118 protein-coding genes and 3 tRNA genes (2 of these 121 running past the window's edge) are annotated in these 111347 nt (G+C 70.9%); 70 read left to right on the plus strand and 51 right to left on the minus strand.

Annotated elements, in window-relative coordinates; genetic code table 11:
- From ACN263_RS28995 to ACN263_RS29010, 4 genes are all read right to left on the minus strand, one after another.
- Nucleotides 1-277: the 5' portion of a quinone oxidoreductase family protein gene (locus ACN263_RS28995; protein WP_422737382.1), read on the minus strand. 695 nt of this gene lie to the left of the window's left edge; only the first 277 of its 972 coding nucleotides appear in the window; it begins with the start codon at nt 275-277; its stop codon lies beyond the left edge, outside the window.
- 149 nt (nt 278-426) lie between these two features.
- Nucleotides 427-1491: a WxL protein peptidoglycan domain-containing protein gene (locus ACN263_RS29000; protein ID WP_422737383.1), complete on the minus strand. Its 1065-nt coding sequence runs from the start codon at nt 1489-1491 to the stop codon at nt 427-429.
- 90 nt (nt 1492-1581) lie between these two features.
- On the minus strand, nt 1582-3555 hold the full coding sequence (locus ACN263_RS29005; protein ID WP_422737384.1) for a fibronectin type III domain-containing protein: 1974 nt from the start codon (nt 3553-3555) through the stop codon (nt 1582-1584).
- A gap of 142 nt (nt 3556-3697) precedes the next feature.
- Nucleotides 3698-4915: a HupE/UreJ family protein gene (locus ACN263_RS29010; RefSeq protein WP_422737385.1), complete on the minus strand. Its 1218-nt coding sequence runs from the start codon at nt 4913-4915 to the stop codon at nt 3698-3700.
- Between the two features lie 183 nt (nt 4916-5098).
- On the opposite strand from ACN263_RS29010, the gene ACN263_RS29015 reads away from it, so the two are divergent.
- The 4 genes from ACN263_RS29015 (at nt 5099) to ACN263_RS29030 (ending at nt 9702) form a co-directional block, all read left to right on the plus strand.
- On the plus strand, nt 5099-5761 hold the full coding sequence (locus tag ACN263_RS29015; protein WP_422737386.1) for a hypothetical protein: 663 nt from the start codon (nt 5099-5101) through the stop codon (nt 5759-5761).
- A 108-nt stretch (nt 5762-5869) separates the two neighbouring features.
- Nucleotides 5870-6451: a dihydrofolate reductase family protein gene (locus ACN263_RS29020; protein ID WP_422737387.1), complete on the plus strand. Its 582-nt coding sequence runs from the start codon at nt 5870-5872 to the stop codon at nt 6449-6451.
- Between the two features lie 276 nt (nt 6452-6727).
- Nucleotides 6728-8173, plus strand: a complete 1446-nt coding sequence (locus ACN263_RS29025) for a non-reducing end alpha-L-arabinofuranosidase family hydrolase (RefSeq protein ID WP_422737388.1) — start codon at nt 6728-6730, stop codon at nt 8171-8173.
- 299 nt (nt 8174-8472) lie between these two features.
- Nucleotides 8473-9702 (plus strand): GH25 family lysozyme, encoded by a 1230-nt coding sequence (locus tag ACN263_RS29030; RefSeq protein ID WP_422737389.1) that lies wholly within the window; start codon nt 8473-8475, stop codon nt 9700-9702.
- A 51-nt stretch (nt 9703-9753) separates the two neighbouring features.
- On the opposite strand, the gene ACN263_RS29035 is transcribed toward ACN263_RS29030, so the two are convergent.
- Nucleotides 9754-10416 (minus strand): response regulator, encoded by a 663-nt coding sequence (locus ACN263_RS29035; protein ID WP_422737390.1) that lies wholly within the window; start codon nt 10414-10416, stop codon nt 9754-9756.
- A complete protein-coding gene (locus ACN263_RS29040; RefSeq protein ID WP_422737391.1) occupies nt 10404-11630 on the minus strand; it encodes a sensor histidine kinase in 1227 nt (408 codons plus the stop codon). Before ACN263_RS29040 ends, ACN263_RS29035 begins: the two co-directional genes overlap by 13 nt.
- Nucleotides 11631-11785: 155 nt before the next feature.
- On the opposite strand from ACN263_RS29040, the gene ACN263_RS29045 reads away from it, so the two are divergent.
- On the plus strand, nt 11786-12004 hold the full coding sequence (locus ACN263_RS29045) for a hypothetical protein (protein ID WP_422737392.1): 219 nt from the start codon (nt 11786-11788) through the stop codon (nt 12002-12004).
- Nucleotides 12005-12033: 29 nt separating this feature from the next.
- Here ACN263_RS29045 and ACN263_RS29050 read toward each other — a convergent pair whose 3' ends face one another.
- Nucleotides 12034-12873, minus strand: coding sequence for an ABC transporter ATP-binding protein (locus tag ACN263_RS29050; RefSeq protein WP_422737393.1), 840 nt, complete (start codon nt 12871-12873; stop codon nt 12034-12036).
- A 182-nt stretch (nt 12874-13055) separates the two neighbouring features.
- Here ACN263_RS29050 and ACN263_RS29055 point away from each other — a divergent pair, with 182 nt between their 5' ends.
- From ACN263_RS29055 to ACN263_RS29065, 3 genes are all read left to right on the plus strand, one after another.
- Nucleotides 13056-14216 (plus strand): low temperature requirement protein A, encoded by a 1161-nt coding sequence (locus ACN263_RS29055; RefSeq protein ID WP_422737394.1) that lies wholly within the window; start codon nt 13056-13058, stop codon nt 14214-14216.
- A 246-nt stretch (nt 14217-14462) separates the two neighbouring features.
- Entirely contained in the window at nt 14463-15578 is a 1116-nt protein-coding gene (locus ACN263_RS29060; protein WP_422737395.1) for a ricin-type beta-trefoil lectin domain protein, read from the plus strand.
- Entirely contained in the window at nt 15575-16864 is a 1290-nt protein-coding gene (locus tag ACN263_RS29065) for a cellulose binding domain-containing protein (protein WP_422737396.1), read from the plus strand. Before ACN263_RS29060 ends, ACN263_RS29065 begins: the two co-directional genes overlap by 4 nt.
- A 105-nt stretch (nt 16865-16969) precedes the next feature.
- Here ACN263_RS29065 and ACN263_RS29070 read toward each other — a convergent pair whose 3' ends face one another.
- Entirely contained in the window at nt 16970-18172 is a 1203-nt protein-coding gene (locus ACN263_RS29070) for a low temperature requirement protein A (protein WP_422737397.1), read from the minus strand.
- 155 nt (nt 18173-18327) lie between these two features.
- Nucleotides 18328-18819 (minus strand): MarR family winged helix-turn-helix transcriptional regulator, encoded by a 492-nt coding sequence (locus ACN263_RS29075; protein ID WP_422737398.1) that lies wholly within the window; start codon nt 18817-18819, stop codon nt 18328-18330.
- A gap of 39 nt (nt 18820-18858) precedes the next feature.
- On the opposite strand from ACN263_RS29075, the gene ACN263_RS29080 reads away from it, so the two are divergent.
- Nucleotides 18859-19485: a DsbA family protein gene (locus tag ACN263_RS29080; protein WP_422737399.1), complete on the plus strand. Its 627-nt coding sequence runs from the start codon at nt 18859-18861 to the stop codon at nt 19483-19485.
- Nucleotides 19486-19505: 20 nt separating this feature from the next.
- On the opposite strand, the gene ACN263_RS29085 is transcribed toward ACN263_RS29080, so the two are convergent.
- Both ACN263_RS29085 and ACN263_RS29090 read right to left on the minus strand, forming a co-directional pair.
- Nucleotides 19506-20339 (minus strand): cytochrome c oxidase assembly protein, encoded by an 834-nt coding sequence (locus ACN263_RS29085; protein ID WP_422737400.1) that lies wholly within the window; start codon nt 20337-20339, stop codon nt 19506-19508.
- Nucleotides 20339-20860: a DUF2243 domain-containing protein gene (locus ACN263_RS29090; RefSeq protein WP_422737401.1), complete on the minus strand. Its 522-nt coding sequence runs from the start codon at nt 20858-20860 to the stop codon at nt 20339-20341. Before ACN263_RS29090 ends, ACN263_RS29085 begins: the two co-directional genes overlap by 1 nt.
- A 107-nt stretch (nt 20861-20967) precedes the next feature.
- On the opposite strand from ACN263_RS29090, the gene ACN263_RS29095 reads away from it, so the two are divergent.
- Nucleotides 20968-21861 (plus strand): IS982 family transposase, encoded by an 894-nt coding sequence (locus ACN263_RS29095; RefSeq protein WP_422736979.1) that lies wholly within the window; start codon nt 20968-20970, stop codon nt 21859-21861.
- A 134-nt stretch (nt 21862-21995) separates the two neighbouring features.
- Here the strand turns inward: ACN263_RS29095 and ACN263_RS29100 are convergent, their stop codons facing one another.
- Both ACN263_RS29100 and wrbA read right to left on the minus strand, forming a co-directional pair.
- The gene (locus tag ACN263_RS29100) at nt 21996-22370 is read right to left on the minus strand and encodes a peptidase inhibitor family I36 protein (protein ID WP_422737402.1); all 375 of its coding nucleotides are present in this window, start codon (nt 22368-22370) and stop codon (nt 21996-21998) included.
- Nucleotides 22371-22561: 191 nt separating this feature from the next.
- Entirely contained in the window at nt 22562-23170 is a 609-nt protein-coding gene (gene wrbA / locus ACN263_RS29105; RefSeq protein WP_422737403.1) for an NAD(P)H:quinone oxidoreductase, read from the minus strand.
- A gap of 142 nt (nt 23171-23312) precedes the next feature.
- Between wrbA and sigJ the strand changes: the two genes are divergently transcribed.
- Complete coding sequence (gene sigJ / locus ACN263_RS29110; protein ID WP_422737404.1) at nt 23313-24248, plus strand: RNA polymerase sigma factor SigJ; 936 nt, start codon at nt 23313-23315, stop codon at nt 24246-24248.
- Nucleotides 24249-24976: 728 nt separating this feature from the next.
- Nucleotides 24977-25177 carry a hypothetical protein gene (locus ACN263_RS29115; protein WP_422737405.1) on the plus strand — a complete coding sequence of 67 codons (201 nt, stop codon included), beginning with the start codon at nt 24977-24979 and terminating at the stop codon, nt 25175-25177.
- Here ACN263_RS29115 and ACN263_RS29120 read toward each other — a convergent pair.
- The 5 genes from ACN263_RS29120 to ACN263_RS29140 form a co-directional block, all read right to left on the minus strand.
- Nucleotides 25146-25460 carry a hypothetical protein gene (locus ACN263_RS29120; protein WP_422737406.1) on the minus strand — a complete coding sequence of 105 codons (315 nt, stop codon included), beginning with the start codon at nt 25458-25460 and terminating at the stop codon, nt 25146-25148. The two genes, ACN263_RS29115 and ACN263_RS29120, sit on opposite strands and share 32 nt — an antisense overlap.
- A 253-nt stretch (nt 25461-25713) precedes the next feature.
- Nucleotides 25714-25869: a hypothetical protein gene (locus tag ACN263_RS29125; RefSeq protein WP_422737407.1), complete on the minus strand. Its 156-nt coding sequence runs from the start codon at nt 25867-25869 to the stop codon at nt 25714-25716.
- On the minus strand, nt 25866-27041 hold the full coding sequence (locus ACN263_RS29130) for a zinc-dependent alcohol dehydrogenase (protein ID WP_422737408.1): 1176 nt from the start codon (nt 27039-27041) through the stop codon (nt 25866-25868). The genes ACN263_RS29125 and ACN263_RS29130 overlap by 4 nt, the downstream gene beginning before the upstream one ends.
- On the minus strand, nt 27038-28009 hold the full coding sequence (locus tag ACN263_RS29135) for an SRPBCC family protein (RefSeq protein WP_422737410.1): 972 nt from the start codon (nt 28007-28009) through the stop codon (nt 27038-27040). Before ACN263_RS29135 ends, ACN263_RS29130 begins: the two co-directional genes overlap by 4 nt.
- 513 nt (nt 28010-28522) lie before the next feature.
- The gene (locus ACN263_RS29140) at nt 28523-29104 is read right to left on the minus strand and encodes a type 1 glutamine amidotransferase domain-containing protein (RefSeq protein WP_422737411.1); all 582 of its coding nucleotides are present in this window, start codon (nt 29102-29104) and stop codon (nt 28523-28525) included.
- A gap of 170 nt (nt 29105-29274) precedes the next feature.
- On the opposite strand from ACN263_RS29140, the gene ACN263_RS29145 reads away from it, so the two are divergent.
- A complete protein-coding gene (locus ACN263_RS29145) occupies nt 29275-30183 on the plus strand; it encodes an aldo/keto reductase (RefSeq protein WP_422737412.1) in 909 nt (302 codons plus the stop codon).
- A 100-nt stretch (nt 30184-30283) separates the two neighbouring features.
- Here ACN263_RS29145 and ACN263_RS29150 read toward each other — a convergent pair whose 3' ends face one another.
- From ACN263_RS29150 to ACN263_RS29160, 3 genes are all read right to left on the minus strand, one after another.
- Nucleotides 30284-30967, minus strand: a complete 684-nt coding sequence (locus ACN263_RS29150; protein ID WP_422737413.1) for a TMEM175 family protein — start codon at nt 30965-30967, stop codon at nt 30284-30286.
- A gap of 212 nt (nt 30968-31179) precedes the next feature.
- Nucleotides 31180-32193 carry a mechanosensitive ion channel family protein gene (locus tag ACN263_RS29155; protein ID WP_422737414.1) on the minus strand — a complete coding sequence of 338 codons (1014 nt, stop codon included), beginning with the start codon at nt 32191-32193 and terminating at the stop codon, nt 31180-31182.
- 127 nt (nt 32194-32320) lie between these two features.
- Nucleotides 32321-32980 carry a DUF1345 domain-containing protein gene (locus ACN263_RS29160; protein WP_422737415.1) on the minus strand — a complete coding sequence of 220 codons (660 nt, stop codon included), beginning with the start codon at nt 32978-32980 and terminating at the stop codon, nt 32321-32323.
- Nucleotides 32981-33377: 397 nt separating this feature from the next.
- On the opposite strand from ACN263_RS29160, the gene ACN263_RS29165 reads away from it, so the two are divergent.
- Nucleotides 33378-34379, plus strand: a complete 1002-nt coding sequence (locus ACN263_RS29165) for a potassium channel family protein (protein WP_422737416.1) — start codon at nt 33378-33380, stop codon at nt 34377-34379.
- A 687-nt stretch (nt 34380-35066) separates the two neighbouring features.
- On the opposite strand, the gene ACN263_RS29170 is transcribed toward ACN263_RS29165, so the two are convergent.
- Nucleotides 35067-35142, minus strand: a tRNA-Arg gene (locus ACN263_RS29170).
- A 35-nt stretch (nt 35143-35177) separates the two neighbouring features.
- Nucleotides 35178-35268: transfer RNA gene (locus ACN263_RS29175), tRNA-Ser, on the minus strand.
- A gap of 145 nt (nt 35269-35413) precedes the next feature.
- Between ACN263_RS29175 and ACN263_RS29180 the strand changes: the two genes are divergently transcribed.
- Nucleotides 35414-36691, plus strand: a complete 1278-nt coding sequence (locus tag ACN263_RS29180) for a hypothetical protein (RefSeq protein WP_422737417.1) — start codon at nt 35414-35416, stop codon at nt 36689-36691.
- Here the strand turns inward: ACN263_RS29180 and ACN263_RS29185 are convergent.
- Entirely contained in the window at nt 36652-37422 is a 771-nt protein-coding gene (locus ACN263_RS29185; RefSeq protein ID WP_422737418.1) for a CPBP family intramembrane glutamic endopeptidase, read from the minus strand. The two genes, ACN263_RS29180 and ACN263_RS29185, sit on opposite strands and share 40 nt — an antisense overlap.
- Before the next feature lie 144 nt (nt 37423-37566).
- Between ACN263_RS29185 and ACN263_RS29190 the strand changes: the two genes are divergently transcribed.
- Entirely contained in the window at nt 37567-38682 is a 1116-nt protein-coding gene (locus tag ACN263_RS29190) for a globin domain-containing protein (protein WP_422737419.1), read from the plus strand.
- Nucleotides 38683-38751: 69 nt separating this feature from the next.
- Here the strand turns inward: ACN263_RS29190 and ACN263_RS29195 are convergent, their stop codons facing one another.
- The gene (locus ACN263_RS29195) at nt 38752-40281 is read right to left on the minus strand and encodes a peptide deformylase (protein ID WP_422737420.1); all 1530 of its coding nucleotides are present in this window, start codon (nt 40279-40281) and stop codon (nt 38752-38754) included.
- Between the two features lie 159 nt (nt 40282-40440).
- On the opposite strand from ACN263_RS29195, the gene ACN263_RS29200 reads away from it, so the two are divergent.
- The 3 genes from ACN263_RS29200 (at nt 40441) to ACN263_RS29210 (ending at nt 42848) form a co-directional block, all read left to right on the plus strand.
- Nucleotides 40441-40959: a SigE family RNA polymerase sigma factor gene (locus ACN263_RS29200; protein WP_422737421.1), complete on the plus strand. Its 519-nt coding sequence runs from the start codon at nt 40441-40443 to the stop codon at nt 40957-40959.
- Nucleotides 40956-41867, plus strand: a complete 912-nt coding sequence (locus ACN263_RS29205) for a hypothetical protein (RefSeq protein WP_422737422.1) — start codon at nt 40956-40958, stop codon at nt 41865-41867. Before ACN263_RS29200 ends, ACN263_RS29205 begins: the two co-directional genes overlap by 4 nt.
- A gap of 258 nt (nt 41868-42125) precedes the next feature.
- Nucleotides 42126-42848 carry an IucA/IucC family C-terminal-domain containing protein gene (locus ACN263_RS29210; protein WP_422740864.1) on the plus strand — a complete coding sequence of 241 codons (723 nt, stop codon included), beginning with the start codon at nt 42126-42128 and terminating at the stop codon, nt 42846-42848.
- A gap of 65 nt (nt 42849-42913) precedes the next feature.
- Here ACN263_RS29210 and ACN263_RS29215 read toward each other — a convergent pair whose 3' ends face one another.
- Complete coding sequence (locus ACN263_RS29215) at nt 42914-44743, minus strand: hypothetical protein (protein WP_422737423.1); 1830 nt, start codon at nt 44741-44743, stop codon at nt 42914-42916.
- Nucleotides 44744-44955: 212 nt separating this feature from the next.
- On the opposite strand from ACN263_RS29215, the gene ACN263_RS29220 reads away from it, so the two are divergent.
- Nucleotides 44956-45666 (plus strand): class I SAM-dependent methyltransferase, encoded by a 711-nt coding sequence (locus tag ACN263_RS29220; RefSeq protein ID WP_422737424.1) that lies wholly within the window; start codon nt 44956-44958, stop codon nt 45664-45666.
- Between the two features lie 97 nt (nt 45667-45763).
- Here ACN263_RS29220 and ACN263_RS29225 read toward each other — a convergent pair whose 3' ends face one another.
- Nucleotides 45764-46306 carry a YbhB/YbcL family Raf kinase inhibitor-like protein gene (locus ACN263_RS29225; RefSeq protein ID WP_422737425.1) on the minus strand — a complete coding sequence of 181 codons (543 nt, stop codon included), beginning with the start codon at nt 46304-46306 and terminating at the stop codon, nt 45764-45766.
- A 144-nt stretch (nt 46307-46450) separates the two neighbouring features.
- Between ACN263_RS29225 and ACN263_RS29230 the strand changes: the two genes are divergently transcribed.
- From ACN263_RS29230 to ACN263_RS29245, 4 genes are read left to right on the plus strand one after another with little or no spacing between them, the layout of a single operon-like run.
- On the plus strand, nt 46451-46606 hold the full coding sequence (locus ACN263_RS29230) for a hypothetical protein (protein WP_393222262.1): 156 nt from the start codon (nt 46451-46453) through the stop codon (nt 46604-46606).
- A 42-nt stretch (nt 46607-46648) separates the two neighbouring features.
- Nucleotides 46649-46930, plus strand: a complete 282-nt coding sequence (locus tag ACN263_RS29235; protein ID WP_422737426.1) for a hypothetical protein — start codon at nt 46649-46651, stop codon at nt 46928-46930.
- A gap of 36 nt (nt 46931-46966) precedes the next feature.
- On the plus strand, nt 46967-47473 hold the full coding sequence (locus ACN263_RS29240; protein ID WP_422737427.1) for a helix-turn-helix domain-containing protein: 507 nt from the start codon (nt 46967-46969) through the stop codon (nt 47471-47473).
- Nucleotides 47470-48012 carry a DUF6036 family nucleotidyltransferase gene (locus ACN263_RS29245; RefSeq protein ID WP_422737428.1) on the plus strand — a complete coding sequence of 181 codons (543 nt, stop codon included), beginning with the start codon at nt 47470-47472 and terminating at the stop codon, nt 48010-48012. The genes ACN263_RS29240 and ACN263_RS29245 overlap by 4 nt, the downstream gene beginning before the upstream one ends.
- A gap of 13 nt (nt 48013-48025) precedes the next feature.
- On the opposite strand, the gene ACN263_RS29250 is transcribed toward ACN263_RS29245, so the two are convergent.
- Nucleotides 48026-48112, minus strand: a tRNA-Ser gene (locus tag ACN263_RS29250).
- A 283-nt stretch (nt 48113-48395) separates the two neighbouring features.
- On the opposite strand from ACN263_RS29250, the gene ACN263_RS29255 reads away from it, so the two are divergent.
- Complete coding sequence (locus ACN263_RS29255; RefSeq protein ID WP_422737429.1) at nt 48396-49373, plus strand: NAD(P)H-quinone oxidoreductase; 978 nt, start codon at nt 48396-48398, stop codon at nt 49371-49373.
- Here the strand turns inward: ACN263_RS29255 and soxR are convergent.
- Nucleotides 49356-49811, minus strand: a complete 456-nt coding sequence (gene soxR / locus ACN263_RS29260; RefSeq protein ID WP_422737430.1) for a redox-sensitive transcriptional activator SoxR — start codon at nt 49809-49811, stop codon at nt 49356-49358. The genes ACN263_RS29255 and soxR overlap by 18 nt on opposite strands.
- 47 nt (nt 49812-49858) lie before the next feature.
- Here soxR and ACN263_RS29265 point away from each other — a divergent pair, with 47 nt between their 5' ends.
- Together ACN263_RS29265 and ACN263_RS29270 are read left to right on the plus strand one after the other, a co-directional pair.
- The gene (locus ACN263_RS29265; protein ID WP_422737431.1) at nt 49859-50554 is read left to right on the plus strand and encodes a transketolase; all 696 of its coding nucleotides are present in this window, start codon (nt 49859-49861) and stop codon (nt 50552-50554) included.
- A gap of 5 nt (nt 50555-50559) precedes the next feature.
- Nucleotides 50560-51453, plus strand: coding sequence for a transketolase family protein (locus tag ACN263_RS29270; protein ID WP_422737432.1), 894 nt, complete (start codon nt 50560-50562; stop codon nt 51451-51453).
- Here the strand turns inward: ACN263_RS29270 and ACN263_RS29275 are convergent.
- The gene (locus ACN263_RS29275; RefSeq protein ID WP_422737433.1) at nt 51439-52146 is read right to left on the minus strand and encodes a glycosyltransferase family 2 protein; all 708 of its coding nucleotides are present in this window, start codon (nt 52144-52146) and stop codon (nt 51439-51441) included. The genes ACN263_RS29270 and ACN263_RS29275 overlap by 15 nt on opposite strands.
- Nucleotides 52147-52270: 124 nt before the next feature.
- On the opposite strand from ACN263_RS29275, the gene ACN263_RS29280 reads away from it, so the two are divergent.
- Nucleotides 52271-54526 carry a hypothetical protein gene (locus tag ACN263_RS29280; RefSeq protein ID WP_422737434.1) on the plus strand — a complete coding sequence of 752 codons (2256 nt, stop codon included), beginning with the start codon at nt 52271-52273 and terminating at the stop codon, nt 54524-54526.
- 50 nt (nt 54527-54576) lie between these two features.
- On the opposite strand, the gene ACN263_RS29285 is transcribed toward ACN263_RS29280, so the two are convergent.
- From ACN263_RS29285 to ACN263_RS29310, 6 genes are all read right to left on the minus strand, one after another.
- Nucleotides 54577-55170: a hypothetical protein gene (locus tag ACN263_RS29285; protein ID WP_422737435.1), complete on the minus strand. Its 594-nt coding sequence runs from the start codon at nt 55168-55170 to the stop codon at nt 54577-54579.
- A gap of 56 nt (nt 55171-55226) precedes the next feature.
- Nucleotides 55227-56693, minus strand: coding sequence for a histidine kinase dimerization/phospho-acceptor domain-containing protein (locus ACN263_RS29290; RefSeq protein WP_422737436.1), 1467 nt, complete (start codon nt 56691-56693; stop codon nt 55227-55229).
- Entirely contained in the window at nt 56686-57378 is a 693-nt protein-coding gene (locus ACN263_RS29295; RefSeq protein WP_422737437.1) for a response regulator, read from the minus strand. The genes ACN263_RS29290 and ACN263_RS29295 overlap by 8 nt, the downstream gene beginning before the upstream one ends.
- Nucleotides 57379-57446: 68 nt before the next feature.
- Nucleotides 57447-57959 carry a hypothetical protein gene (locus tag ACN263_RS29300; protein WP_422737438.1) on the minus strand — a complete coding sequence of 171 codons (513 nt, stop codon included), beginning with the start codon at nt 57957-57959 and terminating at the stop codon, nt 57447-57449.
- Nucleotides 57960-58071: 112 nt separating this feature from the next.
- Nucleotides 58072-59085, minus strand: coding sequence for an aminoglycoside phosphotransferase family protein (locus tag ACN263_RS29305; RefSeq protein WP_422737439.1), 1014 nt, complete (start codon nt 59083-59085; stop codon nt 58072-58074).
- An 87-nt stretch (nt 59086-59172) separates the two neighbouring features.
- The gene (locus ACN263_RS29310; RefSeq protein ID WP_422737440.1) at nt 59173-60345 is read right to left on the minus strand and encodes a thiolase family protein; all 1173 of its coding nucleotides are present in this window, start codon (nt 60343-60345) and stop codon (nt 59173-59175) included.
- Nucleotides 60346-60425: 80 nt separating this feature from the next.
- Here ACN263_RS29310 and ACN263_RS29315 point away from each other — a divergent pair, with 80 nt between their 5' ends.
- Complete coding sequence (locus tag ACN263_RS29315) at nt 60426-60854, plus strand: PH domain-containing protein (RefSeq protein WP_422737441.1); 429 nt, start codon at nt 60426-60428, stop codon at nt 60852-60854.
- Here the strand turns inward: ACN263_RS29315 and ACN263_RS29320 are convergent.
- Together ACN263_RS29320 and ACN263_RS29325 are read right to left on the minus strand one after the other, a co-directional pair.
- Entirely contained in the window at nt 60847-61758 is a 912-nt protein-coding gene (locus tag ACN263_RS29320; RefSeq protein ID WP_422737442.1) for a rhomboid family intramembrane serine protease, read from the minus strand. The two genes, ACN263_RS29315 and ACN263_RS29320, sit on opposite strands and share 8 nt — an antisense overlap.
- A 100-nt stretch (nt 61759-61858) precedes the next feature.
- Entirely contained in the window at nt 61859-62389 is a 531-nt protein-coding gene (locus tag ACN263_RS29325; protein ID WP_422737443.1) for a peptidylprolyl isomerase, read from the minus strand.
- Nucleotides 62390-62473: 84 nt separating this feature from the next.
- Between ACN263_RS29325 and ACN263_RS29330 the strand changes: the two genes are divergently transcribed.
- Nucleotides 62474-63241: a hypothetical protein gene (locus ACN263_RS29330; protein WP_422737444.1), complete on the plus strand. Its 768-nt coding sequence runs from the start codon at nt 62474-62476 to the stop codon at nt 63239-63241.
- 88 nt (nt 63242-63329) lie between these two features.
- On the opposite strand, the gene corA is transcribed toward ACN263_RS29330, so the two are convergent.
- The 4 genes from corA to ACN263_RS29350 all read right to left on the minus strand — a co-directional run bounded on the left by corA (nt 63330) and on the right by ACN263_RS29350 (nt 66918).
- Nucleotides 63330-64478: a magnesium/cobalt transporter CorA gene (corA, locus tag ACN263_RS29335; protein ID WP_422737445.1), complete on the minus strand. Its 1149-nt coding sequence runs from the start codon at nt 64476-64478 to the stop codon at nt 63330-63332.
- 304 nt (nt 64479-64782) lie between these two features.
- Nucleotides 64783-65877: a PLP-dependent aminotransferase family protein gene (locus ACN263_RS29340; RefSeq protein WP_422737446.1), complete on the minus strand. Its 1095-nt coding sequence runs from the start codon at nt 65875-65877 to the stop codon at nt 64783-64785.
- A gap of 106 nt (nt 65878-65983) precedes the next feature.
- Nucleotides 65984-66442, minus strand: a complete 459-nt coding sequence (locus tag ACN263_RS29345; RefSeq protein WP_422737447.1) for an ester cyclase — start codon at nt 66440-66442, stop codon at nt 65984-65986.
- Between the two features lie 83 nt (nt 66443-66525).
- Complete coding sequence (locus tag ACN263_RS29350) at nt 66526-66918, minus strand: cyclic nucleotide-binding/CBS domain-containing protein (RefSeq protein WP_422737448.1); 393 nt, start codon at nt 66916-66918, stop codon at nt 66526-66528.
- A 114-nt stretch (nt 66919-67032) separates the two neighbouring features.
- Between ACN263_RS29350 and ACN263_RS29355 the strand changes: the two genes are divergently transcribed.
- From ACN263_RS29355 to ACN263_RS29375, 5 genes are all read left to right on the plus strand, one after another.
- Nucleotides 67033-67482, plus strand: coding sequence for an NUDIX hydrolase (locus ACN263_RS29355; protein ID WP_422737449.1), 450 nt, complete (start codon nt 67033-67035; stop codon nt 67480-67482).
- Nucleotides 67479-68246 carry a hypothetical protein gene (locus ACN263_RS29360; RefSeq protein WP_422737450.1) on the plus strand — a complete coding sequence of 256 codons (768 nt, stop codon included), beginning with the start codon at nt 67479-67481 and terminating at the stop codon, nt 68244-68246. Before ACN263_RS29355 ends, ACN263_RS29360 begins: the two co-directional genes overlap by 4 nt.
- Nucleotides 68247-68323: 77 nt before the next feature.
- On the plus strand, nt 68324-69055 hold the full coding sequence (locus tag ACN263_RS29365) for a sugar phosphate nucleotidyltransferase (RefSeq protein WP_422737451.1): 732 nt from the start codon (nt 68324-68326) through the stop codon (nt 69053-69055).
- On the plus strand, nt 69043-70110 hold the full coding sequence (locus ACN263_RS29370; protein ID WP_422737452.1) for an iron-containing alcohol dehydrogenase family protein: 1068 nt from the start codon (nt 69043-69045) through the stop codon (nt 70108-70110). Before ACN263_RS29365 ends, ACN263_RS29370 begins: the two co-directional genes overlap by 13 nt.
- Nucleotides 70085-70804 carry a CDP-alcohol phosphatidyltransferase family protein gene (locus ACN263_RS29375; protein ID WP_422737453.1) on the plus strand — a complete coding sequence of 240 codons (720 nt, stop codon included), beginning with the start codon at nt 70085-70087 and terminating at the stop codon, nt 70802-70804. The genes ACN263_RS29370 and ACN263_RS29375 overlap by 26 nt, the downstream gene beginning before the upstream one ends.
- A 124-nt stretch (nt 70805-70928) precedes the next feature.
- Here ACN263_RS29375 and ACN263_RS29380 read toward each other — a convergent pair whose 3' ends face one another.
- A complete protein-coding gene (locus ACN263_RS29380) occupies nt 70929-72197 on the minus strand; it encodes a glycosyltransferase (protein WP_422737454.1) in 1269 nt (422 codons plus the stop codon).
- A 24-nt stretch (nt 72198-72221) separates the two neighbouring features.
- On the opposite strand from ACN263_RS29380, the gene ACN263_RS29385 reads away from it, so the two are divergent.
- The 6 genes from ACN263_RS29385 (at nt 72222) to ACN263_RS29410 (ending at nt 79920) form a co-directional block, all read left to right on the plus strand.
- On the plus strand, nt 72222-73082 hold the full coding sequence (locus tag ACN263_RS29385; protein ID WP_422737455.1) for an Fpg/Nei family DNA glycosylase: 861 nt from the start codon (nt 72222-72224) through the stop codon (nt 73080-73082).
- Between the two features lie 264 nt (nt 73083-73346).
- Complete coding sequence (locus ACN263_RS29390; protein WP_422740865.1) at nt 73347-74918, plus strand: sugar transferase; 1572 nt, start codon at nt 73347-73349, stop codon at nt 74916-74918.
- A 32-nt stretch (nt 74919-74950) separates the two neighbouring features.
- The gene (locus ACN263_RS29395) at nt 74951-76177 is read left to right on the plus strand and encodes a sensor histidine kinase (RefSeq protein ID WP_422737456.1); all 1227 of its coding nucleotides are present in this window, start codon (nt 74951-74953) and stop codon (nt 76175-76177) included.
- 31 nt (nt 76178-76208) lie between these two features.
- Nucleotides 76209-76970: a LytR/AlgR family response regulator transcription factor gene (locus tag ACN263_RS29400; protein ID WP_007453674.1), complete on the plus strand. Its 762-nt coding sequence runs from the start codon at nt 76209-76211 to the stop codon at nt 76968-76970.
- A gap of 65 nt (nt 76971-77035) precedes the next feature.
- Nucleotides 77036-77698 (plus strand): DUF5701 family protein, encoded by a 663-nt coding sequence (locus ACN263_RS29405; RefSeq protein WP_422737457.1) that lies wholly within the window; start codon nt 77036-77038, stop codon nt 77696-77698.
- Nucleotides 77699-77844: 146 nt separating this feature from the next.
- Entirely contained in the window at nt 77845-79920 is a 2076-nt protein-coding gene (locus ACN263_RS29410) for a carboxypeptidase regulatory-like domain-containing protein (RefSeq protein ID WP_422737458.1), read from the plus strand.
- 60 nt (nt 79921-79980) lie between these two features.
- Here ACN263_RS29410 and ACN263_RS29415 read toward each other — a convergent pair whose 3' ends face one another.
- Nucleotides 79981-80382: a hypothetical protein gene (locus tag ACN263_RS29415; protein WP_422737459.1), complete on the minus strand. Its 402-nt coding sequence runs from the start codon at nt 80380-80382 to the stop codon at nt 79981-79983.
- Between the two features lie 183 nt (nt 80383-80565).
- On the opposite strand from ACN263_RS29415, the gene ACN263_RS29420 reads away from it, so the two are divergent.
- A complete protein-coding gene (locus ACN263_RS29420) occupies nt 80566-81243 on the plus strand; it encodes a response regulator transcription factor (protein WP_422737460.1) in 678 nt (225 codons plus the stop codon).
- Complete coding sequence (locus ACN263_RS29425; protein ID WP_422737461.1) at nt 81240-82313, plus strand: sensor histidine kinase; 1074 nt, start codon at nt 81240-81242, stop codon at nt 82311-82313. Before ACN263_RS29420 ends, ACN263_RS29425 begins: the two co-directional genes overlap by 4 nt.
- A 292-nt stretch (nt 82314-82605) precedes the next feature.
- On the opposite strand, the gene ACN263_RS29430 is transcribed toward ACN263_RS29425, so the two are convergent.
- Nucleotides 82606-83076, minus strand: coding sequence for a hypothetical protein (locus ACN263_RS29430; protein ID WP_422740907.1), 471 nt, complete (start codon nt 83074-83076; stop codon nt 82606-82608).
- A 49-nt stretch (nt 83077-83125) separates the two neighbouring features.
- Here ACN263_RS29430 and ACN263_RS29435 point away from each other — a divergent pair, with 49 nt between their 5' ends.
- The 8 genes from ACN263_RS29435 to ACN263_RS29470 all read left to right on the plus strand — a co-directional run bounded on the left by ACN263_RS29435 (nt 83126) and on the right by ACN263_RS29470 (nt 88957).
- A complete protein-coding gene (locus ACN263_RS29435) occupies nt 83126-84562 on the plus strand; it encodes a DUF4153 domain-containing protein (protein ID WP_422740866.1) in 1437 nt (478 codons plus the stop codon).
- Nucleotides 84563-84609: 47 nt separating this feature from the next.
- The gene (locus ACN263_RS29440; protein ID WP_422737462.1) at nt 84610-85023 is read left to right on the plus strand and encodes a hypothetical protein; all 414 of its coding nucleotides are present in this window, start codon (nt 84610-84612) and stop codon (nt 85021-85023) included.
- Between the two features lies 1 nt (nt 85024).
- Nucleotides 85025-86665 carry a cation acetate symporter gene (locus ACN263_RS29445; RefSeq protein ID WP_422737463.1) on the plus strand — a complete coding sequence of 547 codons (1641 nt, stop codon included), beginning with the start codon at nt 85025-85027 and terminating at the stop codon, nt 86663-86665.
- A gap of 251 nt (nt 86666-86916) precedes the next feature.
- Complete coding sequence (locus ACN263_RS29450; protein ID WP_422737464.1) at nt 86917-87246, plus strand: YbaB/EbfC family nucleoid-associated protein; 330 nt, start codon at nt 86917-86919, stop codon at nt 87244-87246.
- A gap of 13 nt (nt 87247-87259) precedes the next feature.
- Nucleotides 87260-87568 carry a hypothetical protein gene (locus ACN263_RS29455; protein ID WP_422737465.1) on the plus strand — a complete coding sequence of 103 codons (309 nt, stop codon included), beginning with the start codon at nt 87260-87262 and terminating at the stop codon, nt 87566-87568.
- 6 nt (nt 87569-87574) lie between these two features.
- Complete coding sequence (locus tag ACN263_RS29460) at nt 87575-88069, plus strand: hypothetical protein (RefSeq protein ID WP_422737466.1); 495 nt, start codon at nt 87575-87577, stop codon at nt 88067-88069.
- An 88-nt stretch (nt 88070-88157) separates the two neighbouring features.
- A complete protein-coding gene (locus tag ACN263_RS29465) occupies nt 88158-88565 on the plus strand; it encodes an EndoU domain-containing protein (protein ID WP_422737467.1) in 408 nt (135 codons plus the stop codon).
- Complete coding sequence (locus tag ACN263_RS29470; RefSeq protein ID WP_422737468.1) at nt 88562-88957, plus strand: hypothetical protein; 396 nt, start codon at nt 88562-88564, stop codon at nt 88955-88957. The genes ACN263_RS29465 and ACN263_RS29470 overlap by 4 nt, the downstream gene beginning before the upstream one ends.
- A 16-nt stretch (nt 88958-88973) precedes the next feature.
- Here the strand turns inward: ACN263_RS29470 and ACN263_RS29475 are convergent, their stop codons facing one another.
- Together ACN263_RS29475 and ACN263_RS29480 are read right to left on the minus strand one after the other, a co-directional pair.
- The gene (locus tag ACN263_RS29475) at nt 88974-89327 is read right to left on the minus strand and encodes a hypothetical protein (protein ID WP_422737469.1); all 354 of its coding nucleotides are present in this window, start codon (nt 89325-89327) and stop codon (nt 88974-88976) included.
- Entirely contained in the window at nt 89324-89770 is a 447-nt protein-coding gene (locus ACN263_RS29480) for a hypothetical protein (RefSeq protein ID WP_422737470.1), read from the minus strand. The genes ACN263_RS29475 and ACN263_RS29480 overlap by 4 nt, the downstream gene beginning before the upstream one ends.
- 189 nt (nt 89771-89959) lie before the next feature.
- Here ACN263_RS29480 and ACN263_RS29485 point away from each other — a divergent pair, with 189 nt between their 5' ends.
- Together ACN263_RS29485 and ACN263_RS29490 are read left to right on the plus strand one after the other, a co-directional pair.
- Nucleotides 89960-90724, plus strand: a complete 765-nt coding sequence (locus ACN263_RS29485) for an ABC transporter ATP-binding protein (protein WP_422737471.1) — start codon at nt 89960-89962, stop codon at nt 90722-90724.
- Nucleotides 90709-92418, plus strand: a complete 1710-nt coding sequence (locus tag ACN263_RS29490) for an ABC transporter permease (protein WP_422737472.1) — start codon at nt 90709-90711, stop codon at nt 92416-92418. Before ACN263_RS29485 ends, ACN263_RS29490 begins: the two co-directional genes overlap by 16 nt.
- On the opposite strand, the gene ACN263_RS29495 is transcribed toward ACN263_RS29490, so the two are convergent.
- Both ACN263_RS29495 and ACN263_RS29500 read right to left on the minus strand, forming a co-directional pair.
- A complete protein-coding gene (locus tag ACN263_RS29495; protein ID WP_422737473.1) occupies nt 92415-92615 on the minus strand; it encodes a DUF397 domain-containing protein in 201 nt (66 codons plus the stop codon). The genes ACN263_RS29490 and ACN263_RS29495 overlap by 4 nt on opposite strands.
- Nucleotides 92612-93397 carry a helix-turn-helix domain-containing protein gene (locus ACN263_RS29500; protein WP_422737474.1) on the minus strand — a complete coding sequence of 262 codons (786 nt, stop codon included), beginning with the start codon at nt 93395-93397 and terminating at the stop codon, nt 92612-92614. Before ACN263_RS29500 ends, ACN263_RS29495 begins: the two co-directional genes overlap by 4 nt.
- 448 nt (nt 93398-93845) lie before the next feature.
- Between ACN263_RS29500 and ACN263_RS29505 the strand changes: the two genes are divergently transcribed.
- The 12 genes from ACN263_RS29505 (at nt 93846) to ACN263_RS29560 (ending at nt 105868) form a co-directional block, all read left to right on the plus strand.
- Entirely contained in the window at nt 93846-94598 is a 753-nt protein-coding gene (locus ACN263_RS29505) for a flavin reductase family protein (RefSeq protein WP_422740867.1), read from the plus strand.
- 175 nt (nt 94599-94773) lie between these two features.
- Nucleotides 94774-95139 carry a DUF485 domain-containing protein gene (locus ACN263_RS29510; RefSeq protein WP_422737475.1) on the plus strand — a complete coding sequence of 122 codons (366 nt, stop codon included), beginning with the start codon at nt 94774-94776 and terminating at the stop codon, nt 95137-95139.
- Entirely contained in the window at nt 95117-96808 is a 1692-nt protein-coding gene (locus tag ACN263_RS29515; RefSeq protein WP_421473738.1) for a cation acetate symporter, read from the plus strand. Before ACN263_RS29510 ends, ACN263_RS29515 begins: the two co-directional genes overlap by 23 nt.
- Before the next feature lie 80 nt (nt 96809-96888).
- A complete protein-coding gene (locus ACN263_RS29520) occupies nt 96889-97866 on the plus strand; it encodes an NAD-dependent epimerase/dehydratase family protein (protein ID WP_422737476.1) in 978 nt (325 codons plus the stop codon).
- A gap of 76 nt (nt 97867-97942) precedes the next feature.
- The gene (locus ACN263_RS29525; RefSeq protein WP_422737477.1) at nt 97943-99166 is read left to right on the plus strand and encodes an LCP family protein; all 1224 of its coding nucleotides are present in this window, start codon (nt 97943-97945) and stop codon (nt 99164-99166) included.
- A gap of 180 nt (nt 99167-99346) precedes the next feature.
- A complete protein-coding gene (locus ACN263_RS29530; RefSeq protein ID WP_422737478.1) occupies nt 99347-100606 on the plus strand; it encodes an LCP family protein in 1260 nt (419 codons plus the stop codon).
- 170 nt (nt 100607-100776) lie between these two features.
- Nucleotides 100777-101739 carry an LCP family protein gene (locus ACN263_RS29535; RefSeq protein WP_422740868.1) on the plus strand — a complete coding sequence of 321 codons (963 nt, stop codon included), beginning with the start codon at nt 100777-100779 and terminating at the stop codon, nt 101737-101739.
- A 58-nt stretch (nt 101740-101797) separates the two neighbouring features.
- On the plus strand, nt 101798-102133 hold the full coding sequence (locus ACN263_RS29540) for a rhodanese-like domain-containing protein (protein WP_422737479.1): 336 nt from the start codon (nt 101798-101800) through the stop codon (nt 102131-102133).
- Between the two features lie 10 nt (nt 102134-102143).
- Nucleotides 102144-102932, plus strand: a complete 789-nt coding sequence (locus ACN263_RS29545) for a glycerophosphodiester phosphodiesterase (RefSeq protein WP_422737480.1) — start codon at nt 102144-102146, stop codon at nt 102930-102932.
- A gap of 83 nt (nt 102933-103015) precedes the next feature.
- Nucleotides 103016-104470 carry a PAS domain-containing sensor histidine kinase gene (locus ACN263_RS29550; protein WP_422737481.1) on the plus strand — a complete coding sequence of 485 codons (1455 nt, stop codon included), beginning with the start codon at nt 103016-103018 and terminating at the stop codon, nt 104468-104470.
- Nucleotides 104471-104530: 60 nt separating this feature from the next.
- Complete coding sequence (locus ACN263_RS29555) at nt 104531-104935, plus strand: ATP-binding protein (RefSeq protein WP_422740869.1); 405 nt, start codon at nt 104531-104533, stop codon at nt 104933-104935.
- Between the two features lie 45 nt (nt 104936-104980).
- Entirely contained in the window at nt 104981-105868 is an 888-nt protein-coding gene (locus tag ACN263_RS29560; RefSeq protein ID WP_422737482.1) for a DUF5926 family protein, read from the plus strand.
- A 48-nt stretch (nt 105869-105916) separates the two neighbouring features.
- Here the strand turns inward: ACN263_RS29560 and ACN263_RS29565 are convergent, their stop codons facing one another.
- The gene (locus tag ACN263_RS29565) at nt 105917-107134 is read right to left on the minus strand and encodes an arginine deiminase (RefSeq protein ID WP_422737483.1); all 1218 of its coding nucleotides are present in this window, start codon (nt 107132-107134) and stop codon (nt 105917-105919) included.
- Nucleotides 107135-107297: 163 nt separating this feature from the next.
- Between ACN263_RS29565 and ACN263_RS29570 the strand changes: the two genes are divergently transcribed.
- From ACN263_RS29570 to pheA, 5 genes are all read left to right on the plus strand, one after another.
- Complete coding sequence (locus tag ACN263_RS29570) at nt 107298-108038, plus strand: hypothetical protein (RefSeq protein WP_422737484.1); 741 nt, start codon at nt 107298-107300, stop codon at nt 108036-108038.
- A gap of 168 nt (nt 108039-108206) precedes the next feature.
- Nucleotides 108207-108665, plus strand: a complete 459-nt coding sequence (locus ACN263_RS29575; protein WP_422737485.1) for a hypothetical protein — start codon at nt 108207-108209, stop codon at nt 108663-108665.
- 74 nt (nt 108666-108739) lie between these two features.
- A complete protein-coding gene (locus tag ACN263_RS29580) occupies nt 108740-109129 on the plus strand; it encodes an ACT domain-containing protein (RefSeq protein ID WP_422737486.1) in 390 nt (129 codons plus the stop codon).
- A 148-nt stretch (nt 109130-109277) separates the two neighbouring features.
- Nucleotides 109278-109784: a hypothetical protein gene (locus tag ACN263_RS29585; RefSeq protein WP_422740870.1), complete on the plus strand. Its 507-nt coding sequence runs from the start codon at nt 109278-109280 to the stop codon at nt 109782-109784.
- A gap of 10 nt (nt 109785-109794) precedes the next feature.
- Nucleotides 109795-110748, plus strand: coding sequence for a prephenate dehydratase (gene pheA, locus ACN263_RS29590; RefSeq protein ID WP_422737487.1), 954 nt, complete (start codon nt 109795-109797; stop codon nt 110746-110748).
- 37 nt (nt 110749-110785) lie between these two features.
- Here pheA and ACN263_RS29595 read toward each other — a convergent pair whose 3' ends face one another.
- Nucleotides 110786-111347, minus strand: partial view of an AIM24 family protein gene (locus ACN263_RS29595; protein ID WP_357131467.1) — the 3' portion only. 161 nt of this gene lie beyond the right edge of the window; 562 of the gene's 723 nt are visible here — the last part of the coding sequence; the start codon falls outside the window, past its right edge; it ends in the stop codon at nt 110786-110788.

Raw genomic sequence — 111347 nt, forward strand, 5'->3', positions numbered from 1 at the left:
CGCCGACCGCGAGGCCGGTCACCTTGTCGCCGGCCGCGATGACGGTCCCCGCGCCGTCGGAGCCCGGGACGATCGGGAGGGACGAGCCCTCGGGCACGAACACGCCCTGCCGTTCGTACGCGTCCCACACCCCGACGCCGGCGCTCAGGACCCGGATCAGCACCTCGTCGGCGGCGACCTCGGGCACGGGGAGCTTCCGGAGGGTGATCACCTCCGGCCCGCCGAACTCGTCGAAGGCCGCGGCCTGCATCCGCTCTGGCACGTCCGCGTCAACCATGGGGGCTTCCTCTCCGGGCCGGCGTCACCGTCGCAGCATGCCGGCTCGCGGACGGATCCGAGCCGGTGCCGAGTGCCGTTCACCCACAAGGGCGACCGGCTGGCCGGCCTCCTCCGGCCGATGGCCCGGCCGCGGCGCGGGCCGGATGGTCAGGACGTCTGCGGCCGCGGGCCGCGCAGCGCCTGCTCGACGGCGTCCCGCACCCGGGCGTCCTCGCGCGCCTTGCGCCGCGTCCGGGTCCGGCGGCGATAGAGGTACGCCCCGACGACGGCGGCGATCAGCACGACGAGCACCAGCACCAGCGGCCACGGCAGGGCCCAGCCGTGTGCCGTCGCCTCGATGGGCCTGAGCGGTGTGGTGGAGCCGGACGCGTCGGTGAGCAGCGGGGTCACGGTGACGGTCGCCGCCAGCCGGACGGCGGGGGCGACACCGGCTACCGGCACGGTCACGTCCCAGCTCTCGCCCGGGAGCAACTGCGGCGGCGCGGCGATGTCACCGGCCCGCGCGCGCAGGACGCCGAACGGGCCGGACACCGACACCGACTGCTTCCCGGAGAGGGCGGCGTTACCGGTGTTGTGGATCGTGTAGGAGACGGTTGCGTCACCCTTGCCGGCCGGGTTGGCCGATCCGTCGTACCTGACGTGGAGGTTCTCGACCGCGAGGTTCGGCTTCAGCTCGCCGCCGACCCGCAGGGTGATCCGGATGCCGAGGCGACGGTCCACGTTGATGCCCTCGGCCTGGTCGGTCTGGGTCAGCGCGGTGAGGATGCCGCCGACGTGGTCACCGGGCGTGGCGTTGCCGGGAACGGCGATCGTGAAGGGCACCTGCGCGGTCTTCCCGGGTTGGATCACGACGCTGCCGGCGCTCGGCTTGACCCAGGCACCGACCGCCACGGACTTCTTGTCTCTGGTGAGCAGGTCGAGCTGGCCCGCGTCGGTGGTGAAGCCGTCGGCGGCGTACACGGCGAGGGTCAGCGGTGCCGGGCCGCGGTTGGCGACCACCATGGCGTCCTCGACGGTTCCGCCGGGGTTGACGTTGTAGCTGTAGCTGGACCGGGCTTCGCCGTAGCTGTTGGAGGCCGTCCGGACCGTCCAGGCGACGTTGCCGTCGGCCGCCAGGGCGGTGCCGCCGATGCCGGCCGCCGCGACGACGGCGAGCAGGGTGAGCACGGACGTACGGAGCAGGGTCTTCCAGCGCGTTACGGGCGGTCGCATCTCGGGTCCTTGAGGTGATCTTGGAAGTGGGTGAACCGGTGGCGGGGTAGGCCCGAAAGGTGCCTACCCCGCCCGGTGGAACAGGCTCGATCAGCTGCTCAGGGCAGTGATCGTGAGAGTGGTGCGGTAGCTGCCCTTCGCGATGCTGTCCGGGATCTTCAGATCCAGGTCAGCGCCGAGCTTGGCGCCGCCGCGCGGGTGACCCTGCACCGCCGCGCCCAGACCGCTGGAGACCGAGAGACCCTTGCCCTGGTCGTCGAGGGACGACAGGACCGCGGCGCCGGCCGTCGCGCCCGCGCCGGCGTCGAGGACGTACGGGGTCCAGCCCAGGTACGAGCCGGAGAAGGTCTTGTCGGCGTCGGTGAAGTCGCCGACGCTGGCCGAGATCGACCACGGGGCGAGCGAGCGACGGCTGTCCGACACGAGGATCGGGTTGATCTTGCCGGTCGCCTCGAAGTAGGTGCCGTTGCGCTCCTGCGCGGTACCCAGGTCGACCAGGCCGTTGTAGCCGTCGATGGTCCAGCCGAACTCACCCGGCGCCGGGTTGGGCACGTTGACCTGGATGGCCTGCCCGTCACCGTGGTACGGGTGGATCGTGGTGTTGTCGACGATCGAGCCGACCGGCTGCCCCTCGGCGGTGTTGCTGCAGGACAGCCCCTTCTCGACGGCCGCGTTCGGGGCCGCACAGGTGCCGCTGCGGACGTTCTGGAGCACCAGCTTGTCGGCCTTGACCTGCACCTTGACGTAGCTGCGGACGTGCTCCTGGTTCTCCACCGAGTTGAACCAGTAGTTGCTCGGGTTCAGCGGGTCCGGGCCGAGGCCCTCGACGCCGGTGCCGGAGCCGTCCGGCTTCTTGATGTCGTAGTACTTCGAGCCGGAGGCCGAGTTGGCCGTCACGTAGATGACGCCGCCCGGGCCGGGGAACACGTCGGCAGCGCCCGGCTTCTCGGCCGGGTTATCCTTCTGGCCGTTCTTGATGGAGTAGCTGCGGGTGTAGACGTGGTCGTGGCCCTGCAGCACCATGTCGATGCCGAGATCGGAGAAGGCGGTCGTGAAGTCCTTGCGGCGGTTCTTGTTGTCCGCGTCGGTGGAGTGGCTCGCCGCCGAGTAGATGGAGTGGTGGTAGACCAGCACCTTCCACTTCGCCTCGGAGCCGTGCTTCTGCACGATGTCCGAGACGTACGCGACGTGCGCCGCGTCGCCGCCCAGGGAGCCGTCGGTCGGGTTGACGTAGCTGTTGCTGTTCAGGTCGATGAACAGCACGTCCTTGTAGATGTACCAGAAGTCGCCACCGGAGCGGGTCGACTGGTCCCCGTTGTAGTACTGGGCCGAGCGGTCCGTGTTCGGGGTGAAGTGGTGCTGCTCCCAGGACTTGCCACCGACGTCGTGGTTACCGATGGTGGCGGCCGTCGGGTACTGCCGGAGCTGATCCGGGGAGAGGTACGCGTCCCACTGGGCCTCGTTGTTCGCGGACTCGACGTGGTCACCGCCGGAGACCAGCAGCTCGGTGTTCGGGTTCGCCGCAGTGGCGACCTTCAGGGTCTCCGCCCAGCCGGCCTGGTCCCGCGCGACGTCGCCGGAGGCGCCGATCTGCGGGTCGCCGAAGAACAGGAAGTCGAAGTCGCCCTCGAAGTCCCGCGTCCGGAAGGCGTACGTGGGCGACCAGCTACCCTCCGCGCCGACCCGGTACGAGTACGCCGTGTTCTCCCGCAGGTTGCTGATCGTGGCGTGCCGGTTGTAGCCGGTGGTGGAGGTGTTCGCGGCGCCGACCGCGTCGAAGCTGATCGCGCTGGCCGGAAACTCCCCGTTGACGATCTCGGAGGTCGGGGCGAGCTGGATCTTCTGGGCGGTGTCGGCCGAGGAGTACCAGGACACGATGCGCTGGGTCTCGTTCGCGCCGACGCCGAGGACGATGCCGGACACCGTGGTGGGGTCGGCGGCGCTGGCGGCGGTCAGCACACCGCTGCCGAGGGCCGCGCCCACTCCCAGGAATCCGGCCACGACCCCGGCGACAACGCGCCGCCGCACGGGCCCGGCGGCCCGTGTCGAGGTGCTCAATGTCATCGACATTGTTCCCTTTTCGAATAGAGAAATGGATTGCTTTTCCCCGAGCGTGGGGAAGCGGATCCAAACTTTCGTCGACCGGTGAACCGATCATTAACGTGATCTTGCGAACGGCTGCACTTCACGAACTGGTTAGCCGTACTCAGGACCCGAAGACGCGCTGAACAAACCAGATCAGCCCCATGATGGACACCCCTGCGGAAACCACACCGGTCGCCCAGAGGCCCGCTTTCGGCGCACGGCGCCGCAGCACGAACAACAGCGGGAAGATGGCGGCGATAATCGCCAACTGAACGACTTCGATGCCCACGTTGAACACCAGCAGCGACCACAGCAGCGTCCACGACCACGCCTCGTCGATGCCGAGCGCGCCCGCGAAGCCCAACCCGTGCACGAGACCGAAGCAGAAGACGACACCGAGGCGGATCCAGCCCCGCCGGTCCAGGCTCAGGTGACCGCGTCCGGCCGGCTCCAGGTCCGTCGCGTGCGCACCACGCCGCCAGAGGCCCCACAGGTGCCAGCCGGCCACGACGGCGATCGACAGCGCGATGACCGGCTCCACGATCCTTCCGGGCACGTCGACCAGGCCGAGGGCGGCGAGCAGGAACGTCACCGAGTGCGCCAGGGTGAAGCTGGTGGCCGCGAGCACGATCTCGCGCAGCCGCCGGGACCCGGCGATCAGCGCCAGCAGGAACAGGATGTGGTCGATGCCGGACAGCAGGTGCTCGGCCCCGAGCAGGAAGAACTCCCCGAACCGCTGGTAGGCGGTCTGGGCGGTGGAGAAGGACGGGTTGGCGGCGTCGAGCGCGGCGCTGCCCGACCGGCCGTCGAGCCGGTAGGTGACGATCGTCTTGGTGTCCTTGACGTACGCCTCGTCGTCCGGGAAGAGGCGGCTGCGCACCTCGTGCTCGGCGACCCGCTCGGGGCAGGTCCAGTCGAACAGCAGGCGCGCGTACGGCACACCGTCACGGGCGCCGATCGCGGCGTCGCCGACCTGGGTCGGCCGGCAGGGCGCGTCCTTGGCGGTCACCGAGAGGCGGTCGGCGACGTAACGCAGGACTGTCGGGGCGTGGGTGTTCAGCGCGGCGGCCTGTGCGCCCGGGTCACCCGCCTCGAAGGCGGCGGTGCCGACCTTGAAGAGCGGATCGTCGTCACCGGAGTCGGCGGCCGACACCACCAGGAGGTCGTATTCGAGCTCCAATTCGGTCCGTATGTGACCCTCGTCTCCGGCGGAGATTTTCGCGTACACGGTCGACGAGAAGCCGTGCGCGAACGCCGCGCCCCCACCGAAGAACGTGAGCACCGTCGCCGCGAATGCGACAACGGCGACGACAAAGGTACGGCGAATGTGCCCCAGCATGCGGTTCCCCTCGGTTGGCCAGTGCACGCTGCACCTCGCGGGTGAACACGAACCCGCCCGCCGACGAACCGATGGAGAACAAATGCCCGGGCCGACCGCTCGCGGATTGTGGGCCGCCGGATCTGGGATAGGAATACGAGGCGTACCCGCACCTGCCCGCCATCATCGAAGAGGACGATCACCTTGCGCCCCCCGCTTCCGGCCGTCGCCCTGCTGGCCATGACCGCCGCACTCCTCGCCGGCTGCGGCTCCGGCGACGACTGGTCCCAACCGCACCCCGCGCCGAGCGCGATCGGCACGCTCGGGCCGGGATTCGTCGACACCGCCGCGACGCCCGCGCCGGAGGCGACCATCACGCCGAAGCCCGGATCGTGGGCCGGCGTACACCCGTCGAAGGACTACCGGGTGGTGCTGCTGACCGCCGGCGCGGACACCCCCACCAAGACCCTCGTGGCGGCGGTGCGGAGTTGGGCCGACGACGAGCACGTCGACCTGCGCACGGTGGTCGTGGACGACCCGCAGGACGCCGTCGCGGGCATCAGCAAGGCGATCGGGATGAACGCGGACCTCATCGTCAGCGCGGGCAACGACCTGATCGATCCGCTGGCGCTTGTCACTCCCAACCATCTGGACGAGAATTTCCTGGTCGTGGGCGCCGAGCTGGCCGAACCCACCCACAACGTCACCGCCGTCGACTGGGCGGGCGCGTCGTTCCGCGGCGAGGGGCTCGGCATGTCCTCGACGTACGACCCGGGCTCGTTCACGGCCGAGCGCTGTGCCGCCGCCGTCCGGGCGGGCGTGGCCGCCGTGCTCAACGACCTGACCGGGATCGTCATCTGGCTCTGACCGCCCCGCCGTGTCCACCCGGACCGGATGTCGATCCGGCCGCGCCTCGTTCGTGTAGAGGGGGAGCGGGCAGGCGACGGGCCGCCCGCCTCATCGGAGGGTGTGCTCATGCGCAGGTTGGTGGTGGTCGAGTTCGTGACGCTCGACGGGGTCATGCAGGGGTTGGGGTCTCCGGACGAGGACCGCGACGGTGGGTTCGAGCACGGCGGTTGGGCCGCGCCCTACTTCGACGAGATCCAGGCGACCGCGGCGGTGCAGGGGCTCCGATCGACCACGGCATACCTCTTCGGTCGCCGGACGTACGAGAAGATGCTCGGCTACTGGCCGAGTCAGCCCGACGTCAACCCGATGGCCGCACACCTCAACGCGACGCCGAAGTACGTCGCCACCCGTACCCTGACCGATCTCACCTGGTCGAACGCCAGGCGGCTGGACGGGGATCTCGTGCCGGCGGTCGCCGACCTGAAGTCCCGGGGTGACGGTGTGGTCGCGGTGCTGGGCAGCGGGGTGCTGGTGCGGGAACTCATCGCCAACGACCTGGTCGACGGGTACCGCCTGTTCCTGCATCCGCTCCTGCTCGGTTCGGGCAAGCGGCTGTTCCCGGAGTCCGACCGGCCGCGCCGGCTGCGGCTCGCCGACTGCACGCCGACCAGCACGGGCGTCCTCATGGTGGAGTACGAGGTGGCGTGACGGCGGATGTTATCGATAACAGCGTTGACGCCCCGCCACCGGCCTTCTTGACCGCCCGACCGGCGTCGACCCACGCAGCCACTCCGCGCGGCCGACACCCTCGATCGGACACGGAAGCCCTGCTCACGGCCTTGACGAGGCCGCTGAACACCTCTGAAGACATCGAGGTTGATGGTTTGGGAGCGCTCCCGTAACATACCGGACGCGGCTGTTAACGCTCACCTAACAATGACTCCCACGAATGTGGAGGCCGCCGTCCCGTCAGGAGGGTGCTCGATGACCATATTCAGACCGACCAATATCGGGGTCGTCTCGGCCGGCGTCGCCTTACTGGCGTCGGCGACGGTTGCCGTGGCGCTGCCGGCGGGCGCGGCAGCGGCCGGCTGCTCGGTGAACTACGCCGTGTCATCCGACTGGCCGGGCGGCTTCGGGGCCAACGTGACGATCACGAACCTCGGCGATCCGGTGAGCAGCTGGACGTTGACCTGGTCGTACAGCGCCGGACAGACGATCACGCAGTCGTGGAACACCGACCTGACGCAGAGCGGGGCGGCGGTAACCGCGCGGAACGTGAGCTACAACGGTTCGATCGCGACCAACGGCACGGCGTCGTTCGGATTCAACGGCTCCTGGACGGGCAGCAACCCGGCGCCGACGAGCTTCGCCCTCAACGGGGTGACCTGCAACGGGGGCACGACGCCCACCACTCCGCCGCCCACGACCCCGCCTCCGACCACCCCGCCGCCCACGACTCCCCCTCCGACCACGCCGCCGCCCACCACGCCGCCGCCCACGACCCCGCCGCCGAACACGTGCAACCTGCCGTCGTCGTACCGGTGGTCGTCGACCGGGGCGCTGGCGCAGCCGAAGTCGGGCTGGGTGTCACTCAAGGACTTCACCGTCGCGCCGTACAACGGCCAGCAACTCGTCTACGCGACGACCCATGACTTCGGCACCCGGTGGGGCTCGATGAACTTCGGCCTGTTCAGCAACTGGTCCCAGATGGGCTCAGCCAGCCAGAACACCATGAACAGCGGCACCGTCGCACCCACCCTGTTCTACTTCGCGCCCAAGAACATCTGGGTCCTGGCCTACCAGTGGGGCGGCCCCGCGTTCTCCTACCGCACCTCCACCGACCCGACCAACCCCAACGGCTGGTCCGCCGCCCAGACCCTGTTCACCGGCAGCATCTCCGGCTCGGGCACCGGCCCGATCGACCAGACCCTCATCGCCGACGACCAGAACATGTACCTCTTCTTCGCCGGCGACAACGGCAAGATCTACCGAGCCAGCATGCCCATCGGGAACTTCCCCAGCAGCTTCGGCTCGAACTACACCACGATCATGAGCGACAGCACCAACAACCTCTTCGAAGCACCCCAGGTGTACAAACTCCGCGGCCAGAACCGCTACCTCATGATCGTCGAAGCCATCGGCAGCCAGGGCCGCTACTTCCGCTCCTTCACCGCCACCAGCCTCAACGGCACCTGGACCCCCCAGGCCGCCACCGAGAGCAACCCCTTCGCCGGCAAGGCCAACAGCGGCGCCACCTGGACCAACGACATCAGCCACGGCGAACTGATCCGCACCAGCGCCGACCAGACCTTCACCGTCGACCCCTGCAACCTCCAACTGCTCTACCAAGGCCGATCGCCCTCCTCCAACGGCGTCGACTACGGCCTGCTGCCCTACCGCCCGGGCCTGCTCACCCTGCAACGCTGACACCACCCACACACAGCGGGCCCGGCAACCTGCCGGGCCCGCTGTGTCGTTGGCCGTCCTACCGGGCGGGTGGGCTCGACAATCAGGCGCACGCACGGCGAGGACGAACCGAAGGAATACTCGATACGACAAATCGACGCTCGACGCGGCATTGACTTCCACCGTACGGTTCGACGTGCCTACCGATGATCTCGATTTCCGGCTCGCCGGACAGCGCTACTCACCGTCGACAAGCGATACTCTCCGGGCCCACGCCGACGGTCACTCGACCTCGTGAGCAAGGAGAACCTCACCTCACCATGCCTAGAAAATTGCTCTGTGCGCTGATGTCCGCCGGTCTCGCGGTGGGTGCGGCGCTCGGCGTGACCCAGCCGGCGCAGGCAGCCGACCCGTCCGTGGACGGTGGTGGCCGGGCGAACGCCGGCATCGCCCCGGGCGCGCGCAGCAGCGCGATGGCCACGAGCGCCGCCATCCCGGCGGGTTACACGGTTCGGGGCATCGACGTCTCCAGCCACGACCACAACCTCGGCCCGATCAACTGGCCCGCGGTCGCGGCCGGCGGCGTCAAGTTCGCCTACGTCAAGGCGACGGAAGGTAGGACGTACCTCAATCCGTATTTCGCCGAGGACTACGCGGCGGCCAAGGACGCCGGACTCCTCGTCGGCGCCTACCATTTCGCCCGGCCCGACAAACGCGACCCGATCAACGAGGCCAACTTCTTCGTGGACAGCGCCAAGTTCACCAAGGACGGCCAGACCCTGGTGCCAATGGTCGACATCGAATGGCCGTACTGGTCCGGTGCGCCCACCTGTTACGGGCTGACCCCGACCGAGATGTCGAGTTGGATCAAATCCTTCACCGACCAGGTCAAGGCCCGGATCGGCCGGCCCGTGATGATCTACACGAACACCAACTACTGGAACCCCTGCACCGACAAGAACACCTCGTTCGGCGCCAACCCGTTGGACATCGCCGGCTACACCACGGCTCGCCCGCCGCTGCCGGCGGGTTGGACCACGGAGACCATCTGGCAGTACGCCGCCGGCAACCCGAGCCAGCCCGGGAACTACAGCCAGAACGTCTTCAACGGCACCTACCCGGCGCTGACCAAGCTCACCGGCGCGCCGGTGGCCACGCCGCCCGTCGCCCTGCGCGCGCGGGCGAACAAGCGATACGTGGTGGCCGAGAGCGCCGGCGCCAAGCCGCTGATCGCCAACCGCACCACTGTCGCCCGCTGGGAGCAGTACGACGTGATCAACGCGGGCGGTGGCTACGTCGCGCTCCGCTCCCGCTCCAACGGTCGATACGTGACGGCGGAGAGCAAGGGCACCAAGCCGCTGATCGCCAACCGGACCAAGGTCAGCACCTGGGAGAAGTTCACCATCGTCAACAACTCCGACGGCACGATCAGCCTGCGCGCCGCAGCCAACGGCAGGTACGTGGTGGCCGAGAGCAAGGGCACCAAGCCGCTGATCGCCAACCGGACGTCGATCAGCACCTGGGAGAAGTTCGACCGGATCTCCCTCTGAGCGCCGCCGCCTGCCCGGTGCCCTCGTCGACGGGGGCACCGGGCAGGCGGTTCAGCGCTGACGCTGCCCGCCGTCCAGGTAGCGCAGCACCGCGGTGACCCGACGGTCGGCGCGGTCGTCCGGCGGTAGCTGGAGTTTGGCGAAGATGCTGCGGATGTGCTTGTGCACCGCGCCGTCGGTGACGAACAGCCGCTCGGCGATCGCCGTGTTGCCGAGCCCTTCGGCCATCAGCCCCAGCACCTCGCGCTCACGCGGCGACAACTCGTCCAGCGCCGTGTCCGTACGGCGGTTGCGGGCGAGCAGCTGGGCCACCACCTCGGGGTCGATCACGCTGCCGCCGTCCGCGACCCGGCGTAGCGCGGTGAGGAACTCCTCGACCCGGCCCACCCGTTCCTTCAACAGATAACCGAGCCCGGCCGCGCCGACCGAGAACAGCTCGGTGGCGAACGCCTGCTCCACGTACGCGGACAGGACCAGCACCGCGAGGCCGGGGCGACGTCGCCGGGCCTCCACCGCGGCCACGATGCCCTCGTCGGTGTGGGTCGGCGGCATCCGGACGTCGACGATCGCCACGTCCGGCGCGTGCTCGTCGACGGCGACCAGGAACTCGCCCGGCGTGCCCGCCGTGGCGACCACGTCCAACTCCTCCGCCCGCAGCAGCAGCGCCAACCCCTCGCGCAGCAGCGGGTCGTCCTCGGCGATCACGATCCGCATGGCAGCTCCACGTGCATCCTCGTCGGTCCTCCCGATGGGCTGGTCAGTGTCATCCGCCCGTCGTACGCCTCGACCCGCCGGCGGATGCCGGTGAGCCCGGAGCCGTGCGCCTCGTCGGCGTCGCCGCGCCCGTCGTCCTCGACGGTCACCAGGAGCAGGCCCTGCTCCCGACGGACGGCGGCGTCCACCCGGCTCGCGCCGCTGTGCCGGACGACGTTGGTCAGCGCCTCGGCCACCACGAAGTACGCGGTGGCCTCGACCGACGCCGCGCACCGGACGGCCACGTCGACAGTGAGCCGGCAGGGCACCGGGCAACTGCCGGCCAGGCCCGCCAGCGCGCCGGCCAGCCCCCGGTCGTCCAGCACGGGCGGCAGGATGCCCCGCACCACCGTACGGAGTTCACCGAGGGCCTGTTCCGCCGCGTCCTGCGCCTGCCCGAGGATCTCGTCGGCGCGGTCGGGGTCACGCCGCACGGCCCGGCGCGCCGCCCCCAGCAGCACGTTGACCGCGACCAGCCGATTCTGCGTGCCGTCGTGCAGCGACCGCTCGATGCGGCGCAACTCGAGCGCGTGGGCGTCGAGCGCGGCGGCCCGGGTGGCGGTCAGCGTGGCCACCCGCAGCGACAGGTCGATCCCCGGTGGCGGAGGCAGCAGCAACCGACCCGGCCAGGCCTGGACCCGGGCCAGCGCCGGACCGAACCCGATCGCGGCGACCAGCCAGACCACCCCGAGCAGGCCCACGAGGAGCGCCTCGGACAAGCCGTCGATACGCCACCAGACCACCCCCGGAGCGCCGTCCTCGGGCGAGATCAGCCGATACCACAACGGAAAGGTGATGTCCTGGAGGGCATAGAGCGGCAGGGCCAGGCCGACCAACCCCGCCAGCAGTCCGATGACCGAGTGCAGCGCGACCCAGCCGACTTCCCGCCGGACGAACGGATCGCGCGCCGCCTCCCGCAGCCCTTCCTGCACCGGCCCCGGCGGGGGGATCGGCGTGCCCCAGCGGGACAGCCGGGCCCGCTCCCGATCGGCCACCGAGCGCAGCATCCGCAGGACGCCCGGCACCAGCCGCTGCCCCAGCCCGGTCAGGCAGATCAGGGCCACGACCACCGCCCAGAGCAACGCGCCCAACGCGAGCAGCGCGGTGCCGAGCCCACCGACGAGGTGTTCGAGGGCGTCGACCGCGGCGCGGAACCGGCCGCGCAGGTATGCCATCGCGCCAACATAGGTCACGCTGGGCACGCGCGGCAGCGTCCGCGGCGCAAAGTACAGCCTGCTGTACCTGTGGTTGTCGAGCTGGGGGGATCGTTGCCGCCGCGCCGCCGACCTAGCGTCGATGGTGTCGCCGAACATCATCGAAGGAGAGCACGATGACCAACCCGTACCCCCTCAGCGAGGCCCCGGCCCCCGCGCCGGAACGATCCGGCGGGCTGCTCCGTCCGCTGCTGTGGCTGCTGCTGCTCCTCAGCGCGGCGACCAACGCCGCACTGACGACGGTCGTCGGCAACCCGTGGATCGGCTCGGCGTTCGGCCTGGTGGCGGCGCTCTGCGCCGGAGCGCTGATCGTCCACCACCGCCGCCACCGATGACCTCCCCGAATGCGTACCGGAAGGTGGGGTCAGCCGTTGGAGACCGCCAACCGTCGGACGGACCCGGCGCGGGCCGCCCAGCGCCCGTCCTCGTGGCGTACCTCGATGGGGTGCGCGAAGGCCACCGAGACCTGCGCGGTGGTGACCGTCCCGTCGGCCGGGCCGGCGGCGACCACGCTGCCGCCGCTGATCAGCATCGCGTGGCTGGTCGTGGCCGGCAGTTCCTCGAGGTGATGGGTGACCATGATCGAGGCGAGGCGGGGATGGGTCTCGCGGAGCAGGTCGATGGTCTCGAGCAACTGTTCGCGGGCCGCGACGTCGAGACCGGTCGAGGGCTCGTCCAGCAACAGCAGTCGCGGCTGACTGATGAGGGCCCGGACGATCAGGGTGCGACCCCGCTCGCCCTGCGACAGGGTGGGCCAGCGCTCGTCGGCCCGGTCGGCCAGCCCGAACATGCCCAACAGGGAATCCGCCCGGTCCCGGTCGTCCCGGGTCGGCTGCCAGCGCGGCGGCAGGTCGATCGACCCGGCCAGCCCGGTCAGCACGACCTCACGGATCGCCAGGGGCGACCGCAGCGGATGACGGGGGTTCACGTGACCGATCGCCCGGCGAAGCTGTTGCAGGTCCACGCGGCCGAGTTGTCGACCAAGGATCCGTACGGTCCCGGAGGTCGGATGGGTGAGCGCGCCGCAGAAGCCGAGCAGCGTGCTCTTGCCTGCGCCGTTCGGACCGAGCAACGCCCAGTGCTCACCCTCGCGCACGGTGAGGTCGATGCCGTGCAGGATCTGCTTGCCGTCCCGCCGGAAGGTCACGTCGCACAGTTCGACGACGGGAGGCGGCGGGTGCGACTCGGCGGTCCTGGGGAGCATGAGCCCTCTCTCGGTACGAAGCGCTGGCGCTGTCGAACTCGCGCGCCCTGATCCTGCCAGGTATCTCTCTGTCGGCTCACTCGTTGGTAGCCGTGTGCCGCACGCCACCGGCCCTCGGTCCCGGCGTCATCGCGGCTCCAGGGGGAGGCGATCGCGGACGAGCCGGCGGGAGCGGGGAGTTCATGACCAGGGCGGATCCGACCGGGCCACGACGCAAGCCCACCTCGTCGGCGCGGGCCACCCTGCTGGAGTTGTTCTTCGACGTCTTCTACGTGGCCGTGTTCGCGCAACTGTCGATGCAGTTGGCCGCCGATCCCACCTGGGGTGGGCTCGGGCAGCGACTCGTCCTGCTGTTGGCCGCCTGGTGGACCTGGTCGGTGACGGTGAACACCACCGAGTTCTACGATCCGCAGCTCCGGGCGGTCCAGGGTGTGGTCGTCGGCACGATGGTCGGGGTGTCCCTGATCGCGGTCGCGATACCGGGCGCGTACGGCGGGCGGGGTCTTCTCTTCGCCGTCGCGTACGTCGGCCTGCACCTGGCCCGGGGGGTCATGCTGATCGTGGCGCTGCGTCCCCGCCGGGCGCACGCGCGGGAGGAACGCTTCCTCTTCTGGTTCGTCGTGTCCGGAGTCCTCTGGATCGCCGGCGGGTTCGCCTCGCCGGGCTGGCGTACCGGCCTCTGGGTCGGCGCGCTCGCGATCGACTACCTGGCGGCGGCGTTGCGCTACCCGACGCCGCTGCGCGGTCGGATACCGCTGGAGCAGTACAGCCAGTTGAGCGTCCACTTCGGCGAGCGCTACCAGCAGATCGCCATCCTGGCGCTCGGTGAGCTGGCGTTGATGACCACGCTGACGTTCGGCAGCGTCGGGTACACCCCGGCCCGCGCCGTCGCGTTCGCCGCCGCGATCCTCACCGCGCTGCTGTTCTGGCAGATCTACGTGCTGCAGAGCAACAAGCTCGTCGACCGGTCCGCCCACTGGCGTCCACGGGCTTCGGTGTACCTGGCGCCGTACGTCTACGCCTGCGTGGTGACCGGGGTCATCGCCACCTCCGCCGGGGTGGACCTCGTGCTCCACGAGCCGGTGCGGACCACCCCGGCGAGCTGGGTGCTCCTCATCGTCGGCGGGCCGGTGCTGTTCGTGGTCGGACGGATGAACTCCGAGTACGTACTCCTGGGACAACTGCCGAAATCGCGGCTGGCCTGGCTGGCGCTGCTGATCGCGTTGACGCCCGTGTTGGCGATGCTCGTCCCCGTTCTCGTCACGGTCGTCACGGCAGCCGGCTTGGTCGGCATCACGCTCACCGACACCTGGCGGCTGCGCGCCCGCGCGCTGGCGAGCTAGGACGCGGTGCCGGCGAGGTAGACCAACGCGGGCCGATGAATCTACACTCATCTCTGTTAACGCTCACACTCGTCCCAGTGCTGAGGCAGCAACGCCGTGCCGATCCGACGATCGGCGCGAGCCGGGCCACGCCCCGGCAGCCGGCGGCTGCTCGGTCCGCCGGCCCTCCAGGTTGCCGGCTGCCCGCGCGGCCCTACCGATCGGCCAACGCCCTCGGCCAACTCGACCAACCCAAGGGAGAGATCCATGAGTACGAGGGCACGATGGCTCGCGACGCTCGCCGCGCTCGGTGTCGTGATCGCCGGGGTGGTGGCACCCGCCGGTCCCGCCAGCGCAGAGTCCAACGGCGGGGTACGGGTGATGCCACTCGGTGACTCCATCACCGAGGGCACGCAGGTGCCCGGCGGTTACCGCATCGGGTTGTGGCAGCGCCTCGCCGGCGGCCGGTACACGGTGGACTTCGTCGGATCGCAGTTCAACGGGCCGGCCAGCCTGGGCGACCACGACCACCAGGGGCATCCCGGCTGGCGCATCGACCAGATCGACGCGAACATCGTCAACTGGCTCAACACCCAACGGCCGGCGACCGTCCTGCTGCACATCGGCACCAACGACATCCTGCAGAACTACAACGTGAGCACCGCGCCGAACCGGCTCTCCACGCTGATCGACAAGATCACCAACACCGCGCCCACCGCCGAGGTGTTCGTGGCGCAGATCATTCCGATCTCCAACAGCGGCCAGAACGCCGCCGCCCGCACCTTCAACGCGGCGATCCCCGGCATCGTGCAGAGCAAGGTCAACGCCGGCAAGCGGGTGCATCTGGTCGACATGTACAGCGCGCTCAGCACCGCCGACCTGATCGACGGCGTCCACCCCACCTCCGGCGGATACGACAAGATGGCCGCCCGCTGGTACAGCGCGTTGCAGTCGGTCCCGGGCAGCATCGGCAACCCGAGCAGCGGCGGCGGCCAGACCACCACCACCCTCGTGGGCACGCTGTCCGGCCGCTGCGTCGACGTCCCCGGCTCGTCCACCACGAACGGCACCCAGGTGCAGTTGTGGGACTGCCACGGCCGCACGAACCAGCAGTGGACCTACACGTCGACCAAGACCCTGACGGTGTACGGCAACAAGTGCCTCGACGCCGCCGGCTACGGCACCTCGCCGGGCACCCAGGTCACCATCTACGACTGCCACGGCGGCACGAACCAGCAGTGGAACGTCAACGCCAACGGCACCATCACCGGTGTGCAGTCCGGCCTCTGCCTGGACCCCTACAACCAGGGCACCGGTAACGGCACCAAGCTCGTCCTCTGGACCTGCACCGGCCAGACCAACCAGCAGTGGAGCCGGCGATGAAGCGACCCGGCACCGCCAGATGGCTGACGGCCGGGGTCGCGGTGGTCCTCGGCCTGGCCCTGGCCACGACGACCCGGGACGCGGCGGTCGCCGACAGCCCGTACCAGCGGGGTCCGGACCCCACCCTGGCCAGCGTGGCCGCCACCCGCGGCCCGTTCGCCACGACGCAGGCGACCGTGCCGGCCGGGAACGGCTTCAACGGCGGGTACGTCTACTACCCCACCGACACCAGCCTGGGCACCTGGGGCGCGGTCGCGATCGTCCCCGGCTACTCGGCCCTGTTCGCCAACGAGGAAGCCTGGATGGGGCCCTGGCTGGCGTCCTTCGGGTTCGTGGTGATCGGCATCGAGACCAACAGTCGTACCGACGGCGCCGACGCCCGGGCCACCCAACTGCTCGCCGCGCTGGACTACCTCACCCGTACCAGCCCGGTCCGTAACCGGGTCGACCCGAACCGGCTGGGCGTCATGGGTCACTCGGCCGGCGGGGCCGGCACCCTGCTCGCCTCGTTGCGGCGGCCCACCCTGAAGACGGCGGTCGGCCTCGCGCCGGGCACCCCCGGGAACAACCTGAACATGTCCAGCACCCAGGTGCCCACCATGCTCCTGTCGGGGCAGAACGACGGGACGGTGACGCCCTCGTACGTCCAGGGCATCTACAACAGCCTGCCGGCCAGCGTGGAACACGCCTGGGCCGAGTTGGCCGGCAACGACCACCTCTCCTTCACCAGGTCGAACCCGACCGAGATGCGCCTGCTGATCCCCTGGCTGAAGACGTTCCTCGACAACGACACGCGCTACACCCAGTTCCTCTGCCCGCTGGCGGACAGCCGGGGCGTCTCGCGGTACAGCAACACCTGCCCCCTGGTGCCGCCGGGTGAACCCACGTCACCGCCCACCACGGGTACGCCCACCACACCACCGCCGACGACGCCGCCACCGACCACGCCGCCGCCCACCGAGCCACCGCCCACCACACCGCCGCCGTCCGGCGCCGCCTGTACGGCGACCTACCACACCGTGAACTCGTGGTCGGGAGGCTTCCAGGGTGAGGTCACCGTGACCGCCGGCACCGCCGCCGTCAACGGGTGGACCGTCCGCTGGACCCTCGGCAACGGGCAGAGCATCAGCCAGGTCTGGAACGGCACGCTGAGCACCAGCGGCTCGACCGCGACCGTCCGCAACGCCGTCTACAACGGCTCGCTCGCTCCGGGCGGCACGACGACGTTCGGCTTCCTCGGCTCCGGTACGCCGACCAACCCGTCGCCAACCTGCACCAGCCCGTGACCGTCCGCCGGTCGTGAAACGGCCGGGCCAGGCCACCTGGCCCGGCCCGGCCGTTGCTGGCCGTCGTCGACCGCTCGGCCGGTCGGGGGCCCGTGGACCCGCTCGTCACCGTCCAGAGCCGGGCGGGGACGGCTGTTCGGGGGGTTTGCCCATGGCACGGATCGCGTCCGAGACGGCGATGCCGGCCAGGACGACGACGGCGGTGCCGGCCACCACCAGCGGCGGGACGTGGACCATCGCGGGCGAGACGGCGACCAGCAGGAGAGCGCCGATCATCCGGGATCGGGACACCCGCGCGAACACCGCGTGTTCGACCAGGGAACGTCCGGCCAGGAACAGCACCGGTCCGCCGAGGATGGCGACGATCCAGGACGGGTTGGTGGGCCCGAACGGATGGGTGATCACGATTTCGTAGCCGACGGCGATGGCGACGGTGCCGACGACCATGAGCATGTGGGCGATGAACGCTTCCCGGATGAGGTGCGCCGGGTTACGGGCGGCGCTGAGCGCCCCGGGCAGCAGTTGGCCCGCCTTGAAGAGGTACACCCGGAACATCAGCACGGTCGTGGCGAAGGAGACGGCGAACGCCACGGCGGCGCCACCCTCCTCGAACGACGTGTCGCTGTAGGCCGATCCGGTGGTCAGGATCAGCTCACCGAGCGCGATGATGAAGAACTGTCGGTACCGCTCGGAGATGTACTCGGGCGACACCGGCCACTTCGGCCGGCTGGAGATGTTCCACGGCGCGGGATAGAAGAGCAGCAACGCCGTGCCGTCGATGGCGAGTGCGAGCGTCCACAGCACCGCTCGCGCCGCGTCCGGCAGGAACGCTCCGACGAGCCACGGCACGGCGGACATCGAGAACCACAGGAGCACCCCCGCCGCCCGGCGCTGGGCCTCGAGACCACGCAACGGCGGCACGATGATGAGGCCACGCACGATGTGCACCGCCACGTACGAGCCGGCGAAAACCAGACCACGGGTACCGAACGCCTGCGGCACGGCGACCGCCATCATCAGGGCGCCGAGCATCGCCGTGTAGACCACCAACTGGACCTGTGGCCGTTCCGAGTCGTACAGGTCGGTGACCCACGCCGTGACGAACCACAGCGACATGAAGGCCATCAGCAACAGGACCGTCTCGCCGACCTCGGCGAGGACCATTCCTCGGTCGGTCAGATCCTCGACGAGCCGGTGGGAGACCCGGTTGAGCGCGAAGACGAACACCAGGTCGAAGAAGAGTTCCAGGAGGCTCGGCCGCTGCGGCTGGTCCGACTTGCGAAGCAGCGCCGCTGCGCGTGTCGACATGTCGCCGCCCGACCTTGCCCGGATTCTTCGCCTTTCGGAAATTGATACCATTTCCGGCGGCTCGCCAGGGCCGGTACGAACGAGCATCGCTCCTTAGGCGTCACTGCCCGCACGGATCCGGACGACGCCGCGACGACGGTGCCGACGTGCCGTGCTCACGACCCCACGGTCCGCGTCAACGTCGCCAGCAGGCGCTCGAGCGCGCCGCGGTCGCTGTCCGTCAGACCTCGGAGGATCGCCGCCTCGTTCGCCAGGTGTTCCCCGATGAGCTGGTCGGTCAATGCCACCCCGGCCGGGGTCAGGCCCACCACCCTGCCGCGCGCGTCAGCGTCGGAGACCGAGCGCGACACGAGACCTCGGGCGACCAACCGGTCCACCCGCTTGGTCACCGCACCGGTGGTGACGAGCATCCGTTCACTCAACTGACCCGCCGTGAGCGCGTACGGCTCGCCCTCCCGGCGCAGCGCGGCGAGCATGTCGAACTCGCCGTTACCGAGACCCGCGGCGGCGAACGGCGGCCGCAGGGCCGCGTCGAGCACCTCGGCCAGGTGCTGGATCCGGCCAATGATCAACAGCGGGGTGGGATCCAGGTCGGGTCGTTCACGACGCCACTGGTCCACGATGTCGGCAACCCGGTCCTCAGTCACGCTTGCACTATAGCTTCCACGGAAGATATATTATCTTCCGTGGAAGATAAATCCTCTCAAGCGCCCACCCCCGAGGTCACGGCCTACGTCGACCCGTCCTGTCCATTCGCCTGGATCACCTCGCGGTGGCTCATGGAGGTCGCCCGCATGCGACCCATCGCTCTGCGGTTCGAGGTGATGAGCCTCGCCGTCGTCAACGAGCACCGCGACCTGGAGCCCTGGTACCGCGAGTTCAACGATCGGGCCTGGGGCCCGGCGCGGGTGTGCACGGCGGCCGTTACCCGACACGGGTCCGCCGCCCTCGCGCGTCTGTACCCGGCGCTCGGTCGGCGGATCCACGACGAAGGCGACAAGGACTTCGACACCGTCATCCCGGCGGCTCTGGCCGAGGTGGGCCTTCCCGCCGACCTGGCCGAGGTCGCTCGTCGCAGCGACGTCGACGAGCAGATGCGGGCGAGCACCGCCCGCGCGCAGCAACTCGTGGGTGAGGACCTCGGCACCCCGACGATCGTGGTCGACGGCGTGGCCTTCTTCGGCCCCGTCCTCTCCTCGATCCCCCGCGGAGAAGACGCCCTCCGCGTCTTCGACGGCGCCCGCCTGCTCGCCGGCTGTCCGGCGTTCTCCGAACTCAAACGCGCCCGGACCGACGCTCTGAGCTTCGCCTAGGAATCCGAGCGCCCGGGTGGTCAGGTCGATGCCGGCGTGGTGACGAGCGGGGTGGTGTCACCGGACCGTTCGCGGCGCTCGGGTCGCCAGGTCGCCACGAGGGCGGCGGCGAGGAGCAGTTCGGCGATGTCCCCGCCGTAGTACATGAGCTGCGCCCCGCCCTGCACCTGCGGGATCGGGGCATGGATGTCGACCCAGAAACCGCCGTACATCAGCTGCGAGATGACCGCGTGGGTCGCGATCGCGAGACCGAGGTAGACCAGCCGGGCGCGGACCCCGGGACGCCGGGGCGCGGGGTCGGGACCGGCGATGACGTAGGCGAACAGGCAGCCGGAGAGCAGGAAGTGGGCGTGCAGCACCCAGTGACCGGCGGTGTTGCCGGTGGCGAGCTGGTAGAGCGGGGTGAAGTAGAGCACCGCGAGACTGGCGGTGGACACCAGGAAGGCCACCGCCGGGTGGGTCAGCACTCGGGCCGCAGCGGTGTGCAACAGCACGGTCAGTCGGCGGGCGCGCGGCGCGGACAGCGCCCGCAGCAGCAGCGTGACCGGGGCGGCGAGGACCAGCGCGAGCGGGGCGTACATGCCGACGAGCAGGTGCTGGGTCATGTGGCCGCGGAAGTCGGTGTGGGCGAGGGGCGCCAGTGGCGGCAGGAGCGCCACGGCCAGCAGGAGCAGCCCGAGGACGAAGCTTGCCGTCCGCCACCGGTTCCAACCCCGCACCGGGTTGCGGCGGCGGGCCCGCCCGGCCAGGTGGAGGTAGCCGCAGGCGCCGGCGAGCAGAACGACGACGGGCACCACCGTCTCGGACAGACCGACCCCCAGCGCGGCACCCTCGTGATGCAGGTGCGGATCCATCAGACCGCGCGGCCGGAGTCGGCGACCTTGCCACCGCGCTGGATCAACCATCCGCCCACCAGCAACAGTGCGCCGAAGACGAGGAACCCGATGTCCCACCAGAGCTGGTGGGGTCCACCGCGTACGTGGTGGATGCCGAGGATCTGGTGGTCCACCACGCCCTCGACGAGATTGAACAACCCCCAACCCGCGATGATCCAGCCCCACAGCACGCGGGAACTCCACACCCTGCGGCGATCGTGGGTGACCCGCGAGTACAGGACGGCCAGGCCCACCAGCACCGACAGCCAGCACACGACGTGGAAGATGCCGTCCCAGACGGTGTTCATCTCCAGTCCGGAGACCGTGTGCGGGTTGTAGTACCGCACTCCGATGCGATCGGAGTTGGTGCTGGTGAGCATGTGGTGCCACTGGAAGATCTGGTGCAGGAAGATCCCGTCGGCGAAGCCGCCGAGCCCCACCCCGAGCACGATCCCGGGAAGCTGGAGGCCGACCCGGCCCTGGTTCGCGGTGGCTGTCATGACCCCTCCGTCCCTCGTACCCGAGGTGGCCTGTTCTCCACGCTAGACGAGTAAGTCCTAACGACCCCGGGCTGTGGGCATAGACGAAGGGTGTTGAAGATCCGTTTGTGACGACAGACCTCAACACCCTTCTGACCGCACTGTACGTGAAGATCGACGACTGGCTCGGGCGTCCTCGCCGGACGGGTAGGCCACCGAAGCTCTCTGACGCGGAGTTGCTGACCCTGGCCGTCGCGCAGGCGCTGCTCGGGGTGCGTTCCGAGGCCCGTTGGCTGCGGTTCGTGCCCGGGCATCTACCCGGGGCGTTCCCGTACCTGCCCGGACAGTCTGGTTACAACAAGCGGCTACGGGCAGCGTTGCCGCTGCTCAAGCGTGCCATCCGGGCGGTCGCCGAGGACACTGACCTGTGGTCCGACGCCACCTGGGTCATCGACTCCACACCGGTGGAATGCGGGCGGTCCAGGCCGACGGTGAAACGCTCTGACCTGGCGGGGTGGGCCGGGTACGGCTACTGCGCCTCGCACTCGCGGTTCTTCTGGGGACTGCGGCTGCATCTGATCTGCACCCCGGCCGGCTTGCCGATCACCTGGGCCCTGGCGACACCGAAGGTCGACGAACGTCAGGTCCTGATGGCTGTCCTTGACCACGACCCCGACCTCATCGCCGAACGCCCGGGCCTGCTGATCGTCGCGGACAAGGGATACGTGTCCGCGGAGCTGGACCGGTGGCTGGCAGAGCGTGGCGTGCGATTGCTCAGACCGTCGTACCGCAACCGCACCCCACGCCCGGACGAGCACCTACTCAAGCCGATCCGCCAGCTCATCGAGTCCGTCAACGACACGCTGAAGGGGCAACTCGACCTCGAACTGCACGGCGGACGCAGCATCGAAGGCGTCGCGGCACGCATCGCGCAACGCCTCCTGGCGATGACCACCGCGATCTGGCACAACCGGGCCACCAACCAACCCGTGACCAGGTCCCTGATCGCCTACGACCACTGACCCAACTTCGGACTTACTCGTCTAGGGGCAGATAAACGGGATCGAGGCGGAACCGGGGTGATGGACGAAGAGTTCCCGCCGGGCCACCGCCTCGCCCCGGGCGTCCAGCTCGTACCCGGTCGTCACGACAGGGCTCAGTCGTAGAACACTACGAACGCGGACGCGGAGTCATTCGGGATCTCGTCTCCGCCACCCCGGAAATCCACTCCACTGTGCGCGGGGACGAACGTGATCCTGCCGCCGCCGCTGCCGGCGGCGAAGCCGTGCTCGAAGACACCGATCGTGTGATTACTGCCGTTCCACACGGAGGACGCTGAATCGTTCAGGTTCTTTCCGTTGGTGTACTGGTACCAGCGGAAATCGGCGAAGCTGGCACCGGCATCGACGGTCCGGAACGCCATGGTCGAACCGGACCAGCCGAAGTTCTCGTAGAAGCAGACCTCCACATACTTCTCGGCGCACCGGTACACCGCCTGCGCGGCCGTCGGGGCGACCGTCACCGAGGCCACGACGGCCGCGGTGGTAGCGAACGCGGCCGTGAGAGCTTTGCGCTTTTTCACGTCATCTCCAACAAGAAACAGCCGGCAGAAAAATACGCCACGAACCTACCGGCCAGTTCTTTATTCTTTCTGAACCTCTTGTACAGACGAGCGGCGGCGCTCTGCTCCAGGGCACCGGCACGTACGTCGTCGTGGGTAATTCAGGCGGCAGCGCCCGCCTTGAGGCGCGCGGTGATGTCGACGACCCGGCGGGCCTGGTGGCGGGCCGCCTGGAGGCTCACCTCGCCGGGTGGGCCGTCGCCGGCCACATGGGAGGTGCCGTAGGGGTTGCCGGCCTGGAACTGAACGGGGTCGGTGTAGCCGGGAGGCACGATGATGCCGCCCCAGTGGCAGAAGGTGTTCGCCAGCGCCAACAGAGTCGATTCCTGGCCGCCGTGGGCAGTGTTGGATGAGGTGAAGGCCGAGTACACCTTGTCGGCGAGCTTGCCCCGGAACCACAGCGGGCCGGTGGTGTCGATGAACGCGCGGAGTTGGCTGGCCGGGTTGCCGAAGCGGGTGGGGGTGCCGAAGAGCACGGCGTCCGCCCAATCCAGGTCGTCGTGGCGGGCCTCGGCGACGTCCGCAGTGTCCGTCAGGTGCCGCTCCCACTCCGGCCTGGCGCTGATCGCCGTCGCCGGCGCGGTTTCGTGGACCTTGCGCAGTCGCACGGTGGCGCCGGCCTTCTCGGCCCCTTCGGCGGCGGCTCGTGCCACCGTGTGGATGGTGCCGGTGGCGCTGTAGTAGATGATCGCTACGTGCACGGGTTCCACTGTCGGACTCCTCCCTCTGCGGTTCTCAAGCGGTACGACGAGACAGCCCGACAAGATGTGCGGCGACCCGCCACCGCACAATTCGCGGCGACGATTCGTCGTAAGAGGTGAGCCAGATCGTCCGAAGGAATCGGTGAAACCCATGGCCCACCCGTCCGAGCCGGTAGTCGGTCCGCCCGACGCCAGGCCGAGCGCGATCATCAGCGAGCGGCGTCAGCTCACCAACCTGGCGTACCGGCTGCTGGGCTCACTGGCCGACGCGGAGGACGTCGTGCAGGAGACGTACGCCCGCTGGTACGCCATGTCCCCCCGGCAGCAGGAGGGCATCGACGCTCCCGGTGGCTGGCTGACGACGGTTGCCAGCCGCATCTGCCTGGACCTGCTCCGCTCGGCGCGGGTCAGGCGCGAGCGTTACGTTGGCGAATGGATCCCGGAACCGCTGCCCCACCGCGCCGAATGGATCAGCGGCCGGTCGAGCGCCAGCGCCGACCCGGCCGACCAGGTCACCCTCGACGAGTCGGTCAGCATGGCCTTCCTGGTCGTGCTCGACGCGATGACCCCGGCCGAGCGGGTGGCGTTCATCCTGCACGACATCTTCGGCTACCCCTTCGCCGACGTGGCGGCGATCGTCGGTCGTACCCCTGGGGCCTGCCGCCACCTCGCCGCGTCGGCCCGGCGGCGCCTCCACGCCCCGCGGCCTGACGCGGGCCCGTCGACCCGACGTGCCGATCTCGTCCGGGCCTTCAAGCAGGCGTGGGAGGCCAAGGACATCGACGCGCTCATCGGCCTGCTGGCATCCGACGCCACGGCGACCGGCGACGGCGGCGGACTGGTCACCGCCGCGCTCCACCCGATCACGGGGGCCGGGCAGGTTGCCCGCTTCTTCGTCGACCGGCCGACGGCGGCGGCCGGGGTGACGCTTCAGGAGTGCACGGTCAACGGTCAGCCCGGTCTGGTGGCGCTGCGGGACGGTGTCACCGTGTCGGTGATGGCGTTCGACGTCGGCGATGACCGCATCCACCACATCTGGGCCGTACTCAACCCCGACAAGCTCCGCCCCTGGGGCGCGACCTGTTGAGCGTGGTCGGCCAGTGGCGATCTCGAGGAGCAAGATCCGTTACGGACGGACGCGGGGTACGCCTCGTCGTCACCCGCACCGGACGCGGGAAGGTGGTGGACTGCCGCCGACGGGACGGGGAGAGTCGGGTACGCAGTACGCCCTCCGGCAGCGTCCGGAATGGCGGCACCGGTGGACCAGCGGCGCATCAGGTCAGTCGGCATGGAGCCTCCCCGAGTCATGGATGAGGACGGCCGCCCGCCCCGGTCGGGCCGGGACGGGCGGCCGGTGCACCGGACTACTCGGCGCAGCGTCTGCGCCCAATCAGGCGCAGAGGTTCGACGTCGTCGGGCAGACGACCGTCGGCGGGACGCTGCTGCTGCAGACGAAGGTGAAGAAGTGCTGGCGCCGCCCCTTTGTGAATTACTCGGGACCAGCTCGACCCTTTGTCAAATTGACATTGCCGGACGCCTGTGGACACCCTGTCAAACAACTCTTGACAGGCAGACCCGCCCTGATTCCGAACGAGACGCCGACAAATCCGGCCTGGCGTGCGATCAGGCTGAGTGCGACGTAGGATCGCCGCATGGGACTTGGCGGAGCAACGATCGTACTGGGCGTGGCCGCGGTGGCAGCCTTGGCAACGATGCTGGCCACAGTGATCACGCGACACCGTCGCAGGCGCCGTTGACCGCCTGCCCGCCCTTCCGCCGGCAGCGCCATGTCAAGATCCGCGTTATCCTCGGGTTATGACGATCGTCCTTATCGTTGGAATGTTCTCCCTGGTGGCTGGCGCGCTTCTGGCGTGGCGCCCGATCGAAATGGCACGCCTGGTCGGCCATTTCGGCATGGTGAAATCCGACGCCGGAAGAACTACCGAGTACCGCACCGCCGGAATGGTGATGGCCGCACTCGGCCTTATTCTCTCCGCGATCGCATTGTTCGCCTGATCCGAGGCACCTGCCCGCCATCGCGCACCCGATCAGGAACGGGCGACGTCATCGCCGGATACTCCACCGTCACTTGGCCTGTCCGTGCTGGTAGTGGGCTCGTCGGGCGCAGCTTGGATGTTCGTCGCGAGATCGACCAGTGCAGGGTGTGCCCGGCGCGTCGGTCGGGCGTCACGGCGAGGACGACGGCATTGATGAGTCGGCGGATCTCGACGACGGTCAGCGCGATGATCTCCGGGTCGGCGTCGGGCTGCTGAGCGCTGAGGATGGTCAGGACGAGCACGGCCAGGGTGACGAACTGGTGCCAGCCGGTAAGCCCCGGACCTGGTAGTGGTCCAGGCCGACTTGCCCATTGCCGATTTGGAACAGATCCTCCGTGCTCCAGCGGGAGCCGGTGTCACCCCCTGGAAGCGTGGAGGGCTCCGTTATGCGGGCTTGAGCCTCTGCCCCACCACGCAGAAGCGATCGAGGCCGCAACCCGCGTTTCCGCTGGTCACGGCCTCGATCGTGATCTGCGCCCGAAGGGACCCGAACCCCTAACCTTCTGATCCGTAGCCCGAACCCATCAGATGCTCGCTACGCTGCGCACCGAGCGGGCCGCGCAGCAGGATGGACAGGGACGGCTCGGCGAGGAACCCGATCACCAGACTGGTGACGGTTCCAACGGCACGGCGGTCGCCGTCAATGGTCAAGGTTTGAGGACGACCTTCTCGCAGTTGTCCTGCTTGTTCTTGAAGATCTCGAAGCCGCGTTCCGCCTCGTCGAGCGGCAGGGTGTGGGTGATGACTCGGGTCGGATCGATCTCGCCACGTTCGATGCGCCGCAGCAACGGCTTCATGTAGCGCTGCACGTGGCATTGACCGGTACGCAGGGTCAGCGCCCGGTTCATCCAGGCACCGGCGGGGAACTTGTCGAGGAAGCCGCCGTACACGCCGATCACCGATACGATGCCACCGCTGCGGCAGGACAGGATCGCCTGGCGCAGCGCGTGCGGGCGTTCGGTCTCGGAGCGGACCGCCTGCTTGACCCGGTCGTAGGCGTGGATGTGCGCGGCACCGTGGCTGGCCTCCATGCCGACCGCGTCGATGCACTTGTCCGGCCCCCGCCCGCCGGTCAGCTCCAGCAGCCGGGACCGCACGTCCACCTCCTCGAAATTGATCGTCGTGTGGCCAGCCCGTTCCGCCATCTGCAGCCGGTACGGCTCCTTGTCGATGGCGATCACCTTCGCGGCACCGAGCACCCGGGCGCTGTCCATGGCGAACTGGCCGACCGGGCCGGCGCCCCACACCGCCACCACATCGGTGGACTGGATGTCACACAACTCGGCACCCATGTAGCCGGTCGGCAGGATGTCCGAGAGGAAGAGCACCTGTTCGTCGGTCAGCTCAGACTCGATCTTGAGCGGACCGACATCGGCGAACGGCACCCGGGCGTACTGGGCCTGACCACCGGCGAAGCCGCCGGTCAGATGCGAGTAGCCGAAGATCCCGGCGACCGGGTGGCCGAACATCTTCTCCGCGATCCCGGCGTTGGGGTTGGAGTTTTCGCAGCAGGAGTAGAGCTCGGCGGCACAGGCGCCGCACGCGCCGCACGCGATCGGGAACGGCACGACAACGCGGTCTCCGACCCGTAGCTTGTCGGCCGGCACTCCCGAGCCGACCTCGATCACCTCGCCCATGAACTCGTGACCCATGACGTCACCGTCCTGCATCGTGGGCACATACCCATCGACCAGATGCAGGTCGGAGCCACAGATCGCGGTGGAAGTGATCTTCACGATCGCGTCGCGGTCGTTCAGGATCTTCGGATCCGGTACGTCACGGACCTTCACCTTGTTGCGGCCCGCCCAGGTGTTCGCCCTCACGCGTCCGCTCCCTTCGCGAACTCGGAATCCGACAGCGGTTGCGCCGGACGCTGCGGGAACTCCTTACGGGCCCGCTTGCCCCACGGGGCACCCTCGGATCGCACCACCTGGCCGGTCTCCAGCACCTGCTTGAGTCGGCGCAGATCGTCGTCGAGCTGCTGGTGTGGCTCCTCACCGAAGTACTTGGCCACCGCCTTGCCGACCGCGCCTCCCGGGATGTCGTACGACATGACGACGTGCACCTCGGTGCTGACACCGTCCGGGGCGGGCACGAATTGGACGGTGCCGGAGTTCGGCACGTCGGCGTTGCCGGTCGACCGCCACGCGATCCTCTCGCCGGTCACCTCGTCGACGATCTCCGCGTCCCACTCGACGTGCTTGCCGAACGGAGCGCTGGCGGACCAATGGCTCGTACGGTCACCGGTGGTGCGGACCTCTCTCAGGTGCGCCATGAACGTCGGGAGGTTGTCGAGGTCGCGCCAGAACGCGTAGACCTGCGGTGGGGGTTTGCGGATGGTCGTGGTAGCTGTCAGCTCCATGAATCCTCCTCTGCGCGCGCCACGTGCCGCCCGCACCGAACCGACTTCCTTCGACCGGGTTACCTGCGCGGCCGTCAGCAGGTCGACCACCGTGATTCCGATGATGGCGCCCGTGACACCGACGAGGCGTCGCCGGCGGCGTCCGCAGCGGTGGGCGATGGCAATTCCGAGCGCGGCCAGGTCCATCGCGTCGCCCAAGACCCGGGTCCACGTCCAGATGCCCTTTCGCCGGCTCGTCAGGAGCCCGGCCGCGTGTACCAGTTCCCGCGCCCCGACCAGCTGCACCACCGCCCGGGACGTCGCGGAGTCGTCCACGCCGCTGATCCGGCGCACCGCGTCCGTTGCCGCCAGCTGTGTCACGCCCAGACCGAGGCTCATCCAGCCGAGCCCGCGCCCCCGCCGCTGCACCTCGTCCTGCCTGGCCTTCACTGGCTCTCGGCTTGCTAGGGCGTGTGTCAAAGCCCCTGGCCGGCCTCCGGCGGGCCCAGACGACGGCCGGCGGCGTTGGAGATGGGTTCGGATACAACACCGGTATCCGAACCCATCTCCGCCTTGCCGGACCGCCGCCTGGACTCCGCCTCGACTCGACCGAGGACTTTGACACACGCCCTAGTCGAGTCACGGGTAACCTCCGTATCCGGTCGCACCCTCCGCTTCACGACGGTCGGGGCGCGGCCCGTAGGGGCCGGGAATACCCCCTTCAAACCATCCCAACCCGCTCACCGATGCTCGGGTAGATGGGTTTCCCTGTCCCGATGCCCGCGCGATGTCACGGCCGCGGACGCCAGGATTGGTACGAGGCCGCTGCTGGCGCGGTACGGCGGGCACTGAATCTGGGTCGAACAGCCACTGCCAGGCGGAGTGGTGGCCCTGCGGCCGGCGAGACAGGCCGCCGTGAGGCCCACGCCCGGCCCAGCTTCCTCGACCCTGAGCCCCACCGGGTCACGCCGTCGCCATTTGGCGGACGTCTTCGCCCTGGGCGAACTCCTCGACCATCTTGGCGCAGAAGGCCGGAAGGTCGCTGGGGTTGCGGCTGGTGACCAGTCCGTTGTCGACCTGCACCTGCTGGTCGACCCAGGTTCCGCCGGCGTTGACGATGTCGGTCCGCAAGCTGGGGAACGAGGTGACAGTCCGGCCGTTGACGATTCCAGTCTCGACCAACGACCAGGGTCCGTGGCAGATCGCTGCCACCGGCTTCTGTTGCTCAAAGAACGCCCGGACGAAATTCATCGCCTGCGGGTTCATTCGGAGCCGGTCGGGGTTGACCGTCCCGCCCGGCAGCAACAGGGCGTCGTAGTCGTCCGGATCGACTTGGTCCACCGTCCGGTCCACCCGATAGCGGTTGGCTGGATTGATGTCCTGGTTCATTGACTGGATCTCGCCGGACTTCAACGAGACCAGGTGGACCTCGGCGCCGGCCTGCTCCGCGGCGGCCCGGGACTGGGTGTACTCCACATCCTCCACCCCGTCGGCGGCGAGGCAAGCGACTCGCTTGCCGGTCAGTGGCTGCTGGCTCTGCGCCATCTCTGCGACCTTCCCTTCGCGGCGCCGCCCCCTAAGCGGCGCATCGCTCGAACGCGGCCGCCTTCCCAGGTGCGGGCACGGGCAAACAGAGAGGCAGTCACTCAAGGGCGCGCATACGACCCCGGCCTCTGCGCAGCGATGGCCTGCGCGGAGAAGATCCGCTACCAGGTGTGCTGCCCCTCGATGCGGGTAACGCAGGCAACCCGTTGGTGCTGAAGCTCCAGAAAGGCCACGACATGACCCTCGCTGCCGAAGCGATCGAGCTACTGTCCGGCCAGACGATGCCCGTGCTCGGACAGGGAACCTGGTATCTGGGCGAGCGCCCCGAGAGGCGGCAGGACGAGATAGCCGCCCTACGCACTGGGCTCGACCTGGGTATGACCATGATCGACACTGCGGAGATGTACGGTGGCGGCGCCTCCGAGGAACTCGTCGGCGAGGCGATCACCGGACGGCGCCCCGACGTCTTTCTGGTCGACAAGGTGCTCCCGTCCAACGCCAGCCGACGGGGTACGGTGCAGGCCTGCCGCCGCAGCCTGCAACGACTCGGCGTCGACCACATCGACCTCTACCTGCTGCACTGGCGTGGCTCGCATCCGCTGGCGGAGACGGTCGAGGCGTTCGCCGAACTCGTCGACGCGGGCGACATCGGGCAGTGGGGCGTGAGCAACTTCGATGTCACCGACATGACGGACCTGTTCGAGGCGGGCGGCGACGCCTGCGCGACCAACCAGATCCTGTACAACCTCACCCGCCGCGGTCCCGAGTACGACCTGCTGCCGTGGCTACGCGAGCACGGGATCCCGGTGATGGCGTACTCGCCGATCGAGCAGGGCCGGCTGCTCGGCCACCCCCAAGTCGCTGAGACCGCCGCCCGGCACGAGGTCACGCCCGCTCAGGTGGCGCTGGCCTGGCTGTTGCGGCAGGACAGGGTTGCAGCCATCCCTCGGTCGTCCAACCCCGAACACACCAGGGAGAACTCGGAAGCGCGCGACCTGCAACTGAGCGAGGAGGACGTGGCGGCACTCGACACCGCGTTCCCGCCGCCGACCGGCCCGCAACCGCTGGAGATGTTGTAGCGTCGCCGACCGTTTCGGCGCCGGTCGAGGTCGATGCCGTCCGCGCGGGGCACCCGACAGTGGACGGAGACCGGTGACCGCTGGTCCCTCTCTCTGACCGTCAGTTCCCCGATGCCGGGGGGCGACGCGCGATCCGGCGGAAGAGAGGCGCCTGGTTCAGACCGGCGCTGGTGACGGCGTAGAACACCGGCAGCACGACGAAGATCGCCAGGCCGGCGAGCGGTGCGACCAGGTAACCGATGAGCCCTGCGGCGACGTAGAGAATGATCCCGACGAGTGCCCGCAGCCGCTCGGCGGGGAAGTGCCGATCACTCACCTCCTCCCTGAGTAAGTCCTTGTGCCGGGCCAGATAGTGGAAGAACGTCAGCCAGCTCACGCAGAGCAGCGCGCCGATCAGCGCGTAGAAGGCGACGGCCACGCGTTGGTCCTGCTGGTCGTGCTCCTGCAAGGCGTCCGAGACGACAGCGGTCGGGAACGGCAGCAGCGCGGTGCTGAACAGGACGAAGAGGTTCACCCAGTGCAGCCCCCGATCGCTCTCCTTGATGCGATTGAACGCGCCCTTGTGATTCAGCCAGACGACGGCGACGTAGGCGTACGAGGCGAGATAGGCGGCGTAACCCGGCCACTGCTCCAGCAGCCCGGACAGCAGGCGACCGGGCGGTACGTCCGGCACCCGGAGATCCACCACCAGCAGCGTGATGATGATGGCCAAGACGGCGTCGCTGAACGCTATGGCACGACTGGTGTCCGACCGGGTACCGAGGTCGTCGGTTGGCCTGTTCACGGCCGGTGCCTACCCACCGACGCCGAGGATAACCGGGCTCCTCGCCGCCGGACAAACAGCACGAACATGAGCCAGGATCAAGCGAGCGGCAGCGAGTAGAACCCTGACCTTCAGCGCGACAAACCCCTGAAGCCGCACCTTCGGGTGTCCGCACCGCCCGCGGCCGCGTGGACCGGTAACCGGGAACAGGAGTGAGTCGGCGGTGTGCGGGCTCAGGGGTGGTACTCGCCGCGGGTGCGGGGCAGCCACTCGGGGTGGTGGTCGCGCAGGTACCCGATGAGGCCCTCGCGGACGTCGCAGCGGAGATCCCACGCACTCGGCCCATCGGCCGCCGATGCCTGAACCTGCACGACGACGGTCTGGGGCGTCGCGTCCACCATCTGCAGCACCCACTGGTGCCGATCCCACAGGGGTGACGCTTCGACGAGCCGCCTCGTCTCGGCACGGAGGTCGTCCAGGTCGGCGGTGTAATCGACGTGGAGCCGCGTCTCGCCGACCACCCGCGTCTCATGCCGGGTCCAGTTCTGGAAGGGGTGCTCGGTGAACCAGGTGGTGGGCAGAATGAGCATCCGGTCGTCCCAGAGCCGGACGACCACGTTGGTCAACTTCACCTCCTCGACGCGCCCCCACTGCCCGTCGACCACGATCACGTCCCCCACGTGGAGGCCGTCGGCGAACGCGACCTGGATTCCGGCGAAGGCGTTGCCGAGCGCGGTGCGCGCGGACAGGCCGAGCAGCGCGCCGACGACACCCGCCGAGGTGAGCACGGACAGCCCGATGGTGCGCAGGGCGGGGAAGGTGGTGAGGATCAGGCCGATCGCCACGACCGTCACCACGACCGAGGTGAGGCGCCGTACCGGTCGGATCTGAGTGCGGGCGCGGCGGGTCCGACGGTCGGCCCGCGTCTCGCCCGGCAGCCTGCTGAACGCGGCCCGCTCAGCGATTTGCAGCGCGCGAAGCACCAGCCACGTCACGCTCGCGATCAACAGCACCACGACGACGCGCCGGACGATGGGGGGTCCAGCGCCGGGGTACGCGCGAATTGCGACATACAGGGCCGCGAGGAGCAGCACGGCGACGGCGGGGCGTCGGGACGCGCGGTACAGCGGCGCGAGCAGCCAACGGTAGCGACGACCACCGGCCCGACGCTGGACCAGCACGCCGGCCAGCAGGCCCGCCGCGACAACCACGGCCACCGCGACCACCAGGACCGTCCTCGTGGTCATCAATCAACTCTCCTGCCACCGGCGACCGTCATCGAGCACTCCGTCCGTTCCGCTCGTGGTCACCGGGAGCGTCGATCTTGCTTTCGCGGAGGCGTTCCAGCAGCGAACGGATGAGATGCGGCGTGGGTCACGACTGGCCCAGGTTGGTGACCAGGTTGACGGCGACGGCCAGGATGCCGGTTCCGAAGCCGTACGAGAGCAGCGCGTGCCCGAGCGCGATCCGGCGCATGCGGTTGGTGGTCGGCTCGTTCTCGCCCGGGGCGTAGGACATGCCGACCGTGAAGGCGATGTACGCGAAGTCGGCGTACGCCGGCGGGTCTTCCCGCTTGAAGTCGATGCCGCCGTCGTCGTCGCGGTAATACAGCCGGGCGTACTTCAACGCGAAGACAGTGTTCACCAGCGCCCACGCCAGGACCACCGCGACGACGCTGAGGATCACCAGCGTGACAGCCACCATGTCCTGCTGGTTCGAGGCCCGAATGAGCGCTTCGGCCACGACGGCGAGGCTGAAGACCGACGCGATCAGGATCGCCGAGTCGGTGGAACGGGAGTGCCGCTCCGCCTCGGCAAGCTGCTCGGTTCGCTTCGGGCTCGCCGACCAGCAGGCCCGCCACACCCAGACGAGGATCGTGCCCGCTGCGATCGTCCAGATCACCAGCGGCGTCAGCTCCGGGGCTCCGACCAGCGCGGTCGCCGCCCCGGCGACGACACCGACGGCCAACGACCACAGGGCACGCCTGACCGACAGCAGGCGTCCCCGCACCGGTCGTCCCGATTGCTGCTCCACCCGTTCAGCGTTCCGGCTCGACCGGCGCGCACCGGGGAAACCCCGAGCGATCACCGGATCGGGCTGCTCCGAGGGCGGCGGATCGACGGCCGGCCACGCTCGAACTCGCCTCGGCGACTGGTGACCGCGCACAATGCTCAGTGCGCCAGACTGGCGGCGTTTGAGACGGCCGGCGGCCCGACACAGTCATCCGGCGGTCGCGCTCTATGAGAAGACGCCTGGCCGGCCAGCAACAGCCTGCGCGAGGGCGTTGGGGCCTGCGGCGAATCCCGGAATGCTCGTCGGACCAGTCCGGTTTCGCCGACAATGTGCTGGCGAACGAATGGGTCGCCTGATCAGGTTGGAGTCACGGGTGTGGGCTGTCGCCGCCGGGGTTCTGCTCATAGCCCTCGGAATCGTGGACGCGGTGATGACCGTGCTGCACCCCACCCGCCGCGGGCCCGTCACCCTCGTGACCGGAGTCGGGGTGTGGTCGACCACCCGCTTGTTGGCTCGCTGGGTCGGACGTCCACGGATCCTGTCGAGCGCGGGGATGCTCGCCGTCCTGACGGTTGTGGCGATGTGGACGGCGCTCATGTGGGCAGGTTTCGCGCTGCTGTTCCTGCCGAACCTGACTGCGCTCTCCTACTCGCCGTCCGTTTCCTACGGATCGCTGAACTTTCTCGACGCCCTGTACGTGAGCGGCATGGCCTTGACGACGGTGGGCTTCGGCGACGTCGTCGGCGGAATGGACACGCTGCGCCTGATCACGGTCATGGAGGCCGCTGCGGGCTTCGGCCTGATAACCGCTGCCATCACCTACGTTCTGTCGATCTACCCACTCACCTCACAGCTCAGTAGCGCGGCTCGGATGGTGCAGACCCAAGCCGACGACCCGGTACGCGCAGCGGAGCTGGTGGTCCTGGGAGGAAGCTCCTACCTGCAGAGCCTGCAGGAGAGGCTGATCTCGGTGGACGAGGACACGCAGCGCTTCCCGTTCCTCTACTACTTCAGGGCGAGCGACCCGTCGGCGACACTCCACACGTTCATCCGTGGCACCGCGATGGCATGCCTGCAGGCACGGTGGGGCATCTCCACGGACGCCGCCCCACACGCCCGTGTGCAGGGGCACGAACTTCAGCTTCGTCTTCAGCACGCCATCGACCAGTACGCCATCGGCTTCCTGATGCGCGACCCCCGGTGCCTGCGCCGCCCGCTGGACGCCGGCGACGCTCGTCGCCGCTGGCAGAGCTTGACTGCCGCGGCCGGCAGGTGGGGCGTGGACCGCCCTGGGGAGGACGAGACGAATCTCGACGAGTTCGCCCAATTCGTCGGATGCTGTCAGACCTTCCTGGACGATCTGGCCGAGCAACACCTGTACCCGCCCGCGCAGCTGCTACCGGCCGCCAGCCCGCCATGAAGCGTCAATGAGAATTCTGGGGGCACCTACTGCTCGTTGCGTACATCCGCCGGAGGCTGCCGGTGCCCACCCATGCGGCGCATCTACTCCCGCGAACGCAGCCGCGGAGCGCACCGACGAGCGCGCGGAGGGAGGCAACCGCGGGTCAGGCCGTACCCTGACGGTTGACCCTGCTCTCTCGGGCCGTCTTCGACCGGCCATGGTCGCGCTCGGTACCCGCCGATCCGGTCGCAGTGCGCTCGTGTCGCTGGTCCGGCGAGTGCTCCACGGTGGCCCCCTGCCGACCCCGCGCTCCGCTGCCCGGGTGCCGGCTGCCCCGCGCCGACTCGCCGCCGCTGTCATGCTTGTTGTGCTTGTGGCTACCCATGCCCGGCGGGTACCCGGCGTCGGGGCACCCATGCTCTACCTCCGCGACGCCAAGGCTGTCCGCAACCGACTCGCCCCACAGCGACGACCCCCCACTGCACCAAACCACACACGTCCGGCACGCTCTACGACCGCAAAGACGGCAAGACGTCCATCACGCGACCGCCGCGCACAGGCGCATTCAGCGACCGGTCCGATGCAGGCCAGCACAAACCACCGCCAGAACAGACGCACCAACGGAGCACCCGACCCCACCGACGACCAGAAGAAGAAAAGAAAAAGGCCATGACCCCTGTCCTTGCAGGTCACGGCCTTGATCGTTGGTGCGCCCGAAGGGACTCGAACCCCTAACCTTCTGATCCGTAGTCAGATGCTCTATCCATTGAGCTACGGGCGCTCGTGCTCAGCCAGTGTACACACCCGGCTTTCGCGCGGAGACTCCGGGATTCGAACCCGGGAGGGGCTTTAAGACCCCAACCGCATTAGCAGTGCGGCGCCATAGACCAGACTAGGCGAAGTCTCCCTGGTGGCCCGCAGACCACCGCGCCCGAGGATACAGGTCGGCACCCACCGGGGGCAAAACGACTTCCGGGGTACGCCGACCGGACCGGTCCGCCCCGGTATTTGACCGCTGTGCGGTGGAGTGATCGGGACTACGCTCCATCGATATGCAGGAGCAGCCGCCCAGCGAACCGACCCGCCAGGAGCCTGCTGAGCGCCCGCGTCGGCGCTCGGCGCGGGCCACGTTCACGCCGCCGCAGGCGACCGAGCAGTCTGCCGAGGCCGCCCCTGCGGCACCGGCGAGCCCGCGTCCACGCCGGGCGAAGGCGGCACCGGTGCTCTTCCAGCCACCGGATCCGGAGGCCGCGCAGCCCGCCACGGAGCCGGCGGTCACCGGCGCAGCGGGGGAACCGACGGTGCAGCCGCCGAAGGCGCGGGCTCCCCGACCACGCAAGACCAGCACGGCAGCCGTCACGGCACCGACACCCCCGCCGGCGCAGGCCGCACCGGATGCGACGTCGGTCACAGCCGAGCCGACCGAGATCACGCCGCCCCGCAAGCGCGCCGCAGCCACCCGCGCGACGCCCCCGCGCAAGGCCGCCTCACGCACGGCCGATCCGGAGAAGGTCACCCGGACCAAGGCCACCCCGCGCCGAGCCGCCGCGCCAAAGGCGAGCGCACCGGCACCCGCCCCGGACGTGGCTCCCCCGAGCATCCCCGAGCCGGCCGCGGCGGTGACCGCCGACGCGGTCGCGCCGAACAACCCCGAGCAGGCTTCGACGCGTACCCCCGAACTCCCGGCGGTGGTCGCCCGCCTGCGCGACCACCCCGGCTTCGCGCCGGAGTTCCTGGCCATGGAGGCGGTGCGGACGCTCGGACCGGGCGCCGCCGAGTGGGCGCGGCGGCTGCGGGACCGGTATCCGGACGCCCCGGCGGACGGCCTGGCCCGGCTGGCGACCCGGCGGTACGTGCGGGCGGCGGGCGCGGGAGGGGCGGCGGCCGCCCTCGCCGGACTCTTCGCGCCGCTGGCGGAGCTGGTGTCGGTGCTGTGGAGCCAGTCGAACCTGGTGCTGCACCTCGCGGCGGCGTACGGCCGGGACCCGGCGCATCCCGACCGGGTCGAGGAGCTGCTGGTGCTGACCCAGGTGCATCCGGACGCGGCGAGCGCACGGGCCGCGCTGGTCGGTGCGCGGGAGGCCGGCGATCCGGTGGAGGGGACGTGGCCGAGGGCGGCGGAGGCCGCCTGGCGGCTCGCCGCGCCGCTCACCGCGCAGGCCGGCGGATGGGTGGCGTTGCGGCTGGCGTCCCGGCTGGTGCCGGGGGCGGCGGTGCTCGCCGCCGGGTTGGGCGACGCGGCGGCGGCCGATCGGCTGGCGGCCCGGGCGGTGGCCGCCTACCGGCCGCGTCACAACCAGTCGAACCACTCCCGGGGCAGCGAGGCGTAGCCGACGAAGGCGACCACGTCAAGCAGGGTGTGCGCGATGATCAGCGGCAGCACCCGCCGGGTACGCAGGTAGAAGAGGCTGAACACCACGCCCATGATCGCGTTACCGACGAACGCGCCGAAGCCCTGGTAGAGGTGGTAGCTGCCGCGCAGCAGCGCGCTGGCCGCGACGACCGCGGCGAGCCGCCACTGGAGCTGTCGCAGCCGGGTGACCAGGTAGCCGACCACGATCACCTCCTCCAGCACGGCGTTCTGCACGGCGGCGAGGATCAGCACCGGGATCGTCCACCAGAGCTTGGGTAGCGCCGCCGGCACCAGCGTGGCGTTCAGGCCGAGCTGCGCCGCCACCCAGAACAGGGCCAGGCCGGGCAGGCCGATCAGCGCGGCCAGGCCGGCCCCCCGGGCCAGATCCTGGCCGGGCCGCCGCGCGTCCAGGCCGAGGGTCCGCGCCGGGTCGCCGGGGTCCCGGCTGAGCAGGTGTACGGCGAGCAGCACCGGAAGCAACGCGAAGACGATGCCGAGGAGCTGGTACGTCAGGTCCAGCCAGGGGCGGGCCGACGCGGAGGTGTTCAGCGACGCGGTCTGCTTGGAGAGCGGACCCTCGGCGGTCAGCTTCGCGATGATCGAGACCACCGCGTAGACGGCGGACTGGCCGAGGGACAGGCCGAGGACCAGCAACGTTTCGGTCCCCAGCAGCCGGCGGGACACCGGACGGGTCAGCTCAACGGTCACCGCACCACTCTGCCCGACGGACCGGCCGGCGGGCAGGGCCGACCGGCCGGCATGAACCGATCGCACATTCTGTGCGACCGATGTGCACGCTCCGTGGAGATTCTATGGCTGCCCGATCCGCTGCCGTCTGGAGAAGGAGCACCGGTGGACAACGTCGCACGGTTGCTGAAGGAGAGCTGGACCCTGGTCGAGGAGGACCGGGAGCGGCTGAGCGGGCACTTCTACGCCCGGCTGTTCCTGCTCGATCCCGCCCTGCGGCAGCTCTTCCCGGTGCAGATGACCGGCCAGGGTGACCGCCTGCTGGAGGCGATCATCACGGCGATCCACACGGTGGGCGATCCGGAGAGCTTCGACGAGTTCCTGCGCGCGCTGGGCCGCGACCACCGCAAGTACCACGTCGACGACCGGCACTACGCCACGATGGGCGTCGCGCTGCTCGACGCGCTGCGCAGCACCGCCGGCGACGGCTGGAACCTCGAGTACGACCAGGCGTGGCGGGACGCGTACGCGGCGATCACCGCGAAGATGGTGGCCGGGGCGGCCGACGACGACAACCCGCCGTTCTGGCACGCCGAGGTGCTGACCCACGAGCGTCACGGTCCCGACATCGCCGTACTGACCTGCCGGGCCCTGCAACATCCGCTGCCCTGGCGGGCGGGTCAGTACGTCAGCCTGGAGCTGCCCCGCTTCCACCCGAGGGTGTGGCGGAACTACTCGGTGGCGAACGCCCCGAACGACGACAACGTGCTGGAGTTCCACGTCCGGAGCCCCGGCGCGGGGTGGGTGTCCGGGGCGCTGGTCCGCCGGGTGCAGCCCGGTCAGCTGCTGCGCCTGGCGGCGCCGATGGGGTCGATGACCCTGGACCGCTCCTCCGAGCGGGACATCCTCTGCGTGGCCGGCGGCGTCGGGCTCGCGCCGATCAAGGCGCTGGTGGAGGAGTTGGCCAGCTACAACCAGACGCGCTGGGTGCACGTCTTCTACGGCGCCCGGCAGGCGACGGACCTGTACGGGCTGGCCGGGTTGCAGGATCTGGTGGCCGCACACCCGTGGTTGTCGGTCACCGCGGCGTGCAGCGACGACCCCGACTTCGACGGCGAACTGGGCGACATTGCGGACGTGGTGGCCCGGTACGGCCCGTGGACCACGCACGACTGTTACGTCTCCGGGTCGGCGCAGATGGTCCGGTCGACGCTGCGGGTGCTGGCCGCCGACGAGGTGCCACCGCCGAACATCCGCTACGACACGTTCGGCGATCTCTAGACGTTCCTCCCCCCACACCGGGGCGCGTGCCCCTGCCCCCTGGGGCGCGCGCCCCGGTCCCTCCTCGTGTCAGTAGCGCCAGGGTCGCCCGGTCTCCCGGTACTCCTCGACCGGCACCAGCGGCACCCCGGGCGCCATCCGGTCCACGTAGAGCCGGCCCTGTAGATGGTCGATCTCGTGTGCGACGAGCCGGGCCATGCCGAACTCGAACGACGTGATGATCCGGCTGCCGTCCCACTGGGCGTGTTCGACGTCGAGTCGCAGTGGCCGGGGCACCAGACCTCGGTGGTCGAAGAAGGAGAGGCACCCCTCGTACTGCTCGTCGGTCTCCGGGTCGGCGTCGACCACCCGGGGGTTGAGCAGGACGACCGGTTCCGCCGAGCGGTCGGGGGGTCGGACCACGGCGGCGGCCCGGCCGATGCCGAGCTGCGGGGCGGCGATGCCCACCCCCTTGCTGAACGGGTGCAGCTCGTCGAGTCGGGACAGCACCATGGTGAGGCGGTCCACGATGTCGCGGGCGACCTGCTCCTCGCCGGGCAGGTCGAACTGCCGGACCGGCTGTCGTAGCAGGTCGTCGCCGCGCTGCACGATGCCGATGCCGCGCATCCGGTCGCTGGGACGGACCCGGGCGCTGCCGGGGCCGAGATCCGGTTCGATGTCCGGCCGGGCACGGAAGCGCCACTGCATCCGGTACCGGGCGTTCAGCGGCGGTTCGTCGGTCTGCCAGTCGAAGATCGCCCGGTCCCCCTCGTCGCGCCGCTGCGGGGCCGTCCGCAGCGGGCCCTCCTCCGCCGAGAGCGAGGTCTCCACGCCCCAGACCTGCGGGTCGAGCGCCGCCGGCAGGTCCAGGCGTACGGCGAGGTGCCGGGTGGGCAGCCGGACGGCCCGCTGGAACCAGGGGCCCCACTTCTCGGGCCCGACGCTGTACGCGTACTCGATGCTGGTCCGGTCACCGGGGTAGAGCGGGAAGCGGCGGTCGCCGTTCTCGAAGAGCAGCCAGATCTCCTTGAACGCGTCCCGGTCGTGCTTCGCCCGCCAGTGCATCGGCTCCGGGTCGCCGGCGCCGTCGTCGCGCCGGGCCTGGAGTTGCAGCTCGGCGAAGGTGAGCGGGTGTTCCCGGTGGTGCCGGTTGGAGCGACCGGGGTCGTTCGGGTAGCGGTCCACCGCGACGCGGACGAGGTAGCGGGTGACCGGCTCGGTGCCGGCGTTGTAGAGCTCGCGGTGGATGACGCACCGGTAGCCGTCGTCGGTGTGGGTGAGGGTGGCCAGTTCCCGTTCGACCACGAGGCCGGTGCCCGGGGGCAGCCACTGACCGGACAGCGGGGGTTCGCGCTGCGGCTGGCCGGAGCGGGCGTGCCGGAGGTCGTCGTACTCCCGGAAACGCTGCCAGATCGCGCCGCTGGCCTCCAGGACGGCCTCGGCGCGGCGGGCGAAGTCCTCGGTCGGGCGGTGTCGGCGCCCTTCGACGTGGCTCACGTAGGACGGGTCGAAACCCATCAGCACGGCCAGTTGCTTCTTGGAGAGGCCCCGCCCGGCGCGCTGGCGGGCAAGCTCGGCCGCAAAGGACTCGGCAGCCCGTTCGAGGGGTGAGGTCGTCATCGGCTTCCTCGCGGCCGGGAGTATCAGTTTCACGTTCCGTGGCGGAGCACACACTCATCTGGCATGTTCCCGACACACCGCTTGACAGCTCATGTCTCGTGCCCTGTGACAACGGCCGGTGATGGCAACCCTCGGCGGGTGGTCGGAGTCCTTATCCCCGTGAGAGTTGATCCGAGTTTCGACAGCTTCGTCGAGCAGCGGTCGGCGGCGCTCCTGCGGCTCGCGTACCTCCTCACCGGGGACCGGGGTCATGCCGAGGATCTGTTGCAGACGGCCCTGCTGCGCACGATGCGTCGCTGGTCGAAGGCCCGCGAGGCGCCTGAGCCGTACGTCCGGCAGGTCATGGTCAACCTGTCCCGGGACCGGATCAGGGACCTGCTGCGACGCCCTCGCGAGACCGCGCTGCCGGACAACCCCGACGCCTTCCGGTCCGCGGATCCCGGATTCGACGGCGTCGGGGAACGGCAGACGGTCGCCGCCGCACTTGCCCGCCTTCCCGTGCGGCAGCGACAGGTGATCGTGCTCCGGTACTTCGAGGACCTCACCATCGAGCAGACGGCGGAGCTGATCGGCTGCTCGATCGGAACGGTCAAGTCGTACACCTCCCGCGCGCTGGCGCGGCTGCGCGAACTACTCGGCGACCTTCACGAAACAGAAGAGGCAAGGACCCTGCGATGACCGCTTTCGACGACGAACAGCTGGGCCGCCTGCTGGGCGACCGGCTCCACGAGGAGACGCACACCATGACCGCGCCATCGGATCTGACCGAGACCCTGCATCGTAAGAACCGCCGTCGTACCCGGGCGTTGGGCGTGGCCGCCGCCACGCCGGTGCTCGCCGCACTGGCCCTGGGCGCTTCGCTGGCCCTCACTCCCGGAGGCACCGGAGGCGGCGGCGCCACGGCGGAGACGCCGGAGATGCTCACCGTCGGCTACGTCGCCGAGCAGACGGCCACCGCCCTGAGCGGACTTCCCGGGTACGTCCAGCACGAGACCGCCAGGCACCAGGGTCGGGACGGCAAGCAGGCGAGCCTGATCGAGCTCTGGGCCGACCGCACCACCAAGCGCGAACGGCAGGACAACACGCTCTTCTACGGCGACGTCCGCTCGTACACCCTTGCGCTGGACGGCTCCACCGCCGTCGAGCTGAACCACGACAAGAAGAAGTGGTGGACCTTCCAGGTCGCCTCGCTCAAGCCCACCGACACCGGTCAGGTCCAACACCTCCCGCCGTCGCTCAACCCGAAGGACCTCAAGCGTGCGGTCGACAGCGGAAAGGTGACGCTCGTCGGGAAGGAACAGCTGAACGGCACGCAGACCGTGCACCTCCAGTGGCTGGGCGGCCCGGACAGCGCCCTGGACGCGGCGAAGACCGCCGAGGAGTCCATGCAGATCTGGGTCGACGCGCAGTCGTACCGGCCGGTCCGGGTGGTCAACAAGCTGTTCACCGGCACCACGACCAGCGACTACGAGTGGCTGCCCCGCACCCAGGACAACCTGGCGAAGGTGACCGTGTCGCCACCGGCCGACTACCGGAAACTGCCGTGCACGCCCACGCCGGGCAAGGACTGCGGCTTGAACGACTGAGTCGCGTTTACGAGGCCCCGGATCGCGGTACGCGGTCCGGGGCCTCACCAGGTGTCCCGGTGTCGCTCGGATTACAGACGCTCGCGTATCCCGGCGAGCTTGGTTAGGCTAGCCTTAGCTCAGGACGGCACCTGGTCGTCCGCCCGGGGGCACGTTCCTCGGCCACTCAGACGGGGGACGGCTCAGGTGACTGCGGTGCTGCCGAGGCGGGACGTGACCGCCACGCCGCTCGCCCCGGTCACCACCGCCCTGCGGACCATGTTCGGCACCGACGACCTGCCCGGGCTGGCCCGGGGCCTGCTGGTCGACGACGAGTTCGGCTGGGCGCCCGCCAGCACCCTGATCGACGGCAGCCGCCTGCCGGAGCTGCTGCGCGCGGCGAGCGTCCGCTGGGGCGGCACCCCGCACGCCTGCGCCGCGCTGGCCTGGAAGTCGTACAGCTACTGGACCGCGCTGCCGGTCGTGCTCGGCTGGGCCTCGGCCCGCCGGGTTCCGCTGCTCGACCCGTCCGACGTGCTGATCCACTTCGAGGACCACCGGCCGCTGATCACGCTGGGTCTGCGCCGGGGCACCACCGTGGCGGTGCTGCCGAGCGACCCGCTGGCGCTGTCCGGCCTGCCGGAGGTACGCGTCGTCGCGGGTGAGGCGGAGCTGCTCGCCGAGCTGCGGGCATCCCTGCTCGACGCCCACCTGGCCCCGCTGATCACGGCGATCCAGGCAGAGGTGCGGGTCGGCACCCGGACGCTGCTCGGCTCGGTCGCCTCCGGCATCGCGCACGGCGTCCTGCGCGCCGCGGACGCGCTGCCCGGCCCGACGGTGGAGAGCATCGACACCCTGCTGGGCGCGCTCGACCTGGCCGACCTGGTCGAGCTGGTACCCGGCCCGACAGGCGAGCCGAGCGTCCAGCGCCGCACCTGCTGCCTGGCCTTCACGCTGCCCAGCCCCAAGGTCTGCCAGGGCTGCTGCGTCCGACAGGGCTGATCCGCCTTCGTTCGGTCCGGGGCCGGTCGCCGCGCGTCCGGGCCCGTGGGCGGCGGCAGGGCTGCTCAGTCGGTCAGCGGTCGGACGTCCCACACCCAGACACCCCCGGTGAAAGTCGGCTGGACACCGGTCAGCTCGGTCATCCCACGGCGCAGTTCCATCTCGTGCTCGTGCGGCCCGAGGATCACCACACCGGCCCGCCAGTAGCGCAGGTCGTCGACGGCCTTGACCCGGCTCTGCGGGGTGATCGGCGGCACCGCCCCGGTACGGCGGATGGTGGCGAAGAAACTGCTGGTCGGGCGGGGCGGCGCGGTGAACAGCGCGACCTTGGGTGGCCGGGCGCTCGGTCGGGTGTCCGGGCCGAGGAAGTAGCCCCGGGCCAGCGGCATCTCGAGCCGGGTCGCGGCGGACCAGCGCAGCGGCTCCGCGTAGGTGGTGTCCGGCAGGGGCAGGGTCACCACACTGCGCCCACCGGCCACGTACGGCCGCCAGGCCCCACTGGTCACGAATTCGGGCACCGGGTCCAGTTGGACCACCGGCAGCGGGGTGGGCAGGATCGGCAGCAGGGCCATCGTCAGCACGGTCGCGGTCGCGAAGTGGAGCTGCGGCCGGTCGGTTGGGCGGGCGCGGGCCACCTCGCGGACGCGCTCGGCGCCGTAGGCGAGCAGCACCCCGATGATCGGGGTGATCGCCAGCGCCCAGCGGGTCGGCACCACCGAGTGCAGGATCGGCAGGTTCTCCAGCGCCGCCCAGGGTCCCGGCACGCCGGTGCCGCGACCGTCGAAGCGGACCTCCCGGCCGAGCGAGAGCACCGCGAAGAGCAGCCCGAGCCCGGCCAGCGCGAGCACCACCGCCGAGCGCCGCAGCCACCAGACGAGGGCGACCACCAGCACGAGCAGCGACCAGCCGAAGAAGCTGTTCTCCTCGGTCGGGTTCTTGGCCAGGCCGGCGGCGGTACGCGGGCTGCCGGCCAGCGACTCCCGGGAGTACGCCACGAACGAGGCCAGGTCACTTGAGTACCCCCGGATCAGGCTGGACAGCCCGGAGTACGCGCCCGGTCCGAAGAACTGCACGTAGAGCGGGTACGCGAGCAGTATCCCGGCGACCACGGCGGCGACCGCCAGCCCGGCGAGGAATCCTCGGGTCCGGGACCGCAGGGCGGGGCGACCGAGGGCCAGCGCGCCGACGATCACGCCGAGCCCGATCGCGGTCATCAGCAGGATCTCCAGGTTCAGGAACGACTGCCAGACGATCACCAACCCGAGCAGCACCCCGTTACGCAGCCACCGGCCGGGGTCGGCGAGCCGCAGCGTACGCCAGATGACCAGTGGGACGACGAACTGCGACACGATGTTCGGGTGCCCGTTGGCGTGCGACACCATGGCCGGCGCGAACGCGCAGAAGCCGGCACCGAGCCAGGCCGGCCCCCGGCTTCCGACCAGGACGCGGGAGAGCAGGAAGTACCAGGCCGTGGCGGTGGCGATCATGCCGAGAGTGAGAAAGAGCAGAAATGCGGCGCGCGGCCCGAAGAGCAGGGTGATCGGCGTCATTGGCAATGAAATGGATAATACGGACGTATTTGCCATGAGGTTGACGCCGTCCGGCACGTTCATCTGGTCCGAATGGAACGGGTACGCGAATTGCGTGACCACCCGCGCACCGTGCGCCATCATCCATTCGAACTGCGACTGGTCCGAGCGGTTGTCCCGCACCCCACTGCCCGCGTCCCACCAGAGCCGGCCGGTGACCCAGAAGCCGAGCACCACGAAGCTCAGCACGGCCGCCAGATCGGTCCACTTCCCGTTGCGGCGCAACCGATCGCCGAAGCCGGGCTCCTCCACCCGCGACGCGGTGGCCGGGCCCTCGCCGGGAGCGTCCGATTCGGGAGTAGTCATGACAATTCATAGGGTAGTCAGCGTATGACGGTGCCGTGACATGTTTCGGGGTACTGCCGTACTATGTGCCGGGTTCGCCGACCGCCGATCACGTGCCCACCCCCCGACCCGCAATTCGGCCAACAGCTCCCCCGATTCCGCTGCCATCCAAGCGGATGATTCACTCTGTCGGTCCAGGCACGGGTCGAGTTCATATCGTGAGGAATCGACGCATGGCAGAAATCACTGGGGACCAGCGCGTCCAGTCCGAGGTGCTTGAGGGCCTGGCGATGGCCGTCAACCACCGTCGCTGGTTCGTCGAACTGGCGGTGCCGTACCTCGGTGACGACCCGATCGAGATCGGCAGCGGCCTCGGCGACTACGCGCTGGAATGGTCGGAGCGGCTGCCCCGGTTCACCGCCACGGAGGCCGACCCCGACCGGCTCGTACAGCTCAAGGAGCGACTCGCCGAGCAGCCGGGGGTCGACGTCCGGCAGATGCTGCTGCCGCACAACGACCGGGGAAACTACAGCGCCGCGGTCTCGTACAACGTCCTGGAGCACATCGAGGACCACGTGGGCGCGCTGCGGAGCATGCGCGACCTGGTCCGGCCCGGCGGCGCGGTGATCATCATCGTGCCGGCGTTCCAGTTCGCCATGAGCCCGGCGGACATCGCCACCGGCCACGTCCGCCGGTACACCAAGAAGACGCTCGGTACGGCAATGACCGAGGCCGGCCTGACCGTCGAGAAGATCCACTACGCGAACGCGCTCGGGTTGATCGGCTACTTCATGGCCACCAAGGTCTTCCGGCTCATGCCGAAGGAGGGACCGATGGTCAAGGTGTACGACACCCTGGTCCTCCCGGCGACGAAGGCCGCCGAACAGCTCGTGCGCCCCCCGTTCGGCCAGTCCGTCTTCGCGGTAGCCCGGGTCCCCGCCTGATTTTTGCGCCGATCTTGCACTTTCTGCTGCCGTTAAGCCCCTTGTGTAGGGGTTTTTCGGCGCAGAAAGTGCAAGATCGACGCGGCCAGGGGTGGCGTTACTGCTTGATCTGGTACGTGGGGCGGATTACCGCCCTTGCCAGGGTGTGGAAGGTCAGGTTGAAGCCGACGTAGGCGGGGCTCGCGTCGGGGGTCAGGTCCAAGCGATCGACGTCCAGGGCGTGCACCGCGAAGACGTACCGGTGGGGGCGGTCACCGGGCGGCGGCGCCGCGCCTCCGTAACCCTGCTCGCCGTAGTCGTTGCGGACGGAGAACGCCCCGCCGAGGTCCGTGCCCGCCGCGCCGCCGGCGCCGGTGGGCAACTGGGTGACGTCGACCGGCACGTTCACCAGCACCCAGTGCCAGAAGCCGCTGCCGGTCGGCGCGTCCGGGTCGTAGCAGGTGACGGTGAAGCTCTTGGTCTCGGCGGGGAAGTCCGACCAGGTCAGCTGCGGCGAGACGTTCTCACCGCCGGTGCTGCCGTGCGCGTGCCGGACGTCCATCGGCTCGCCGTTCTGCACGTCGTCGCTGGTCAGCGTGAACGACGGAACGGTCGGCAGCAGCTCGTACGGGTCCGGGGCGATCGGTCGTTCCAGGGTCATCGGGACGCGTCCTTCCGGAGTGGGCAGATACCTGCCTCTTCATACCCCTTTCCACGGCGTGGAACGACCGATTGGTCGGGGTGTGCCGGATCACGGAGCGCGGGCTAGGGTGATGCCCCTGCACCGTTGCACGGGGGGAATTTCTTGCTCAGCATCTGGCGGGACTTTCTGGTCGCCGTCGTCGGCGTGCTACGCAAACCGGACGAGCAGGCGCTCGCCGAGGAGCGTCGACGCGCCGTCGAACGGCTCGCCGACACGACCATCCGCGAGGCCCGACGGGACGAGCCCGAGGGTACGTAGCCGCGGACCCGCCGGAGTGACCGGGAGCCGGGCGCGGGACCGTTGGCGCACGGTGCCCTCGGCTGTATCTCGGCCATCGCGCTGTTCGGCGGGACTTCTCTGTACCTCGCGGGCCGGGCGACCTTCCTCGTCCTCAGCGTCCGGTGCGTACGACCCGAGCAGTTCGTCGCGCCGGTGGTAGCGGTGCTGTTGCTCCCCGTGGGCCGGCACCTGCCCGCCCTGGCCGCCCTCGGTCTGCTGACCGCGTTCCTCGCCGCTCTACTCGGCTACGAGGCGTGGACCAGGCGAGCGAGCGGCAGGACCAGCAGGAATGCGATCAAGTGAGTTGTGTTTTTAGCGTTTGCGGCGCATGCTCCAAGCATGGCGACGACAGGTGACGACCTTCTGACCACCGGCCAGGTGGCCAAGCTGCTGGGGACGTCGCGCCAGCAGGTGGTCAACCTGTGCGAACGGGGAGAACTGCCGTTCGTGAAGGTCGGCGCGCATCGGAGGATCCGGCGAGGGCAGGTTGAGGCGCTGTTGCGCCCCAAGCCGGAACTTACTCGCGATCAGCTCAAGTCACTGTGGCTGCACCAGGCGATAGCGGGGAGTTTGGTCACCGACCCGGACGCGGTGTTGAACAAGGCCAGGGAGAACCTCGATCGACTCCTGCGGCAACACCGAGGGACCATGACCGAAGTCTGGCTCAAGCGCTGGCAGGACAAGATCGACGAGGGTGTGGGTGCCGTCCTCAAGACGCTGACCTCCGACGACCCGGAAGCTGTGGAGCTGCGACAGAATTCGCCCTTCGCCGGGGTCCTGTCGCAGCCACAGCGCACGAAGGTTCTCGATTCCTTCACGCGCAGCGGCTGGGGGCGAGTGGCGTGAGGCGCGAGCAACTGGAGCATGTCCTGCGGTCCGCGTGTCAGATCGTCGGAGACCCGGACGTCCTCGTCATCGGCAGCCAGTCGGTGCTGGGGGCGATCCCGGAGAGCAGACTTCCACTTGAGGCCACCGCCTCGATGGAGGTCGACGTGGCGTTCTTCGACGACCCCGACGACCGGAAGGCCGACCAGGTCGACGGTGCCATCGGCGAGCTTTCGCTGTTCCACGAAACGAACGGCTACTACGCCCAGGGCGTGAGCGTGTCGACGGCGAAGCTGCCCGACGGCTGGCGGGATCGGCTGGTCCTGGTGGAGTCGCAGAGCACCCACCCGGGGCGGGGCTACACGCTCGAACCTCACGACTGCGTCGTGTCCAAGCTCGTAGCCGGCAGGGAAAAGGACCACGCCTTCGCCGATGCGCTGATCCGGGCCGGGCTCGTCGACCCAGCAGTGATCGCGGAGCGGATCGAGATGGTCGACGTGCATCCACTGGCGCGGAAACGACTGAGGGAGTGGATCGCCAGCTACCTGCCCGCGACCTGACGGCTGCGTTGTGCGGAGGGTGTGGGATTCGAACCCACGAAGACATCGCTGCCTTACCGGTTTTCAAGACCAGCGCCATCGGCCACTAGGCGAACCCTCCCGGACCGCCACCCGAGGGTGCGCGGCCGTGAACAGTCTGCCACGGCACCCGGCGGCCGGCTCGCCGTCCCTCCCCGAAAGCGCCGGCCAGGCGGCAGCTCCAGCGTCCACTGTGGCGCTGATCGACTCGGCTTCCCTGAAACCGGGGCGTCCGGCGCGTCGGGATGCCCCGGTTTCCCGGAAGCCGAGTCGATCAAGCCCGGGGACCGCCCGGTTTTCTGAAACCCGAGTCGATCACGGCGGGTGCGCCTGCGGCGGGAAGCGCGGCGGGTGAGACTGGGTCCATGCGAGCCATCACCGTTCCGCAGCCCGGTGGACCCGACGCGCTGGTCTGGGCCGAGGTCCCCGATCCCGAGCCCGGTCCCGGCGAGGTGATCGTCAGCGTCCGGGCCAGCGGGGTCAACCGTGCCGACCTGCTGCAACGGCAGGGGCACTATCCGCCGCCGCCGGGCGCCCCCGCGTACCTCGGTCTGGAGTGTTCCGGGGTGATCGACGCGATCGGCCCGGAGGTGAACGGGTGGGCGGTCGGCCAGGAGGTCTGCGCGCTGCTGGCCGGTGGCGGGTACGCCGAGCGGGTCGCGGTGCCCGCCGGCCAACTGCTGCCGGTGCCGGCCGGCGTGGACCTGGTCGACGCGGCGGCGCTGCCGGAGGTGGCCTGCACGGTCTGGTCGAACGTGGTGGGGGTGGGTCGACTCGGGGCCGGCGACACGCTGCTGGTGCACGGCGGGGGCAGCGGGATCGGCACGTTCGCGATCCAGTTGGGGGCGGCGCTCGGTGCCACGGTGCTGGCGACCGCCCGCACGGCGAAGCACGCCCGGCTGCGCGAGCTGGGCGCGACGCACACGATCGACTACCGGGAGCAGGACTTCGTCGAGGAGGTCCGCAAGGCCACCGACGGCCACGGCGCGGACGTCATCCTCGACATCTTGGGCGCGTCGTACCTGGGGCGGAACGTCGCCGCGCTGGCGACCGGCGGCCGGCTCGTGGTGATCGGGATGCAGGGTGGCCGCAAGGGCGAGCTGGATCTCGGCGCGTTGCTGGCCAAGCGCGGCAGCGTGTCGGCGACCGCGCTGCGCTCCCGGCCGCTGGCGGAGAAGGCGGCGATCGTCCGGGGCGTACGCGATGAGGTGTGGCCGTTGGTCGCGGCCGGCGCGGTCCGCCCGGTGGTGGACCGGCGGCTGCCGATGGCCGAGGCGGCCGAGGCGCACCGGCTGGTGGAGTCGAGCGACCACGTCGGGAAGGTGCTACTCACCCTCGGGTGAGGCGGGCGGCAGCAGGAGGCGGGCACCCGGGCCTTCCTTGGCGAGGTTGTCGCCGGGGTTGTTGAGCATGCAGCGTTGCAGGGACAGGCAGCCGCAGCCGATGCAGCCGTCCAGGTCGTCGCGGAGCTTGGTGAGCAGCCGGATCTTCTCGTCCAGCCGGCCGCGCCAGCTCGCGGAGAGCCGCGCCCAGTCGGCCGGGCTGGGCGTACGCCCTTCGGGCAGCGATTCCAACGCCTCGCGGATCTCGTCGAGCGAGACGCCGACCTGCTGGGAGATCCGGATGAAGGCGACCCGCCGCAGCTCGGCCCGGGCGTAGCGGCGCTGGTTGCCGCCGGTGCGGTCGGCGCGGATCAGGCCGAGCCGCTCGTAGTAGCGCAGCGCCGACGGCGCCACCCCGGACCGGGCGGACAGATCCCCGATCGTCAATGAGTCCTGCATCACCCGGTCCTTGAGTTGAAGCGCACTTCAAGTCACACAGTAGTGGCATGACCACCGCACTCACCACCGACACCGGTGCCCGGCTCCCCGGACTGATCCGGCGGCTGACCGGCGACGAGAAGCACGCGCCGAGCGCGCACTCCACGATCGACGTCCTTCAGGTCCTCTACGACCGGGTCCTACGGATCACCCCCGACACCGTCGACGCCCCGGATCGGGACCGGTTCCTGCTCTCCAAGGGGCACGGGCCGGCCGCGTACTACGCGGTGCTCGCCGCCCACGGCTTCATTCCGGAGGACTGGCTCGACGACCTGGGCGGGCCGCAGAGCCGCCTCGGCCACCACCCGGACCGGGTGCTGGTGCCGGGTGTGGAGATCGGCTCCGGCTCGCTCGGCCACGGCCTCGGGCTGGGCGTCGGCACCGCCCTCGGCCTGCGCGCGCAGGGCCTGCTCACCCCCCGGGTGTACGTGCTGCTCGGCGACGCCGAGCTGGACGAGGGGTCCAACCACGAGGCGATCGCGTACGCGGGGGCGACCGGCCTGGACAGCCTGACCGCGATCGTGGTCGACAACTCGTCCGCCACGCACGGGTGGGCGGGCGGCATCGCCAGCCGGTTCACCGTCAACGGCTGGACCGCCGACACGGTCGACGGCCGGGACCACACCGCCCTGTACGCGGCGCTCACCGGGCACCGGCCGGGACGGCCGCACCTGGTGGTCGCCCGCGTCGAGAGCAAGGGATGACCACGATGCGTACCGCCTTCATCGACACGACCACCGACCTGCTCGACGAGGATCCGCGCACCGCACTGGTGCTGGCCGACATCTCGGTCAGCCAGTTCGCCCCGGCCGGGCGGCGGCACCCCGACCGGGTGCTCAACGTCGGCATCCGGGAGCAACTGATGATCGGCGTGGCCGGCGGGCTCGCCCTGACCGGGCTGCGGCCCATCGTGCACTCGTACGCGACGTTCCTGGTGGACCGGGCGTACGAGCAGATCAAGTTGGACCTGGACCACCAGGGCGTGGGTGCCGTCCTGGTCAGCATCGGCGGCTCGTACGACGCCGCGGAGGAGGGCCGGACCCACCAGTCACCGGGTGACGTGGCGCTGTTCGACACGCTCGGCGACGGCTGGACCGTGCGGGTGCCCGGTCACCCGGACGAGGTCGCCCCGCTGCTACGGCACGCTGCGAGCACCGACGACGCCGTCTACCTACGGCTCAGTGAACCGCGCAACGACCGGGCGTACCCGGAGGCCGACCGGCTCCGGGTACTGCGGCGAGGGACGCCGGACGCGCCGCTCGTGGTGGCGGTAGGGCCGATGCTGGACGCGACACTGGCGGCGACGGAGGGGATGGACGTGACGGTCGCGTACACCCACACTCCCCGGCCGTTCGACACGGACGGCCTGCGGGCGCTGGCCGGGACCGAGGTGGTGCTCGTCGAGCCGTACCTGGCCGGGACGTCGAGCGCCGTCGTCGACCGCGCACTGGCGGACGTACCCCATCGGCTGCTCGCCCTCGGCGTGGGCCGGGCGGACCTGCGCCGGTACGGCGACGCGGCCGACCACATCCGGTGGCACGGGCTGGACGCCGCCGGCCTGCGGCGGTCGATCAGCGGGTTCCTGGGATCAGCGCGCGGGTGACGCGACGGGACGGCGGCGGGCGCGCTCACGGCCGAGGATCCAGATCGCCTCGACGCCGTCCTTCCAGGTGATCTTCTTGCCCTCTTCGCGGCCCCGGGCCCGGTAGCTGATCGGCACCTCGTACGGGCGGATCCGGCGGCGCAGCAGCTTGCCGGTCACCTCGGCCTCCATGCCGAAGCCCCGCGAGCGCACCTCCAGCGACCGGTAGAGCTCCACCGGCATCAGCTTGAAGCAGGTCTCCAGGTCACCGATGTACGAGTTGAACAGGACGTTCGCCGCCATCGTGACGCCCTTGTTGCCCATCACGTACCAGAAGCTGTAGGCGCTGTGGCTGCCGAACGTGCGATTGCCGTAGACGACCGTGGCCCGCCCGTCGAGCACCGGGGCGAGCAGCTTGGGGATGTCCTGCGGGTCGTACTCCAGATCGGCGTCGAGGATGACCATGTATTCGCCCTCGGCGCTGTCCACCGCCGTCTTGATGGCCGCGCCCTTGCCGGCATTGCGCTGGTGCGTGATCACCCGCAGGCGCGCGTCGTCGGCGCGACCGAGGACCTCGCCGGTGCCGTCGCGGCTGCCGTCGTCGACCACGACCAACTCGATCTCGCAGGGGTAGTCCACCGCCAATGCCTGCTTGAGGGCATCCGCGATGCGTTCTTCCTCGTTGTAGACCGGCATGAGGATCGAGAGCTTCACGGGAATCTCCACGGTGGCGACAACACGTCGGGCATAGCCTAGCCTGGCTGGTCAGCCCAACGGCGGCCGCCACCGCCGGACAGCCGGCGTGGCGATTTCAGCCCGATGGTGTTTACTTCCCGCCATGTCGGCTGCCGGCTCCCTGTTCGCGGTGCTCCCCGCCGCCTCGGTGCTCCTGCTCACGATCGCGTCGACGCCGCGTGGGACGGCCGCGGTGGCCCCGACACGGCTCGCCGCGGTGCGCGCCGCCCTGCTCACCGGGGCGTACGCGGTGCTCGTGGTTGAGGTGCTCGGCGCGCTGCACGCGCTGACCCGGCCGGCGTTCGTCGCCTCCTGGCTGCTCTTCCTCCTTACCGCCGCGACGGCGGTGGCGCTGCGCCGACGTCGGGAGGTCCCGGCCGCCGGCCCGGCCGCCGCGACGCCGCGCCCGGTGCCGGTCGGCGCGGCGGTGACCGCCGCCGCCGGACCGGACACGCCCGCCCCGGCCGCCGACCACGACCTGGTGGGCGGGCGCGACGCCGCACCGACCCGGACCCAGGGAGTACGCGCCAGACTGCTCGCCCCGGCGGCCGAGAGGTGGCGCACGGCGGGTCGGGCCGAACGGCTGCTCGCCGGCGGCATCGGCGGCCTGGTGCTGGTGGAGTTGCTGATCGCGTTGCTGGCGGAGCCGAACAACTTCGACTCGCAGACGTACCACCTGCCGAAGGTCGAGCACTGGGTGGCTCAGGGCGACCTCGACTTCTGGCCCACCGCCATCCACCGGCAGGTGACCATCCCGCCCGGCGCCGAGTACCTGCTGCTGCACCTGCGCCTGCTGACCGGCGGTGACGCGCTCCACAACCTGGTGCAGTGGGCCGCCGGAGTGCTCTGCCTGCTGGTGGCTGCCCGCATCACCGCCCAGCTCGGCGGCGGCCGGCGAGCCCAGTTGATCACCGTGTTCGTGCTGGCCAGCACCCCGATGGTCGCACTTCAGGCGACCAGCACGCAGACCGACCTGGTGTGCGCGGCGTGGGTGGCCTGCGCGGCGACCCTCGCGCTGGACGGTCTGCGCCGCCGGACCGGCTGGGGAACCGTACTCGGTCTGGGGGCGGCCACCGGGTTGACCGCGGTGACCAAGACGAGTGGCCTGATCGCGGTGGGTCCGCTGCTGGTGCTCTGGGGCCTGGCCCAGCTCCGGCTGGCCCTGGCCGACCGGGCCTCCGCCGCCGAGGCCGCGGGGCGGGCGGCGCGCGTCGAACCGGCGGGTCGGGCGGCGACCGCCGAGGCGTCGGCCGGTCGGGTGCGGCCGGTGGCCCGGGTGGTCACCGGTTCGGTGCTGATCCTGGCGGTGGCGGCGCTTGTCGTCGGGCCGTTCCTGGCCCGGGTGACGGCCGAGTTCGGGCACCCGTTGGGGCCGCCCCGGCTGCGCGAGTCGATCCCGATGGAACGGCACGACCCGGCCTCGATCCTGGTCAACGCGCTGCGCATCGGGCACACGGCGTTCGACACGCCGCTCGCGCCGCTGCGGGCCGCCGGTGCGGACGCGATCATCGGCGGGGCGGAGGCGATCGGCGTCGACCCGCAGGACCGGGCGATCACCTTCGGCCGGGAGGTGTTCCCGGTGCCGGCCTGGTACCCGGACGAGGACCGGGTGGCGTTCCCGATCGCCGGGTCGCTGGCGCTGATCGGCGCGCTGGTCGCCCTCGTCCGTCCGCGCCGGATCGATCCCGCACAGGTCGGGCCACTGCGCGCGTACGCCGTGGTGGTGCTGGCCGCCGTGCTGCTGCACACCTCGATGATCAAGTGGCAGCCGTGGGGCAACCGGCTGATCCTCTACGCCCTGGTGCTCGCCGTCCCGCTCGCCGGCGTGTGGCTGGACGCGGTCCTGCGTCGTCACGCCGATCAGACGCCCGAGCCCGCCGAGCCGGGTCGGGGGCGGCGGTCGGTGGCCGCCGTGGCGACCGCCGTCGTGCTGGCCACCTCGGCGCTGGCCGGGGTGCTCGCGCTGTCGTACGGCTTTCCGCGCCGGCTGGTCGGCACCGGGTCGGTCTTCACCACCTCGGACTGGGACACCCGGTTCCTGCGCCGACCCGAGTGGGCCGACGAGTTCCGTTGGGCCGCGGCGGCGGTCCGCGACAGCGGCGCGCGGCGGATCGGCCTCGTCGAGCGGAACGACGACTGGGAGTACCCGTGGTGGCTGCTGCTGCGCCAGCCGGACGGCCGCTCACCGGAGCTGGTGTCGTTGCAGTCGGTCCTGCCGGAGCGCCCGCCCGCCGACCCGGCCTCGGTGGACGCGATCGTCTGCACCGGTAGCCGACCGACCTGCGCCAAGCTGGTCCCGGCCGGGTGGCGGTTGGAGTTCCGCGACTACGTCGGCTACGCCCTACCGCCGGGCCGCTGAAACGACGGCACGCGAGGGCCCCGCACGTACGACGTGCGGGGCCCTTCCGGTCACTTGTCGCGCGGGATGAGAATCAGCCGGGCGGCACCCTTGTCGCCGTCCTTGACCCCGGCGACGCCAAGCTTCGTGCCGACCTTGACCGCACTGGGCTGCACCGTCGTCCGCTTCTCGACGACACGCAGGTCGTCGCCGAAGGTCCACGTCATCGTGAAACCGTCGGTGGACTTGACGGTCATCGAGTCGCCGTCGACGGCGGTCACCTCACCGCGCTGGACGGCGACGGTCTGCGTGCCGTTCTCCTTGGTCTGCACCACCGCCTCGCCGTGCAGGGTGTTCTTACGCAGCAGCACGCGGGCCTGACGGCGCTTGCGCCACTCCTCGCCGCGCTTCTGCTTACCCTTCTCGGCGGCCGTGGGGGAGGGCTCGGGCGTCGCCGGGGCGGCGACGGTCTGCACGTCCAGGTCGGCGGCGTCGAAGCCCATCGCGGTCAACGCCTGACCCTCCACACCCATCGCGGCCGCGACCTCGACCGCCGCGTCCCGCGCGGGCTGGCTGGCCACCTCGGCCGCGCCGCACCCGCTGACGCCGAGCGCCACCGCCGCGAACAGTGCCGTGGTGCCGGTGACGAATCCCCAACGTGGCATGACTCTCCCTCTCGTCCGTGGAGCCCTCAGCCTTCCCGCCAAGGACGAGCGGACCGTCAGACCGATGTTCGGGTCCGGTAAGGATCCCCGGGCAGCCGGACCGTGAAGGCGGCCCCACCCTCGGGCGCGTGACCCGCGACGATCTCCCCGCCGAGCCGGCGGACCAGCCCGGCGGCCAGCGCCAACCCGAGCCCGCTGCCCACCTTGCGCACCCCCCGGTACCGCTCGTGCAGCGCCCCGCGCTCGAACGCCACCGCCAGGTCGTCGTCGGTGAAGCCGGGCCCGCCGTCGCGGACCTCCAGCACCCCGCCGGCCGCCGGGTCCGCGCCGACCGGCCGGACCGCGAGCACGATGGGCGCACCCGGGGGTACGACCCGCAGCGCGTTCTCCAGCAGCCCGTCCAGCACCTGCCGGATCCGACCCGGATCGGTGTACGCGGACACCGGCTGACCGGGCGCCTGGAGGCGGAACGGCACACCCACCGCGGCGCACCGGCCGGACCAGGTCGGTTCGGCGTCGGCGGCCAGCCGGGTCAGGTCGACGGGTACCGGTTCCAGCGGGAAGTCGGCTGCCTCCAACCGGGCCAACGCCAACAGGTCGCCGATCAGCCGGTCGAGGTGTTGGGCCTCGGCCAGCATGGTCCGACCGGTGTCGGCACTGCCGTCCCCGTCGATCACCCCGTCGGCCAACGCCTCGGCGTACCCCCGGATCGCGGTCAGCGGGGTGCGCAGCTCGTGCGACACGGACAGGAGGAACTCGCGCTGCCGACCCTCGCTGGTGGTCAGCGCGGCGGCCAGGCCGTTCAACGCCTCGGCCAGGTCGGCGACCTCGTCCGGCGGCTCGACCGGCACCCGTACCGCGCGATCCCCGGCGCGCAGTCGGGCTGCGGCGGTGGCCGCGACGCGGATCGGCCGGGCCAACCGGCGGGCCAGCAGGAGACCGGCCACCACGCCGGCGGCCAGCCCGGCGAGCAGCGGCAGCCAGAGGCTGAGCAGCACCTGCGCCCACAGCCCGTTCGACGTGGCGCGGGAGAGCACCACCCCGTTGCCACCAGGCAGCGCGCGGCCCTCCACCAGCGCGCGGTGGCCGTTGACCGGCCGACGGGCCGACACGTTGCGGCCCTGCCCGATCCGCTGCACCACGCGCGGCGGCAGACCCGGCCGGTCGACGGTCCCGCGCCGGATCAGGTACGCGTCGATGCCCTGGGCACGGAGCTGCTGGATGAGCTTCTCCTCGTCGGCGGCGCGTCCCCGGTCCAGCCGGGTCCGCAGCACCTCGGCGGCGAGTCGCGCCTGGGCGGCGAGGGCGTCCTGGTCGCGTCGCTCCGCGCCCCGGATCGCCAGCGGCACGGCGACGATCGCCGTGACGAGCACCGACACCAGTGCCACCGCGCAGGTGACCAGCACCGCGCGGGCGGTCAGGGTCCGGCCGAGCCGGCGACGCCGGGGGGTGGTCGGCGGTCGGTCGCCGAGCACCGGCAGCGCCATGGTCGGCGACTCGACGCGCGCCGGCTGCTCAGGCATCGACCGCGTACCCCACGCCGCGGTGAGTACGGATGACGCTGGCCGGGCCGAGCTTCGCGCGTACCTGGGCGACGTGCACGTCCACCGTCCGGGTGCCGGCGTGTGCCGCGTACCCCCAGACTCCGGCCAGCAGCTCCTCGCGGGTGAAGACCCGTCCCGGCCGGGCCATGAGATGGGCCAGCAGGTCGAACTCGGTCGAGGTGAGCTGCACCGGTACGCCGCCGGCGGTGACCGTCCGGCGGGCCGGGTCGAGGGTCACCGGGCCGACGACGCGCGGACGTTCCGCGCCCTCCGGGCCACCAGCGGTGCGGCGCAGCACGGCGCGTACCCGGGCGACCAGCTCGCGTGGGCTGAACGGTTTCGTCACGTAGTCGTCGGCGCCCAGTTCCAGCCCGACGATCCGGTCGACCTCGTCGTCGCGGGCGGTGAGGAAGATGACCGGCGTCCAGTCGCCGGCCTCGCGCAACCGTCGGCAGATCTCGGTGCCCGGCAGGCCGGGCAGGGCGATGTCCAGGACGCAGGCCACCGGGCGCAGCCGGCGGGCGGCGTTCAGGCCGGCCTCACCGTCGCGTTCCAGGTGGACGCCGAACCCGTCGCGGCCCAGGTAGAGCCGGACCAGGTCGGCGATAGCCGGCTCATCCTCGACCACGAGGACGAGCCCGCGGTGCGGCGGTTCCAGAGTCACCGGCCCATGATTGCCGACCCGGTGGCCCGGCGCGATCGCTGCGTGTTCGAGTTCGGTAAAGGCAGTCGTCAGCGTGCGACGGCGGGGCGGAACACGCTGGGCCGTACGGCGGCGGGCTGGTCGCCGATGGTGGCCAGGACCCGTTCGCGGGGTGCCCGCAGGCGGGTCCGGAAGGCGTGGTTGAGCAGCGCGTCGAGCTGCCACACCTGCTTCGGGTGGGCGGTACGGATGAGGAACCGCTCGCGGATCCCGTCGATCGCGGTCGCGGCCAGCTCGACCGAGTGCAGCCGCGGGTCGGGGCTCCAGGTGACGTTGCTCAGCTCGCGCAGTTCGGTGTTGAGGTGCAGGCGGAGCCGGTGCAGGAGTCGGGTCTGCTGGGTGACCACCAGTCGGCGGTGGGTGAGCAGCAACAGGTAGTCGCCGGTGACCGGGCGGTCGGGGCGGCTGCAACGGGTGACCAGGATGGTCGCGTCACCGGAGCCGACGCAGCGGCGGAACACCGGCATGTGCCGGCTCACGGTCTGCACGGCGAGGCCGGCCTCGGTGGCGGCCGGGAGGAACGTTCGGGAGAAGACGTCCATGACCTGCCCAACGACGCCCCCGGCGGGGTGACGTGGGTCACGGCGGAATTTTGGAAGTTCCACGCCGGCCCGTCGCACTGCGTGTCCGATTTCCGACCCGGACGGATGCCGGTCAGCTTTCCGGCTGAAGTGGGCTGGCGGCGAACAGCTCGGCCAGCCACCCGGGCACCGCCTCGGCGTACTCCGCGCGGGCCGGGTCGGTCGTGTCCAGGGCCCGCCGCCAGGAGAGCGACCGGCTCACCGCGCCCAGGTTCATCGCCAGATCGGCGGCCTCGACGAGGACGCGGCGGTCGTACCGGTCGGTCCACGCCTCCAGATACGCGTCGCGCAACCGGGCCAGGCCGGCGTCGTCCGCCGACAACGCGGTGGCGTACCGGATGGAACGCAGCGTCACCAGCAGCGTGCCGAACGGGTGCGCCACCGAGGCGTCCCCCCAGTCGAAGTAGCGGTACCCGGTCGGACCGGCGAAGACATTGCCGTCGTGCAGGTCGTCATGCTGCACGGTGGCCTCGATACCGAGGTCCGCGAGCCGACGGCACCGCTGCGCGTACGCCGGAAGCTCGGCCCGCAACCGCTCGTGCGTCTCGACGGTCAGCCCGCCCTCCGCACCGACGCGCAGCGACCCGGCATCGTCGAGCAGGTCGGCGAGCAGCCCGGCCAACACCTCCGGACGGTGGTCCGGCACGCCGAGGGCGACAAGTTCGTCGACGTGCGGCGCGGTGGCGAGTTGCAGTGCCGCGTACCCGGGCAGGGCCCGCTCCCAGTGCGTCAGGTCGGGATCGCGGCCCAGCACGTCGCGCAGCGACTCCCCGCCGTCGGGAAGCAGCGACCAGCCCCGCTCCCGGTCCACCCCGATCGGGGTCAGCACCCGCTCGGGCGTCAGCGTGGCCAGCGTCGCGAGCAGGACCGCCTCGTGTGTGGTGCCGGAGTTGTTGGCCTTGAACCAGACCGGCCCGTCGTCGGTCGGCACCCGCCAGACCAGCGACCACGGCCGGACCCGGGACTCGACCGGCCCGGTGACCCGTCGGCCGGTGCCGGCGAGCTGCTCGTCGATCCAGGACCGGGCCTGCCGCTGCCACGCTTCGCTGGACCAGTCGGAGGTGGGCGCACCGGCGATCGTCGTCACGATGGGCACCCTAGGCGGCGTGCCCGGCCCGGGGCGAGACCATTTTCCGCCCGGCGCTCGCGGGCCGAGCGGCCGCCGCGTCGACGGTCAGACCAACTCGACGATCGTCGCGTTGGCCATGCCGCCGCCCTCACACATGGTCTGCAGGCCGTAGCGGATTCCGTTGTCCCGCATGTGCGCCAGCATCGTCGTCATGATCCGCGCGCCGGAGCCACCGAGCGGGTGCCCGAGGGCGATCGCCCCACCGCGCGGGTTCAGCCGCTCCGGGTCCGCCTCGGTCTCCGCCAGCCAGGCGAGCGGTACGGGGGCGAACGCCTCGTTCACCTCGTACACCCCGATCTCCTCGATGCCCAGCCCCGCGCGGCGCAGCGCCTTCGCGGTGGCCGGGATGGGCGCGGTGAGCATGGTGACCGGATCGTCGGCGGCGACCACGGCGGTGTGGATGCGGGCCAGCGGGCGCAGGCCGTGTCGGCTGGCCCAGTCGGACGTGGTCACGGCGAGCGCGGCGGCGCCGTCGGAGATCTGCGACGCGGACCCGGCGGTGACCACGCCGTCGGTGCGGAACGGGGTGGGCAGTTCGGCGAGCCGGTCCAGCGAGGTGTCCCGGCGGATGCCCTCGTCGGCCGCGAACGTGCCGCCGTCGTCGAGGGGTACCGCGGCCAGCTCCGGGTCGAACGCCCCGGCGTCCTGCACGGCGGCGGCCTTCTCGTGGCTGGCGAGGGCGAACTCGTCGAGCTGGGTACGGGAGAAGCGCCAGCGTCGCGCGATCAACTCGGCGCCGACGCCCTGGTTGAAGGGGAGCGGCGCGTCGTCGGCGAAGCCCTCCACGCCCCGGTAGCGGGCGCGGAGCTGGTCGCTGAACGGCATGCCGTCCGCCACGCTGGAACCCATCGGCACCCGGGTCATCGACTCGACGCCGCCGGCGACCACCAGGTCGGCCTGGCCGGAGAGCACGGTCGCGGCGGCGAAGTGCAGAGCCTGCTGGCTGGAGCCGCACTGCCGGTCCAACGTGGTGCCCGGTACCGCCTCCGGCCAACCGGCGGCGAGGACGGCGTTGCGGGCGATGTTCCACGACTGCTCGCCGACCTGGGACACGCAGCCCCAGAAGACGTCGTCGACCTGCGCCGGGTCCAGGCCGGTGCGCTCGGCGAGGGCGCGCAGCACGTGCGCCGACAGGTCGACCGGGTGGACCCCGGAGAGGCTGCCCTTGCGCCGCCCGACCGGGGTGCGTACCGCGCCGACGATGACCGCGTCACTCATCTTTACTCCCCGGTAACTTGGCTCGTCCCGATCCTACGTCGTCGGTGGACCGGTCGTTCGTCCCCGGGCATGCTGGGCGGGTGGATGACATCACCGGATCCCGGCAGTGGCGGGTGCCGTCGAGCCTGCCGGCGGCGAAATTGGCCGGTGCCGTTCTGCTGATCGCCCTCGGCCTGCTCTTCGCCGACGGCGACCCGGTGCGGGTGGTCGTGGCCGGGGTGGCCGCCGCCGCGCTGGCCGCCTGGGCGGTACGTGACCTGATCGCGCCGGTTCGGCTGGCTGTTGATCCGACCGGGCTCCGCGTCATCCACGGGTTCGCCGGCCACCGGCTGCTGCCCTGGACGGCTGTCGAGGCGATCACCGTGGACCGACGACCGCGGTTGGGGCTGACGTCCGAGGTCCTGGAGATCGACGCCGGCGACTCGCTGCACCTCTTCGGCCGGTTCGATCTGGGCGCCACCCCGGAGGAGGTGGCCGGGGCGCTGCGGGCGGCCCGCCCGGTCAGCTGAGCAGTTGCGCGGTACGGAAGATCACCAGGGCGAGCAGGATCAGCAGGATGATCGCGGTGCCGGCGACCTGCACCGGCGTGCGCCGGGCGGGTGGCGCGTACGCCAGCACCAGCGCGATCGCCGCGCCGAACACCAGACCGCCGAGGTGCCCGGGGATCGAGATGCCCGGCACGGTCAGCGTGAACACCAGGTTGATCACCAGGACGGGCAGCACCTGGGAGACGTCCCGGCCGAGCTTGCGGCCGACGATGATCAGCGCGGCGAACAGGCCGAAGACGGCGGTGGAGGCACCAGCGGTGGCCGCGTTCTGGGCGCTGAACAGGTAGGCCGCCACGTTGCCGCCGAGGCCGGCGATCAGATACAGCGCGCCGAAGCGCAGCGGCCCGAGGTTGACCTCCAACGAACGGCCGAGAATCCACAGCGCCCACATGTTGAGCAGCAGGTGGATCACGCCGTAGTGCAGGAACATCGCGGTGACCAGGCGGTACCACTGGCCCTCGGCGACACCGCCGAGCGTGCCGTCCGGCAGGACCGCCAGCCCGATCACCGAACCCCAGTTGGTGAGCGGGGTGCCGCTGCCCATCAGCCCGCCGAGGCCGGAACCGCCCACCAACGCGTCACCCGTGCGGGCGGAGGCGACGGAGAGCAGGAAGAACAGCACGTTCAGGGCGATGAGCGCCTTGGTGACGTAGCCGTGCCGGCCGGCGGCACCGCCACCGAAGGCGGTACGCGCCGGCCGGACACTACGACGACCCTCGTTGACGCACTCCGGGCACTGGTGCCCGACGGACGCCTCTCGCATGCACTCCGGACAGATCGGCCGGTCACAGCGGGTGCACCGGATGTAGGTCTCCCGACCGGGGTGCCGGTAGCAGACCGGGGTGGTCGGCGGGGACTCGCTCACCGGGTCGACCCTCCATCCGCCACCGCGCGACCCACCGACGCCGGCCGGCGCGGTGCTCCGGAGCGCTCAATCATGCGAGCAAAGGTACCTCGCGGTTTCGTCAGGCAGCAGACCGCTCGATCTCGACCCGCTCGATGACGACGTCCTGCAGCGGACGGTCGCTCGGACCGGTCGGGGTGTTCGCGATCGAGTCGACGACCTTCACCGACTCCTCGTCGGCGACCTGGCCGAAGATGGTGTGCCGGTTGTTGAGGTGCGGCGTCGGGGACACGGTGATGAAGAACTGCGAACCGTTGGTGCCCGGTCCGGCGTTCGCCATCGCCAGCAGGTACGGACGGTCGAACCGCAGGTCCGGGTGGAACTCGTCGGCGAACTTGTAGCCCGGCCCGCCCCGACCGGTGCCGGTCGGGTCGCCCATCTGGACCATGAAACCGCTGATCACACGGTGCGAAATGGTGCCGTCGTAGTACGGCCCGTTGCCCGGCTGGCCGGTGCGCGGGTCGGTGTACTCACGGTTGCCCTCGGCCAGGTCGACGAAGTTGCGGACGGTCTTCGGCGCGTGGTTCGGGAAGAGCTCCAGCCGGATCGGGCCAGCGTTGGTGTGCAGGGTGGCGTAGACAGCCTCGGCCACGGGTACTCCTCACTCGTTGGTCAGTTCCATGCGGATCCTCCCATGTGCCCGATCTGGCATCGCGGAGGCATCCGAAGGTGGAGGATGACGAAGGAACAACTCCCAGGAGGTAGGACCGTGTTTGGAATCGGGCGGCGTCAGTCCCAGGGCCAGCTCGCCAAGGCAGAGCTGAACCAGAGCATCAGCCACCTGATGCAGGCAGCCAACCACGCCGCCAAGGGCGCCGGCGCTTCGGTCGGCCCGCGGGTCCAGGCGGCCCGGGGCTACGTCGGGCCGGCCGCGGTGAAGGTGCGCGACCGCGCGTCGACCGGTTGGGGGACGACACTCACCACGCTGGCACCGCTGGCCGCGGCGGCCCGTGACGGCGCCGCGCAGGCAGGGCCGCTGACCAGGAAGGCCAAGTCGAAGACCATGCGGATCACGGGGAAGAAGAAGCAGCCGCGCCGTCGCGGTTCGAAGATGACCGGCCTGCTGGCCGCGGGCGCCATCGCCGGCCTGGTCGGCGCGGTCGCCCTGCGCCGCCGGCGCGAGCAGCAGGAGTGGGCGGAGTACGACCCGACCCGCACCCTGGAGCCGATGCGCAACGAGGTCGACTCGATCGAGGTGCGCACCCCGGCCGCGACCAAGGGGTCCGACGGGTCGGCCATCTCCGGGATGACCGGCGCGGGCAGCTCGGCGGTGGCCGGCGGCGACAGCGCCAGCACCACCGCTGCGGCCAAGCCGACCGCTGTCCGCCCGACCGACAAGGTGCCGTCGGTCGCCGAGGGCGCCAAGGACGTGTCGGGACGCCCGACCGACGACCTCACCAAGGCGCTGGGCAAGGACACCGCCCGTACCAACGGTCGCCGCTGACCCCCGACATCAGCGCGACGAGCGCCGGCACGCGGGCTTGCCCCCGCGCGCCGGCGCTCCGCGCGTCGACGTCCGCCGCGCGGGCCGGTCAGAGCCAGCCGTTGCGGCGGAACCAGCGGTAGAGGGCCAGCGAGACGGCGAGCATGAGGGCCAGAGCCACCGGATAGCCGTACGTCATCTTCAGCTCGGGCATGTTCTCGAAGTTCATGCCCTCCACACCGGCGATTGACGTCCAGACCGCGGCGATGGCCGCCCACGCGGCGATCTTGCGCATGTCGTTGTTCTGGTCGACGGTGACCTGCGCCAGCCGCGCCTGGAGGATCGAGTTCAGCAGGTCGTCGTACGAGTTCACCTGCTCGACGGTGCGGCTCAGGTGGTCCTGCACGTCCCGGAAGTACTTGCGGATCTCCTTGGGCACGTCCCGGTTGACCTGCGAGGTCACGTTCATCAGCGGACGCTGCAACGGAATCACCGCGCGCTTGAACTCCACCAGCTCCCGCTTCATCTGGTAGATCCGCTGGATGCGCCCGTGGCTGTTGCGGTCGAAGACCTCGGCCTCCAACTGGTCCAGGTCGTCCTCGAGCTGCTCGGCCACCTCCAGGTAGAGGTCGACCACCCGGTCGGTCACCCCGTACGCCACCGCCCACGGGCCCTGGAGCAGCAACTCCTGCTTGGTCTCCAGGTCGGCGCGGACCGGGGAGAGCCGGCAGGCGTCCCCGTGCCGGACACTGATCAGGAAGTTCGGGCCGATGAAGAGCATCACCTGACCGGTCTCGACGACCTCGGAGGTCTCGGTCAGCTCGGTGTGCTCGCAGTAGCGGGCGGTACGCAGCACCAGGAAGCTGACGTCGCCGAAGCGCTCCAGCTTGGGCCGCTGCTCGGCCTTCACGGCGTCCTCGACGGCCAGCTCGTGCAGGCCGTACGTCTCCGCGATGGCGGTCATCTCGGCCAGCTCGGGCTGGTGCAGCCCGATCCAGACGAAGCCGTGCTCCTCGCGGCGGGCGGCCGCCAGGGCCTCGGCGTACGTCCAGTCGCCGGGCTGCCGCTTGCCGTCGACGTAGAGCGCGCAGTCGACCACTCCGCTGCGCCCGGTGCCGGTGGATGCCGGGGTGGGTGGTGAACCGTCGGCGTTGAGCATCCGGGTCATCGCCCGGACCGGGGACGGCCACGCTCGGGGTCGCAGCACCCGGGATGTGTTCGACGGCACCGTCCGGCCCCGCTCTGCCCGATCCGTCATCACGACACCTCCCCGCGCTCGCCTGCGGCTTGCAGGCTACGCCGATGGTGGACATCGGCAGGTGTGACGGCGGTCGCGGGTGCGGCGCCGGGCGGGCCGGGCCGCATCGGGGGGTGAAGGGACGACACGGCCCACCCGGCGCCCGTGGGGGCGGGGGTTGTGCTGCACGCGTGACCCGGGGCGGCCGGGGGTGATCCCCACTACACCCGTCGGATGACGCTCGCAGCATTGTGGGCCGCCGGCCGCCCGCTGGGGAGACCTGGGACGGCCGGCATCGCCATTTTGTCGGAAACCCGACAGATTATCAGCTTCGGCTGGCCTCGACGGCCTCCGCGAGCCGACGTACGCCCTCGTCGATCCGGTCGGCGGTCACCGCCGAGAAGGCCAGCCGGAGGGCGTGCCGCCCGCCGTCGAGGACGAAGTCGCTGCCCTTGACGACGGCGACCCCACGCTCGGCCGCCGCCGGGGCGAGCCGGTCCACCAGCACGTCCTCGGGGAACTCCACCCACAGGAAGTAGCCGCCGTCGGGCTCGACGAACCGGGCCTGCGGCAGGTGCCGACGCAGCGACTCGGCCAGCACCCGGGCGCGCTCGCCCAGCGCCGCCCGGACCGTCTCGATCGAGCGGTCGATGTCGCCGGAGACGCAGAACTGGTGCACGATCGCCTGCGACACCATGCCGGGCGAGATGTAGAGGCTCGTCGCGTTCTTGGCGATGTCGGCGATCAGATCCGCCGGGCCGACCAGGTAGCCGACGCGTACGCCCGGGCAGACCGTCTTGGTGAAGCTCGACGCGTGCACGACGACGTTGCGGGTGTCCAGCGAGAGCATCGACGGCAGCGCCTCGCCCCGGAAGCGGATGTCCGCGTACGGGTCGTCCTCGAAGATCGTGAAGTGGTACTCGGCGGCCAGGTCGAGCAGCTCACGGCGCTTCTCCAGCGACAGCGTCACGCCGGCCGGGTTCTGGTAGTTCGGGATGACGTGCGCCAGCCGGGGGCGCACCCCGGACTCCAGCAGCTTGCGCAGCTCGGCGGTGTCCAGACCGTCCGGCTGGACCGTGACGCCGTGCAACTCGCTGCCCATCCGCTGAAGGTTGAGCAGGGTGCGGTCGTACGTCGGACGCTCGACGACCACCGCGTCCCCGGGACGGATCAGGTGGTCGAAGAGGAACGCGTCGGCCTGCAACGACCCGTTGGTGACCAGCACCTGGTCGGCCGCGACGCCGTGCTTCTCGGCGATCCACTTGCGCAGCGGAACGTAGCCGACGGAGGTGCCGTACGCCGTGACCCCCGCGGGATCGGCGTCGAAGGCGCGTACGGCGGCGGCCTTGAGCCCTTCGACATCGACGATGTCCAGCGAGGGGGCCCCACGGGCAAAGGAGATCAGCTGCTCGGCGGTCATGGATATTGAGCGTACGGGCGGCGGCCGGGGACGCGCCGACGGCACGGCGATGTCCGCATCCTGAGCCACCGGGACGGGTGACGTGGCGGGACCGGTCGGCGACAGATCAGACCGGAAGTGCCAGCGAGTCGTGCTGCGCCGCCCGGGAGAGACCGTCAAACTGCACGCCGAGCGAGTCGAGGAGCTGACTCCAGTCGAAGTAGGAGCGCCACGCCACGATCCGTCCCCGGCGCACCCGTACCACGTCGGCGACCTCCCAACTCACCGACCGGCCGGTCGGCGCGACGGTGCCGTACGGCGAGTGCAGGGTGCCGGTGTGGGTGCCGCTGAGGCGCAGCTCCACGGCCGCGCCGCCGGACGTACGCACCGAGCCCAGCGGGTCGACCCGCAGGTCCGGAAAGGCACCCGTCCAGGTACGCAGCAGCGCGGGCAGCTCGATCGGCCGGACCGTGACCCCCGGCATGGCGTAGAACGCCTCCGGGGCGTACAGGTCCGGCAGGCGGGCCACGTCCCGCCGCAGGAGCATCGCGTACTGCTGCTCGACCAGGCGCTCCGCGTCACGCATCGGGCCCTCCCCCACGGGCCACGGCGTCTCCGCGCCCGCGAGGGATACCTACCCGTCGATCCGACCCGGCACACCTGCGCGGATCAGGTCGTGGCGGCCACCTGACTCTCCGCCCAGACCCGCATGATGTCCCGCACCGAGATCACCCCGGCCACCTCCCGGCCGTCGAGCACCACCAGGTGCCGAAAGCCACCCCGGGCCATCGCGGCGGCCGCCTCGGAGACCGTCCACTCCGGCCCCGCGTAGACGACGTCCCAGGTGAGGTGGGCGCCGGTGCGTTCGGTATCGCAGTCGAGACCCGCGCCGATGGCCTTCAACACGTCACGTTCGGTCATGATGCCGACCCCCTCGGACTCGGGATCGATCACGACCGCCGACCCGACTCCGCGGGCCGACATCATCCGGGCCGCCTGGCGGAGCGTGTGCTCCGGACCGACGACGAGAACCTGGCTGGACATCGCTTCCCGTACCTGCATCACGCATCACCCCTTTGGGACCGTGGCATCCGGTACGGACATGGTCGTCCGTGGATGTTTCCAGGACAAGACCGGACATCGTCGGGATGCGACGTCGCTGGCTACTGTCGACGCGTGTCCACCGAGCCCTTACGCTGCGCCGGCGCGTTGATCGTCGACCGTGACGGCCGCATCTTCTTTCAGCGCCGCTCACCACACCGGCGCCTGTTTCCCGACTGTTGGGACATCGTCGGCGGCCATCTGGAACCGGGCGAGGAGATCGACGAGGCGCTGCGCCGCGAGGTCACCGAGGAGACCGGTTGGTTCGTCTCGGACGTCCTCGGCCAGGTGGGCGAGTACCACTATGTCGGCGACGACGGCCTGGCCCGCGTCGAGTACGACTTCCTGGTCCGGGTAAACGGCGACCTCGGCCACCCGAGGTTGGAGGCGGGCAAGCACACCGAACACCGCTGGCTGGCCGAGCACGAGGTGACCGTGCTGGACGAGAACCGCGACGTCAACGACGGCCTGATCCGGCGGATCGCGGAGGAGGGCTTCGCGCTGCTGCGGTCGATCGGTCGGTGAGCGCCGTCGAGCTGCCGCCGCACCGGATCGCCGGGCTGCTCGCCCCGGCCGTGGACCGGGTCTTCCGCGCCGGCATGCTCGCCGGCCACGACTGGGGTGGTGCCGAGCTGAGTCAGCGATACGGCGGACCGACCGCGAACGGCTACCTCGTGGACCTGCGCACCCGGCTCGCCGCACCGGGTGGCACGGTCGACGGGCCGGGATTCGCGGCGATCACCCGCTACGCCGACCCGATCAGCGTGCGCCGGGCCGTGGACAAGCAGGTGGCGTACGGCATGCTCCACCGCCGCCCGGACGGCGCGCTGTCCGCCACCGAGCGCGGTGCCGCCTTCCTGGGCGAGCTGCACCAGGTGCACGTCGAGGTCACCGAGGAGCTGTGGGCCGGGCACGACGAGCGGGTCGCGCGGCTCGCCGCGGCTCTCGGCCGGCTGCTGGCGTACGCCCTGGTACTCGTCGACCAGGACGGTGACCGCGAGTGGCCGGCGTTCGCCGCGATGGCACCCCCGCACGAACCCGACGGCACCCCGCCCGGTGTGCTGCTGCTCAACCGACTCGGCACGCTGCGCTACCACCGGGCCGACGCGCACGCCGCCGCCTGGACCGCCGCCGGGCACACCGCGTCCAGCGTCACCGCCCTGCCACCCGGCCCCGAGCGGCTCGCCATCGACCTGGAGACCGACCGCCGGGCCGCAGGGCCGTACGCCGTGCTGAGCGCCGAGGAGCGCCTGACCATGTTGGCCGACCTGGCGGCGTTGCCCGGCTGACCGGTTGGCCGGAGTCGCCCGCCCGCCCGGGGCTATCCTCCACCGGTGACGGGAGCAGGACGAGGGAGGATCTCGCGATGATCGGTTTGGTGCTCGCGGCCGGGGCGGGGCGTCGGCTGCGCCCGTACACCGACACGCTGCCGAAGGCGCTGGTGCCGGTGGACGGCGAGATCACGATCCTGGACATCGCGCTGGGCAACCTCGCCGAGGTCGGGCTCACCGACATCGTGATCGTGGTCGGCTACGCGGCGGACGCGGTCGTCTCCCGTCAGGCGGAGCTGGAGAAGAAGTACGGGGTCACGCTCACCCTGGTGCACAACGACAAGGCCGAGGAGTGGAACAACGCGTACTCCCTCTGGCTGGCCCGGGAGCACTTCGCGCGCGGCGTGCTGCTGGTCAACGGCGACACCGTGCACCCGGTGAGCGTGGAGAAGACGCTGCTGGCCGAGCGCGGGCCGGGCATCCTGCTCGCGGTGGACACCCTGAAGCCGCTGGCCGAGGAGGAGATGAAGACCACCTTCGACGCCGCCGGCCAGCTCACCCGGATCACCAAGCTGATGGACCCGGGCGAGGCGTACGGGGAGTACATCGGCGCGACGCTGATCGAGCCGCAGGTCGCCGACGCCCTCGCCGACGCGCTGGAGGCGACCTGGCGGCGGGACCCGAACCTCTACTACGAGGACGGCTACCAGGAGTTCGCCGACCGTGGTGGCGAGGTCCGGGCCGCGCCCATCGGTGACGTCCCGTGGGTCGAGGTCGACAACCACGCCGACCTGGCCCGCGCGCGGGAGATCGCGTGCCGCTACTAGCCCGGAGCGTCCTCACACCGCTGCACATCGACGTGCGACGCGGGGCGGTCGCCGACCTGGCCGCCATCCTGGTCGACGGACGGATCTCCGCCGGCGGCGACGTCGCGGTGGTGGTCGGACCCGGTCAGGGCGCCCAGATCGCCGAGCTGATCCAACCGTCGCTGCGCTCGGCGGACGTGTTCACCGTCTCCGGCGGGACCCTCGAGGCCGCCGACGACCTGGGCGGCAAGCTCCGCGCCCGCTCGTACGACGCGGTCGTCGGCATCGGCGGCGGCAAGACGATAGACGTCGCCAAGTACGCCGCCACCCGCCGAGGGCTGCCGATGGTGTCGGTGGCGACCAGCCTCGCCAACGACGGGATCGGCTCCCCGGTGGCCAGCCTCATCACCGACGGGATCAAGGGCTCCTACGGGGTGCACATCCCGATCGCGGTGATCGTCGACCTGGACTTCGTGGAGAGTGGCCCGGACCGGCACAACCGGGCCGGCATCGGCGACGTGATCAGCAACATCAGCGCGCTGGCCGACTGGGAGCTGTCCCGCCAGGTACGCGGCGAGCCGGTGGACGGGCTGGCCGCCTCGCTCTCCCGGGCGGGCGCCGAGGCGGTGCTCCACCACCCCGGCGACATGACCGACGACTCCTTCGTCACCGTGCTGGCCGAGGCGCTGATCTCCAGCGGCCTGGCGATGGCGGTCTGCGGCACCAGCCGACCGTCCAGCGGCGGCTGCCACGAGATCATGCACGCGATCGACTCGCTCTACCCCGGCACCGCCTCGCACGGCGAGCTGGCCGGGCTGGGGGCGCTGTTCTGCACCTGGCTCCGCGGTGACCTGCGCCGCTTCGAGGAGATGTCGGCCTGCCTGGCCCGGCACGGCCTGCCCCGGCTGCCCGCCGAGGTGGCGCTCACCGACGACCAGTTCGTCGAGGCGGTGCAGTTCGCGCCGCGTACCCGCCCGGACCGGTACACCATCCTGGAACACCTGGCCCTGTCGCCTACCGAGACGCGGGAGCGGCTGGCAGACTACGCCGGTGCAATCCGCGACCAGCTTGGCTGACCCCCGTCCCACCGTCGCCGACTTCCACCGGGTCAACCGGGGCGGCGGCCTGTTCAGCGAGTCGATCAGCCAGTGGCTCGGCGCGGTCTTCGCGCTGGTCGCGCAGCGCCTCGGGCTACGCCCGACCGCGCTGACCCTCACCAACCTGGTGCTCGGCCTGGCCACCTCCGTGACCGTGGTCGCGCTCGCCGGCCCGGTCGCCGACGGGGACGTACCGGCCTGGGTGGTCGGTCTGGTCGCCCTGGTCGGCTGGCAGGTGGCGTACTCCCTGGACTGCGCGGACGGGCAGCTCGCCCGGGTCACCGGCCAGGGCAGCCCGGCCGGTGCCCGGATCGACATCCTCTGCGACGTGGCCGCGCAGATCGCCCTGGTGGCCGCGCTGGCCGCCACCGCCGTCGCGCAGGAGCCGTCCACCCCGACCTGGCTGGTGGCCACCTTCGCGGGCACCTGGATGGTCAACCTGGTCACCTCGGTGATGCAGTCCGGCCCGAACGCCGCCAGCATGGTCACCTCGACCTCGCTGCCGGTACGCCTGGTGAAGCTGGTCCGCGACTACGGCGCGGTCATCTTCGTGGCCGCCCTGGTGCTCGCCGTCGCGCCCGCGCTGGTCCTCTGGGTGCTTGTCGCGTTCACCATCGTCAACGGCGGCTTCCTCCTGGCCAGCATCGCCTTCTCCGCCCGAGCCTCCCTGTAATGCCCCCCCCGGAACCTGCGCCGATCTTGCAGTTTCGGTTGACGTTTTGGGCATCATGCCCAGTATTGCCCCGACAGAAAGTGCAAGATCGCGGGGTTGAGGGCGGGGGCGGCAGGGTCTGAGGTCAGGCGGGGTTGGGGGTGCGGGCGACGCCCGCGTAGATGTCGATTAGTTGCTTCGTCACCACGTCGGGGTGGAAGGTGCGCTCGTAGCGGGTGCGGGCCGCCAGGGTCAGCCCGGGCGCGCCGGCTCGGGCGACCGGCAGGGCGGCGGCTAACGCGGCCGGCTCCGGGGCGACCACCCAGCCGGCATCGCCCAGACCGATCCCGGCCGGCATGGCCGGGCCACCGCCTCCGGCGACCGCCGAGGCGATCTCGGCGGGTCCGGTGCCGGCGGGCTCGTGCGGGGCGTCCGCTCCCACGAGGTACGGGATGCCGCCCAACGCGGTGCCGAGGACCGGGCGACCGCTCGCCAGCGCCTCGATGATCACGGTCGGCAGCACGTCGTGCCACATCGACGCCGCGATCACCACGGCGCTGGCCTCGACCGCGGCCCGCACCCCGGCGCGGTCGAGCTGCCCGAGGTAGACCACATCGGGGCGTTCGGCGGCGGCGGCCTCGACCAGCGGGCGCAGTTCGCCGTCGCCGGCGATCCGCAGCGTGCCCAGGGTGCCCGCCGGGTGTCGTCGCCAGGCGTCGAGCAGCAGGTCAACGCCCTTCTCGGGGGAGAGTCGGGCCATGTAGAGGAAGCCGTCCCCGAGCGGCGCCGGTCGGCCCGGGTCGGGGACGGCGTTCGGCTTCACCACGATGCGGTCGTCCGGGATGCCGTAGTCGCGCAGGTGGTCGGCGATGGCCGTGGTGAGCGCGACGAACCGGTCGACCGACCGCCAGGTGCCCCGGTGCACGGCCAGGGTGGTCGCCATCAGCGCGCTCTGCGCCGCCGAGTCGCGGTAGCACCGGTGCTTGATCGCCGGCACGCCCAGCGCCCGGCCCTTGCAGTCCTGGCAGATCACGCCGTCGCGGAAGTAGATCCCCGAGGAGCAGACCTGCCGGTAGTTGTGCACCGTCTGCACCACCGGCACGCCGTGCCGGTGCGCGGTCCGCACCACCCAGGGCGAAATCAGGGGGTACGGGTTGTGCAGGTGCAGGACGTCCGGCCGGCGCTCGGTGAGCAGCCGGCTCAGGTCCTGCTGGGCGCGCGGCGCCCAGATGGGTGAGATCGGCAGCAGCGCCTTGGCGGCCTTCGACATCGAGGGGATCTCGTCCGAGCTGCGGATGAACGGCAGCACCTCGACACCGGCGGCGGTGAGCTGAGCGATCTCCGCGTCGACGATGGTGTTCTCGCCGGAGGGCTGAGCTTCCCGGTACCGGTTGTGCGCCACCACGATTCTCACGGGAAAGAAGGCTACCGTTGGCTGGTGCCCGAACTACCGGAGGTTGAAGCGCTCGCGGGTTATCTGCGGCAGCGCGCGGTGGGGCGGCGTGTCGACCGGCTGGAGATCGCCGCGATCAGCGCCCTGAAGACGTACGACCCGGCACCCACCGCCGTCGCCGGCAAAACGGTGGTCGACGCCCGTCGGCACGGCAAGTTCCTCGACGTCGTCATCGAGGGTGACCTGCATCTCGTGGTGCACCTGGCCCGGGCGGGCTGGCTGCACTACCGGGAGGCGTTCCCGTCCGCCACCCCGCTGCGGCCGGGCAAGGGCCCGATCGCCGTGCGGGTCCGGCTCGACGACGGCTCCGGATTCGACCTCACCGAGGCCGGTACGCAGAAGAAGCTGGCCGCGTACCTGGTCACCGACCCGACGGCGGTGCCCGGGGTGGCCAAGCTGGGCCCGGACGCGCTCGCCGCCGACCTCCCCACCTTCGCCGAGCGGCTACGCAGCCGACGCGGGCAGGTCAAGGGGGTGTTGACCGACCAGTCGGTGCTGTCCGGGGTGGGCAACGCGTACTCCGACGAGATCCTGCACGCGGCGAAGCTGTCGCCGTTCGCGATCACCGATCGGCTCACGGACGCCCAGCTCGCCACCCTGCACGCGGCGACCCGGCAGGTGCTCGGCGACGCCGTCGAGCGGTCCCTCGGTCAGCGTGCCGCCGAGCTGAAGGGCGAGAAGCGGTCCGGGCTGAAGGTGCACGCCCGTACCGGCCTGCCCTGTCCGGTCTGCGGGGACACCGTGCGGGAGGTCTCGTTCGCCGACTCGAGCCTGCAGTACTGCGCCACCTGTCAGACCGGCGGCAAGCCGCTCGCTGACCGACGGTTGTCCCGCCTCGTACGGTGAGTAATCCCACGGGGCGACTACAGAGCGGAATCAGCCCGAGTGAGCCGAACCTCCGGTCCACCGTTCTCGCCACACGGGCATCCATCGGTATAGTGGCCCGGTCCCCGGCTTCTGAAATGGTGCGGAGCCGGCCAGATCCCGCCGACACCATCGGTCGCCAATCTCCTGCGGGGCGGCGACCGGCCGGAGCCCGCGTGGGAGACTGGGACGGTGGGCGACCCGGGCCCTCACGGCGAGTGAGCGGCACGTGTCATGCGGGAGGACATGGGTGAGGTGACGGCAAGCCTCCAGCGCCCGGTATCCAACGAAGGCCGGAGCAGACTCGTGCGGCACGTCGACAGCTTCGAGATCCAGCCGCCGACGCCGCCGTCACACAACGGCGTGCCTCGGTCGGCATGGGCCAGGGCGCGACGCCGTGTCTCCCGGTGGCACCGCCCCTACACCGCGATCCTGCTGCTGCTCGACTTCGGGGCGGCGGCGTTCGCCAGTTGGATCGCGATCCAACTCTTCGACCAGGCCGCCTCGGGTTTCTCCGGCACCAACCAGGACCCGACCTGGTTCCACACCATCTCCTACCTGCTGCTCCCGCTGGGCTGGGTGGTCATCCTCTGGAGCAACCGGGCGTACGACCGGCGGTATCTCGGGCTGGGTCCGGACGAGTTCAAGCGGGTGATCAGGGCCGCGGTCACGGTCGCGGCCAGCGTCTCCTTCCTCGCCTTCGCCACCAAGACCGCGCTGTCGCGGTGGACGGTGGGCACCGCGCTGCTCGGGGCGCTGCTGCTGATCCTGTGGGGCCGTTTCGTGGCCCGCTGGGCGCTGCACTACATCCGTCGGCGGGCCGGTCAGGCCGCACACCGGATGGTGCTGGTCGGCACCCTGCCGGAGTGCCTGGAGGTCTACGCGGCGGTCACCCGCAGCCCGGCCGCCGGCCTGATGCCGGTCGCCATCCACATCACCGACGGCTACGCGGCGGCCCGTGGAGTGCCGACGCCGGTCCCGGTGCACTCCGGCCGCGACGTCCTCGCCCTGGTCCGCGAGGTCGGCGGGGACACCATCGCCGTGTGCGGGTCGGCCAGCGCCGAGCCGGGTGAGCTGCGCCGGCTGGCCTGGCAGCTCGAAGGTTCCGGGGTCGATCTCGTGGTCGCCCCGCAGTTGACCGACATCGCCGGCCCGCGGGTGCACATCCGGCCGATCGAGGGTCTGCCCCTGCTGCACGTCGAGGAGCCGACGCTCTCCGGGCCGGCGCTGCTGGCCAAGAACCTGATGGACCGGGTCGCCGCCGGCCTCGGCCTGCTGCTGCTGATCCCGCTCTTCATCTCGATCGCGATCGCGATCCGGATCTCCGACCCCGGGCCGGTCTTCTTCCGCCAGCCGCGGGTGGGACACGAGGGACGCACGTTCCGGGTGTGGAAGTTCCGGACGATGTACGTCGACGCTGAGGACCGGCTGGCCAGCCTCACCGACCAGAACGAGACCGACGGCATGCTGTTCAAGATGAAGCAGGACCCCCGGGTCTTCCCGGTGGGCCGCTTCCTGCGCGCCTCGTCGCTGGACGAACTGCCGCAGTTGATCAACGTACTCTGGGGTGAGATGTCGCTGGTCGGGCCGCGACCGCTGCCCGCCGACGACGGCGACTTCCTGGGCGATGTGCGACGCCGTCTGCTGGTACGCCCGGGCATGACCGGGCTGTGGCAGGTCTCCGGCCGCTCCGACCTGTCGTGGGACGAGGCCGTCCGGCTCGACCTCTACTACGTCGACAACTGGTCACTGGCGTACGACCTGAGCATCCTGTGGCGGACCGTCGGGGTGGTGCTCGCCCGCAAGGGCGCGTACTAGCGCCGGAGCCGGCGACCCGTCAGGATCGCTGCGTGGGTGGCAACCTCTCCGCCGTCGTCGGCGTCGTCTCGCTGGTCACCGCGCTGACCGCGGCTCTGCTGGCGGTGCTGCGACTGCGCGCCCGGCGCGGCATCGCCACCGCCACCCAGCGGGCCACCTACGAGGTGCTGCACACCGCCGGGCTGGCCGCCGAGCCGCTGCGGGCGGGGCTGAGTGCGGCGGGCGCGGCGAAGGCCGTACGCCATCTGCGGGCCCTGGTGGGCGCGGTCGGACTGGCGCTCACGGACGCCGACGCGGTGCTCGCCCTCGACGGACGCGGCACGCACCACGGCGAGCAACTGCTCGCGGCGGCCCAGCGGTCGATCAACTCGGGGCGGTCGACCGTGCTCGGCGAGTCCGACCTGCGCTGTGACCGGGTGGACTGCCCGATCCGGGGTGCGGTGATCGCGCCGCTGCACGGCGCCGACGCCCGGGTGGTCGGGGCGCTGGTGGCGATCGCCGACAACGCGCCGGCGCCGGGGCTGGTGCAGGCCACCCTGGAGACCGCGCACTGGGCCGGCAACCAGCTCGCCCTGGCCGAGCTGGACTCGTCCCGCGAGCGGCTGGCGCGGGCCGAGATCCGGGCGCTGCGGGCGCAGATCAGCCCGCACTTCATCTACAACGCGTTGACCGCGATCGGTTCGTTCGTCCGCACCGACCCGGAACGCGCCCGGGAGTTGATCCTGGAGTTCGCGGAGTTCACGAGGTACTCGTTCCGGGCGCACGGGGAGTTCACCACCCTCGCCGAGGAGCTGCGGTCGATTGACAGGTACCTGACGATCGAACGGGCCCGCTTCGGCGACCGGTTGCAGGTGCGGTTGCAGATCGCGCCGGAGGTGCTGCCGGTGACACTGCCGTTCCTCTGTCTCCAGCCGCTGGTGGAGAACGCCGTGCGCCACGGGTTGTCCCGCAAGCCGGGCACGGGCATGGTGAGCATCGAGGCCCGGGACGCGGGCGCCGAATGCCACATCACGGTGGAGGACGACGGGGTGGGTATGGATCCGACCACGCTGACCGCCGGTATCGCCGAGCTGGCCCGCAGCACCGGCGACCCGGGCGACGACACGGGCCGGCACGTCGGCCTCTCGAACGTCGACGAACGGCTGCGCTCGGTCTTCGGTGACCGCTTCGGTCTGGTCGTCGAGACCGGGCTGGGCTCGGGCACCCGGGTGAGCGTGCGGGTGCCGAAGTTCCACCCGGGCGTACGGGCCGGTTCGTGAGCGAGCGCAGCGAGCGAATGCGGGCAGCCCGGTGAACGCCTCCGGTTTCCTGCGGGTGCTGGCGGTGGACGACGAGCCGCCCGCGCTGGACGAGTTGGCGTACCACCTGCGGGCCGATCCCCGGGTGGCCCGCCTGCACACGGCCGGGGACGCCACCGAGGCGCTGCGGCTGCTCCGCGACGGCGACGTGGACGTGGTCTTCCTGGACATCCGGATGCCCGGCCTGGACGGCATGGAGCTGGCCCGGGTGCTGCGCCGGTTCGCCCGGCCACCGGCGATCGTCTTCGTCACCGCGTACGACGACGGCGCGGTGGACGCCTTCGACCTGGGCGCCACGGACTACGTCCGCAAACCGGTACGCGCCGAGCGGCTGGCCGAGTCGCTGCGGCGGGTGATCGGGTCGCGGGTGGTGCCGTCGCACCCGGCGGCGCTGGCCCGGGCCGAGGAGGATCCGACCATCCCGATCGAGCTGGCCGGTACGACCCGCATGTTGCCGCGCTCGGCGGTGCGGTGGGTGGAGGCGCAGGGCGACTACGCCCGGCTGCACACCGCCGAGGGGTCGCACCTGGTCCGGGTGTCGCTGGCGACGCTCGCCGAACGCTGGGCGGATGCGGGTTTCGTCCGGGTGCACCGGTCGTACCTGGTGCAGTTGAAGTTGATCGCGGAGCTGCGCCTGGTGAACTCCGGCTACGTGGTGGTGGTCGACTCCACCGAGTTGCCGGTGAGCAGGCGGCACACCCGCGAGCTGAAGGACAAGCTGGTCAGGGCCGCGAAGCAGGATTGGAGTCGCTGAACGGGAATGCCCGCGACCGTCCCGTACGTTGTACGCTACGTCGTACGACAACCGGGAGGGCCGCCGTGACCGAAACCCCCTTCGACGCCGAGACCGAGTTCGACAGCCAACTCGACCGCCTGGTGCGATTGGGCTACCCGGCCCTCGCCGGAATGCCGGAGAACACCTTCCGCGACCTGGTCGCGCCGCTGCGCGCCCGAGCGGTCGACGGGGCCGTCGGCCTGCCCGCGCCCACCGACGCGCGGGTGCCCTTCCTGCTGGTCGTGACGCGGGACCTGATCGGCGTGGAGCCCCGACTCGAACTCACCACCCTGGCCGGCAAGCGCAAGCCCGGCTTCCTCGACCGGCACTACGCCGAGGACGACCTGCCGCGCTTCGACCCCATCAAGGAGCTGGAGGTGCCTGCCGGACCGGCGTACCTCCTCTTCGACGTCGACCGTGGTGAGGAGTTCCGCAACCTCGCCCCGGCGGCGGCCATGGAGGGCATGACCGCTCAGAACCGGCTGCCGCTCACCATCGACGAGGGGCTCGCCCTCATCACGCTGTACCCCGGGTCGCTGGCCAGCAACAGGTGCTTCTCGCTGGTCGGCTCGCGGTGCGGCGACAAGCGGGTACCGGCGCTGTGGATCAGCCAGGGCGCGCCGAAGCTGGGCTGGTGCTGGTGCGGCAACCCGCACACCTGGCTCGGCTCCGCCTCGGCCCGACCGGAGCGCATCGGTCTCGACTGATTCCATTGAGGACGGAAGCGCCGATCGGCCGGTTACGTAGCCATCGTCGGTGACCTATCGTCCGTGTGCCGGTCCCGTACGGGGCGCAGGGTCGGTGCGGGCGGAGCCTGCTCAGGCCGCCCCACCACCCTCACGTTGGGACATCGATGCAGCAATCCCCAGCCCGCCGCGCCCTGCTGGCCGGTGCCGTCGTCGCAGCACTCGTGCTGCCCGGCGCCACCCCGGCCCAGGCCGCGGCGACGGGCGCGGTCAGCGGACGACTGACCACTAGTAACGGCGCACCCGCCGCAGACGTTGTAGTCCAGGTCTACCCCGCCGACGACTACGAGAGCGCCGGCTACACCAGCACCGACGCCGACGGCAACTACACCGTGGCCAACCTGCCGGCCGGCTCCTACCGGGTGGGGTACTTCCCCTGGTTGCGCCCCGAGCAGTACCACCACCAGAAGTCGCAGATGTTCGACGCCGATCCGGTGACCGTCACCGCCGGAGGCACCACCACCGTCGACGAGCAACTCTTCGGCACCGGGACCCTCAGCGGCCGGCTCGTCGACGCCGCCGGCAGCCCCGTGCCGAACGTGAGCATCAGCGCCAACGAGGTCGACACGTACGGCTGGGCCGGTGGCTCCACCGACGACGACGGCCGATTCGCCATCAACGCGCTACCCGGCCGCTACCGGGTGAGCTTCAACCCGATCGAGGGCTCTTACCAGACCCAGTACGTACCGGGGAAGCTCGACGAGGAGGGCGCCAGCGTCTTCGAGGTCAAGCTGGACGCGGTCACCGAGGTCAACGAGACGGTGCTGCCGGTGGGTGGCCTGACCGGCCGGTTCACCACGGCGACCGGCGCCGCCCTGGCCAACGCCCAGGTCGACATCACCACCGCGAACTCGTACGGCGGAGCATGGACGCAGACCGACTCCGACGGTCGGTTCACCGTCGAGGTGCTCCAGGGGTCCTACAAGGTCGGGTTCTCCAAGGACGACCGGCAGCAGTACTACCGCGGCAAGCTGACGGCCGAGGCCGCCGACGTCGTCGAGATCCGTGGCGGGCAGCAGACGACCATCGCGGACAGCCTGCTCGGCACCGGATCGGTCGCCGTCTCGGCCGTCGACTCGGTGACCGGCGCTCCGGTCGCGAACTTCTGCGCCAACTCCGTGTGCAGCAACGGCAGCGGCACGGTGACCGTCAGCGACCTGCCCCAGGGTCAGCACGACCTCTTCCTGTACGCGCCGGACGGCCACTACTTCTCCCGCCAGCTCACCGGCGTACGCGTCAAGGCCAACAACACCACCAAGCTGACCGTGAAGCTCCGGCCGGGCGCGGTCATCGCCACCACCATCGTCGACCGGCAGACCGGCACGCCGCTGTCGGACGTCTGCCTCGACGCGTTCCTGCCCAAGCAGGCCGCGCTCAGCGACGGCTACGGCGAGTGCAGCGACCGCAACGGCCGGATCCAGGTGGGACCACTGGCCGCGGGCACCTACAAGCTCTTCGCCGCACCGCTCGGCTCCACCTACGGTCGGCAGTGGGTGGGCGTCGACGGCGGGACCGGCGACGAGCGGCAGGCCGCCACCGTCACGGCCACTGTCGGTCAGGTGGCGACCGGCCCACAGGTCCGGATGGACCGGGCGGGCACCATCACCGGCACGGTCACCGACTCCGCCAGCAAGCCGATCCAGGGCATCGACGTCTCCGTGCTGACCGCGCACCCGGGCGTCGGCGTGAACGACGCCACCACCAACGCGAACGGCGTCTACACGTTGCGCAACCTCGGGCCGTACGCCTGGCCGGTCGTGTTCAGCGACGGCCAGTACGCCAGCGAGTGGTCGGGTGACAAGCCCAGCCGGTTCACCGCGACCCCGGTGACCGTCACCGCCGGCGCGGCGGCCAGGCAGGATGCGCAGCTCGACAGCGGGGTGACGCTCGCCGGCACCTTCCGCACGCCTGACGGCACCGCCTACACCAGCGGTTGGGTCGTGGCCCGCAGCGCCGACACCGGCGACATCGCCGGCAGCGGTGGGATCGAAGACGGCCGCTTCACCATGCGACTCAAGGGCCCGCAGCGTGTCTACTTCACCTACGACGCCTCCATCGGTGAGGGTCAGCAGGTCAGCGGCCGCTACCTGGTGACCCAGCCCGACGGCACCCGCAAGCTCGCGCTCTTCAACGTGCCGAGCAACGGCAGCATGTCGGCGGACCTGGTCGTACCGGCAGCCTGACAGTGGCGTCAGCGGGGCCGGTGGCAGCGCCACCGGCCCCGCTGCGTGCCCGGTTGACCATCAGAAGATGTCGGCGAGCGCGAGCGTGAGAGGGAACGGCTGCTCGCTGCGATAGACCTCGCCGATCGGAACGACGACCTGCTCGCGGTATCCACCAGGGCCGTGGAGCGCCGCACCACCCCGATCCATCGCGCTCTCGTGCGCGACGAACAGGTCCGGAACGAAGTACGACGAGCGTTTGGCACTGACGCCGATGGCCTGGCCGACGAGCAGACCTGCCGGTGCCTGCCGATCGAGCATCCGGCGGAGGCGGTTGGCGACCGCGCCGTGGAAGACGTCCGCATGGGGGGACACGAGCAGGCTCCCGTCGAAGATCTCGTAGACCTGGTTGTCCTCGGGGAGGCCCTGGATGTCGTCCACCGTCCAGGCGTCACCCCGGCCGGGCCGGGCAGGATTGGTCACCGTCACACCTCCTCTCTACCGGTCCACCCTGACAGCTCGGTTGGTCGTCCACAACGAACCTCGGACGTTCCGGGAGGCCGGCTGCCATTACCGCCGAGTTATCCACAGGGCTGACCGGTTCTCCACAGGTTGTTCACAACGCCACCCACTGATCTCCACGGCGGCTCCCTACAGTCAGACCCCATGAAGGAACGCCGCGTCCTGGTCGTCGAGGACGAACGCACCATCGCCGAGTCGGTCGCCGCCCGACTCCGCGCCGAGGGTTTCGCCGTGGAGATCGCCACGGACGGCCCCAGCGCGGTCGAGCGGTTCCGGACCGGGCAGCCGGATCTCGTCGTCCTCGACGTGATGCTGCCCGGCTTCGACGGTCTGGAGGTGTGCCGGCGTATCCAGGCGGTCCGGCCGGTTCCGGTACTGATGCTCACCGCCCGCGACGACGAGACGGACCTGCTGGTCGGGCTCGCCGTCGGCGCGGACGACTACCTCACCAAGCCGTTCTCGATGCGCGAGCTGGCCGCCCGCGTCCACGTGCTGCTGCGCCGCATGGAACGGGCCGCGACCCCCGCGCCACCCGCCATCCGGCTCGGCGACATCGAGATCAACGAGACCGAGCGGCGGGTCCGCCGGGCCGGCGCGGAGGTGCACCTCACGCCCACCGAGTTCGACCTCCTGCTGCACCTCGCCGGGCGACCCCGCACGGTGCTTCCCCGGGAGCGACTGCTCGCCGACGTGTGGGGTTGGGCGGACGGCACCGGCACCCGCACGGTGGACAGCCACGTCAAGGCCCTGCGCCGCAAGCTCGGCGCCGACCTGATCCGGACCGTCCACGGCGTCGGGTACGCCCTGGAGGTCCCCGCGTGACCGGCCGGCTGGTGAACTGGCTGAACCGGGTGCTTCCCCGCCCCCTCGACCCGGTCCGCTCGATAAAGATGAAGCTCGGCGTGCTGTTGGTCGCCTCCTGGGCGGTGGCCATCGGCTACTTCTGGTACGGCGTCGGCTGGCTCCCACCGGGCACGGCGATCACCTCCATCGGCATCGCGCTGGTCATCTCGCAGGTGCTCGCCCACGGGATGACCTCACCGCTGCGCGAAATGACGGCCGCCGCCGGGGCGATGGCCCGCGGCGACTACACCCGTCGGGTACGCGCCAGCTCCCGGGACGAGGTGGGTGAGCTGGCCCAGGCGTTCAACAAGATGGCCGGGGACCTGCACGCGGCGGACCAACGGCGGCGTGAGCTGATCGCCAATGTCTCCCACGAGCTGCGGACGCCGATCACGGCATTGCAGGGCGTACTGGAGAACATGGTGGACGGGGTGGCCGAACCGGAGCCGGCGGCCCTGCGCGCGGCGCTGTCCCAGACCGAACGGCTCGGGCATCTCGTTGCCGACCTGCTCGACCTGTCCCGTCTCGACGCCGGGGTGGTGCCGCTGCGCCGGGTCCACCTGGACGTGGGGGACTTCCTCGACGAGGCGGTGGAGCACGCCACGGCCAGCGCAGCCGGCGCGGGGCTGGACGTGGACTTCCGGCTGCACGAGTTGGCCGGGCCGTTGACGGTGCACGCGGACCCGTGGCGGCTGCACCAGGTGTTCACGAACCTGCTCGACAACGCGGCCCGGCACAGCCCACCGGGCGGCACCGTGCAGGTGCGCGCCGAGGAGCACGCCGGCCAGCTCCACTTCGAGGTGAGCGACGAGGGGCCGGGCATCCCGACGGCCGAGCGGTCCCGGGTGTTCGAACGGTTCACCCGCGGTGACCGCGCCGCCGGGGGTGGCACCGGCCTCGGTCTGGCCATCGCCCGCTGGGTCGTCGAACTCCACGGCGGCCGGATCGCGGTCCTCGACCCGGTCGGCGTCGCCAAGGGCACCCGTCCCGGGTGCCGCATCCAGGTCACCATCCCGAACAACGGACCACACCGAGGAGAGGTCGCATGACCACCCCTGGCAGCACTCCGCCTCCGACCAGCGTCCCGGCGACGCCGGCCGCCGACGCACCGGCGCAACCGCCGGCCAGCACGTCGGCACTGCCGTCCGGTGGCCCCTTGGCAGTGCCGACCGGTGGCGCCGTGGCCGGGCCGACCGGTGGCGCCGTGGCCGCGCCGACCAATGGTCCCGTGGCTGCCGGTGGGCCAGCGGCCGCGCCGACCAGAGGTCCAGCCACACCGCCGGCCGGTGGCCCAGCGGCACCGGCCATGGGCCCTGCGGGACGGCCGGTACCGGCCTGGCCTCAGCCGATGGCTGCGCCGCTCCTCGCGCCCCGGCCACCGTCGCTCATCGAGCGGCGCTGGCCAGGGCCATCGGGTGCCTCGCGTCCGCTCGTCCTGGCGGCGCTGGCGGCGGCTGCCATCCTCGGCGCGTCGACGATCACGATGGTCCGTCCCGGACTCGGTTGGCTGGTGGCCGTGGTGGCCGGCAGCGCCGCGCTCGCCGTCGCCGCCGTCGTTCGGGCCAGACCGTCGGGCGCCCCACCCGCGTCGGTGACGCCGACGTCGTCGCCCGCCCCGCCGGCTCCGGCGTCTCCGACGTCTCCGGGGACCCAGCCCATCGCAACCGGCCAGCCGAGCCCGGCCACGCCGACGGCCCAGGCCACCACGACCACGTCGACCATGTCCGGCGGCCAGGCCGCCCCGACGGCCCAGATCACCTCGACCGCGCCGGCCACGTCCGCCGGCCCGGCCACCCGGACAGCGCAGGTCACCTCGACCACGTCCGCCGGTCAGGCCGCCACGACCACGCCGGCAGCACAGATCACCCCGACCACCACGCCGCCCAGCCAGGTCGCCCCGACGCCCCCGGCCACGCCGGCGGCCCAGGCCACGCCGGCGGCCACGGCCACGCCGGCAGCTCAGACCCCGCCGGCGGCCCAGGCCACGCCGGCGGCCACCGCCCGTCCCGATGCCACGGGGGCATCGGGGCGGGCGGCGCAGGTCGTCTGGGCGGCCGCGACCGTCGCGTTGGTGGGCGTGGGTACCCTCCGGGCAGCCGGCTGGCTCTTCGCCCTCTGCCTGCTCGCCGCCGTGGTGACCGGGACGCTCGCGGTGACCGGCGGGCGGAGCCCGCTCGGGATGCTGCTGGCCGTGACCCTGCCGCCGGCCGCGACGGTACGGGCGCTCCCCTGGGCGGTACGCGGGCTGCGCGACAACCGAGCGGCCAGCTCGGGGATCGCCGTCGGACGGGTGCTGACCAGCGTGGCGATCTCCGCCGGTCTGCTGACGCTGTTCGGTCTGCTCTTCTCCTCCGCCGACGCGGTCTTCGCCGACCTGGTCAGCGGCCTGTTGCCCGACATCTCGGTACCCGGCACGATCGGGTGGACGTTCCGGCTGCTGCTGATCGGTGGCGGCCTGCTGGGTGCCGCGTACCTGGTCAGTCGACCGCCCAACCTCGACGACCTGCGGCCTGGGCCGTCGCGGCCGGCGCACCGGCTCGAGTGGACGCTTCCGCTGGTGCTGCTCGACGCCCTGTTCGCGGCGTTCGTACTGGTCCAGTTGACGGTGCTGTTCGGTGGCTCGGGGCATGTGCTGCGCACGTCGGGACTCACCTACGCGCAGTACGCGCGCAGCGGCTTCTGGCAACTGCTCGCCGTCACCGGGCTCACCCTGCTGGTGATCGCCGTCGCCGCCCGCCGGGCACCGAAGGCCACCCGGACCGACCGGCTGCTGGTCCGCGTTCTGCTCGGCGCGCTCACCGCGCTCAGCCTGGTGATCGTCGCCTCGGCGCTCTACCGGATGCAGGTCTACGCCGACGCGTACGGGGCCACCCGGCTGCGGCTCGTCGTGGCGACCGTCGAACTGTGGCTCGGGCTGCTGTTCGTGCTGGTCGGCGTGGCCGTGGTACGGCTGCGGGCCACCTGGCTGCCCCGGCTGGTGATCGGCACGGCGGTGCTGGCGCTGCTCGGGCTGGCCCTGGTCAACCCCGATCGGCTGATCGCCGACCGGAACGTCGACAGGTACCTGCAGACCGGCCGGTTGGACGTCGACTACGTGTCCGGCCTGTCGGCGGACGCCGTACCGGCCCTGGCCCGGCTGCCCGAGCCGATGCGGGTGTGCGCACTGTCCCGGCTCGCCGCCGACCTGCCCCGGGACGGTCTCTGGGCGACGAACGTCGGCCGGGAGCGCGCTCGCCCGGAACTGGCGAGGATTCCGGTGCACACCACCTCGACGTACTGCCTCGGTCTGCGGTACTGATGAGCGTCGGCGCTTGACAATCGCGCGAGGCGGGCAAGACTGCCGGGGTGGCCAAGCAACTCCCTGACGTGGGGTCGGGCGGTGCGGTCCCGCCGCCCCGGCGGGAACGGATCGTGTTGGCCGACATCACCCGGCGCGACACGCGCGCCGAGCGGACCCGCGTGGAGCTGGCCCAGCAGACCCAGGTCGGCGAGGCGCTGGTCCGTGGCCTGGTCCGGGCCCAGCTCGCGCTGGCGTTGCGGTTGTCGCTGGTGGTCGTCATCGGGCTGGGCGGGTTGCCGTGGCTGTTCGCCATCGCGCCGTCGCTCGGCCGGACCACCGTGGTCGGCGTGAACCTGCCCTGGCTGCTGCTCGGGGTGGCCTCGTTCCCGTTCCTGATCGCGGTGGGCTGGGCGTACGTGCGGCTGGCCGAACGCAACGAGCAGGACTTCACCGATCTGGTGCAGCGGCCGGAGCGCTGACGTGGGCAACGGCTACGTGGTCCCGGCGATCGTCGCGGTCACCCTGGTCACCGTCGGCATCGGCTTCTACGGGCTGCGGCTGGCCCGGACCACGTCCGACTTCCTGGTCGCCTCGCGGGCGATCAGTCCGACCTGGAACGCCGCCGCGATCGGCGGGGAGTACCTGTCGGCCGCGAGCTTCCTCGGCATCGCCGGCCTGGTCCTCAAGTACGGCGTGGACGTGCTCTGGTATCCGGTCGGCTTCGCGGCCGGCTACCTGGCCCTGCTGCTGTTCGTGGCCGCGCCGCTGCGCCGCTCCGGCGCGTTCACGCTGCCCGACTTCTGCGAGCTGCGGCTCGGGTCCCGCCGCCTGCGCATCCTCGCCACCGCCTTCGTGATCTTCATCGGCTGGCTCTACCTGGTGCCGCAGTTGCAGGGCGCCGGCCTCACGCTGGCCACGGTGGCCGGCTCCCCGTACCCGGTGGGTGCTCTGCTGGTCGCGGCCGTGGTGACCGCGAACGTGGCGCTCGGCGGGATGAGGGCCATCACCTTCGTCCAGGCGTTCCAGTACTGGCTCAAGTTGACGGCTCTCGCCGTACCCGTGATCTTCCTGGCGCTGCAGTGGCAGGCCGACGGCCGCCCGGCGGTGACGCCGCCCGACGGGCCGACGTTCCGGACCGCGACCACCGTCGTGGTCGAGCATCGCGCGACCCTCACCCTGGCCGACGGCGACATCCGGGAGGTACGCCCCGGCGACGAACTGACCTTCGCGGCCGGCGACCCGGTGCCGCAGGTGTCCGGGATGGCGACCGACGCGGCGGACTGGTTGCTGCCCAGCGCCGCGGGCGCCGACGACCGGGGCCTGTTCGGCACGTACTCGCTGATCCTGGCCACCTTCCTCGGCACCATGGGCCTGCCGCACGTACTGGTGCGCTTCTACACCAACCCGGACGGCGCGGCGGCCCGTCGGACGACGCTCGTGGTGCTGGCCCTGGTCGGCGTCTTCTACCTGCTGCCCACCCTGTACGGGGTGCTGGGCCGGATCTACACCCCGCAACTGCTGGTCAGCGGGCAGACCGACGCGGTGGTGGTCCTGCTGCCCGGCGCGGTCCTCGGCGACGGGCTGGCCGGGCGGCTGCTCGCCGCGCTGGTCTCGGCGGGTGCGTTCGCCGCCTTCCTCTCCACCTCGTCGGGCCTGCTGACCAGCGTCGCCGGGGTCATCTCGACGGACGTGCTCGGCCGGGGCTCGGTACGCGGCTTCCGCCTGGCGACCGTCATCGCCGGGGGCGTGCCGGCGGTACTCGCCCTGCACGTCTCCGGCCTGGACGTCTCCCAGGTGGTCGGGTTGGCCTTCGCCGTCGCCGCGTCGAGCTTCTGCCCGCTGCTGGTACTGGGCATCTGGTGGCGCGGGCTCACCGACCTGGGCGCGGCGGCCGGGGTGCTGGTCGGCGGTGGGGCTGCGATCGGCGCGGTGCTGGTGACCGTTCTCGGGCCGCCACTGTCCGGCTGGCCCGCCACCCTCACCGCGCAGCCGGCCGCCTGGACGGTGCCGCTGGCGTTCACCGTGATGGTCGCGGTCTCCATGGCGACCCGCCGCAGAGCACCGGCCGACGTAGCCGCCACCATGCTCCGCCTACACACCCCCGAAGCCCTGCGCCTGTAGCCCTAAGACCCCCGCAGCCCCCGCGATCTTGCACTTTCTGTCGCGGCAAAACGGGCATTCTTTGCATTCGGGCAACCGAAAGCGCAAGATCGGCGCGAGCGTGGCGCCGGTTCCGGGGCTGAGGTGACGGTCGCGGGATTACTACACTGCGGATCGTGACGAACCCCTCGGATTTGAGCAGGTCCATTTCGGAGCTGCTGTCTACGCTCGACCGCGGTCACACCGGAGGCGATCCAGAGGCGCCGAGCGAGGTGGCGCCTCCCCTCCAAGGCGTCGGCGAGGCATCCGACGGCCTGGTACGCGTGGTCGCCCTCCCGGGTGGACACATCGAGTCGGTGTGGATCGACCCGAGGATGATGCGCTCGGCGTCAGAGAGCCTGGCCGAGGAGATCCGTACGGCCACCAACGCAGCCCTGGCGGACCTGCGGAAAGCGCTGGCCGACGGCACCGCCGCGACGGACACCTCGGGCATGCTGGAGCAACTGCGTGAGCTGCAACGCGGCGCGGTGCCGCAGTTGCAGGGGCTCATCGACACGCTCGGCAGCGTCCAGGACCGGCTCGCCTCCGGCGGAAAGGCCTGACATGGCCCGAATAATGGACCCGGACAGCCTGCGCGGGGCAGGCACCAACCTCCAGGACATCTCGGATCGTTTCCTCACCGAACTGCGCACCTTCCTGGCCGACCTGCAGGGGTTCGGCGCACCCTGGGGCAACGACGACATCGGCAGCCTGATCGGCGCCGCCTGCGAGGAGGTGACCGCGTACGCCGCGGAGTGCTTCGAGTCGGCAATCGAGGAGCTTGGCGTGGTCGGCGTCGACCTCAACCGGATGGCACACCTGGTCGACGAGGACGAGCGGGCCATCACGGCCCACCTGAGCGGTCTCGGCCAGGAACTCGGGTGAGGCGACGTGGGACTGCAACTACCAGGTGAGCTGACCACCTTCCTCAGCATGATCGGGTACGACTGGCCGCAGGCGGACGAGACCGCGCTGGTCGAGATGGGCCAACGGTGGCTCGCCTTCAGCGGGACCCTGCAAACCCTGACGACGGAGGCGGGACAGGCGGCCCAGCCGGTCGTAGCCGTCAACGCGGGTGCCGACATCGACGCCTTCCAGGCGTACTGGACCGAGCAGGACGGGCCGGTGCAGGTGCTGCAGGATGGCGCGCTCGCTGCCACCCTGGCCGGCACCGGTCTGATCATCATCGGTGCCATCGTCCTCGCCCTGAAGATCCAGGTCATCGTGCAGTTGGTGATCCTGTCGGTGGAGATCGCCCAGGCGGTGGCGACGGCGGTGGCCACGTTCGGCGCCTCGCTGGCGGAGATCCCCATCTTCCAGATGATCACCCGCGAGATCGTCGGCCTGCTGATCGACCAGGTGATCGGCGCGCTCCTCGATGGGTAAGCGCGGGCGGGGAACATTCATCCGAGCTGCCCTGTCCCACCTGCGCAAACAGAAGGCACGAGCGCGGCGCGGTCAACGGACGGACGGCATGACGCCGGAACGACTCCGGCACACTCTGCTCGGCGAACGCGACGGCAGAGCTTCGGGCTGGCACCACCGACCGGGCGGCATCGACCCACCGGGCGCGAAACTGATCAAGGTGACGAAACGGGACAACCGAACTGGCGTCTACAACGGCCGGGTCGCCTTCCAGAACCGTCGCACCGGTGAGTGGCAGGAGAAGCGCGGCGGTAGCACCTTCTTCCCGGACCACTGGACACCGCAGGACGTCGACAACGCGATCACCCGCGGGTTCAACTCACCGGACGTCGTCAAGGATCCGCAGACTGGACGGTGGTCGAGCAAGTTCGACGGTGTCCATCTGAAAGGCTTCTACGATCCAGAAACCGACACTCTGAGCCACGGCTTCCCAACTCTGCCTGGAGGCACTCCTTGAGCACTATCGAGTTCCACTGGTCCAAGGAGCGCATCGCCGAGTACCAGTCGACAGACCAGCGGCTCGCGTGCCTGGGGATGTGGTTGACCGACGACATCCAGAGCGTGCACGAACTCTGCCTCGACCTGTTGGCCGATCTTGAGGACATTGCGGCCGGGCGGAAGGAGAAGGAGAGCTGGGAGGGCAACGCCTGGGCGGCCGAGCTGAGCGCCGAGGGCGTCGACCTGCAGAATCTCTGGCGGGATGTCCTGCACGCCCACTATCCGCTGGCGGAGACCCGGCGGGTCGTGGCGCAGTACTGGCGACTGCTCGCCGAGGACCCGGACCGCACCCGGGCGGTCGTCGAGTGGGAGAGCGAGAACGGTCGGGCGCACCCGTACCCGGGACTGTGACGGTCGACGGCTCTGTTCAGTCGGTGGCTCTGGGGTGGCCCGTGCCCGCGTGTTTGACCCAGCAGGTGCGGGTGTCATGGTCGGGGAGATACCAGATGCGGCCGCCAGCGGTGACCTCGTACTGCCACTGAGGCAGCGTCGTGCCGTTGTGAATGGCGGTGGCGAGCGAGCCCTTGAGAGGGTGCTGCCTGCTGGTCGCTGGTGACGGGCAGGGGTCGGATTCGATGGCGTCGAAAGCTGCCCGGGTGTTGGCTGCCGCCTGGCGGCACAGCTCCTCCCAGCCCTTGGCCGCGTCATTGGTGGCGAACCGCAGGGCGTAGCCGCCAAGGCGGGGCGGCGGCGCCGCCCGGTCGCCGCGCTTGGCGCTCACTCTGCGGCCGGTCGGGGCACCGCCCCGAAATCGTCAGAGCCGGGCGCGGCCAGAACGCGGTGCAGGTCGGGATCGGCATGGACTTCGGCGCTGTGCCGCCACTCGGTGAGCAGCTGCGAAATGGCTGCGGTGTTCCCGACCGCCGCTGCAGCCTCTGCCACCTCGAGGAACTCGGTGGCCATCTGCTCGCGGTCCTCAGGTGGCAGGAACCGCACCCAGGGCAGCACGGTCGGCAGTGCCTCACGCACCAGAGTCGGATCCCGCCGCACCACGCTGGCCAGCAGCCGGGCGGTCAGGTCCACGACCTCACCTTCGGCCGTTGCCCGGTCGGCCGACATCAACACCAGGTCAGCCGCGTCACGGCGGCGCAGCCGCACCGCACGCGCGTGGGACAGCCTCTCTGCTGTCTCAGCGGGCTGCCGGAGCAACTCCGAGAACGGCACGGACTCCAAGGGTATCGACACGACATCAACACTACTTCAGAAGTCTGGAGATCGCACGACCTACACACTGTTCGATCGAGTACAGATCGGCGATGGGCGGATCAAACCGGGAGGCTACGTCTCGGGGATGATCGCGCGTCCGACCTGTGCCGGACGGCGGAACTGGCAATCGGCGGATAACGTCGGGCCATGACTGGTGAGCATCCCGCGCTCGTGCTGCGTGGTCTGGCTAAGCGGTTCGACGGCACGGTGGCGGTCGCCGGTGTCGACCTGGACGTACCGGCCGGGTCCTTCTACGGGCTGCTCGGTCCGAACGGCGCCGGCAAGACCACCACGCTGTCGATGGCGGTCGGCCTGTTACGGCCGGACGCCGGCGCGGCGTGGGTGCTCGGCCAGGACGTGTGGCGTGATCCGGTCACGGCCAAGCAGTTGCTCGGCGTGATGCCCGACGGGGTACGGCTGTTCGACCGGCTCAGCGGCGCCGAACTGCTGGCGTACCACGGGCTGCTGCGGGGGATGGACCCGGCGGTGGTCGACCAGCGGGCCGCGGAGTTGCTGGACGTCCTGGCGCTCGGCGACGCCGGCCGGACGCTGGTGGTGGACTACTCGGCGGGCATGAAGAAGAAGATCGGCCTGGCCTGCGCCCTGCTGCACGGCCCCCGGGTGCTGGTGCTGGACGAACCGTTCGAGGCGGTCGACCCGGTGTCGGCGGCGCTGATCCGCGACATCCTCACCCGGTACGCGGCCGGGGGCGGCACGGTGGTCTTCTCCAGTCATGTGATGGAGGTCGTCGAGCGGTTGTGCTCGCATGTGGCGATCCTGGCCCAGGGCACCATCAAGCGGGTCGGCACGATCGCGGACGTCCGCGGCGACCGGTCACTGGAACAGGTCTTCGTCGAGGTGGTCGGCGGGCGTACCGCGACCGGTGACGAGTTGTCATGGCTGTCTCGGTGAACCCGGCCACCGCGGCCACCGCACCCGCCACCCCGGCGCGCACGGTCTCCGCGCGGCACTTCGTACGCCTCAAGCTGCGGGTGATGGGCAACAACTTCCGGGGCCAGGGCTGGCGGATCGCCATGTTCGTCGGCGGAGCGCTGGTCGGCCTCTGGTTCGCGGCCGGTGGCTTCTTCCTGTTCGCCGCGCCGGGCATGACGGACAACGCGCAGTACGCGGTGCTCGTCGCGGCCGCCGGCGGGGGCCTGCTGGTGCTCGGTTGGCTGCTGCTGCCGCTGGTCTTCTTCGGCGTGGACGAGACCCTCGACCCGGCCCGGTTCGCGCTGCTACCGCTGCCGCGCCGCACCCTGGTCGTCGGCCTGTTCGCCGCCGCGCTGGTCAGCGTGCCGGTGCTGGCGGCGGCGGTCGCCTCGCTGGGCCTGGTGCTGACCGCCTGGGCGCTGGGCGGCTGGTCCGCCGGCGTGGTGGCGGTGCTCGGCGTACTCGCCGGGTTGCTGCTCTGTGTGGCCGCCAGCCGCGCGGTGACCAGCGCCTTCGCCAGCATGCTGCGGTCCCGTCGGGTCCGCGACCTGGCTGCCGTGCTGCTGGCGGTGACCGCCGCGCTACTCGGCCCGTTGCAGGTCTTCGGCCTGGCGGCACTGCGCCAGACAGACTGGACCCGACTGACCGGGCCCGCCTCGGTGCTCGGGTGGACGCCGTTCGGGGCGCCGTGGACCGCCGGCATCGACGTGGCGCAGGGACGGGTCTGGGCCGCCCCGCTCAAGCTGCTGATCACGGTGGCCGCGATCGGCGCCCTGCTGGCCTGGTGGTCGCGGTCGCTGGAGTCGGCCATGGTCGGTTCGGCGACCGCCGGCCGGGCCCCGGCCCGAGGCGGCGTCGAGGGCGGGGCGGTCGCCCAACTCTTCCCCCGCGCCGCCGGCTGGGCCCGGCGGGACCGGTTCGGCGCGCTCGTCGCCCGGGAGGCCCGCTACTGGTGGCGGGACGCCCGCCGCCGCGCCAACCTGATCACCATCGCGGTGGTCGGCATCTTCGTCCCCGTGATGATCAACCTGGGTGGGGCGGGCTTCGCGTTCGAGTCCGACGCCGGCTCGACCGGGGCCTCGGACAGCTCACCCGTGCTGGTCACCCTCTCCATGATCTTCGTCGGCGTACTCGCGTCGACCACGCTGGCCAACCAGTTCGGCTTCGACGGCAGCGCATACGCGGCGAACGTCGTGGCCGGCGTTCCCGGGCGGGTCGAGCTGCGTGCGCGGATGACGGCCTTCTCGCTGTACGTCCTACCGATGCTCGCGGTCGTCGCGGTGGTGCTGTCGACGGTGCTCGGCCGCCCGGGCTGGATCCCGTTGACCGCCGGCAGCCTGGCCGCCACCTACGGCGTCGGGTTGGCGGTGAACAGTTTCGTCTCGGTGCTCGGGGCGTACTCGCTGCCGGAGACGAGCAACCCGTTCGCGATGAACAGCGGCGCGGGCGTGGCGAAGGGCCTGCTCACCCTGGTGACCATGCTCGCCACGGCGGTCGCCGCGGTGCCGATGGTGGTGGCCGCCGCGCTGCTCGGCGACGCCTGGCTCTGGCTGGCCCTGCCGCTCGGCACGGGGTACGGGCTGGGCGCGGCGCTGCTCGGCGCGTACCTGGCCGGTGACGTACTGGACCGGCGTCAGCCGGAACTGCTGGCCACCGTCACGCCACGCCGCTAGGCGGCCGGGCCGCGAGACGCGTGGGCGGTGAGGAAATCGGTCCAGGCCGACGGGCTGAACGTGAGCACCGGGCCGGACCGGTCCTTGCTGTCCCGCACCAGCACGACACCGGGCAGATTGTCCGCCACCTCCACGCAGTTGCCACCGGAGTCGGTCGACCGGGTGGAGGTGCGCCAGCGCGGCTCAATCATCGTCATGGTGTCACCTTCAGCTTCCGAATCAGGTCCATCGACGCACCTGTGGACAGTGCTTCGCCGAGCAGACTATCCCATTTGCGATCAATCAATCGGAGCATCTGCGGGTCGTCCATTACGTGTCCGCGAGCAGCATTCTCCAGGTAAAGCACCCTGTCTCCGTCGGGCAGGTCGGCGAATACGAAGCCGCCACCGAACCCGACGTGCTCGCCGACGCTCAATGGAATGACGTGCAGCCGCACGAACGGAAGGTCTGCCACCTCAAGCAGTCGACCGAGTTGGGCATTGAGCACGGTGTGGCCGCCCACAGGGCGATGCAGGCCCATCTCATCCACCAGGAAGACACAGTGCGGCGGCACCTCCTGAGACAAGAGCCGTTGACGTTCCAAGCGAACCGCGACAAGTTCGTCGACCACGGCCGGCGGCTGCAATCCACCCGCCGAGATGACGGCGCGGGCGTATTCCTCGGTCTGCAACAGGCCGGGCACAAGACATGCCTCGAAGGCACGCAGGCGCGTCGCCCGCTGCTCGTAGCCGCGCCACGGAACGAACCACGATGGGCCGTGCTCGTGGTCCGCAGCCTTCAGGAGTTCGGCGAGGAGGCCACCGGTGGCCAGGGCTTCGTCGGCGGCCACCGCGAATTCCATCGTCGGTCGGCGGCGGCCAGTCTCGATGGCGGCCACCGTGGACGGACTCCACCTGATCAGGGTCGCCAGGGCCTCCTGGGAAACGTCGGCACCGGCCCGGGCGGCCTTCAACGCCCGTACCCACATCTCGATGTTCATCCTTACCTCTTAAGTAAGTACGTGACTGCGGTGCGTAGTAAGCCCTGGAATCCTCCCGTGTCCGCGCCGCGCCGTCCAGGGTGGAGAGCACGCGGCCCGGCCGGTGGAGGCGATGACCCGGCGGCTGGTCCTGCGTCGGGGCCGTCCCGGTCATTCCCCCGGTCGGGGCGGCCCCTTGATCGACCGGGAGGAGGTCAGCCGTGCCCGAATTCATTCCTGGTCGGGGCGGGACGCGGTGGTCGTACTCGATGAGGAACGTGGCGGCGACGGCTGTGCCGGGCGCGATCGAGCCGGCACGCGGCGGCGCGGCGCGGCGCGATCGGGGACCTGACATCCCGACGAGCGTGATGCCTGTCAGGCATCAAGATGACGCACCGGCATCACGCTCACTGAGGTGTTGCCTCCTGCCGGCCGCCGGAGGTGTGGGGTGAGCCGGCCGCACCTGCCGATGCGGCCGCTGTGGCGGTGTCGGGGCTGCGGCGCGCCCTGGCCCTGCCAGCCGGCGCGGCTCGCGCTGCTGGCCGAGTACCGGGACGACCACACGGCCCTGCTGTTCTACCTGGGCACGCTGATGGCGGAGGCGGGCGACCAGCTCGCCCGGCTGAACGGGCGACCCGCCGACCTGCACGCGCGCTTCCTGGGTTGGGTGCGGGACCGGGGCGGCACAATGTTTCACGTGAATCATGAGCCGGGTGCCGAGATCCACCACACCGACCCGTTCGCGGTGCCGACCGGACAGCGGTCACCGGCCCGTCGGCTGCGGGGTCGGCTCGCCGCGCCGGTGACCCTCTGGACCGCGCCCGGCCCGGCGGGTCTGACGGTGTCGTCGACACTGGTCGCCGAGGGGGAGCCGGACCGGTTGCTCGGGCTGATTGACCCGGAGTCCGACCTCTGGGCGTCCGTCGAGGAGGCGGGCCGCTTCGCCGTCGCGCCGCTCGGCCCGCCACACCGGCAGCTCGCCGACCGCTTCGCCGGCCTCTTTCCCGCGCCGGGCGGGCTCTTCGCCACCGGGTCGTGGACCGAGACGCCCTACGGGCCGGTGCCGTCCGACGCCGGCGGCTGGGCGGGGTGCCGGCTGGACACCGCCCGGGAGTACGGCTGGGGCCTGCTGGTGGAGGCCACGATCGAGGCCGTCGACCTGGTCGAGGACACCACGCCGCTGCTGCACTACCGGGGGCGGTACCACGAGCTGCCGGGCTGACCAGGCGCCCCGGACGCGCGACCGGTCACCGGGGTGACCTGGGTCACTCGGCGCACCCAGCCAACCGCTCGGCGCAGTCGACGACCGGCGTCGATCTCGACCTTCCCCGTCGGGGAGCGTGCCTCCTACGGTGCGCGCAACTACCCCCGACGCCTGTGAAGGTGGTGATCCACAGATGTCCACGGACACACCCGCGCCGACCGCTTCCCAGCCGGACAAGTACCTGGCCGTACAACAGTCAGACGAGTTCGCCGGGTTGCGGCGCGCGTTGCGCGGCTTCGTCTTCCCGATGACCGTCGCGTTCTTCCTGTGGTACGCGCTCTACGTCATTCTCTCCGCGTACGCCCGGGACTTCATGGGCACGAAGCTGTTCGGCAGCAACATCAACGTTGCGCTGATCTTCGGCCTGCTCCAGTTCGTCTCGACGTTCCTGATCGCCTGGCTCTACTCGCGGTACGCGGACCGGAAGATCGACCCGGTCGCCGACCGGATCCGCGCCGAGATCGGGGAGGTGACCCATGACAACGGTCCACGCGGCTGACCTGCTCCTCGCGGCCGACGCGACGAACCACACGGCCCGCAACCTGACCATCACGCTGTTCCTGGTGTTCGTGGCGGTGACCCTGGGCATCACCATCTGGGCCAGCCGGCAGACCAAGACGGCCACCGACTTCTACGCGGGCGGCCGCTCCTTCTCCGGGTTCCAGAACGGCATGGCGATCGGTGGCGACTACATGTCGGCCGCCTCGTTCCTGGGCATCGCCGGCATCATCGCGCTGTACGGCTACGACGGCTTCCTCTACTCGATCGGTTTCCTGGTCGCCTGGCTCGTCGCCCTTCTGCTGGTCGCCGAACTGCTGCGCAACTCCGGCCGGTACACGATGGCCGACGTGCTGGCGTTCCGGATGCGGCAGCGTCCGGTGCGGACGGCGGCTGCCGTCTCCACCATCACCGTGTCGATCTTCTACCTGCTCGCCCAGATGGTGGGTGCCGGTGCGCTGGTCGCGCTGCTGCTCGGCATCAAGCCGGGCACCACCTTCCTCGGCATGGACGCGGCCACCGCCAAGGTGGCGACCATCATCATGGTCGGCGCCCTGATGATCATCTACGTGACCGTGGGTGGCATGAAGGGCACCACGTACGTGCAGATCGTCAAGGCGTTCCTGCTGATGAGCGGCGCGCTGCTGATGACCGTGCTGGTGCTGGCGAAGTACCACTTCAACCTGTCCGAGCTGCTCGGCGCCGCCGCGTCCGCGTCCGGCAAGGGCGACAAACTCCTGGAACCGGGACTCCGGTACGGCGTCGAGGTGGCCGGGAACGCCACGCAGACGTTCTACAACAAGATGGACCTGCTCTCGCTCGGCATCGCGCTGGTGCTCGGCACGGCCGGTCTGCCGCACATCCTGATCCGCTTCTACACGGTGCCGACCGCCAAGGCCGCCCGTAAGAGCGTGCTCTGGGCCATCGGCATCATCGGCACCTTCTACCTGCTCACCCTGGCCCTGGGCTTCGGCGCGGCGGCGATGGTGGGTGGTGAGGCGATCACCGCACAGGACAAGGCCGGCAACACCGCCGCGCCACAGTTGGCCGAGGCGCTCGGTCTGGAGTTCTTCGGCGGTGAACTGGGTGGCGCGGCCCTGCTGGCGATCATCGCGGCGGTCGCCTTCGCCACCATCCTGGCCGTGGTCGCCGGGTTGACCCTGGCCTCCTCGTCCAGCCTGGCGCACGACTTCTACGCCAACGTGCTGAAGAAGGGGGAGACGTCCGAGCGCCAGGAGGTACGGGTCGCCCGGATCTCCGCGCTGGTGATCGGCGCGATCTCCATCCTCCTGTCGATCTACGCGCAGAACCTCAACGTGGCGTTCCTCGTGGCGCTGGCCTTCGCGGTCGCCGCCTCGGGCAACCTGCCGGCGATCCTCTACAGCCTGTTCTGGAAGCGGTTCAACACCTCCGGCGCGGTGTGGGCGATCTACGGCGGTCTGCTCTCGGCCGTGGTGCTGGTGTTCTTCTCACCGGTGGTCTCGGGTGCGGCGACGTCGATGTTCCCGGACCACGACTGGCAGTGGTTCCCGCTCTCCAACCCGGGCATCCTGTCCATCCCGTTCGGGTTCCTGTGCGGGTTCGTCGGCACCCTCATCTCGAAGGAGCACGACGAGGACAAGTACGCCGAACTGGAAGTCCGCTCCCTCACCGGCGCGGGCGCGCACTGACGCGCCAGTTGTCAGGGCCCCCTGCACAACGCGCCAGGCGTTGGCAGGGGGCCCTTCCTTCGGTCGGTAGGCTGGCCGGCATGAAGGTTGCTGAGCGATTCGGTTCCGGTCACCGCGTTCTCGTCACCGGCGGCGCCGGTTTCGTCCCGTCGCACCTGGTCGACTCCCTGATCGCCCGGGGCTGCACGGTGGTGGCGCTGGACAACTTCGTCACCGGTTCCAAGGAGAACGTCGCCCACCTGCTGGACCGGCCAACCTTCACCCTGGTCGAGGCGGACATCTCCGACGGTCTGCCGACGCACCACCCCGCGCTGGCCGAGCGCTTCGACGCGATCCTGCACATGGCCTCGCCGGCCAGCCCCACCGACTTCGCCCAGCTACCGGTGGAGATCCTCCGGGTCGGCTCGGTGGGCACCCTGCACCTGCTGGAGCGCGCGGTCGCCGACGGCGCCCGGTTCCTGATGGCCTCCACCAGTGAGGCGTACGGGGACCCGAAGGAGCACCCGCAGCGCGAGACCTACTGGGGCAACGTCAACCCGATCGGCGTCCGTAGCGTCTACGACGAGGCGAAGCGCTTCTCCGAGGCGGCCACCATGGCGTACCACCGGTACCGGGGGCTGGACGCCGCGATCGTGCGGATCTTCAACACGTACGGCCCGCGGATGCGCCCGGACGACGGTCGCGCCATCCCCACCTTCATCTCCCAGGCGCTGCGCGGCGAGCCGATCACCGTGCACGGCACCGGCAACCAGACCCGGTCGATCTGCTTCGTCGAGGACCTGGTGCGGGGCATCCTGCTGCTGCTCGACTCGACCGAGACCGGCCCGATCAACTGCGGCACCGAACACGAGATGTCCATGCGTCAACTCGCCGAGTTGATCGTGTCGCTCTCCGACAGCAGCTCGCAGGTGACGTACATCACGCGCAGTTCGGACGACCCGGAGATGCGCCGCCCCGACCTGACCCTCGCTCGTGAACTGCTCGGATACGAGCCGACCGTGACGCCCGAAGACGGCCTCCGACGCACGATCGAGTACTTCCGGGCGCGGCTAGGGTAACCGGCTCGGCGCGGACCGCCGATCGCTGAGTGTCGCCTGAGGGCGGTAGTGGCCCTCGCTACGTACTCTGATTTGCATGTCAGCGACCCCTGCCGGCGTTCCCCACCCGCACCTGCACCGCAGCGCCGGGCGCGCCTCGGTGCCCGGCCCCGACCGGGGCGCCTCCGGACGCGCGCGTCCGCCCGAGGCGCACTGGTACCCGTCGCACGACGACCGGCGGACCGGCCCGGGCGGCCCGGTGGGACCGACCGGACCTGGTGGGCCGGGTGGCGCCGGCGGGTCGGGACGACGTGGGCCACGGCCGAGGTGGGGGCGGATCGGTCTGGTGGCCGGCATCACGGTGCTGGTGCTGGCACTCCTCGGTGGCCTGGGCGCGTGGCTGTACGCGCGCAACCTCAACAACGACCTGGCCCGCACCGACCCGTTCGCCGAGATCACCGGCGGTCGGCCGGCGAAGCCCGTCGACGGCGCGCTGAACATCCTGCTGGTCGGCAGCGACTCGCGGGACCCGGACGCGCCGGTCGACTCGAAGAGCCAGTGGCGGGCCGACACGATCATCGTGATGCACATCCCGGCCGACCATCAGGAGGCGTACCTGGTCTCCATCCCGCGTGACCTGTACGTGCCGATCCCGGAGAGCGCCGGCGCGGACTGCGGCTCCGGCCGGCGCGCGAAGATCAACGCGGCGTTCGCCTTCGGTGGCCTGCCGCTCGCGGTCCGTACCGTCGAGTGCTTCAGCGACGTCCGGATCGACCACGTCATGGCGATCGACTTCGGTGGGTTCAAGGAGGTCACCGACGCCCTCGGCGGGGTGGACCTGAAGGTGGAGCGGACCATCACCTCGATCCACAAGCCGTACCGGACGTTCACCAAGGGCACCAACCACATGGACGGCGCGGAGGCCCTGGACTGGATCCGGCAGCGCAAGCAGTTCCCGGACGGCGACTTCGCCCGGATGCGGCATCAGCAGGAGTTCCTGCGGGCACTGATGGACAAGGCGGCCAGCACCGGCACCCTGGCGAACCCGAAGAAGCTCAACGACTTCCTCAAGTCGCTGACCGCGGCGGTGACCGTCGACCAGGGTTTCTCGTTGACCGATATGGCAGTGCAGTTCCGCAACCTGCGCGGTGAGAACCTCACGTTCCTGACCAGCCCGAACTCGGGCAGCGACACGATCAACGGCGAGTCGGTGGTGGTCTCGGACCGGGAGAAGGCGCTGGCGATGTACAAGGCCATGTCGGCGGACACCATGGCGGACTGGGTGAAGGCCAACCCGCCGAAGAACTCCGACGGCGGATGAACGCGGAGTAACACGGCGGTCTACCCAACGCGAGTCGGGCTCACCGTTTCGGTGATCGAGTACGACCGATCGCACGGTTGACGGTACCTGTCGTCCCAATTGAGTCCAGATGAACTCGCAAAGTCGAATTGATGTACGTACAGTGGTGCCGCCCCCTCCTGATCACGAGCTGGAGCACGAATGCCGGTTCAGGCCAGCCGTCGCCCTCCGTCCACGAAATCCGCCGCAGCGAGCGGCCGGATCGCCGCGTCGATCCCGATGCAGCCCGGCCCGTCGGGCGGCGGCCCGGGCGGTCGTCCGCCCGGTGGCGGCGACAATCGGACGGGCGGCAAGGGGCCGGCGAAGAAGCGGCCCCGGCGCAAGGATCCGCTCTGGGCCCGCCTCACCGTGGTTTTCGGTGCCGTGCTGATGCTCAGCAGCGGGGTTGCCATCGTCGGCTCGAAGGTGCTGATCGGTCAGGCCACCGGCGACATCGCCCAGCGCAACCTGCTCGGTGAGGCCGGCAAGACCGACGCCGAGGGCGGCGCGAGCCTGGACGGCCCGATCGACATGCTGCTGCTCGGTGTGGACGCGCGGGAGCGGTGGGCCGCCGACGACGTCCGGTCGGACAGCATCATCATCCTGCACATCCCGGCCTCGCACGACCAGGCGTACCTGATCTCGATCCCCCGGGACACCGAGGCGCAGATCCCGCCCTTCAAGAAGAGCGGCTTCCCCGGCGGCACGGACAAGATCAACGCCGCTTTCCAGGCCGGCGCCCGCAACGGCGGCGGCTGGGAGGGTGGCGCCCAGCTGATGGCCCAGACGATCAAGCGCCTCACCGGCGTCAGCTTCGACGGCGCGGCGATCATCAACTTCGGCGGCTTCAAGAACGTCATCGACACGCTGGGCACGGTCAAGATCTGTGTCAGCCACGAGGTCAAGTCGAAGCACATGTCGTTCGTCGACGGCAAGCCGATGTGGAACGCCGACGCCAAGAAGACCGGCAAGTCGATGACGCCGGTGGTGCACAAGAAGGGCTGCCAGGAGATGGAGGGCTGGGCGGCCCTCGACTACGCCCGGCAGCGCTACGGCCTCCCTGGCGGCGACTACGACCGGCAGCAGAACCAGCAGCAGCTGATCAAGGCGATGGCCCGCAAGGCCACCGACGGCGGCATGCTGACCAACCCGGCCAAGATGAACTCGTTGATCAAGGCGGCCGGCAAGGCCTTCGTCCTGGACACCGGCGGTGTGCCGATCGAGAACTTCATCTTCACCATGCGTGGTGTCACCGCGAACGAGTTGACGATGTTGAAGACCAACAACGGCAACTTCAACGGCAACGGCAACAACCGCGAGGCATTGAACGCGGAGACGATGCAGATGTTCGAGGCGGTCAAGCAGGACAAGCTCGCCGAGTTCGTCTTCAACCACCCCGAGGTGATCTCCGGCCGCAAGTGAGCGGGCATCAAGTCGCGGAAAGCCCGGCGACCGTCCCGTCACGGACCGTAGCCTGACGTGAGCACTGTTCACGTATCGGCTGCGGGGAGGCGGTCACGTCCAGGTGGGGACGGAACGCGGCCGGCCGGGCACGCCCGGCCGGGCCACGCCGCGACCGCTGGCCACGCCTCCTGCTCGGCCTCGGCCTGGCCCTCGTCCTGCTGGCGGGGCTCGCCGTGGTCGGTCTGAAGACGCTGAGCCACCGGTACGACCGTACGGTGACCAAGGAACAGTTGCTCGACGCCGACGCCCGTACCGACCGGACCGACCTGGACGGGCCGCTCAACTACCTGCTGATCGGCACCGACCGACGCGCCGGCAGCAGCGAGCCGGACCAGCGCTCGGACACCATCCTCATCGTGCACGTGCCCGCCGGGCGGCGTGCGGCGTACCTGATCTCCATCCCGCGTGACCTGCTGGTGGCGATCCCACCGGCGAACGGCTTCGGCGGCGGCCCGGACAAGATCAATGCCGCGTACGAGCACGGTGGCGGCGGGCCGGGCGGCACCCGGCTGCTCTCGAGCACCCTGAACCGGCTCACCGGCATCCGGTTCGACGGCGCCGCCCTGGTCGACTTCTCCGGCTTCCGGAAGGTGATCGACCTGCTGGGCGGGGTGCAGATGTGCGTCGACACCGAGGTGCGCTCGATCCACACCAACCGGGTCTTCCCCACCGGCTGCCAGCGGATGGACGGGGCGCAGGCGCTGGACTACGTACGGCAGCGCTACGACCTGCCCGGCGGCGACTACGACCGGCAGCGCCACCAACAGCAACTCCTGCGGGCGATGCTGGACAGCGCCGGCGACGCCGACCTGCGCAACAACCCGGTCAAGCTGGACCAGGTGCTCCGCGCGGTCGGCGGCTCGTTGACCGTCGACACCAACGGCGTACCCCTTGAGGACCTGCTCGTCGCGCTCCGCGCGCTGCCGCCCGACGGGATGCGGGGCGTCCAGGTGCCCTCGTCGCCGCAGACCATCGACCAGGTCTCGTACGTGGTGCTGGACAACGGCGGCAACGGGCTGTTCGAGGCGGTCCGGGGCAGCCGGGTACCGGCCTGGGCGCAGGTCAACCCGCGCTGGGTGACCCGGTTGTGACCGTGGCGACGGCCGGGTCGGTGCCGATCCGGCCCGCGAGGATCTAGTGTTGCTTCCTGTGTTCGGACCCCAGGTTCCCACCGTGCCCGTGACCGAGATCGACGACGACACCTACCTGCTCGACGTGCGGGAGGCCGACGAATGGGCGGCCGGCCACGCCCCCACCGCCCACCACCTGCCGATGATGGAGTTGCCGGCGCGGCTGGCCGAGGTGCCGACCGACCGGGACGTTGCCGTCATCTGCCGCTCCGGCGGACGATCCGCCCAGGTCGTCGCATACCTGGTCAACAACGGCTGGGGACAGGTGCGCAACGCCGACGGCGGGATGCGCCAGTGGGCCGCGGTCGGCCGAGCGGTGGTCGACGCGAACGGGCAGCCCGGCCAGGTCATCTGAGGCGGACGGGATGGGCGGGCCACTGGTCTTCGCGCACCGCGGCGCCTCGTACGACCTCCCGGAGCACACCCTCGCCGCGTACCTGCGCGCCCTCGACGAGGGCGCCGACGGGCTGGAGTGCGACGTCCGGCTGACCCGGGACGGTCATCTGGTCTGTGTGCACGACCGGCGGCTGGACCGGACGAGCAACGGCCGCGGGCTGGTCAGCGCGCGGACCCTCGCCGAACTGGACGCGCTGGACTTCGGCTCCTGGCATCCGGGCGGCGCGCCGAGCGGTGACCTGCCGCCGGACGAGTCGCACACCCGGCTGTTGACCCTGGCCCGGCTGCTCGACGCGGTGCTCGCCGCCGGGCGGCCGGTCCGGCTGCTGGTGGAGACGAAGCATCCGTCCCGCTTCGGCGCACAGGTGGAGCGGCGGTTGGTCGACCTGCTCCGGCAGTACGGGCTGGCCGACCCGGCACCTGACGACCCGGTCCAGGTGACCGTCATGTCGTTCTCCCCGCTGGCCGTACGGCGGGTCCGGGAGCTGGCGCCGGCACTGCCCACGGTGCTGCTGCTGGAGGTGCTTCCACCCTGGCTGCGCCTCGGCCGGTTGCCGTTCGGCGCGCGCATCGCCGGCCCGGGTATCGGACTGCTCCGGGCCCGCCCCCACCTGCTGCCCGCGCTTCGCGCCGCCGGCAACCAGGTGTACGTCTGGACGGTCAACGACCCGGCCGACGTGGAGCTGGTGCTGGCCGGGGAGGTGGACGGGATCATCACGGACCGACCGGCGCACGTCCTGGCCCGGCGGGACCGCTGAACGGGCCGGTCGGGGCGAACGAGCCGATGCCTACCCGACGTCCGGGGGTGCCGAAAGCCGGGCCGGCGGGGCAGACTCGGCACATGCCGGAGCGTATCGATTTTCCCGCTCTTCTCGCCGGCCACACCGTCGTGATCGAGATGATCAATGCAGGGGACGCGGGCCTACCGGTCCTCACCCAGCTCCTCCGGTTGACCCAACCGGCGCTCGGCGCGAGCGGGATGGCCTTCGTCGAGTTCGGCCCGACCGGCGGCCGGGTGATCGCGGCCACCGGCGCGGCGGAGTGGGCGGTCGGCCGTCCGCTCGCGGTGGACGACCCGGACACCGTCCGGCTGCTCTCCGGCCCCCGGGTGAGCCAGGTCCGGGTGACCGACCTGAGCGGCAAGCTAGCCGCCGAACTGGCCGGCAGCGGACTACGCCGGATGGTGGTGTCCCGGGCCGAGATCGGCGGCCACACCGTCGGCAGCCTGCACGCCCTCTATCCGGGTGACGACGGGCCGGACGCCGAGCACCAGGGCGTCATCGCGTACCTCGCCTCGTGCGTCGCGCACATGTACGGCGACCAGAGCGGACTGCCGGTGCACGGCGACGGGCCGGTGGTGGCGGCGCTCGCCGACGGGCTGGCGGTGGTCGACCGGGACGGACACGTCCGGCTCTGGAACCCGGCCGCCGTCCAGGTCACCGGCTGCGCGACGGACCAGGCCCTGAACCGGCCGTTGCCGTTCCCGCTGCCGCCTGCGGGCCAGGTCCGCGACCACCGGCTGCCGGACGGGCGCTGGCTGCGCATCACCTCCGGCGACCTGCCCGGCCCGGGCGCGCTGCGGGTGGTGACCTTCCGCGACATCACCGACCAGCAGCGCCGCGACCACGACCGGGAACTGTTCGTCGCGGTGACCAGCCACGAGCTGCGCACGCCGGTCACGGTCATCAAGGGGTACGCGGACACCCTCACCGACCACTGGGAGTCGCTGACCGACGGCGACCGACGGCAGGCCGCCCGGGTTATCGGGCAGCGCGCCAACGAGTTGGCCCGGTTGGTCGACCGGCTGCTCTCCTCGGCGGCCGAGACGGGGCCCGCCGACGAACCACCCACTCCGTTCGACCTCGGTGCGGCGCTGCGCGCCGCGGTGGTGGACCTGCCGGCGGAGCTGCGGCACAGGCTGACGCTGCACCTCCCCGTCGACCTGCCCAAGGCGCTCGGCCACCGGCCCAGCCTGGCCACTGTCCTGACCGAGCTGGTGACCAACGCCGGCAAGTACTCGCCGCCGGGCTCCCCCATCGAGATCACCGCCGGGGTCGACGGTCAGTTGGTCGCGTTCCGGGTGAGTGACCGCGGCATCAGCATCCGGCCGGAGCACGTGGAGCGGGCGTTCGACCGGTTCTGGCAGGGCGAGTCCGGGGACCGGCGCGGCTACCCGGGAGCGGGGCTCGGCCTCTATCTCGTCCGCCGGATCGTTGAACAACAGAATGGATGGGTATCCCTACGTCCGAGGACCGACGGCGGTACGGTCGCAGAGGTGCGGCTACCGCGCGGTTGACCAGCGGGGCGCGACGTGGAGGCGACGGTGGCGACGGCGACGAGGGATCGGGCGTGGTGCGTGGTGGTTCCCCACCACCCCGCCGGCGCACGACTGGCCCGGCATCGGCTCGCCGACGACCTGGCTGGCCTCGTACCCCCGACGCTTCTCGCGGATCTGATCGCGGTGCTCGCCGAGCTGGTGGGCAACTCGGTCCGGCACGCCCGCCCGCTGCCCGGCGGCGTGGTCCGGGTGGCCTGGCGGCTGCGGCCGTCCGCCGACGGCCCCCGGATCCAGTTGCGGGTGACCGACGGCGGCGCGGCCACCGGTCCACGGATCCGCACCGCCGGCCAGGACGCGGCGGACGGGCGGGGTCTGCACATCGTGGCCGGCCTGGCGACCCGCTGGGGCGTCGAGCGGGACGGCATGGGCCAGCGCGTCTGGGCGGAGTTCGACCCCACCCCCCGGCTGGTCGCGGCGAATTAGGGTCCGGGCCACGGTGCGCGGTCGAGGGCTCTAGGCTGTGACGCCGTGAGCAAGCGTCGAAAGAGCCAGCGAGCAGCCACCGACACCACTCCCCGCCGGGACAAGGTGCGGGACGTCTTCGTGCCGCGCCCCTTCGAGGGCCTGACCGACGAGCCCGAGTGGATCGCGCTGCGCGAGCTGGTGCCCGCCGCGTCCGCCCCGCTGCGGCTGGCGCCCGCCCTGGTCGAGGAGTTCGGCGACCGGTCGGCGACCCTGGCCACGGTGCTGCCGATGGCCGCGCCGGCGGTGAGCAAGCCGGACGGCCAGGTGCTCATCGGTCTGCAACGTCACCAGCAGTCCGGCGACGTCTCCCGGGACCTGGCCGAGGCGCTCCTCTGCGCGCTGCGCACCGAGCCGGGCGGCCAGGTGTCCGTACCGCCGCTGCCCGGCCCCGGGCCGCGACTCCAGGACATCCTGGTGGACGGTCCGCTGGAGATCAGCATGCACGACGGGTTCGAGTTCTGGCTCGACCCCGGCGCGGCCGACGACCCGAGCGTCCAGGCGTCCCTGGAACGGGCGAACGCCGCCATCTACCCGACCGTGCGGATGACCTCCGCGAAGGCCGCGTACTGGTGTCAGGTCCCCGAGAAGGCGCACGTGCGCTGGGTGCTGCCGGACGACGAGGACGCCGCCCTCGACGCGCTGGCCCGGCTCGGCGCGGCCGGCACGCTGACGCTCGGCGACCAGACCAAGTTCGCCGGGATGTTCCGCGCCCACGGCCGGCTGGTCCCCGTCTGGGACCTGCCCGAGGAGACGCCGGCGAGCGAGTGGGAGGACCCGGTCGCGCAGTTCGCCAAGCGCTACGCGGAGGCCCTGGCCAGCACCGATCCGTTGGACGCCGCCGGCCGGCGGGCCCGGCAAGGGCTGCTCGGCCGCCAGCTCACCCTGCGCTGATCCGGGCCCGCTGCCCGTTCAGCGGGTACGGGCAGCGGGTGGTCCGGCTCAGCGTCGGGCGGGCAACGGCTCGCGGACGATCGGGCAGGACATGCAGCGCGGGCCGCCCCGGCCGGAGCCCAGCTCCGAGCCGGCGATCGGGATGACCTCGATGCCGGCCCGCTCCAACTGCGCGTTGGTCTCGGTGTTGCGCTCGTAGCCGACGCACAGTCGGGGCGCGAGGGCGAGGGTGTTGTTGCCGTCGTCCCACTGCTCGCGTTCCGCGGTCACCGGGTCCAGACCGGTGTCGATGACCCGGAGCTGGTCCAGGTCCATCGCGTCGGCGGCGGCCCGCAGGAAGGGCGCCGGGCCGTCCACCCGCGGGTCCTCGCCGTCCGCGCCGGCGATGACGGTGTACGCCGAGAGCGTGCTGGCGATGTTCGGGTACATCAGGACGGCGTCGACGTCGACCATCGTGCAGACGGTGTCCAGGTGCATGGTGGCGCGTTTCTGGGCGATCGGCACCACCAGGATGGTGTGGGCCAGACCGGCGGCGAAGACCTGCCGGCCGAGGCGTTCCGCGCCCGCCGGGGTGGTCCGTTCACCCACGCCGACCGCCAGCACCCCGGGTGCGAGCAGCAGCACGTCCCCGCCCTCCAGGTGTTCCAGGTCGGGGCGGTAGACGAACTCGGTCCCGGCGAACCGTGGGTGGTGCCGGTAGATGGCGTCGGTCAGCGTGGTCTCCCGGCGGCGGGCCGGCATGGCGAGACTGGTGACGCCGACCCGGTCGCCGATCCAGAGCGACGAGTCCCGGGTGAAGAGCAGGTTCGGCAGCGGGTCGATGACGAAGTCGTGCCGGTCCATCAGGGTGTAGACGAGCCCGCCCGGGCGCTCCGAGCTGATCCGCAGTTCCTCGTGGGCCAGTCCGGCGGTGAGCACGTCGGCCAGCGCGACCGGGTCCAGGTAGGCGAGGTGGTCGGCGACCCGGGCGCGGAGCGTGTCGCCGAGCCGGCGCGAGCGCAGCACCTGCTCGGTCAGTTCGACGCGGGCGTCCTCGACGGCCAGGGTCTCGGCCAGCAGGGTGGCCAGGTAGAGCACCTCGACCCCGCGCTCGCGCAGCGCGGCCGCGAAGGCGTCGTGCTCCTCCTGGGCGCGGCCCACCCAGGGGATCGCGTCGAACAGAAGCGAGTCGTTGTTGCGCGGGGTGAGCCGGGCCAGTTCCGGGCCGGGCCGGTGCAGCAGGACGGTGCCGAGCCGGCCGACTTCACTGTCGACGTAGTGGGTCACCCCCGCAGCGTAGGGCAGGGTTTGGCGGCATCCGAGAAAAGAACTGTGGATGAATATGGCATTCATCCACAGTCACTCCGGCGCTCCGGCTTGCCGAACACCCACAGTGGCAACGTAGGGTAGTGAGGACATAACTTCGAGGGACCTTTTGCCGGAGGTCGCGATGACTGTCTTTCCCGCACGACGAGCCGTACCGACCGCCCGGGCACTGCCGCCCATCGCGGTGCCCCACCCCCGCGTCGAGGCGACCGGGGCTCTCGAACCGGTCCGCCCCACACCGCTCGAGTGGGCCCGACGCCGCCGCGCCGAGCGCGGTGCCCGTCGGCTGGAGGCGGCCGGTGCGCGGGCGCTCGGCCAACTCGACCACCTCGGGCCGTCCTGGCACGTGATCGAGTGGCCCCGCACCGACGTGGCGGACGTCCTGCTCGACCGCGCTCAGGACGACCGAGCCGGTTTCCTCGCCATCGGGCCGAGCGGGCTGTTCGCGGTGACCATCGCCGACCACGGCCGGGCCCGGGTGCTCGTCGCCGGGGACGTCGTGCAGATCAACGGTAAGCGGCCCCCGTACGTCACCGAGGCCCGACGGGACGCCAAGCGAGCCAGCAAGGCCCTCTCCGACGCGGTGGGGCTGACCATCCCGGTGACACCCGTGCTGACCTTCGTGGGCTCCGGCGTGATCAGCGTCTACGGCCTCCCGAAGGACTGCCTCATGGCCACCCACCGGGAGCTGGACCGGCTCCTCGTGGCCGGTGGCAACCGGATCAGCCCGACCACGGCCGAGAAGCTGGCCCGGGTGGCACAGCACCCGAGCACCTGGCTGAACGGCACGTACCGTCCATCGGCCGACTACCGGTGGTACGAGGAGGGCCGAACGGCCGCTGACAAGGCGGCCCACCGCCGGTAACGTCACCGGCGACGCCACGCGGCCCCGGTCCCCCACCTACCCACCGGCTCCCGCGCCGTCGCCGGCCGCCCGGGGGTTCTCCGCCGCGGCGCGGTGACCCGGCTCGCTCGGTGATTCCGTCGTCGACCGGCTAGCGTGGACAGTCCGTCGTTGTACATAGGAGGCGCGGTGGCCCACGTCGAACTCTCGCTCTCGGAAGTGTTCGTGCCGTCGGCCCGAGCCACGACAGAGCCGGAGTTCGACAATGTCGGCCAGTGGTCCTCGACCGTCGGTCGGGCCGACGAGCCCTGCCTGCTGATCGACGCCGACACCCGCGTGGTGGCCATCTCCACCGCCGGCTGCGAGCTGCTCTGCCTGGGCGAGCCCGCCGGCCTGATCGGGCGACCGCTGCTCGACGGTGGCCTGCGCCTGCTCGACTTCACCGCCAACCGGGGTGAGCTGACCGAGGCCGAGGTCGACAAGATCCCGCCCCTGCTGGCGCTCTCCTCCGGCCGGCTCGCCCGTGGACTGCTGCGGGTGCAGGCCGCCGCCCCCGGCTGCCCCGACGCGACGGTCGACGCGATCTCCACCCCGCTGCTCTCCGACGGCGCGGTCGCGGGTTCGCTCACCTTCTTCTCCGAGGTCTGACCTGCGGCGGGTGTGGTGTTCGCCGCACGCGGCGATGCCCGGACCGGCCCGGATCCACGCCGTAAGGTGCCCTCATGCTCGATATCACCCTGCTGCCCGGGGAGTACGCCGTGTGCCGGCTGGGTGCCGGCACCGCCCTGCCGGACGCGTTGTCGAGCGGGCTGGGTCGCGCCGACGTGGTCACCGTGAGCTGGACGACCGAGGGAATCTCGGTGATCTGCCCGGCCGATCGGCTGCCCGCCGAGGCCGTCGTGGAGACCACCTGGCGCTGCCTGCGGGTCGCCGGGCCGACGGACGCCAACGGCACCGGAACCCTCGCGGCGCTCGTGGACCCGCTCGCCGCCGCCCGGGTCAGCGTGGTCACGTTCTCCACCTTCGACACCGACTACGTGCTGGTACCGGCCGTCCGGCTGACCGAGGGCACGACCGCGTTGGAGCGCGCCGGACACCGCCTCCTCGGCTGAGCTTCACCCGGCCGACCGCTCGCCCTACGATGGGCTCGGCCACCCCGGCCGCGACGTGTCCCGATGTCCCGAGGATCGGCCCGTGCCGTTCACCCCACCCCGCCACCCGTTCGCCCGAAGCGCCGCCGCGCCCGCGTGGGCCGCGCTGCTGGCGCTCCTCGCCATCGGATCGCTGACCGGCTGCGGGGCGCCTCCCGAGCTGCACAAGCCGGCCGGTCTGCCCACCGCGGCCGGCAGCCCGCGGCCGTCCGGCCCGACCGGCGTCCCGACGGGTACCCCCTCGACCGCGCCGACCGCGCCGCCACCCGCCACCCGCTCGGCCACCCCGGACCCCGGTCTCGTCGCGACAGCCTGCCGGAACGGGCCGACCGGGCAGCGGGTGGTGCAGTTGCTACGCGGGCGGGCCTCGGTGCTCCCGGACAACGTCCGGGTCCGGGTCCGCACCGGACCGCTGTGCGCCGGGGACTGGCAGTACACCGTGCTGGAGGTGACCGGGCACGAGGAGCTTCAGGTCGTCACCCGCGGCCGGCCCACCGCCCTGGAGCTGGTCACCGCCGGCACGGACGTGTGCACCGCCGAGGTCCGGGCCACCGGGCCGGCCGGCATCCGTACGCTCGCCTGCGATCCTTCTCCGGCGGTCGGGCCGGGTGCGTAGTCTGGGCGGCATGCCCGGAACACCGCCTACGCGCTTCGTCTATCTCGGCCCCGAAGGCACCTTTGCCGAGCAGGCCCTGCGCACCATCCCCGCCGCCGAACACGGCTCCCGTACGCCCGCGCGCAGCGTCGGAGAGGCGCTGGACAGCATCCGGGCCGGGGAGGCCGACGCGGCGCTCGTACCGCTGGAGAACTCGATCGGCGGGGCGGTCGGCGTCACGCTCGACGAGATCGTCGAGGGCGAGCCGCTGGTGATCACCCGGGAGGTGATCCTGCCGGTGGAGTTCGTGCTCGCCGCGCGGACCGGCACCACGCTGTCGACGGTCCGGTCGATCGCGGCCCACCCGCAGGCGTCCACCCAGTGCCGAGGCTGGCTGCGGGACCACCTGCCCGACGCGGTGGTCATCGACGTCCTCTCCAACGGCGCGGCGGCGGCGGGGGCGGGATCCGGGGAGTACGACGCGGCGATCTGCGCGCCCATCGGGGCGGCCCGGCACCGGCTCGCGCTGCTCGCCGACAAGATCGCCGATCACCCGGACGCGGTGACCCGTTTCGTGCTGGTCTCCCGTCCCGGGCCACCCCCACCGCCGAGCGGCGACGACCTCACCTCGCTGGCCGTCTACATCGCCCACGACCGGGTGGGCGCGCTGCTCTCGGTGTTGGTCGAGCTGGCCGTACGGGGGGTGAACCTGACCCGGATCGAGTCCCGACCGACCGGGGAGGCGCTGGGCCGGTACGTCTTCTTCCTCGACTGCACCGGGCACGTGGCCGACGTACGCCTGGGTGAGGCGTTGCAGGGGCTGCGCCGGGTGTGCGCGGAGGTCCGTTTCCTCGGGTCCTATCCCCGGCACCGCTGGGTCGAGGCCGCCGAGCGGCGGGGGTCCGCGCCGGCCGGTCTCTCCGACGTCGACTACGCCGACGCGGCGGCCTGGCTGGCCCGGCTGCGTGCCGGCGAGATGAGCTGACCGGGGCGATCGACGCGCGCCCCGGCCGCGTCGACGCTCAGCTCAGCAGACCGCCGAGCAGGCCACCCTCCTGCTGCTGCTGACCACTGCCCATGACGGGCGGCTCCTCGGACGGCTGCACCACGACGAAGCCCTGACCGGCGAAGCTCATGGTGAACGACTCGCCGGTGCGCCGACCCAGCAGCGTGCCGAGGCCGAGCTGTTCGGCGCGGTGGTAACCGGTCTGGAGGTTGGCCGACCAGCAGACGGCGGCCTGCGGGTCGACGTACGTCGGGGCGTCCACGTTGAGCACCACCGGGGTGCCCTTGGTGGTGATGGCGATCCGGCCGTACCCGCTGAACACGCAGTTGAACAGCCCGGACGAGGACGCCATGCCGGCGCCGCCGACCATCCTGATGTCGTACTGCAGGGTCGAGTCGAAGGCGAGCACGCTGGACCCGTTGATGGAGAGCGCGTCGCCCGGCTCCAGGTCGATGATGTGCACGTCCTTGGCCAACTCGGCGAGGAAGACGTCCCCCTGGCCGGTGACCTTCATCAGCGGGACGCCCTCGCCGGTCAGCTTCTGCTTGAGGAACTTGCCGAGGCCGCCCGAACCCAGG

Source organism: Micromonospora sp. WMMD729 (assembly GCF_049315225.1).
Classification (GTDB): domain Bacteria; phylum Actinomycetota; class Actinomycetes; order Mycobacteriales; family Micromonosporaceae; genus Micromonospora.

Bases quoted from the DNA above. Each gene is read 5' to 3' on its own strand.
- ACN263_RS29490 (WP_422737472.1), top strand. From the start codon at position 90,709: ATGGCTGTCTCGGTGAACCCGGCCACCGCGGCCACCGCACCCGCCACC.
- ACN263_RS29455 (WP_422737465.1), top strand. From the start codon at position 87,260: ATGGACCCGGACAGCCTGCGCGGGGCAGGCACCAACCTCCAGGACATC.
- ACN263_RS29195 (WP_422737420.1), bottom strand. From the start codon at position 40,281: ATGACGACCTCACCCCTCGAACGGGCTGCCGAGTCCTTTGCGGCCGAG.
- ACN263_RS29115 (WP_422737405.1), top strand. From the start codon at position 24,977: ATGACGATCGTCCTTATCGTTGGAATGTTCTCCCTGGTGGCTGGCGCG.
- ACN263_RS29345 (WP_422737447.1), bottom strand. From the start codon at position 66,442: ATGCGTGACGCGGAGCGCCTGGTCGAGCAGCAGTACGCGATGCTCCTG.
- ACN263_RS29240 (WP_422737427.1), top strand. From the start codon at position 46,967: ATGGCGACGACAGGTGACGACCTTCTGACCACCGGCCAGGTGGCCAAG.
- ACN263_RS29215 (WP_422737423.1), bottom strand. From the start codon at position 44,743: ATGACTACTCCCGAATCGGACGCTCCCGGCGAGGGCCCGGCCACCGCG.
- ACN263_RS29515 (WP_421473738.1), top strand. From the start codon at position 95,117: ATGACAACGGTCCACGCGGCTGACCTGCTCCTCGCGGCCGACGCGACG.
- ACN263_RS29365 (WP_422737451.1), top strand. From the start codon at position 68,324: ATGATCGGTTTGGTGCTCGCGGCCGGGGCGGGGCGTCGGCTGCGCCCG.
- ACN263_RS29055 (WP_422737394.1), top strand. From the start codon at position 13,056: ATGACCAGGGCGGATCCGACCGGGCCACGACGCAAGCCCACCTCGTCG.
- ACN263_RS29045 (WP_422737392.1), top strand. From the start codon at position 11,786: ATGACCAACCCGTACCCCCTCAGCGAGGCCCCGGCCCCCGCGCCGGAA.
- ACN263_RS29390 (WP_422740865.1), top strand. From the start codon at position 73,347: ATGGGTGAGGTGACGGCAAGCCTCCAGCGCCCGGTATCCAACGAAGGC.
- corA (WP_422737445.1), bottom strand. From the start codon at position 64,478: ATGACGGATCGGGCAGAGCGGGGCCGGACGGTGCCGTCGAACACATCC.
- ACN263_RS29525 (WP_422737477.1), top strand. From the start codon at position 97,943: ATGTCAGCGACCCCTGCCGGCGTTCCCCACCCGCACCTGCACCGCAGC.
- ACN263_RS29495 (WP_422737473.1), bottom strand. From the start codon at position 92,615: ATGACGATGATTGAGCCGCGCTGGCGCACCTCCACCCGGTCGACCGAC.
- ACN263_RS29580 (WP_422737486.1), top strand. From the start codon at position 108,740: ATGCTCGATATCACCCTGCTGCCCGGGGAGTACGCCGTGTGCCGGCTG.
- ACN263_RS29060 (WP_422737395.1), top strand. From the start codon at position 14,463: ATGAGTACGAGGGCACGATGGCTCGCGACGCTCGCCGCGCTCGGTGTC.
- ACN263_RS29340 (WP_422737446.1), bottom strand. From the start codon at position 65,877: ATGACCGCCGAGCAGCTGATCTCCTTTGCCCGTGGGGCCCCCTCGCTG.
- ACN263_RS29265 (WP_422737431.1), top strand. From the start codon at position 49,859: ATGACCACCGCACTCACCACCGACACCGGTGCCCGGCTCCCCGGACTG.
- ACN263_RS29350 (WP_422737448.1), bottom strand. From the start codon at position 66,918: ATGCAGGTACGGGAAGCGATGTCCAGCCAGGTTCTCGTCGTCGGTCCG.
- ACN263_RS29050 (WP_422737393.1), bottom strand. From the start codon at position 12,873: ATGCTCCCCAGGACCGCCGAGTCGCACCCGCCGCCTCCCGTCGTCGAA.
- ACN263_RS29090 (WP_422737401.1), bottom strand. From the start codon at position 20,860: ATGACAGCCACCGCGAACCAGGGCCGGGTCGGCCTCCAGCTTCCCGGG.
- ACN263_RS29505 (WP_422740867.1), top strand. From the start codon at position 93,846: ATGCGGCCGCTGTGGCGGTGTCGGGGCTGCGGCGCGCCCTGGCCCTGC.
- ACN263_RS29270 (WP_422737432.1), top strand. From the start codon at position 50,560: ATGCGTACCGCCTTCATCGACACGACCACCGACCTGCTCGACGAGGAT.
- ACN263_RS29465 (WP_422737467.1), top strand. From the start codon at position 88,158: ATGACGCCGGAACGACTCCGGCACACTCTGCTCGGCGAACGCGACGGC.
- ACN263_RS29180 (WP_422737417.1), top strand. From the start codon at position 35,414: ATGCAGGAGCAGCCGCCCAGCGAACCGACCCGCCAGGAGCCTGCTGAG.
- ACN263_RS29310 (WP_422737440.1), bottom strand. From the start codon at position 60,345: ATGAGTGACGCGGTCATCGTCGGCGCGGTACGCACCCCGGTCGGGCGG.
- ACN263_RS29485 (WP_422737471.1), top strand. From the start codon at position 89,960: ATGACTGGTGAGCATCCCGCGCTCGTGCTGCGTGGTCTGGCTAAGCGG.
- pheA (WP_422737487.1), top strand. From the start codon at position 109,795: ATGCCCGGAACACCGCCTACGCGCTTCGTCTATCTCGGCCCCGAAGGC.
- ACN263_RS29530 (WP_422737478.1), top strand. From the start codon at position 99,347: ATGCCGGTTCAGGCCAGCCGTCGCCCTCCGTCCACGAAATCCGCCGCA.
- ACN263_RS29520 (WP_422737476.1), top strand. From the start codon at position 96,889: ATGAAGGTTGCTGAGCGATTCGGTTCCGGTCACCGCGTTCTCGTCACC.
- ACN263_RS29280 (WP_422737434.1), top strand. From the start codon at position 52,271: ATGTCGGCTGCCGGCTCCCTGTTCGCGGTGCTCCCCGCCGCCTCGGTG.
- ACN263_RS29205 (WP_422737422.1), top strand. From the start codon at position 40,956: ATGACCGCTTTCGACGACGAACAGCTGGGCCGCCTGCTGGGCGACCGG.
- ACN263_RS29020 (WP_422737387.1), top strand. From the start codon at position 5,870: ATGCGCAGGTTGGTGGTGGTCGAGTTCGTGACGCTCGACGGGGTCATG.
- ACN263_RS29140 (WP_422737411.1), bottom strand. From the start codon at position 29,104: ATGGCGCAGAGCCAGCAGCCACTGACCGGCAAGCGAGTCGCTTGCCTC.
- ACN263_RS29290 (WP_422737436.1), bottom strand. From the start codon at position 56,693: ATGCCTGAGCAGCCGGCGCGCGTCGAGTCGCCGACCATGGCGCTGCCG.
- sigJ (WP_422737404.1), top strand. From the start codon at position 23,313: ATGGCCCACCCGTCCGAGCCGGTAGTCGGTCCGCCCGACGCCAGGCCG.
- ACN263_RS29570 (WP_422737484.1), top strand. From the start codon at position 107,298: ATGACTGTCTTTCCCGCACGACGAGCCGTACCGACCGCCCGGGCACTG.
- ACN263_RS29545 (WP_422737480.1), top strand. From the start codon at position 102,144: ATGGGCGGGCCACTGGTCTTCGCGCACCGCGGCGCCTCGTACGACCTC.
- ACN263_RS29330 (WP_422737444.1), top strand. From the start codon at position 62,474: ATGACGAAGGAACAACTCCCAGGAGGTAGGACCGTGTTTGGAATCGGG.
- ACN263_RS29420 (WP_422737460.1), top strand. From the start codon at position 80,566: ATGAAGGAACGCCGCGTCCTGGTCGTCGAGGACGAACGCACCATCGCC.
- ACN263_RS29255 (WP_422737429.1), top strand. From the start codon at position 48,396: ATGCGAGCCATCACCGTTCCGCAGCCCGGTGGACCCGACGCGCTGGTC.
- ACN263_RS29500 (WP_422737474.1), bottom strand. From the start codon at position 93,397: ATGAACATCGAGATGTGGGTACGGGCGTTGAAGGCCGCCCGGGCCGGT.
- ACN263_RS29285 (WP_422737435.1), bottom strand. From the start codon at position 55,170: ATGCCACGTTGGGGATTCGTCACCGGCACCACGGCACTGTTCGCGGCG.
- ACN263_RS29065 (WP_422737396.1), top strand. From the start codon at position 15,575: ATGAAGCGACCCGGCACCGCCAGATGGCTGACGGCCGGGGTCGCGGTG.
- ACN263_RS29410 (WP_422737458.1), top strand. From the start codon at position 77,845: ATGCAGCAATCCCCAGCCCGCCGCGCCCTGCTGGCCGGTGCCGTCGTC.
- ACN263_RS29035 (WP_422737390.1), bottom strand. From the start codon at position 10,416: ATGCGGATCGTGATCGCCGAGGACGACCCGCTGCTGCGCGAGGGGTTG.
- soxR (WP_422737430.1), bottom strand. From the start codon at position 49,811: ATGCAGGACTCATTGACGATCGGGGATCTGTCCGCCCGGTCCGGGGTG.
- ACN263_RS29550 (WP_422737481.1), top strand. From the start codon at position 103,016: ATGCCGGAGCGTATCGATTTTCCCGCTCTTCTCGCCGGCCACACCGTC.
- ACN263_RS29210 (WP_422740864.1), top strand. From the start codon at position 42,126: ATGTTCGGCACCGACGACCTGCCCGGGCTGGCCCGGGGCCTGCTGGTC.
- ACN263_RS29155 (WP_422737414.1), bottom strand. From the start codon at position 32,193: ATGACCACGAGGACGGTCCTGGTGGTCGCGGTGGCCGTGGTTGTCGCG.
- ACN263_RS29010 (WP_422737385.1), bottom strand. From the start codon at position 4,915: ATGCTGGGGCACATTCGCCGTACCTTTGTCGTCGCCGTTGTCGCATTC.
- ACN263_RS29040 (WP_422737391.1), bottom strand. From the start codon at position 11,630: ATGGCATACCTGCGCGGCCGGTTCCGCGCCGCGGTCGACGCCCTCGAA.
- ACN263_RS29025 (WP_422737388.1), top strand. From the start codon at position 6,728: ATGACCATATTCAGACCGACCAATATCGGGGTCGTCTCGGCCGGCGTC.
- ACN263_RS29005 (WP_422737384.1), bottom strand. From the start codon at position 3,555: ATGACATTGAGCACCTCGACACGGGCCGCCGGGCCCGTGCGGCGGCGC.
- ACN263_RS29300 (WP_422737438.1), bottom strand. From the start codon at position 57,959: ATGGACGTCTTCTCCCGAACGTTCCTCCCGGCCGCCACCGAGGCCGGC.
- ACN263_RS29070 (WP_422737397.1), bottom strand. From the start codon at position 18,172: ATGTCGACACGCGCAGCGGCGCTGCTTCGCAAGTCGGACCAGCCGCAG.
- ACN263_RS29000 (WP_422737383.1), bottom strand. From the start codon at position 1,491: ATGCGACCGCCCGTAACGCGCTGGAAGACCCTGCTCCGTACGTCCGTG.
- ACN263_RS29085 (WP_422737400.1), bottom strand. From the start codon at position 20,339: ATGGATCCGCACCTGCATCACGAGGGTGCCGCGCTGGGGGTCGGTCTG.
- ACN263_RS29220 (WP_422737424.1), top strand. From the start codon at position 44,956: ATGGCAGAAATCACTGGGGACCAGCGCGTCCAGTCCGAGGTGCTTGAG.
- ACN263_RS29510 (WP_422737475.1), top strand. From the start codon at position 94,774: ATGTCCACGGACACACCCGCGCCGACCGCTTCCCAGCCGGACAAGTAC.
- ACN263_RS29030 (WP_422737389.1), top strand. From the start codon at position 8,473: ATGCCTAGAAAATTGCTCTGTGCGCTGATGTCCGCCGGTCTCGCGGTG.
- ACN263_RS29225 (WP_422737425.1), bottom strand. From the start codon at position 46,306: ATGACCCTGGAACGACCGATCGCCCCGGACCCGTACGAGCTGCTGCCG.